The 101,285-nt window shown below is 50.6% G+C and carries 95 protein-coding genes, 1 tRNA gene and 2 riboswitches; of the genes, 46 read left to right on the top strand and 50 right to left on the bottom strand.

What is annotated here, in order from left to right:
- Positions 1 to 19: 19 nt before the first annotated feature.
- From IT527_RS04810 to IT527_RS04795, 4 genes are all read right to left on the bottom strand, one after another.
- Positions 20 to 250 (bottom strand): helix-turn-helix domain-containing protein, encoded by a 231-nt coding sequence (locus tag IT527_RS04810; RefSeq protein ID WP_292967237.1) that lies wholly within the window; start codon positions 248 to 250, stop codon positions 20 to 22.
- Between the two features lie 451 nt (positions 251 to 701).
- Positions 702 to 977 (bottom strand): hypothetical protein, encoded by a 276-nt coding sequence (locus IT527_RS04805; protein WP_292967235.1) that lies wholly within the window; start codon positions 975 to 977, stop codon positions 702 to 704.
- Positions 978 to 1,091: 114 nt separating this feature from the next.
- Positions 1,092 to 1,307, bottom strand: a complete 216-nt coding sequence (locus tag IT527_RS04800) for a hypothetical protein (RefSeq protein WP_009521679.1) — start codon at positions 1,305 to 1,307, stop codon at positions 1,092 to 1,094.
- A gap of 83 nt (positions 1,308 to 1,390) precedes the next feature.
- Positions 1,391 to 2,515 (bottom strand): Fic family protein, encoded by a 1,125-nt coding sequence (locus IT527_RS04795; RefSeq protein ID WP_292967232.1) that lies wholly within the window; start codon positions 2,513 to 2,515, stop codon positions 1,391 to 1,393.
- Between the two features lie 135 nt (positions 2,516 to 2,650).
- On the opposite strand from IT527_RS04795, the gene IT527_RS04790 reads away from it, so the two are divergent.
- From IT527_RS04790 to IT527_RS04740, 11 genes are all read left to right on the top strand, one after another.
- The gene (locus IT527_RS04790; RefSeq protein WP_292967231.1) at positions 2,651 to 2,806 is read left to right on the top strand and encodes a hypothetical protein; all 156 of its coding nucleotides are present in this window, start codon (positions 2,651 to 2,653) and stop codon (positions 2,804 to 2,806) included.
- Between the two features lie 244 nt (positions 2,807 to 3,050).
- The gene (locus IT527_RS04785; protein WP_292967245.1) at positions 3,051 to 4,565 is read left to right on the top strand and encodes an ABC transporter permease; all 1,515 of its coding nucleotides are present in this window, start codon (positions 3,051 to 3,053) and stop codon (positions 4,563 to 4,565) included.
- Entirely contained in the window at positions 4,562 to 6,619 is a 2,058-nt protein-coding gene (locus IT527_RS04780; RefSeq protein ID WP_292967229.1) for a dipeptide ABC transporter ATP-binding protein, read from the top strand. Before IT527_RS04785 ends, IT527_RS04780 begins: the two co-directional genes overlap by 4 nt.
- The gene (locus IT527_RS04775; RefSeq protein ID WP_292967227.1) at positions 6,616 to 8,223 is read left to right on the top strand and encodes a peptide chain release factor 3; all 1,608 of its coding nucleotides are present in this window, start codon (positions 6,616 to 6,618) and stop codon (positions 8,221 to 8,223) included. The genes IT527_RS04780 and IT527_RS04775 overlap by 4 nt, the downstream gene beginning before the upstream one ends.
- Before the next feature lie 406 nt (positions 8,224 to 8,629).
- Complete coding sequence (locus tag IT527_RS04770; protein ID WP_292967226.1) at positions 8,630 to 9,811, top strand: NAD(P)/FAD-dependent oxidoreductase; 1,182 nt, start codon at positions 8,630 to 8,632, stop codon at positions 9,809 to 9,811.
- Between the two features lie 212 nt (positions 9,812 to 10,023).
- Complete coding sequence (gene flgM / locus IT527_RS04765) at positions 10,024 to 10,320, top strand: flagellar biosynthesis anti-sigma factor FlgM (RefSeq protein WP_292967224.1); 297 nt, start codon at positions 10,024 to 10,026, stop codon at positions 10,318 to 10,320.
- A 7-nt stretch (positions 10,321 to 10,327) separates the two neighbouring features.
- Complete coding sequence (locus tag IT527_RS04760) at positions 10,328 to 10,789, top strand: flagellar protein FlgN (protein WP_292967222.1); 462 nt, start codon at positions 10,328 to 10,330, stop codon at positions 10,787 to 10,789.
- A 275-nt stretch (positions 10,790 to 11,064) separates the two neighbouring features.
- Entirely contained in the window at positions 11,065 to 12,984 is a 1,920-nt protein-coding gene (gene mnmG / locus IT527_RS04755; protein ID WP_292967220.1) for a tRNA uridine-5-carboxymethylaminomethyl(34) synthesis enzyme MnmG, read from the top strand.
- Positions 12,959 to 13,603 carry a 16S rRNA (guanine(527)-N(7))-methyltransferase RsmG gene (rsmG, locus tag IT527_RS04750; protein WP_292967218.1) on the top strand — a complete coding sequence of 215 codons (645 nt, stop codon included), beginning with the start codon at positions 12,959 to 12,961 and terminating at the stop codon, positions 13,601 to 13,603. The genes mnmG and rsmG overlap by 26 nt, the downstream gene beginning before the upstream one ends.
- Positions 13,604 to 13,660: 57 nt before the next feature.
- On the top strand, positions 13,661 to 14,425 hold the full coding sequence (locus IT527_RS04745; RefSeq protein ID WP_292967216.1) for a ParA family protein: 765 nt from the start codon (positions 13,661 to 13,663) through the stop codon (positions 14,423 to 14,425).
- A gap of 51 nt (positions 14,426 to 14,476) precedes the next feature.
- The gene (locus IT527_RS04740) at positions 14,477 to 15,310 is read left to right on the top strand and encodes a ParB/RepB/Spo0J family partition protein (RefSeq protein ID WP_292967214.1); all 834 of its coding nucleotides are present in this window, start codon (positions 14,477 to 14,479) and stop codon (positions 15,308 to 15,310) included.
- A gap of 57 nt (positions 15,311 to 15,367) precedes the next feature.
- On the opposite strand, the gene IT527_RS04735 is transcribed toward IT527_RS04740, so the two are convergent.
- Positions 15,368 to 16,234, bottom strand: coding sequence for a YicC/YloC family endoribonuclease (locus tag IT527_RS04735; RefSeq protein WP_292967212.1), 867 nt, complete (start codon positions 16,232 to 16,234; stop codon positions 15,368 to 15,370).
- 93 nt (positions 16,235 to 16,327) lie between these two features.
- Here IT527_RS04735 and IT527_RS04730 point away from each other — a divergent pair, with 93 nt between their 5' ends.
- The 4 genes from IT527_RS04730 to IT527_RS04715 all read left to right on the top strand — a co-directional run bounded on the left by IT527_RS04730 (position 16,328) and on the right by IT527_RS04715 (position 20,194).
- Complete coding sequence (locus tag IT527_RS04730; protein WP_292967210.1) at positions 16,328 to 17,239, top strand: Tim44-like domain-containing protein; 912 nt, start codon at positions 16,328 to 16,330, stop codon at positions 17,237 to 17,239.
- A gap of 107 nt (positions 17,240 to 17,346) precedes the next feature.
- The gene (locus IT527_RS04725) at positions 17,347 to 17,949 is read left to right on the top strand and encodes an NUDIX domain-containing protein (RefSeq protein ID WP_292967208.1); all 603 of its coding nucleotides are present in this window, start codon (positions 17,347 to 17,349) and stop codon (positions 17,947 to 17,949) included.
- A 10-nt stretch (positions 17,950 to 17,959) separates the two neighbouring features.
- Positions 17,960 to 19,408, top strand: coding sequence for a nodulation protein NfeD (locus IT527_RS04720; RefSeq protein WP_292967206.1), 1,449 nt, complete (start codon positions 17,960 to 17,962; stop codon positions 19,406 to 19,408).
- Positions 19,409 to 19,420: 12 nt separating this feature from the next.
- The gene (locus tag IT527_RS04715) at positions 19,421 to 20,194 is read left to right on the top strand and encodes a slipin family protein (protein ID WP_292967204.1); all 774 of its coding nucleotides are present in this window, start codon (positions 19,421 to 19,423) and stop codon (positions 20,192 to 20,194) included.
- Positions 20,195 to 20,221: 27 nt separating this feature from the next.
- Here IT527_RS04715 and IT527_RS04710 read toward each other — a convergent pair whose 3' ends face one another.
- Positions 20,222 to 20,737: a CNP1-like family protein gene (locus IT527_RS04710; RefSeq protein WP_292967202.1), complete on the bottom strand. Its 516-nt coding sequence runs from the start codon at positions 20,735 to 20,737 to the stop codon at positions 20,222 to 20,224.
- Positions 20,738 to 20,890: 153 nt separating this feature from the next.
- On the opposite strand from IT527_RS04710, the gene IT527_RS04705 reads away from it, so the two are divergent.
- The 3 genes from IT527_RS04705 to yut are packed head-to-tail and all read left to right on the top strand — an operon-like array spanning position 20,891 to position 24,182.
- Entirely contained in the window at positions 20,891 to 21,859 is a 969-nt protein-coding gene (locus IT527_RS04705) for an acetyl-CoA carboxylase carboxyltransferase subunit alpha (protein WP_292967200.1), read from the top strand.
- Positions 21,828 to 23,207: a tRNA lysidine(34) synthetase TilS gene (tilS, locus tag IT527_RS04700; protein ID WP_292967198.1), complete on the top strand. Its 1,380-nt coding sequence runs from the start codon at positions 21,828 to 21,830 to the stop codon at positions 23,205 to 23,207. Before IT527_RS04705 ends, tilS begins: the two co-directional genes overlap by 32 nt.
- Before the next feature lie 36 nt (positions 23,208 to 23,243).
- Positions 23,244 to 24,182, top strand: coding sequence for an urea transporter (gene yut, locus IT527_RS04695; protein ID WP_292967196.1), 939 nt, complete (start codon positions 23,244 to 23,246; stop codon positions 24,180 to 24,182).
- Between the two features lie 19 nt (positions 24,183 to 24,201).
- On the opposite strand, the gene IT527_RS04690 is transcribed toward yut, so the two are convergent.
- The 4 genes from IT527_RS04690 to IT527_RS04675 form a co-directional block, all read right to left on the bottom strand.
- The gene (locus IT527_RS04690) at positions 24,202 to 26,553 is read right to left on the bottom strand and encodes a 5-oxoprolinase/urea amidolyase family protein (RefSeq protein ID WP_363278050.1); all 2,352 of its coding nucleotides are present in this window, start codon (positions 26,551 to 26,553) and stop codon (positions 24,202 to 24,204) included.
- A 93-nt stretch (positions 26,554 to 26,646) separates the two neighbouring features.
- Positions 26,647 to 27,306 (bottom strand): urea amidolyase associated protein UAAP2, encoded by a 660-nt coding sequence (locus IT527_RS04685; RefSeq protein WP_292967194.1) that lies wholly within the window; start codon positions 27,304 to 27,306, stop codon positions 26,647 to 26,649.
- Positions 27,303 to 28,031 (bottom strand): urea amidolyase associated protein UAAP1, encoded by a 729-nt coding sequence (locus tag IT527_RS04680; RefSeq protein WP_292967192.1) that lies wholly within the window; start codon positions 28,029 to 28,031, stop codon positions 27,303 to 27,305. The genes IT527_RS04685 and IT527_RS04680 overlap by 4 nt, the downstream gene beginning before the upstream one ends.
- A gap of 14 nt (positions 28,032 to 28,045) precedes the next feature.
- Positions 28,046 to 29,497, bottom strand: a complete 1,452-nt coding sequence (locus IT527_RS04675) for an APC family permease (RefSeq protein WP_292967190.1) — start codon at positions 29,495 to 29,497, stop codon at positions 28,046 to 28,048.
- Between the two features lie 259 nt (positions 29,498 to 29,756).
- Positions 29,757 to 29,855, bottom strand: a riboswitch (guanidine-I (ykkC/yxkD leader).
- Positions 29,856 to 30,059: 204 nt separating this feature from the next.
- On the opposite strand from IT527_RS04675, the gene IT527_RS04670 reads away from it, so the two are divergent.
- From IT527_RS04670 to IT527_RS04655, 4 genes are all read left to right on the top strand, one after another.
- Positions 30,060 to 31,757, top strand: coding sequence for a CTP synthase (locus IT527_RS04670; RefSeq protein ID WP_292967188.1), 1,698 nt, complete (start codon positions 30,060 to 30,062; stop codon positions 31,755 to 31,757).
- 287 nt (positions 31,758 to 32,044) lie between these two features.
- Positions 32,045 to 33,331 (top strand): phosphopyruvate hydratase, encoded by a 1,287-nt coding sequence (gene eno / locus IT527_RS04665; protein WP_292967186.1) that lies wholly within the window; start codon positions 32,045 to 32,047, stop codon positions 33,329 to 33,331.
- Positions 33,328 to 33,609, top strand: a complete 282-nt coding sequence (gene ftsB / locus IT527_RS04660) for a cell division protein FtsB (RefSeq protein WP_292967184.1) — start codon at positions 33,328 to 33,330, stop codon at positions 33,607 to 33,609. Before eno ends, ftsB begins: the two co-directional genes overlap by 4 nt.
- A gap of 65 nt (positions 33,610 to 33,674) precedes the next feature.
- Positions 33,675 to 33,902 carry a PP0621 family protein gene (locus IT527_RS04655; protein ID WP_292967182.1) on the top strand — a complete coding sequence of 76 codons (228 nt, stop codon included), beginning with the start codon at positions 33,675 to 33,677 and terminating at the stop codon, positions 33,900 to 33,902.
- Between the two features lie 173 nt (positions 33,903 to 34,075).
- Here IT527_RS04655 and rpmE read toward each other — a convergent pair whose 3' ends face one another.
- The 3 genes from rpmE to trxA form a co-directional block, all read right to left on the bottom strand.
- The gene (gene rpmE, locus IT527_RS04650) at positions 34,076 to 34,288 is read right to left on the bottom strand and encodes a 50S ribosomal protein L31 (protein WP_292967180.1); all 213 of its coding nucleotides are present in this window, start codon (positions 34,286 to 34,288) and stop codon (positions 34,076 to 34,078) included.
- 148 nt (positions 34,289 to 34,436) lie between these two features.
- On the bottom strand, positions 34,437 to 35,696 hold the full coding sequence (gene rho, locus IT527_RS04645) for a transcription termination factor Rho (protein WP_292967178.1): 1,260 nt from the start codon (positions 35,694 to 35,696) through the stop codon (positions 34,437 to 34,439).
- Between the two features lie 216 nt (positions 35,697 to 35,912).
- Positions 35,913 to 36,239: a thioredoxin TrxA gene (trxA, locus tag IT527_RS04640; RefSeq protein WP_292967176.1), complete on the bottom strand. Its 327-nt coding sequence runs from the start codon at positions 36,237 to 36,239 to the stop codon at positions 35,913 to 35,915.
- A gap of 524 nt (positions 36,240 to 36,763) precedes the next feature.
- On the opposite strand from trxA, the gene mltB reads away from it, so the two are divergent.
- A complete protein-coding gene (gene mltB, locus IT527_RS04635) occupies positions 36,764 to 37,831 on the top strand; it encodes a lytic murein transglycosylase B (protein ID WP_292967174.1) in 1,068 nt (355 codons plus the stop codon).
- Between the two features lie 35 nt (positions 37,832 to 37,866).
- Here the strand turns inward: mltB and IT527_RS04630 are convergent, their stop codons facing one another.
- The 5 genes from IT527_RS04630 to IT527_RS04610 form a co-directional block, all read right to left on the bottom strand.
- The gene (locus IT527_RS04630) at positions 37,867 to 38,934 is read right to left on the bottom strand and encodes an ABC transporter ATP-binding protein (RefSeq protein ID WP_292967172.1); all 1,068 of its coding nucleotides are present in this window, start codon (positions 38,932 to 38,934) and stop codon (positions 37,867 to 37,869) included.
- A 7-nt stretch (positions 38,935 to 38,941) separates the two neighbouring features.
- Complete coding sequence (locus IT527_RS04625; protein ID WP_292967243.1) at positions 38,942 to 40,501, bottom strand: iron ABC transporter permease; 1,560 nt, start codon at positions 40,499 to 40,501, stop codon at positions 38,942 to 38,944.
- A 144-nt stretch (positions 40,502 to 40,645) separates the two neighbouring features.
- Positions 40,646 to 41,674, bottom strand: a complete 1,029-nt coding sequence (locus tag IT527_RS04620) for an extracellular solute-binding protein (RefSeq protein WP_292967170.1) — start codon at positions 41,672 to 41,674, stop codon at positions 40,646 to 40,648.
- A gap of 195 nt (positions 41,675 to 41,869) precedes the next feature.
- On the bottom strand, positions 41,870 to 42,313 hold the full coding sequence (locus IT527_RS04615) for a universal stress protein (RefSeq protein WP_292967168.1): 444 nt from the start codon (positions 42,311 to 42,313) through the stop codon (positions 41,870 to 41,872).
- Between the two features lie 49 nt (positions 42,314 to 42,362).
- Positions 42,363 to 43,211 (bottom strand): alpha/beta hydrolase, encoded by an 849-nt coding sequence (locus tag IT527_RS04610; protein ID WP_363278048.1) that lies wholly within the window; start codon positions 43,209 to 43,211, stop codon positions 42,363 to 42,365.
- Between the two features lie 324 nt (positions 43,212 to 43,535).
- Between IT527_RS04610 and IT527_RS04605 the strand changes: the two genes are divergently transcribed.
- The 3 genes from IT527_RS04605 (at position 43,536) to IT527_RS04595 (ending at position 46,237) form a co-directional block, all read left to right on the top strand.
- Positions 43,536 to 44,387 (top strand): SH3 domain-containing protein, encoded by an 852-nt coding sequence (locus tag IT527_RS04605; protein ID WP_292967164.1) that lies wholly within the window; start codon positions 43,536 to 43,538, stop codon positions 44,385 to 44,387.
- A 207-nt stretch (positions 44,388 to 44,594) separates the two neighbouring features.
- Positions 44,595 to 45,257, top strand: a complete 663-nt coding sequence (locus tag IT527_RS04600; RefSeq protein ID WP_292967162.1) for an OmpA family protein — start codon at positions 44,595 to 44,597, stop codon at positions 45,255 to 45,257.
- A gap of 26 nt (positions 45,258 to 45,283) precedes the next feature.
- The gene (locus IT527_RS04595; RefSeq protein WP_292967160.1) at positions 45,284 to 46,237 is read left to right on the top strand and encodes a S49 family peptidase; all 954 of its coding nucleotides are present in this window, start codon (positions 45,284 to 45,286) and stop codon (positions 46,235 to 46,237) included.
- Positions 46,238 to 46,418: 181 nt separating this feature from the next.
- Here the strand turns inward: IT527_RS04595 and IT527_RS04590 are convergent, their stop codons facing one another.
- The 7 genes from IT527_RS04590 to xth all read right to left on the bottom strand — a co-directional run bounded on the left by IT527_RS04590 (position 46,419) and on the right by xth (position 54,917).
- Positions 46,419 to 47,129, bottom strand: a complete 711-nt coding sequence (locus IT527_RS04590) for an RNA polymerase sigma factor FliA (protein ID WP_292967158.1) — start codon at positions 47,127 to 47,129, stop codon at positions 46,419 to 46,421.
- 10 nt (positions 47,130 to 47,139) lie between these two features.
- Positions 47,140 to 48,033 carry an AAA family ATPase gene (locus tag IT527_RS04585; RefSeq protein ID WP_292967156.1) on the bottom strand — a complete coding sequence of 298 codons (894 nt, stop codon included), beginning with the start codon at positions 48,031 to 48,033 and terminating at the stop codon, positions 47,140 to 47,142.
- Positions 48,020 to 49,309, bottom strand: coding sequence for a flagellar biosynthesis protein FlhF (flhF, locus tag IT527_RS04580; protein ID WP_292967154.1), 1,290 nt, complete (start codon positions 49,307 to 49,309; stop codon positions 48,020 to 48,022). Before flhF ends, IT527_RS04585 begins: the two co-directional genes overlap by 14 nt.
- Positions 49,306 to 51,390: a flagellar biosynthesis protein FlhA gene (gene flhA, locus IT527_RS04575; RefSeq protein WP_292967152.1), complete on the bottom strand. Its 2,085-nt coding sequence runs from the start codon at positions 51,388 to 51,390 to the stop codon at positions 49,306 to 49,308. Before flhA ends, flhF begins: the two co-directional genes overlap by 4 nt.
- Before the next feature lie 42 nt (positions 51,391 to 51,432).
- Positions 51,433 to 52,569, bottom strand: a complete 1,137-nt coding sequence (gene flhB / locus IT527_RS04570; RefSeq protein WP_292967150.1) for a flagellar biosynthesis protein FlhB — start codon at positions 52,567 to 52,569, stop codon at positions 51,433 to 51,435.
- Positions 52,570 to 52,964: 395 nt separating this feature from the next.
- Positions 52,965 to 54,077: an alanine dehydrogenase gene (gene ald, locus IT527_RS04565; RefSeq protein ID WP_292967148.1), complete on the bottom strand. Its 1,113-nt coding sequence runs from the start codon at positions 54,075 to 54,077 to the stop codon at positions 52,965 to 52,967.
- A 75-nt stretch (positions 54,078 to 54,152) separates the two neighbouring features.
- The gene (xth, locus tag IT527_RS04560) at positions 54,153 to 54,917 is read right to left on the bottom strand and encodes an exodeoxyribonuclease III (protein WP_292967146.1); all 765 of its coding nucleotides are present in this window, start codon (positions 54,915 to 54,917) and stop codon (positions 54,153 to 54,155) included.
- Positions 54,918 to 55,060: 143 nt separating this feature from the next.
- Here xth and IT527_RS04555 point away from each other — a divergent pair, with 143 nt between their 5' ends.
- Positions 55,061 to 55,369, top strand: coding sequence for a cytochrome c (locus tag IT527_RS04555; protein ID WP_292967144.1), 309 nt, complete (start codon positions 55,061 to 55,063; stop codon positions 55,367 to 55,369).
- A gap of 58 nt (positions 55,370 to 55,427) precedes the next feature.
- On the opposite strand, the gene IT527_RS04550 is transcribed toward IT527_RS04555, so the two are convergent.
- Both IT527_RS04550 and bioA read right to left on the bottom strand, forming a co-directional pair.
- Positions 55,428 to 56,834, bottom strand: a complete 1,407-nt coding sequence (locus tag IT527_RS04550) for an MBL fold metallo-hydrolase (protein WP_292967241.1) — start codon at positions 56,832 to 56,834, stop codon at positions 55,428 to 55,430.
- A gap of 7 nt (positions 56,835 to 56,841) precedes the next feature.
- On the bottom strand, positions 56,842 to 58,152 hold the full coding sequence (bioA, locus tag IT527_RS04545; RefSeq protein ID WP_292967142.1) for an adenosylmethionine--8-amino-7-oxononanoate transaminase: 1,311 nt from the start codon (positions 58,150 to 58,152) through the stop codon (positions 56,842 to 56,844).
- 156 nt (positions 58,153 to 58,308) lie between these two features.
- Between bioA and groES the strand changes: the two genes are divergently transcribed.
- The 10 genes from groES (at position 58,309) to IT527_RS04495 (ending at position 71,657) form a co-directional block, all read left to right on the top strand.
- Complete coding sequence (gene groES / locus IT527_RS04540) at positions 58,309 to 58,599, top strand: co-chaperone GroES (RefSeq protein WP_292967140.1); 291 nt, start codon at positions 58,309 to 58,311, stop codon at positions 58,597 to 58,599.
- A 43-nt stretch (positions 58,600 to 58,642) separates the two neighbouring features.
- Positions 58,643 to 60,286, top strand: a complete 1,644-nt coding sequence (groL, locus tag IT527_RS04535; protein WP_292967138.1) for a chaperonin GroEL — start codon at positions 58,643 to 58,645, stop codon at positions 60,284 to 60,286.
- A 110-nt stretch (positions 60,287 to 60,396) separates the two neighbouring features.
- Positions 60,397 to 61,161 (top strand): SDR family oxidoreductase, encoded by a 765-nt coding sequence (locus tag IT527_RS04530; protein ID WP_292967136.1) that lies wholly within the window; start codon positions 60,397 to 60,399, stop codon positions 61,159 to 61,161.
- 170 nt (positions 61,162 to 61,331) lie between these two features.
- Positions 61,332 to 61,417 (top strand) — tRNA-Leu (locus IT527_RS04525).
- A gap of 81 nt (positions 61,418 to 61,498) precedes the next feature.
- A complete protein-coding gene (gene tig, locus IT527_RS04520; RefSeq protein WP_292967134.1) occupies positions 61,499 to 62,818 on the top strand; it encodes a trigger factor in 1,320 nt (439 codons plus the stop codon).
- Entirely contained in the window at positions 62,802 to 63,446 is a 645-nt protein-coding gene (clpP, locus tag IT527_RS04515) for an ATP-dependent Clp endopeptidase proteolytic subunit ClpP (RefSeq protein WP_292967132.1), read from the top strand. Before tig ends, clpP begins: the two co-directional genes overlap by 17 nt.
- A gap of 60 nt (positions 63,447 to 63,506) precedes the next feature.
- A complete protein-coding gene (clpX, locus tag IT527_RS04510) occupies positions 63,507 to 64,787 on the top strand; it encodes an ATP-dependent Clp protease ATP-binding subunit ClpX (RefSeq protein WP_292967239.1) in 1,281 nt (426 codons plus the stop codon).
- Positions 64,788 to 64,896: 109 nt separating this feature from the next.
- Positions 64,897 to 67,326: an endopeptidase La gene (lon, locus tag IT527_RS04505; RefSeq protein ID WP_292967130.1), complete on the top strand. Its 2,430-nt coding sequence runs from the start codon at positions 64,897 to 64,899 to the stop codon at positions 67,324 to 67,326.
- Between the two features lie 379 nt (positions 67,327 to 67,705).
- On the top strand, positions 67,706 to 68,923 hold the full coding sequence (locus IT527_RS04500; RefSeq protein WP_292967128.1) for an alanine--glyoxylate aminotransferase family protein: 1,218 nt from the start codon (positions 67,706 to 67,708) through the stop codon (positions 68,921 to 68,923).
- Between the two features lie 280 nt (positions 68,924 to 69,203).
- Positions 69,204 to 71,657 carry an ATP-binding protein gene (locus IT527_RS04495; RefSeq protein WP_292967126.1) on the top strand — a complete coding sequence of 818 codons (2,454 nt, stop codon included), beginning with the start codon at positions 69,204 to 69,206 and terminating at the stop codon, positions 71,655 to 71,657.
- 30 nt (positions 71,658 to 71,687) lie between these two features.
- On the opposite strand, the gene IT527_RS04490 is transcribed toward IT527_RS04495, so the two are convergent.
- The gene (locus tag IT527_RS04490) at positions 71,688 to 73,004 is read right to left on the bottom strand and encodes a TolC family outer membrane protein (protein ID WP_292967124.1); all 1,317 of its coding nucleotides are present in this window, start codon (positions 73,002 to 73,004) and stop codon (positions 71,688 to 71,690) included.
- 61 nt (positions 73,005 to 73,065) lie between these two features.
- A complete protein-coding gene (locus IT527_RS04485; RefSeq protein ID WP_292967122.1) occupies positions 73,066 to 73,722 on the bottom strand; it encodes a protein-L-isoaspartate O-methyltransferase in 657 nt (218 codons plus the stop codon).
- A 68-nt stretch (positions 73,723 to 73,790) separates the two neighbouring features.
- Positions 73,791 to 73,897: riboswitch (TPP riboswitch) on the top strand.
- A 30-nt stretch (positions 73,898 to 73,927) separates the two neighbouring features.
- Here IT527_RS04485 and thiC point away from each other — a divergent pair.
- Positions 73,928 to 75,826, top strand: coding sequence for a phosphomethylpyrimidine synthase ThiC (gene thiC, locus IT527_RS04480; RefSeq protein ID WP_292967120.1), 1,899 nt, complete (start codon positions 73,928 to 73,930; stop codon positions 75,824 to 75,826).
- A 41-nt stretch (positions 75,827 to 75,867) separates the two neighbouring features.
- A complete protein-coding gene (locus tag IT527_RS04475) occupies positions 75,868 to 76,689 on the top strand; it encodes an undecaprenyl-diphosphate phosphatase (RefSeq protein ID WP_292967118.1) in 822 nt (273 codons plus the stop codon).
- Here IT527_RS04475 and IT527_RS04470 read toward each other — a convergent pair whose 3' ends face one another.
- The 3 genes from IT527_RS04470 to IT527_RS04460 form a co-directional block, all read right to left on the bottom strand.
- Positions 76,690 to 77,142: a rhodanese-like domain-containing protein gene (locus IT527_RS04470; RefSeq protein WP_292967116.1), complete on the bottom strand. Its 453-nt coding sequence runs from the start codon at positions 77,140 to 77,142 to the stop codon at positions 76,690 to 76,692.
- Between the two features lie 83 nt (positions 77,143 to 77,225).
- A complete protein-coding gene (locus tag IT527_RS04465; protein WP_292967114.1) occupies positions 77,226 to 77,717 on the bottom strand; it encodes a peptidylprolyl isomerase in 492 nt (163 codons plus the stop codon).
- Positions 77,718 to 77,735: 18 nt separating this feature from the next.
- On the bottom strand, positions 77,736 to 78,386 hold the full coding sequence (locus IT527_RS04460) for a peptidylprolyl isomerase (RefSeq protein WP_292967112.1): 651 nt from the start codon (positions 78,384 to 78,386) through the stop codon (positions 77,736 to 77,738).
- 124 nt (positions 78,387 to 78,510) lie between these two features.
- On the opposite strand from IT527_RS04460, the gene cysS reads away from it, so the two are divergent.
- Complete coding sequence (cysS, locus tag IT527_RS04455) at positions 78,511 to 79,905, top strand: cysteine--tRNA ligase (RefSeq protein WP_292967110.1); 1,395 nt, start codon at positions 78,511 to 78,513, stop codon at positions 79,903 to 79,905.
- A gap of 21 nt (positions 79,906 to 79,926) precedes the next feature.
- Here cysS and IT527_RS04450 read toward each other — a convergent pair whose 3' ends face one another.
- The 3 genes from IT527_RS04450 to motA are packed head-to-tail and all read right to left on the bottom strand — an operon-like array spanning position 79,927 to position 82,543.
- Complete coding sequence (locus tag IT527_RS04450; protein WP_292967108.1) at positions 79,927 to 80,712, bottom strand: class I SAM-dependent methyltransferase; 786 nt, start codon at positions 80,710 to 80,712, stop codon at positions 79,927 to 79,929.
- Positions 80,696 to 81,640, bottom strand: a complete 945-nt coding sequence (gene motB, locus IT527_RS04445) for a flagellar motor protein MotB (RefSeq protein WP_292967106.1) — start codon at positions 81,638 to 81,640, stop codon at positions 80,696 to 80,698. The genes IT527_RS04450 and motB overlap by 17 nt, the downstream gene beginning before the upstream one ends.
- 42 nt (positions 81,641 to 81,682) lie before the next feature.
- Entirely contained in the window at positions 81,683 to 82,543 is an 861-nt protein-coding gene (motA, locus tag IT527_RS04440) for a flagellar motor stator protein MotA (protein WP_292967104.1), read from the bottom strand.
- A gap of 182 nt (positions 82,544 to 82,725) precedes the next feature.
- On the opposite strand from motA, the gene IT527_RS04435 reads away from it, so the two are divergent.
- Entirely contained in the window at positions 82,726 to 83,307 is a 582-nt protein-coding gene (locus IT527_RS04435; protein WP_292967102.1) for a nucleoside deaminase, read from the top strand.
- 103 nt (positions 83,308 to 83,410) lie between these two features.
- Here IT527_RS04435 and IT527_RS04430 read toward each other — a convergent pair whose 3' ends face one another.
- Positions 83,411 to 83,800 (bottom strand): RidA family protein, encoded by a 390-nt coding sequence (locus IT527_RS04430; protein WP_292967100.1) that lies wholly within the window; start codon positions 83,798 to 83,800, stop codon positions 83,411 to 83,413.
- Between the two features lie 30 nt (positions 83,801 to 83,830).
- Here IT527_RS04430 and IT527_RS04425 point away from each other — a divergent pair, with 30 nt between their 5' ends.
- Together IT527_RS04425 and IT527_RS04420 are read left to right on the top strand one after the other, a co-directional pair.
- Positions 83,831 to 84,049, top strand: a complete 219-nt coding sequence (locus IT527_RS04425) for a hypothetical protein (RefSeq protein WP_292967098.1) — start codon at positions 83,831 to 83,833, stop codon at positions 84,047 to 84,049.
- A 65-nt stretch (positions 84,050 to 84,114) separates the two neighbouring features.
- Positions 84,115 to 85,680, top strand: coding sequence for an NAD(P)H-hydrate dehydratase (locus IT527_RS04420; protein ID WP_292967096.1), 1,566 nt, complete (start codon positions 84,115 to 84,117; stop codon positions 85,678 to 85,680).
- A 74-nt stretch (positions 85,681 to 85,754) separates the two neighbouring features.
- On the opposite strand, the gene IT527_RS04415 is transcribed toward IT527_RS04420, so the two are convergent.
- Entirely contained in the window at positions 85,755 to 86,687 is a 933-nt protein-coding gene (locus IT527_RS04415) for a LysR family transcriptional regulator (RefSeq protein ID WP_292967094.1), read from the bottom strand.
- 129 nt (positions 86,688 to 86,816) lie between these two features.
- Between IT527_RS04415 and IT527_RS04410 the strand changes: the two genes are divergently transcribed.
- From IT527_RS04410 to IT527_RS04400, 3 genes are all read left to right on the top strand, one after another.
- Positions 86,817 to 87,683, top strand: coding sequence for a pirin family protein (locus tag IT527_RS04410; RefSeq protein ID WP_292967092.1), 867 nt, complete (start codon positions 86,817 to 86,819; stop codon positions 87,681 to 87,683).
- A 28-nt stretch (positions 87,684 to 87,711) separates the two neighbouring features.
- Complete coding sequence (locus IT527_RS04405) at positions 87,712 to 88,092, top strand: DoxX family protein (RefSeq protein ID WP_292967090.1); 381 nt, start codon at positions 87,712 to 87,714, stop codon at positions 88,090 to 88,092.
- A gap of 87 nt (positions 88,093 to 88,179) precedes the next feature.
- On the top strand, positions 88,180 to 88,557 hold the full coding sequence (locus tag IT527_RS04400) for a hypothetical protein (protein ID WP_292967088.1): 378 nt from the start codon (positions 88,180 to 88,182) through the stop codon (positions 88,555 to 88,557).
- A gap of 49 nt (positions 88,558 to 88,606) precedes the next feature.
- On the opposite strand, the gene cas2 (IT527_RS04395) is transcribed toward IT527_RS04400, so the two are convergent.
- The 13 genes from cas2 (IT527_RS04395) to IT527_RS04335 all read right to left on the bottom strand — a co-directional run bounded on the left by cas2 (IT527_RS04395) (position 88,607) and on the right by IT527_RS04335 (position 101,145).
- A complete protein-coding gene (gene cas2 / locus IT527_RS04395; protein ID WP_292967086.1) occupies positions 88,607 to 88,891 on the bottom strand; it encodes a CRISPR-associated endonuclease Cas2 in 285 nt (94 codons plus the stop codon).
- Complete coding sequence (gene cas1 / locus IT527_RS04390) at positions 88,884 to 89,885, bottom strand: CRISPR-associated endonuclease Cas1 (RefSeq protein ID WP_292967083.1); 1,002 nt, start codon at positions 89,883 to 89,885, stop codon at positions 88,884 to 88,886. The genes cas2 (IT527_RS04395) and cas1 overlap by 8 nt, the downstream gene beginning before the upstream one ends.
- A 16-nt stretch (positions 89,886 to 89,901) precedes the next feature.
- Positions 89,902 to 90,330 (bottom strand): CRISPR-associated endonuclease Cas2, encoded by a 429-nt coding sequence (cas2, locus tag IT527_RS04385; protein ID WP_292967080.1) that lies wholly within the window; start codon positions 90,328 to 90,330, stop codon positions 89,902 to 89,904.
- A gap of 165 nt (positions 90,331 to 90,495) precedes the next feature.
- Positions 90,496 to 91,620, bottom strand: coding sequence for a CRISPR-associated ring nuclease Csm6 (gene csm6 / locus IT527_RS04380; protein ID WP_292967077.1), 1,125 nt, complete (start codon positions 91,618 to 91,620; stop codon positions 90,496 to 90,498).
- A gap of 8 nt (positions 91,621 to 91,628) precedes the next feature.
- A complete protein-coding gene (locus IT527_RS04375) occupies positions 91,629 to 92,765 on the bottom strand; it encodes a DUF1887 family CARF protein (protein ID WP_292967074.1) in 1,137 nt (378 codons plus the stop codon).
- Complete coding sequence (gene csx16, locus IT527_RS04370; RefSeq protein WP_292967071.1) at positions 92,762 to 93,055, bottom strand: CRISPR-associated protein Csx16; 294 nt, start codon at positions 93,053 to 93,055, stop codon at positions 92,762 to 92,764. The genes IT527_RS04375 and csx16 overlap by 4 nt, the downstream gene beginning before the upstream one ends.
- Positions 93,052 to 93,429, bottom strand: coding sequence for a CRISPR system precrRNA processing endoribonuclease RAMP protein Cas6 (cas6, locus tag IT527_RS09710; protein WP_363278049.1), 378 nt, complete (start codon positions 93,427 to 93,429; stop codon positions 93,052 to 93,054). Before cas6 ends, csx16 begins: the two co-directional genes overlap by 4 nt.
- A 598-nt stretch (positions 93,430 to 94,027) precedes the next feature.
- Positions 94,028 to 95,770, bottom strand: a complete 1,743-nt coding sequence (gene csm5, locus IT527_RS04360; RefSeq protein WP_292967065.1) for a type III-A CRISPR-associated RAMP protein Csm5 — start codon at positions 95,768 to 95,770, stop codon at positions 94,028 to 94,030.
- Complete coding sequence (locus IT527_RS04355; protein WP_292967063.1) at positions 95,770 to 96,735, bottom strand: hypothetical protein; 966 nt, start codon at positions 96,733 to 96,735, stop codon at positions 95,770 to 95,772. The genes csm5 and IT527_RS04355 overlap by 1 nt, the downstream gene beginning before the upstream one ends.
- A gap of 4 nt (positions 96,736 to 96,739) precedes the next feature.
- Positions 96,740 to 97,456: a type III-A CRISPR-associated RAMP protein Csm3 gene (gene csm3 / locus IT527_RS04350; protein ID WP_292967061.1), complete on the bottom strand. Its 717-nt coding sequence runs from the start codon at positions 97,454 to 97,456 to the stop codon at positions 96,740 to 96,742.
- 58 nt (positions 97,457 to 97,514) lie between these two features.
- Positions 97,515 to 97,901, bottom strand: a complete 387-nt coding sequence (csm2, locus tag IT527_RS04345) for a type III-A CRISPR-associated protein Csm2 (protein ID WP_292967059.1) — start codon at positions 97,899 to 97,901, stop codon at positions 97,515 to 97,517.
- Positions 97,902 to 97,983: 82 nt separating this feature from the next.
- Complete coding sequence (gene cas10 / locus IT527_RS04340) at positions 97,984 to 100,560, bottom strand: type III-A CRISPR-associated protein Cas10/Csm1 (protein ID WP_292967057.1); 2,577 nt, start codon at positions 100,558 to 100,560, stop codon at positions 97,984 to 97,986.
- 348 nt (positions 100,561 to 100,908) lie between these two features.
- Complete coding sequence (locus IT527_RS04335; RefSeq protein ID WP_292967054.1) at positions 100,909 to 101,145, bottom strand: type II toxin-antitoxin system VapC family toxin; 237 nt, start codon at positions 101,143 to 101,145, stop codon at positions 100,909 to 100,911.
- Positions 101,146 to 101,285 lie beyond the last annotated feature (140 nt).

Raw genomic sequence — 101,285 nt, 5'->3', positions numbered from 1 at the left:
CGTAGCGTCAGTCCAAGCATTACTTCCGATCCCCCTTGTTCGATGCCTTGCTCGCGGCGCGTTCGGGACTGCCCGCCGATTGCTGCTTGATCCAGCTTTCGATGTCGCTGCGCGAGAACCGCCACGTCCCGCCGAGCTTGAACGCAGGGATATCCCCGCTCGCCGCGAGCCGATAAATCGTGCGCTTGCCCGCCTTCAGATAGGCCGCGACCTCGTCCAAGGTCAGGATGTCGCCATCAGGCTCTGCCATTGCTGTTCCTATGCAGACATTGAATTTCGATTGCCAAGTCTTGCAGATTCTCCCATAGAACTGCGACGCCGACCAGTCGAGGCCGCGCTCGCAGTTCAAGTGTCTTGGGGGAAGGGCGCGCGAGGATCTGCCGCGCATTGGCGGCCGATCTCGACATGGCCAAATCATCGAATCCGCACCCTCAAGGGCAGGGCGTTACTCTCTGGCTCGGATTACGGACGCGGGTTCGGTTCCGCGTTCCACCCAGACCCCGCAGGAGTTCGAATCTTTCCGCACGAACCCGCAGGAACCCTCACCCGCCCGCACGGCCCGATGCCAGGCCGTTGATTTTCAACAAACTGCTCGAGCGGTCCGCGCTTGCGGACTGCGGACGTTCAATGGGCTGGAAATCTGGCTCGTCCAAACGGCCGCCGGTGCCGCCACGTTGCAAAACGTCGGTACTTGTCGATATCTACCGACGAATAGAAACAAGCGCCGATGTGGGAACGCCGTTCTGGATTGCCTCCACCATCCACGGCGGCAGGTGCGTTCCGGTTTCGAGCACGTTGTTCCAGTGGCCCGGCCCGATACGCCCGGCCAACTTGCCAACCGCGTGTTCAGCGAGGTCCGGGCCGAGCCATTCAAGGGCTCTGACGATATCGCCGGCGAGGCTGTCGTCCAGCACCAGCATCCACTTGGGCACACGGCGGATCTCGATGACTTGCTTGCCGAGATTGAGGGTCCGCACCTTGCCAAGCGAGCCAGCTCCCGCGACGCCTGATTACCACTGACCATGCACCGCAGATCCAGACTTCTGATCAAAGCCCCCTCTGGCTGTGCGTCGAGCCATTGGCTGATGAATTCAGCTGGACTGGGCATGCTCCGCGACCGACTGGCTGGTTGATATCTGCAAGCACGACTCCTCGTAGGCCTCGATGTCGACCTGGCGGTAAGCCACCCGGCCACAGAGCTTCAGAAATTTGGGTCCGATCCCAACGCTGCGCCAGCGTTCCAGGGTGGCCTCGCTGATGTTCCAGCGGGCGGCCAGTTGTTTTTGGTTGAGGTGGACGACGTCCATCTTGGTCTCCTTCCGAATGAGTTGGCAGGAGTCCATGAAGGCGCTGTTCCGTCCGCGAGCCAAGGCAATTCCAGGAAACGCCGCTACTCGGGCAGATCGTTCAGCTCGTAGCTGGTGCTGCGCCCGCCTGCATCGGATTTGCGCAGCACGCCCCGCGCAAGCAAGTCGTTGATGTCGCGCAGTGCCGTGTCCGACGAGCATTTGGCAATGGCCGCCCACTTACTGCTGGTGAGCTTGCCTTCGAAGCCGTCGAGCAGCTTGTTCAGCGACTTCACCTGTCGCTCGTTGAGTGGTGTGGTCGCCCAGCGCTGCCAGAACCGAGCCTTGGCCAGCACGGCATCGAGCGTGTGCTGGGCCTGGTCGACGGCGCGATGTAGGGCATCGAGAAACCACATGAGCCACTCGGTGACGTCCATCGACCGCTTCTGCGTCCGCTCCAGGATGTCGTAGTAGGCCTTGCGTTCGCGCTGGATCTGTGCCGATAAACTGTAGAAGCGCTGCGGGCTGCCGTCAGCGCGTGCCAGCAGCAAGTCGCCGATAGCCCGGGCGATACGGCCATTGCCGTCGTCAAACGGGTGCAAGGTGACGAACCACAAATGACAAAGGCTAGCCTTGAGCAGCGGCGGTTCGTTCGATGTGCTATTCAACCAGTCGAGGAAGCGGCCGGTTTCGGCTTCCAAACGGTCAGCTGGCGGCGCCTCGAAATGCACACGCTGCCGGCCAATGGGGCCGGACACTACCTGCATCGGGCCGGTGGCATCGTCGCGCCAGCCGCCGACCTTGATCTTGGAGAGCCCCGAGTAGCCGGTAGGAAACAGTGCGGCATGCCAGCCGAACAGGCGCTCACGCGACACCGGTGCCTGACAGTTGGCTGTGGCGTCGAGCACCATCTCGACCACGCCCTCGACGTGGCGATCGACCGGCGCGAGCGCGCCGATATCCACGCCCAACCTGCGCGCGATGGAGGATCGCACGGATTCGACATTGAGCTGCTCACCCTCGATCTCGCTGGTCTTGACCACGTCTTCGGTAAGCGCCGCGAGGCTGGCCTGATCGCGCAGGGCCATACCTACGTCGGTCATACGGCCCATTAGGAGTCCCTGCGCGCGACTGACCTCAGCCATGGGCCCGGCCAGCGCCGCCAGATCGAAGCGCCAAGCCGGCCAGTCGCTGGCCTGCCAAATGTATTTGTAATCGCCGCCATTCATGCGGAGATTATCGTCTGCAATCTCCGCATGCGCAAGTCATTCGCCGCAAGGCGGATCGCCGTGCCCAAGAATGGGTCTAAATGGGTGTGTTATTGGTTGTGGCAACGGACGCGGGTTCGATTCCAGATTTGGGAATTGAACTGGCATCCAATCGCAGACGGGTTTGATGCCCGTTCCCGGCGACAGGTATGGCTGGAAAACCTGCTTGCAGGTCTACAATCCGGCAGGCTTTTCGATCCGATTCGCCGCAGCCCGCAGCGCTTCGAGTCCACACTTTCAATAGTTGTTTGATTCTGGTTACGCCTGCACCATCAGCCGCGAGGGCCCGGATCCTCTCCAGGCCTTTTTTCCTGCCTGAGATTGTTCAGGTCAGGTGAATTTCTTTCGTATCGGCCCGTTTGTGAAAATATACAAACCGGCGCCATGACAAGATGGTTTGCGGCAAAAGCTTAATGGGCCAATGTGTTTTTCAGGGGCCGCCGGTTATTGCACTACAATACTGTCTGTTACCATCAGGATTTTTACTTTGACTGCGATGCCTTTTGAGCCCGTCATACTCTGGACAGATGCGCTGATTTATCTGCTGCTGGCTGCAGGCATTGCTTTCGCAATTTATGCCGGGCGGCACGGGCATGTACTGGCTTCGTGGCGCAACGTTGCGCATAGCGCCAGTGGCATGTCCGCGCTGACGGTTCTGTTGTGTTTCATCCTGATCGGATTGCTGGATACGGTTCATTTTCGCCCGCGTCTGGAGCAATCAGTGCAGGGTGGTGAAAAACAGGCATATAGCACGGAGGTATTGAGCCTGCTGGATCTGCTGGCGGCACCGTTACGTACACAAACGGAAAAAACCTATTCTGCCCCGTTGTCGGCCTGTCTTTACGCCAGGGAAACGATTACGACGCCTGATGGTAAGCAGATCAGGGATTTTGCCCGCCTGGTCCATGGCGGTGCGCATTTGCATCATCCGGAAACAGAGCTGGCCCGGGATGTTTTATGGCGATCTGTTTCCGGTATTTGTGCGGGATTGCTGGTCTGGGCCGGGCTGGTGGCCGGTTTAGGCAGTATAGAGGCTCGCCGGTACCATATTGCATTTCTCCCTGTGCAAACTGCAATATGGCGCGGAGCAACTGCAATACCGTGGCGTGCCATCCTGATAACGCTGGCGTTCATACTGGCCGCGTGCGGGGCGATTGCAGCGCTGGCCACGCATTATCATGTGCTGGGAACAGACAAGGTTGGACAGGATGTCCTGTATCTGGCGCTTAAAAGTATCCGGACTGGTCTCGTTATCGGCACGCTGACAACGCTGATCGTGCTGCCGTTTGCCTTGCTGCTGGGAATTGCTGCAGGCTATTTTCGCGGCTGGGTGGACGACATCATCCAGTATATCTACACCACGCTCAGTTCCATCCCCAGCGTATTACTGATTGCGGCGGCAGTGCTGATGATGCAGGTCTATATTGAGACCCATGCGGATATGCTTGATACCGCCGCTGCGCGTGCTGATCTGCGTCTGCTGTTTCTTTGCATCATCTTGGGGATCACCAGCTGGACAGGGCTGTGCAGACTGCTGCGCGGAGAAACCCTGAAGCTGCGGGAAATGGAATATATCCAGGCGGCACATGCCTTCGGCGTATCCCGCTGGCGTGTCATCACCCGCCATATTCTGCCAAACGTGATTCATATTGTGCTGATTACGACGGTCATGGATTTCAGCAGCCTGGTGCTGGCCGAAGCGGTACTTTCCTATGTCGGCGTGGGAGTGGATCCCTCAACCATCAGCTTTGGGACAATGATCAATGCTTCCCGGCTGGAGATGGCGCGAGAGCCTATGGTCTGGTGGACGTTATTTGCCTCGTTCACTTTCATGTTTACGCTGGTACTGAGCGCCAATCTTTTTTCCGATGCGGTACAAGATGCATTCAATCCGCGAAACCGGATAGCAACTGGTGATTCAGGCGGATTTCTCAAAGATCACGCTGATACGAAAGCTGCGAAGGAAGCGGCAAATACACTGTCTTCTGACAGAAAGCCTTCTGGTACATGACGGCACTGCTTGAAATTACTGATCTCCGGGTGCTGCTGCATTCCGGCCGGCAACCGGTACGGGCTGTGGACGGGTTATCGCTTGCCGTCCATCCGGGTGAGACCTTTGCTTTACTGGGAGAGTCCGGCAGTGGAAAATCTATTACCGCACTTTCGATCATGCGTCTGCTGCCGGATGCCGGAGAGATCACACACGGCAGTATCCGTCTGAACGGAGATGAGCTGCTGACTCTGCCGGAATATGCCATGCGCAAGGTGCGCGGCAACCGTATCGGGATGATTTTTCAGGAGCCGATGCTGAGTCTGAATCCGGTGATGACCACCGGTGCACAGATTGAAGAGGTATTGCTGCAGCACGCACATTTGCGTGGCACAGCGCTACAGGCACGTGTTCTGGAACTGCTGCGCCAGGTGGGTATTCCAGATCCTGCCCGGCGTATGGCTGAATATCCGTTCCAGTTCTCAGGCGGGATGAAACAGCGTGTCATGATTGCGATGGCGCTGGCGGGAACACCGGAGCTTCTTATTGCAGATGAACCCACCACGGCACTGGATGTAACGATTCAGGCGCAGGTGCTGGATCTCATGCGTAATCTGCAGCAACAGAAAAAAATGGCCGTTCTGCTGATTACCCATGATTTGGGCGTGGTGGCAGAAATGGCGCATCGCGTTGCCGTAATGTATGCGGGAGAAATTATCGAAACGGCCGACCGGCAAAATTTTTTCCAGGCGCCGGCACACCCTTATTCCCGCAAATTGTTTGCGGCCTTGCCGACAAGGAAGAAACGCAATAACGGGCTGGTCGTTATTCAGGGCAATGTGCCGGCACTTTCTCAAACGTTTACCGGCTGCCGTTTTGCCGGCCGCTGTGATCATGCATGGGAAAAATGCCATCAGGTGGCGCCACCCTGGGTGGCGATCACACCGCAACACCATGTTCGCTGCCACCTTTATCCGGATAATCCTCCCCCCTTATTCTCCAGCACTGCGCAGCTTCTGCCGGATAACCCGCCAGCCGGTGCCAACACCTCCGATCCGGATCAGGGTGAACCGCTTTTGCAAGTGGATGATCTGAAGGTACATTTTCCGATATATAAGGGGTTGTTCAAACGGGTGGCAGGCTATATCAAAGCGGTTGATGGTGTATCACTGCAAATTGGCAGTGGCAAAACGCTGGCATTGGTGGGCGAATCCGGCTGCGGCAAAACTACGGCAGGCAAGGGCATTATGCAGCTTATTTCCATCACATCCGGCAGCATCCGCCTGCAGAATCAGGCGTTACGCGGACTGGGCCGCAAACAGCTGCAGCAAAAACGTGCTGAATTTCAGATCATTTTTCAGGATCCGTATTCATCTCTTAATCCGCGTATGCGTATTGTTGAAATTATCGAAGAAGGAATGCAGGCACTTGGCTCGAATTCGGATAAAATCGCCGCCGATGAAAAAAGGCAGCATGCTATCGATACCCTGCTGCAGCAGGTGGGGCTGCCGGCAGAAGCCAAATGGCGTTACCCGCACGAATTTTCCGGTGGCCAGCGCCAGCGGATTGCCATTGCACGGGCACTGGCGGTCAATCCCCGGCTTTTGATCTGTGATGAACCGACCAGTGCACTGGATGTCTCAGTACAGGCCCAGATACTTAATCTGCTGAAAACCCTGCAACAGGAGCGAAGGCTTGCTTATCTGCTGATCACCCACAATATAGCCGTCGTGGATTATCTTGCAGATGAAGTGGCGGTTATGTACCTGGGCAGAATTGTGGAAAGCGGGCGCACTGAGGAGGTGCTGGATGACCCCAGACATCCGTATACCCGGGCACTGTTGTCTGCGGTGCCCGTGCATGAGCCAGGCAGCCGGCGTGAAATTATGCGGTTACAGGGCGAACCTCCCTCACCTGCCAACGTGCCGCAAGGCTGCCATTTTCATCCGCGCTGCCCGTATGTCATGCCAGTCTGCCGTGAAGTTTACCCGGCAGCCAGCCGGTTCAGTACCAGCCATACGGCACATTGTCATCTTTATCATTCAATTTCTCAGGAGCCCCAGGATTCTCAATGACGATTGACCAGGAAGTTAAGCGTCGTCGGACGTTTGCCATTATTTCTCACCCGGATGCGGGTAAAACCACACTCACGGAAAAGTTGCTGCTGTTTGCCGGTGCCATTCATATTGCTGGAAGTGTCAAGGCGCGCAAAGCCAGTCGCCACGCGACTTCTGACTGGATGGAAATTGAAAAGCAGCGCGGTATTTCTGTGGCCAGCTCTGTCATGCAGATGGAGTATCAGGATTGTGTGATCAATCTGCTGGACACCCCCGGCCACCAGGATTTTTCCGAAGATACCTACCGGGTACTGACCGCTGTCGATGCGGCGCTCATGGTTATCGATGCAGCCAATGGCGTGGAATCGCAGACCTTGCGTTTGCTGCAGGTATGTCGCGCCCGCAATACCCCGATCATCACTTTTGTCAACAAACTGGACCGGGAAGTGCGTGAGCCGCTCGATCTGATTGATGAAATCGAACGCACACTGGGAATGGATACGATTCCGTTCACCTGGCCTGTCGGTTCCGGTAAATTGTTTCATGGTGTATATGATTTGCGCCACCAGCTGATGCGTGTTTTTCGTCCCGGGATGGATCGTATTGATCAGGAAGAAACCGAAACTATTACTGATCTGGAAGATCCGGCAGTTTCAAAACGCTTTGGAGCCAATCTTGAACGGGCGCGTCAGGAAATCGACCTGATTACCGGTGCCGCACCTGAGTTTGATCAGACAGCATTTCTGGCGGGGCAGCAGACTCCGGTATTTTTCGGTTCCGCCATCAATAACTTTGGTGTACAGGAAGTGCTCGATACACTGGTTGAACTGGCACCCCCGCCCGGATCACGTAAAGCCATCCAGCGTGAAATTCAGCCTGGTGAAAAGAAATTTTCCGGTGTGGTGTTCAAGATTCAGGCCAATATGAATCCGGCTCATCGGGATCGCATTGCTTTTGTACGGATCTGTTCGGGTGAATTCAAACGCGGCATGAATCTCAAGGTGGTGCGCAGCGGCAAAGATGTGCGGACCAGCACGGTTGTTTCCTTTCTTTCACAGCGGCGTGAGCTGCTGGAAACCGCTTACGCCGGCGATATTATCGGCATACCCAACCACGGGACACTGCAGCTGGCCGATACCCTGACTGAAGGAGATCATCTGCAGTTTACCGGGCTGCCTTTTTTTGCTCCGGAGATTTTTCAGACGGTTGAAATTGCCGATCCGTTACGCAGCAAACAGCTCAAGCTGGGGCTGGCCCAGCTGGGTGAGGAAGGGGCCATTCAGGTGTTCCGCCCGCACTTTGGCAGCATGTTACTGCTGGGGGCCGTGGGGGTATTGCAGTTTGAAGTTGTCACCCATCGGCTCAAGCATGAATATGGTGTCGAAGCACGTATTGCACCGGCCAAATATCAGCTGGCCAGATGGGTCACTGCTGAAAACCTGCAGGAATTGCAGCGTTTTATTGATGCCAATGCTCACCGCATTGCCTATGACGCAGTGGATGCCCCTACTTTTCTGGCTTCATTTTCTGCTGAAATCAGTGTGGCTGAGGAAAACTGGCCTGGTATCCGCTTCCATAAAATGCGGGAACATGCCGGCCTGATGTTTCAGACAGCCGGCTGATCCCCGTGGCAGAGAACGCTTCCCCGAGTCACCGGTTTTATATGACACAGGCCGGGTTCATTGCATTTCTCGCAGCATGGCAAGTTTGTCTGTAATTTTTTCACGGACCGGTAACATGGGCTCGCACCCGATTCCGGTAAGTTTGGATTGGGTGTGCCTGTACCCGCGCTTTCAGGGAAGTATCACGCGATTGGGACGGCTTCCGGTCCGGCCGGTCACGCATAGTGTGCCCTGAATCACGGCAGCCACAGCAAGATAGATCCTGTCGCCGCTGTATCGGGCCCTGTCGTATCAGGGTCGTTATTCTGCCCGGGTTTCCTTGGCCATTATTTCAATTGGATTTTTGTGGAATATTCGGCTTGTTCAGCTTCCTTTTTACGGGTGACCGTACCCCGGTTTAATTATCATGACGCATTCCTTTGATGTGATCATCATCGGTGCCGGTGCAGCCGGGTTGATGTGTGCGATCGAGGCGGGCAAGCGTGGGCGCAGGGTATGGCTGATCGACCATAGCACCAAAATTGCCGAGAAGATCCGCATTTCTGGCGGCGGGCGCTGCAATTTCACCAATCTGCATACCCGGCCCCAGTGCTACCTTTCTCAGAATCCACATTTCTGCAAATCGGCCCTCAAACGCTACACACCACAGGATTTTATTGCGCTGGTACGCAAGCATGACATCACTTTCCATGAAAAGAAGCTGGGGCAGTTGTTTTGTGATGATTCTGCCAGACAGATCATCGCTATGCTGTTGGCGGAGGCACGCGAAGCGGGCGTGAAACTGGAAAATCCGGTGCAGGTGCATACCATCGAGATCATTGCAGGCGGTTATCGGCTTAACACCAGCCAGGGTGAGCAAACCTGTGTTTCGCTGGTAATCGCAACGGGTGGTCTTTCGATTCCCAAGATCGGTGCAACTCGTTTTGGTTATGAGGTTGCTAAACAATTTGGATTGCATGTGATCTCGCCACGCGCGGCACTGGTGCCACTAGTGTTTGGTGGCGCATTGCTGGCGCGCTGTAAAGAGCTGAGCGGACTTTCGGTTGAGGCAGAAGTGCGTTTCAGAAAACAGGGTTTTGCCGAAGGATTGCTTTTTACCCACCGGGGATTGAGTGGCCCTTCCATTTTGCAAATTTCGTCATATTGGGAGGAAGGAGAGCCGATTGTAATCAATCTGGCACCTGGTATGGATGTGCTTGCATTTTTAAGAGCGTACAAACAAAGCCAGCCCAGGCTGCATATCAACAACGTACTGGCGGAAATCCTGCCCAGGCGGCTTGCTCAAAGCATTTGCGATGAACGAAACGACAGCGGGCCATTGGCCAATTTATCCGATACTCGGCTCACAGCGCTGGCCAGTGCTGTCAACGCCTGGTATGTCAAACCGATTGGCACCGAAGGTTACCGGACGGCTGAAGTGACACGGGGCGGAGTAGATACCCGTGAATTGTCATCGCAGACAATGGAGGCAAATAAACAACCCGGCCTGTTCTTTATCGGCGAAGTGGTGGATGTCACCGGCCACCTGGGTGGTTTCAACTTCCAGTGGGCCTGGTCCTCGGGCTACGTGGCCGGGCAGTATGTGTAAAAGATTTCTGCATGATTGTTTTTTTTAAGATTTTTTACAGGTAGGATATAAATAAACCGATACCTTGAATTTGTCACTGCCTGAAAATCGGCTGTGCAGGGATCTCAACGAGACAACACAAAATATTTCTGATCCTGTCTAAAGTTTTGCGGGTGGTGGTCCGTTATACAAGCATGATGCATGTAAGTGATTATTTTATAAGGAATTCAATTGTGAAAATAAATCAGATAAATTCCGGGCGCACAGAAGCTGTTACGGGTAGCGCCCAGAAAAAGATGGACAAGGTTGCCAGTGCCCGACCGGGTGTGGCAGAAGAAAGTGACAGCGTGCACATCAGCGCGCTTTCAATGAATATCCAGGCACTGGATGTCGGCAGTGAAGCCATCAATACTGCGAAGGTGGCTGAAATCAAACAGGCTATCAGTGAAGGTCATTTCAGGGTTAATCCGGAAGTGGTTGCAGATCGTCTGCTTGAAACTGTGAAAGAATTGATCCGGAACAAACAGTAGGTTTGGAATGAACGTCATACAGATGAGCACTCGGGGCCGGGATCCGCTGGAACGTATCCTTCAGCAGGAGCTGGAGAATATTCACCAGTTTCTTGAGCTGCTTGAAAACGAACAGAATTTGCTTGCTTCAGGCAATCTGGATGAGCTGGCTTTGCTGGTTGCTGATAAAGATCGGATTTTGGATCAGTTTGCAAAATTAGATGCACGTCGTAATCATGTTTTGAATGAAGCCGGCTTGCCTGAAGGTGCGCGAGGAATAAAAGCCTGGACATCTGCCGACAATAACGAATCAACAGTCACGCGTGACTGGGAGGAGCTGCTTGACCTGGCTGAGCTGGCGAAACAGCTGAATCAGGCCAACGCAACTATTACTGCCAACTGGCTGCAATACACACGTCAGACATTGAATGCTCTGCATGAGGCTGCGGGGCGAACCACCCTCTACGATACCAAAGGCCAGATAACCTGACGGATCAAACTTCTTTTACTATGAAAGAGGTTTCACGTGAAACCTTTTTCCGGCAATAATGGTTTTTATCCCGTTTTTTCGATAACACCGCGGTCCCGCAGTTGCCCAACAGATTTAACCGGGTGCAATTTCACTATCTGTTTGATGATGTTATGAGCTGGTTTGTGCCAGTCTGATCAAATTCATATAAAATACCCTGGTTTATACGGCAGTGCCTGATTTGGCCTGACCATCTGCACCTGTTCTCCATGCTGTGTCATCAGTGGTCTGATTTTATGCATTTTTTAAAAGATTTTGACATTGTTGTCGTTGGTGGTGGTCACGCTGGAACTGAGGCGGCCCTTGCCGCTGCACGCATGGGCCGGAAAACACTGCTGCTGACACAAAATCTGGATACATTGGGACAGATGTCGTGTAACCCATCAATTGGGGGTATCGGCAAGGGGCATCTGGTGAAAGAAATTGATGCGCTGGGCGGTGCCATGGCTGCGGCGACTGATGAAGCCGGTATTCAGTTCAGGATGCTCAATTCCAGCAAGGGTCCGGCTGTTCGTGCAACCCGTGCACAGGCTGATCGTGTACTGTATCGCCAGGCCATTCGCAGGCGACTGGAAGCACAGCCCAATTTGTTGATTTTGCAATCAACGGTTGATGATCTGCTGTTGGATGGTGACAAAATTGCCGGTGTTGTTACACACCTTGGCATTACCTTCCCGGCGCGTGCCGTGGTGCTGACAGTTGGTACTTTTCTGGGGGGGGTGGCGCATGTTGGTGATCAGAATTTTCAGGCTGGTCGTGCGGGTGATCCCGCATCAATCAGACTTGCTCATCGTCTGCGTGAAATGAATTTATCAGTGGGGCGGCTTAAAACCGGTACGCCGCCACGTATTGATGCACGCACCATTAATTTCAGTATTTTGCGGGAACAGCCGGGAGATGAGCCAGTGCCGGTATTTTCGTTTCTGGGCAATGCCGCATATCACCCGCGGCAAATTCCGTGCTGGATGACGCGTACCAATGAGCGAACACACGACATTATTCGCACAGGGCTGGATCGTTCCCCTCTGTATACCGGAAAAATAGAAGGTATCGGCCCGCGTTACTGTCCGTCGATCGAGGATAAAGTGGTTCGTTTTTCTGACAGAGATTCGCATACAATCTTCCTGGAGCCGGAGGGGCTGGAAACCAGTGAGATTTACCCGAATGGAATTTCGACCAGCCTCCCCTTCGATATTCAGATTGAGCTGGTGCGTTCCATTGTCGGGTTGGAGAATGCACACATCACCCGGCCGGGCTATGCAATCGAATATGATTATTTTGATCCGCGCGCACTTAAAAAATCACTGGAAACAAAAGCAATTGATGGATTGTTTTTTGCTGGTCAGATTAATGGCACTACCGGTTATGAGGAAGCTGCTGCTCAGGGATTGCTCGCCGGTTTGAATGCGAGCCTCAAGCTGAAGGGCGAAGAGTTCTGGACGCCGAGCCGTGATGAGGCCTATTTGGGAGTGCTGGTGGATGATCTGGTTACCCGGGGTGTGACGGAGCCTTATCGAATGTTCACCAGTCGGGCAGAATTTCGTTTGCAGTTAAGAGAGGATAATGCAGACATGCGGCTGACAGAGACCGGCTATAGGCTGGGCCTTGTCAGCGAGATGCGCTGGCAGGCGTTTGCCGCCAAACGTGAAGCAATAGAGACTGAAAAAACAAGGTTACGCAACACCTGGATATTTCCCGGCACCTTGAAAACGCCGCAAATACCGAATCGGCCAGCTGATAATCGCTCGTATTCATTGTATGAATTGTTGCGGCGCCCCGAAATCAGTTATGCCGAACTGATGGTATTGCCCGACGGCGATCAGCCAGTAATTGATTACCTGGTCGCTCAGCAGGTGGAAATTGATGTTAAATACGAAGGTTACATAGAACGGCAAAAACAGGAAGTTGCCCGCCATACGCAGCATGAAACCATGGTCCTGCCAAAAAACCTGGATTATCGCGCTGTACGGGGGCTTTCCAACGAAGTTACGCAGAAACTCAATCAGCATCAGCCGGAAACCGTGGGGCAGGCAGCACGAATTTCCGGCATTACCCCGGCGGCCATATCCCTGTTACTGGTACATCTGAAGCGTGGTATGGCACACCAGGCAGTTAAACAGGAAAAAGCACATGAATCTGGAAAAACAGTTGCGTGACGGCCTGGCAGCCATCCCGGGATTGTCGGCTGATATAGTGCATTTAAGCAGCCAGCTGCTGCGCTATATTGATCTCATCATAAAATGGAACGGTACACATAATCTGACTTCGGTCAGGACGCCCGAATCGATGGTTACCCGCCACATGCTGGACAGTTTGGTGACTGTGCCGCATATCAGCGGACCAGGTATCGCTGATGTCGGGAGCGGTGGTGGTTTTCCGGGAATTCCGATTGCGCTGGCGCGCCCGGACTGGCAGGTAACCCTGATTGAAAGTAATCAGAAAAAAGCTGCATTCCTGCTGCAAGCCGCTCTGGAACTGAATTTACCCAATATCTCGGTCAGGCAGGGGCGAGTAGAAAAAATAATACTGGAAAACAGGGTGGATACGGTTATTTCACGTGCATTTTCCAGTCTCGAGCGTTTCATGAGTCTGTCGAAACATTTATGTGACAGTAACAGCGATTGCTGTTTCATCGCCATGAAAGGTGAATTTCCGGATATGGAGCTAATGCAGTTATCCCCGGAGTTTGTTGTTGAAAAAATTATTGCTGTTACCGTACCTGGGCTGAAAGCGAAACGGCATCTGGTTGTGATCCGGTATCAGCCGGGACAGTAACGGAAGGGTATGTGAAATTATTATGCGATCCTGCTGCCAGTACAAACATGTAATGTAATGACCAGAATACTTGCCATTGCCAATCAGAAAGGAGGGGTGGGTAAAACAACCACCAGCATTAATCTGGCATCCAGCCTGGCAAGTATTGGCAAACGTGTATTGCTTGTCGATCTGGATCCGCAGGGTAATACCACGATGGGAAGTGGCGTGGATAAACGTTTGCTGGATCGTACCGTCTATCAGGTCCTGCTGGGTGAACAGGCGGCTGCGGAGGTTCGCCTGCCAACAAAACCGGGAAAATATGATTTGATTCCGGCCAATCAGGAGCTGGCGGGTGCGGAAGTGGAAATGGTTTCACTGGATCAGCGTGAATCCCGTCTGAAGGATGCTTTGCTGCCGATTCAGGCGGACTATGATTTCATACTGATCGATTGCCCGCCTGCCCTGAATCTGCTGACGCTGAACGGGCTGTGTGTGGCGCATGCTGTTATTATCCCCATGCAATGTGAATATTATGCGCTGGAGGGGCTGAGTGATCTGGTAAACACGATCAAAAGGGTGCGGGCGGGTTTCAATTCATCCATCAGAATAGAAGGTCTGCTGCGAACCATGTTTGATCCGCGCAATCTCCTGGCACAGCAGGTATCCGATCAGTTGAAACAACACTTTGGCAACAAGGTTTACCGGACTGTTATTCCCCGCAATATCCGGCTGGCAGAAGCACCCGGGTTCGGGTTGCCGGTGCTTTACCACGACAGACAATCCCGGGGAGCACAGGCGTATCTTGAGCTGGCCAATGAAATTCTGGTAACCGCCAGTTGACGGATAACACGATCGGCAACCCATAAATATGAATGATTGGATACGGTAATCATGGCAAAACCTAAAGGATTAGGAAGAGGGCTGGATGCGCTGCTGGCCGGTAATCCGCCAGAAGCAGATTCCCTGCAGAATCTTGATGTCGGTTTGTTGCAATCCGGTAAGTATCAGCCTCGAACCAGGATGGACGAATCTGCATTGCATGATCTGGCTGAATCGATCAAATCACAGGGAATCATGCAGCCGGTACTGGTGCGGCCACTAATGGCAGGTGGCTATGAAATCATTGCTGGAGAACGTCGCTGGCGTGCAGCGCAACTTGCCGGTCTGGAACAAATTCCGGCGATTGTGCGTGAGGTTCCGGATGAATCTGCACTTGCACTGTCTCTGATCGAAAATATCCAGCGCGAGGATCTTAATCCTCTGGAAGCGGCAGCGGGAATTCAGCGCCTGATTGATGAGTTTGGTATGACGCATCAAACAGCCGGGCAGGCATTGGGTTATTCGCGCAGTGCGATCTCAAATTTGTTACGCCTGCTTAATCTGGCTGCACCCGTACAGGATCTGATTATGCAGGGGAAAATAGATATGGGGCACGGACGCGCCCTGCTTGCGCTAAATGCCGGTAAACAGCTGGAAATTGCATATTTGATTATGCAAAAGCAGTTATCTGTGCGCGAAACAGAAAATCTCCTGAAACAGATGAATCAACTCCCTTCCGTAAAAAACCGGCTATCTCCCGATCGTGATTTGCTGCGTCTGCAGGAAGACATATCTGCCCGGCTGGGCGCCAATGTTATTATCAGACAGGGAAAAAAAGGAACAGGCAATGTCATTATTCATTACACCAGCCTGGATCAGTTAGACGGGATTCTTGCGAAATTCTAGGAATTTTCTGAAAAGCCGGCGGTATTGCGCCACTCACATGAACCCGTGTTCTGAAAATTACTCAACATTCTGAATCTGCTCGCGCAGCTGTTCAATTAACACTTTCATGTCTACCGCAATTCGCGTGACTTCTCTTGATACAGACTTGGAAGCCAGCGTATTGGCTTCACGGTTGAGTTCCTGTGTTAGAAAATCAAGCCGTTTGCCGACAGCACCACCTGTCTGAAGGATATGCTCGAATTCATTGAGATGTCCCTGCAGGCGTGACAGCTCCTCATCCACATCAATTTTGTTGGCAAACAGAGTAAATTCCTGCCGGATACGTTCGTCTTTTTCGTCAAGATCAGCCGCTTTCAAGCTGTTCACCAACCTTTCCTGAAAGCCTGCCAGAATCGCAGGCAGGCTGGGCAGCAAATCCAGTACCAGCTGGCGCATACGCTGGACACGCTCCAGCAGGAGGCTTTGCAGTTTTTCTCCTTCACGCCTCCGGGCGGAAACAAATTCCTGTGCGGCAACATCCAGCAACGTCATGCAGGGAGTGCGCAGTTCATCGACTGAAATCTGATCGCTATCAAGCACGCCTGGCCAGCGCAGGATTTCAGCAACAGAAAGATTGCCTGCTGCGGGGAAAGCTGACTGAATCTCGCGGCTCATTTCCAGCAGACTGTTCAACTGATTACGATTCAGCCGCTGCTGACGGGAATGACCTGAATAGGCCAGAAAAGTCAGACGGCAATCCACTTTCCCTCGTGTGAGCCGGCCACCCAGAAAATCGCGCATGTCAGATTCAAGTGCACGAAGCTCATCCGGCAGCCTGAACTGCAGATCAAGATAGCGGTTGTTGACTGAGCGTAACTCCAAAGCCAGTGAGCCTTGCGGGATTTCCCGGGAGATTGCCGCGTAACCTGTCATACTCGCGATCATGAACTTTTCCACCCGGTGGACAGTCCAGTGCAGTTGGGGTTGATGCTATACTCGACCCTTAAATTATGTTTTTGATTCTTGGAGATAGTCATAATGCGGATATTAACATTTTTTGCCATTGCTCTGGTTGCCTTCAGCCTGACGACGCTGGATGCCGAGGCCCGCCGTCTGGGGGGAGGTGGCAGTTTCGGCAAACAGCGCCAGTCACTCAATCTTAACCGGCAGCAGCAGGCTGCCCCCAAACAGCAACCGGGACAGACAGCATCACCTGCTTCACAGGCGACCCCCGCATCCGGGGCTGGCAAGTGGCTCGGCCCTCTGGCCGGACTGGCTGCGGGCGGACTGCTTGCATCCCTGCTGATGGGGGGGGCTTTTGATGGAATTAACATGATGGATATTCTGGTGCTGGCTGGTATAGCTGCCGCTATTTTCTTCATCATGCGCATGATGCGCGGGTCTGCCGGGGGCAGACAAACACAGCGTCCCATGCAGTATTCCGGCGAAGGGACAGGCGGGATGGGAGGAATCACGCTACCCAACCGGGATATTGCCACACCGGCAGGTGGTACGGGCTCCAGTTACAGCGGGCAGTCTGCCAACACGGATACATCTGATATTCCGGCAGATTTTGATGTTGAATCCTTCGTCAAACAGGCCAAGCGTTCATTTATCGCTTTACAGCTGGCGCATGATGCCGGTGATCTGGAAGAAATTCGCGCCTATACCACACTTGGCCTGTTTAACGAAATCAGCAAACAGGTTGCTGAACATAAAGATACAGCGCAGCAAACGGATGTTCTGTCTGTCGATGCAACTCTGCTGGATGTAACCAACCAGGGCAGCCATGCAATCGCCAGCGTTCGTTTTACGGGTGAAATAAAGGATGCGCCAAACGCACAGCCGGAACCCTTTGATGAAATCTGGCACGTTGAAAAAGATCTGACCTCATCCGACTCAACCTGGCTGCTGGCCGGTATTCAGCAATCTGCTGATATGAAGCACTAACAGGTAACGGGTATGCTGCAGTAATACGTTTTTACGCAGCATACCCGGCAACTTCTGTAATCCGGAACAGATCTCCGAGTCGCAGGTAACATACCCCGATACTGAAAATGGATTTTGAAATACAGGAAAAAACGATCTGTTTTCAGGGGTTTTTCCGCCTGGAACGATATCGCTTACGTCACCATAAATTTAATGGTGAATGGAGCCGGTCGATCACACGTGAATTGTTTGAACGGGGACATGCGGCAGCAGTATTGCCTTACGATCCGCAAACAGACGAAGTTTTGCTGATCGAACAGTTTCGTGCTGGCGCAATGTCAGCTCCCGGTGGCCCCTGGTTGCTGGAAATCGTAGCCGGTGTAATTGAGACAGGTGAAACACCGGAACAGGTCGTTACAAGAGAATCCATAGAAGAAGCGGGTTGCCAGATCGGCGATCTCATCCCCCTGTACGATTATCTGGTCAGCCCGGGTGGCACGACAGAACGAATCGCGCTGTTTTGCGGAAGGGTTGCTGTGAAAACAATCAAAGCAGGTGCCATTCATGGTAATCACGAGGAAGATGAAGATATCAGGGTACACGTCATGCCGTTGGGTGAGGCAGTCAGTCTGCTGAGCGGCGGCCGAATTGTTTCCGCCAGCGCCATTATTGCGCTGCAATGGCTTGTACTGAATCGTGACGCTGTTCGGCAGCGCTGGCTTTTAGAATAGGAGTGTGCGTATGTGTGCCAGTAAATCTACACAGTTTTACCGGACACAATACGGCCTGTTTCTGGCATATCTGATGCTGTGGGTTGGCATCATATGCATACAGTCGGTTAATACCGCCAGCGCGGCAAAGAATGATGCCGGCAACGTTGCTGTCTGGCTGGATGTCAATGGAACGATTGGCCCCGCCATGTACGATTACATTCAGCGCGGACTTTCCAGAGCGGCTGAACAGCAGGCGCAATTAGTCATTCTTCAGATGGATACGCCCGGCGGGCTGGACGAGTCGATGCGGAAAATTATTCAGGAAATCATCGCTTCTCCGGTACCAGTGGTGAGTTTTGTTGCTCCAGGCGGTGCACGCGCTGCCAGTGCCGGGACCTATATTCTTTACGCCAGCCACATCGCAGCCATGGCACCTGCAACCAATCTGGGCGCTGCCACACCCGTCAGAATGGCTGCGTCGGTACCACCCGTACCTCCTGCACCGGTACCCAAAAAATCTGGTGTGCCCGACAACGCGCTGAAGGGTGAACTGCCTGGTCAGTCTGGTGTGCAAGATGCCATGACGGTCAAGGTGGTTAATGATGCTGTCGCTTATATCCGCGGCCTTGCCCGGATGCGCGGGCGTAATGCAGACTGGGCGGAAAAAGCGGTGCGTGAAGGAGCAAGCCTGACAGCAACCGAAGCACTTGATCAGCATGTTATTGACCTGGTGGCAGAAGATTTGGGTGATTTACTGACGCAAATAGATGGGCGCACTGTTGATTTGATCGGGCAGAAAGTGACGTTTTCCACCCAGTCTCTGGTTGTAAAGCGTATGGAACAGGACTGGCGTACTCGTCTGCTGGCAGTGATTACCGATCCCAATGTGGCCTACATCCTGATGTTAATTGGTTTTTACGGCCTGGTTCTGGAATTTACCACTCCCGGAACAATTGTCGCCGGTGTCGCTGGTGCAATCTGTCTGCTGCTGGCCCTGTTCGCTTTCCAGGTTTTACCAATCAGTTATGCCGGGCTGGCACTGATTTTGTTCGGCATCATTTTTATGCTGGCAGAAGCCCTGATCCCGGGTGTGGGGGTGCTGGCCATTGGCGGTATTACCGCTTTTGTCATCGGGTCAGTTATGCTGATTGATACCGAAATACCGGGTTATGGTATTTCAATCCCGCTGATTATCACATTTACGCTGTTATCAGCCGGGTTCTTCATCGTCGTATCCGGCATGGTACTCAGATCCAGGAAAAATCCGACGGTCACAGGTGTTGAGAAGCTTATCCACAGTACCGGCGAGGTACTGGAAGGTTTTGATCAGGAAGGCTGGGTACGGGTTCAGGGTGAATTGTGGCGCGCCCGTTCCAATATACCGCTGCTATCCGGGCAGAAAGTAAAAATTACGGCCATGCAGGGCCTGTTACTTACGGTAGAGCCCTGTCAATCCAATCACACGATGAACCCCTGATGGAGAATTGACATGTATACGGATCTGGTATCAGTTATTACTTTGGCATTGATTTTTTTCATCTTTTTTATCGCCAGTTCACTCAAGGTACTGAAAGAGTACGAACGTGGTGTCGTGTTCATGCTGGGGCGTTTCTGGCGAGTCAAGGGCCCGGGGCTGATCATTGTGATCCCCGCCGTTCAAACCATGGTACGGGTTGATCTGCGCACGATCGTAATGGATGTGCCCAGCCAGGATGTCATATCGCGTGATAATGTTTCTGTGAAAGTCAGTGCCGTGCTGTATTTTCGTGTGGTTGATCCGCAAAAAGCCATTATCCAGGTGGAAGATTACAATATGGCGACCAGCCAGCTGGCACAGACAACCTTGCGTTCTGTACTGGGACAGCACGAGCTGGATGAAATGCTGGCCAGCCGGGACAAGCTTAATACCGATATTCAGATGATTCTGGATGAACAGACTGAAGCATGGGGAATCAAGGTTTCAAACGTTGAGATCAAGCATGTCGATCTCAATGAAACGATGGTAAGGGCGATTGCCAGACAGGCCGAAGCAGAACGGGAACGTCGTGCCAAAATCATCCATGCAGAAGGGGAATTGCAGGCATCGCACCACTTGCTTGAAGCTTCACAAATTTTGGCAAATCAGCCTCAGGCACTGCAATTACGTTATCTGCAAACCCTGACTGAAATTGCGGGTGAAAAAAGTTCCACCATTGTTTTTCCGTTACCGATCGAGATTTTGGCCGCGTTACAGAAAATAGCAGAAAAGCAGTCCGGCGATTAGATCAGCGGGTGAATCGGGGAACGGTGTTTAGTGAATTGCCATCGGGTGTACGCCGGCCTTGAGCGCACGAACCGCTTCTGCAGGAGAGCCTACCACCAGCCCGCGCGGGCAAAAATAGAACTTTGCCAGCTCACGCTGGGCCTGTAGCTGCGCAACCATTTCCAGCGGCTGCCATTCGGAAATACCGGCGCGTGCCCAGGTTTTTGTATCGCTATTGCCTGTTGCATAGCGTTTTCTTTCACGCGTTTCGCAGCGCAATGCTTCGTACGAAACATTGTTTGCTCCCTGTGGTGACCGGGCCACCATACTGTATCGGATGACACGTTTCTCATCGACATTAATGGATTTGGCATCGATGAAATAACGCATGCTGGTGGCGGGGCCGGCATCAAATTCCAGTAAATTCTCCGGCTGAGGGTAAGCAGGGAGGCTGGATTGAATCGCCTCCCAGTCCTTCTTATAATCGAGTGTGTCAAAAAATTTACTTTGACTGACACAGGCAGTTACACCAAAAATCAGGGCCAGGCTCAATATGGTACTCATTTTATTGTTAAATTGCCGGTACATTACCTCTCCTTGGTTGTCATATTCTGTCTGCTAACCGGGATTCTCGGGAAACCGGCAGGAGCAGGAAATGTACCATAAAAGATTTAAGCCAAATCCTGTATCATCGCGCTTTTAACCTAATCTGCTGGTATGAAAACTGTCTTTCTGGATTTTGAAAAAGGCATTGAGGAATTTGAGGCAAAGATTGAGCAATTGCGCTTTGCTCAAGATGATTCCGCACTGGATATCTCGGCCGAAATTACTCGTCTGCAGGCAAAAAGCCAGGGATTGACCAAAAGTGTTTACGCAAAGCTCACACCCTGGCAGATTTCCCAGGTGGCTCGCCATCCGCAGCGCCCTTATACGCTTGATTACGTACAGCATCTGTTTACTGATTTCGAAGAACTGCATGGTGACAGGAATTTCGCTGATGATCAGGCGATCGTGGGTGGACTGGCGCGCTTCAACGGCCAGACTGTCATGGTGATCGGACATCAGAAAGGGCGTGATACCAGAGAAAAAATCCACCGTAATTTTGGTATGCCCAAACCGGAAGGGTATCGCAAGGCGCTCCGGCTAATGCGGCTGGCAGAGAAGTTCTCAATCCCGTTAATTACATTTATTGATACACCGGGTGCCTATCCGGGTATTGACGCGGAAGAACGCGGGCAATCAGAGGCGATTGGTAAAAATCTTTATGTGATGGCGGGGCTGAGAATTCCCGTCATCTGCGTCATTATCGGTGAAGGTGGGTCAGGGGGGGCGCTGGCCATTGCTGTGGGGGATACCAGCCTGATGTTGCAATACTCGACCTATTCAGTCATTTCGCCTGAAGGATGTGCTTCCATTTTATGGAAAAGTGCGGAAAAAGCACCTGATGCTGCAGAAATTCTTGGCATTACTGCAGACCGGCTCAAGGAAATGGGGCTGATTGATGGCATCATTCCTGAACCCGTTGGGGGAGCGCATCGCGATTACCCGGCTGTAATGCAGTCGGTCAGGCAGGTGTTACAGGAATCACTGCGAAAGCTGCAGGATATTCCCCTGGAGACATTGTTACAGAAACGCCTTGACCGGCTGCTGGGGTATGGCAGATTCAAAATCGACCAGCCCGGCTGATTTGGCAGATTGTTTTTTTCATAATCTGCACACACAAGTTCGGCCTGGAGATCACCTGGTTGTTGCGCTAAGTGGTGGGGTGGATTCTGTAGTACTGCTGCATCTGCTCACACAATTTTCAAAATCAATGCGGCTAAATATCGCAGCTGTTCATGTTGAACATGGCATCAGCGCACACTCGGGGCAATGGAGTGATTTTTGCCAAACCCTTTGCGACAGCCTTTCCGTCCCGTTGTCCATACACCGGTTAACCATTCGCAAACGGCCACAGGAAAGTCTGGAAGCGGTTGCCAGAGAAGCGCGCTATCAAATCTTCAAAACGATCCGGGCAGACTATGTCGTACTGGCTCAACATCAGGATGATCAGGTTGAGACACTGCTGCTGCAGCTCCTGCGCGGTGCGGGTGTCAAAGGACTCAGTGCCATGCCGGCGATCAGATCACTTAAATCAGACAAAGCAGCCAGGCTGCTCAGACCACTGCTCAATATTCCACGCTCCGGGATTCTGAATTACGCCAGGCTGCACGGCTTATCCTGGGTAACGGATGAAAGCAATCTGGATACTTCCTATGATCGTAACTTTTTGCGGCACCGGATCCTGCCCTTTCTGGAACAGCGTTACCCGGCCTATCGCAAAACCTTGTCCCGGTCTGTGCGACATCTTGGTGAAGCGGCACATTTACTGGATGATCTGGCTAAAATTGATGCTGAAGCTGCGCTGATTGCCGGCAAGCTGAGTTTGCCCGTGCTGCAGAAGCTTGAGCCGGCACGCGCCAGAAATTTGTTGCGTTACCTGCTGGCACAGTACATGGTTCGGTTACCCGGTTCCGCAAAACTCGAAGAAATTTTGCGCCAGCTGAACAGTGTCCAGTCAGATAATCATTTCCGGTTTATCGTGGATACTCTCGAAATTCGCTGCCACCGGGGGGAATGGGTTGAATTTATACCGGCAGATTCATTGCCGGGGCCAATGACCCCTGTTGTCTGGCAGGGTGAGCCGCGTCTGGTAATTGAATCTATGAAAGGTGTACTTGAGTTTACGCAGCGGCATAATCAGGGTATTGATCTGGCTAAATTAAATCAGCAGACTGTTACGATCCGCTCAAGATCCGGAGGAGAACGATTTCAACCGGACTGCAAACGCCCGCGTCGCAGTCTGAAAAAAATTTTGCAGGAAGCAGGACTTGCTCCGTGGGAGCGCGAGGCATTGCCGTTGCTTTTCTGTGGAGATCAGCCTGTCTGGGTGGCAGGAATTGGTATCGACTGTAATTTTCAGGTATCAGCGGGCAGCGCCGGGCTGGTTGTCACCTGGCACACCAACCTGGCCAGTCAGTTTTCAACTTGCTGAGACAGCCCGTATTTATTAAATCTGCATACGATTATTATGGACTGGTCTTTAGCTGCTGACAGAGCAATACCTGGGCCGTTTCGCACTCTCTTGAGAGGGGTCGGACAGGTATTCTTTTGCTGTAACGCAGTAACCGGGCTGGTTTTTCTGGTGGCTCTGTATATTGGAGGGGTGACTGCCGGGCTGGCCGCAACTGCGGGTGTCCTTAGCAGTACAGTTGCCGCCCGTTTGCTCAGATTTCCGAAAGAGGATATTGATGCAGGGCTGTATGGCTTCAATGGAACCCTGGTGGGCCCCTGCCTGTTTCTGTTTCTGGAAAATTCTCCTCAGCTCTGGCTGTATCTCGTACTGGCCTCAATATTGTCGACCATTGTGCTGGCAGCACTGACGAGAATGCTGCAACCCTATCACATTCCCGCTTCGACTTCGCCCTTCATCCTGACCTGCTGGATGTTCATAGCAGCGGTGTATGCTTTTGACAGTTTCGCGCGGGGATCGCTTTTGCCGGCAGCCGGTATTCCCGCAGAAGTTGCGGCTGTTTCCATGCTTCCGGTAGAAGCATGGCCTGTAGCTGTTACCCGGGGTATCAGCGAAGTTATGTTTGTGGATAATGCTGTCGCGGGTGTCCTGTTTCTGGCCGGTATCGCCATCAATTCGTTGCGAGGTGCGGTCATGGCACTGTCAGGGGCGATTATCGGTATCGTGGTACCGGTCTTTCTGGGGGCGGATAACGGCCTCATCGAAGCAGGGTTGTATGCGTACAACCCTGTACTGGTCATGATGGCAGTGGGATGGGTGTTTCTCAAACCTTCCGGTAAAAGTGCAGCACTGGCTTTTCTGGCGGGTATTTTCACTGTGATATGTCAGGCCGGCCTTGCCAGCTTTTTAGTACCACTTGGTTTGCCTGTGCTGACTTTTCCTTTCGTACTGATAATGTGGGTATTCTTACTGGCTGCGAGTAAAGCGCGCTTCTGAAAACGGAGATGCCCTTACCTTAATCTTCTTCGATCAGGAAAAGAATCTGTCTGGCAGAGACTTTGCTGTTGGTTTTGCAGAGAACGCGCCGTAATACCCCACTGACAGGTGCGCTGACGGTGAATTCCATTTTCATGGATTCCAGTATGGCCAGATCATCCCCGGCATTCACGTGCTGCCCTTCATTCACCGGCAATTTCCACACAATACCGGTTACATGTGTGTGTACAGTACGCGTTCCTGCCGGGATAGAGATATCGGTCGGAGCAGAGTGATCTTCCAGGATCTCGCTGGTGGTGTAATTTTCCTGACCTTCTGCCTTCCAGCGTTCGCGTTCAGCGATGTAGGCAGCCTTCTGCTTTGTTCTGAACGTATCGATGGAGGCAGCATTCTCTCTCAGGAAATCGTTGTACTGTTTCAGGCTGAAGCGATCTTCCTCAATACGCAGCGTAAATTTCCCGCCCGGAAAATCGTTGCGCATCCGGGCCAGCTCAGCTTCAGTCACGGGATAGAACCTTACCTGATCAAAGAAACGCAAGAGCCAGGGTTTACCTTCCCTGAAATCCTTTGTCTGAACATGGCTGTTCCACATCTGTACAGTACGCCCCACCAGCTGATAGCCTCCCGGGCTTTCCATGCCGTATACGCACATGTAGGCGCCACCGATACCCACTGCATTTTCCGGTGTCCAGGTGCGGGCCGGATTGTATTTTGTGGTGACCAGACGATGTCTGGGATCCACCGGGGTGCCCAGCGGTGCGCCCAGATAAACATCTCCCAGTCCCATGACCAGATAACTGGCATCGAAAACGATACGTTTGACTTCATCGATGCTGTCCAGTCCATTGATACGGCGGATGAATTCGATGTTGTCCGGATTCCAGGGGGCATCCTTGCGCACCGATTGCATGTATTTCTTCATTGCCAGCTGCACAGATGAATCATTCCAGGACAGCGGCAGATGAACGATGCGTGTGGGGACCTCCATGTTTTCGATTGCAGGCAGCTCTTTTTCCGCAGAGATCAGTGTATTCAACAGCCTGTCGCGTGGCAGCAGCTTCGCGTCGAAACGGATGTGCAGCGAGCGGATGCCGGGTGTCAGATCCACGATCCCCGGCAGACCACCTTCTTTCACTGCTTGCTGCAGCCATTCCATCAGGGCATGGATACGGAAACGCAAATTGAAGTCAAGCACCATGGGTCCGTATTCCACCAGCAGATTTCTGTCCCCGCCTTGCCGGTAGACCACTTGCACTTGTTCGCTGTTCTCGGGAAGGGTGTGCAGGATCGGGCTGTCGTCGGTTAACGCTACTTTTATGCCGGCTGACAGTGGTGTCTCCGGCAGTCGCAAGGCGCTGATGAGTGCGTCTTGTGATGCTTCCATCGTTGCTGCTTCGTCAGCGGATATTCGCCGGAAAGTGATACGGTCACCAGGGCGGAGCTGTCCCATTTTCCACAGTTCCGCGTGGGCAAGTGTTACCAGACAGACAAAGCCGCCCAGACTGGGACCATCCGGGCCGAGGATAACCGGTAAATCTCCGGTGAAATCCACCGCACCGATGGAATAGGCCACATCGTGAACATTGGATGGATGTAACCCGGCTTCTCCCCCATCAGTACGCGCCCATTTGGGTTTCGGGCCAATCAGGCGCACCCCGGTGCGATCTGAATTATGGTGTACCGTCCAGTCGGCGGCAAAAAAATCAGTGACACCTTCTTCCGTAAAAAAGTCAGGTGCTCCATGCGGGCCATACAGTACGGCAATTTTCCAGTGACGGGTATAGCGCGGAATAGAGGCTTGCGGTAATTCACGAGGCGTATAGCCGCTATGGTTACCCGCCACGATATTCAGCACATCACCTGCCTGCAGTATGCGTCCCTCATGTCCGCCGAACTGACCCAGCATGAATGTGGCCTTGCTGCCAAGATAATCGGGAACCTGGATACCTCCCTGTATCGCCAGATAAACCCGGCTGCCCTGATCCAGTACATCACCAAAAGCAAGTAACGCCCCTGCTTCAATTTTATGCGATTTCCATTGTGCCAGCGGTTTCCCGTTCAGATTGACTTCAATCGGGGCACCGGTTACTGCGATCACTGTGTCACAGTTGATGCGCAAAGTTGGGCCGGCAAAAGTGATCTCGATTGCGGCCAGTCCTTCCTGGTTGCCTGCCAGTCGATTGGCCAGTCTGAACGCCAGGCTGTCCATTGGCCCTGAAGGCGGCACGCCGATATTCCAGTAACCCTGTCTTCCGGGATAATCCTGTATGGTGGTTTGTATTCCCGGGGCGAGTACATCAACGGTGGGTGTAGCCAACCTGCTGGTATCCGATATTTTTTCAGACATTGTTATCTCCATGTTCGGCAACATCATATTCAGAATCAGGCAAAAAGGCTGCCGGAAATGAAATCGGGTTGCCGTTACGACTTCTTATTCAAAAACAGCTGCTCAGTATCAGGAGGGTCAATTCCAGACCAGTAAGCGAACGGGGGTGGGGTTGTAGGCGTTGCACGGGTTATTCAGTTGCGGGCAGTTTGAAATCAGCACTACCACATCCATTTCAGCCCGCATTTCCACATATTTTCCCGGGGCAGACACTCCGTCTGCAAATTGCAGTTTGCCCGTTTCAGTGACTGGAACATTCATGAAGAAATTGATGTTGGCGGGAATATCCCGTTTGCTCATGCCCAGGCGGTCACAAACCGGATCATGCGCCAGGGCATGCAGAAAATTATCCCGGCAACTGTGCATCGGGTATTTATCAAGTGTGTAGCGTGTCGTATTGCTTTCAGCCGCACAGGCACCACCTACCGTATCATGTCGCCCGCAGGTGTCTGCCGTGATGACGAGCATGACATTGCCCAGGTTGGAATACAGTCTGCTCCCGGTCGTCAGATACAGCTGGTGCTGCCGGCTGATGGTATCGGCAGCGCTATAACGTTCTGCTGCATCATGTGCGTTGTAAAACAGTGTATCTACCGCCTGGTTGCCTTCAAGATCAACGATGCGGAATGTTTGCCCTTTTTTGACTTCCCCTACCCATGGTTCGCCTGCGGCACAAACCGCATTTAGCACTGCAACATCAGGGTTCAGTGTACTTTCAACCAGATTTTGCGCGTTCATTTAGCACCTCCGTAAGCATAAAAACGACGAGTGTTTTCCATACCGCGCGCATTCTCTGCGATATGAGTACATGCGCCGGCTGTGGCAGGAGAAGAGATTGATACCGCCAGATCAATTGCACCGGGATCATAGGCTTCAGCCGGATCCAGCGGGTGTGGCGCTGCAGACAGTACCACCAGCGTATCCATTTCAAATGCCAGATCCACATAGCTGCCCGGTTTACTGTGATTGGCATGGAATTGCATTTCCCCGGACAGGTCGACTGTTACCTTGCTGAAAAAATTGATGTTAGGCACCACATCACGTCGGCCCAGCCCCCATTTTCCCAGCTCGATCAGCATGCCATCGAGACCGCTGCGATACATGTTATTACGCAGTTCCTGGTATCGTCCTTCACCATATTTCCGGCGTATCAGTCCGGCATCGCTCAGGCCGCAGACCGTATCGTGCCAGCCGGCGGTGTCTTTGGTAATGCAGCAGAAAATACGCCCCATATCCGAGTGACAGGCGTGTCCCCGGGTCAGATAAAACGTATGCTGGGTCTTGAGCGTGTCCGCCATGTTGTAGCGTTCCAGTTTTTCTTCCCGGTTGTAGAGCAGTACCGCTGCATTTGCGCCGCCTGTTACATCTGTCAGACGCAGGGTTGTCCCCCGGCGTACGATCCCTGACCAGTGACATCCACCTGGAATATGAGTTTTCCAAAGATATTCGCTAAGCTGGTTCATGTTCTATCTCCTCCTCATCTTTTATGTTTACGGTTGATCTGCACACGCAGCGTTGTCAGAATCAGTATGACGCCTAATACCAGCGGTACCGCCCAAAGTTGCCACCATGGTGCTCCGGGTGCTGCCATATACTCGCGCGGCCAGCCAATATTGATCAGCTCGAATACAGCCCAGATGAAAGCCAGTGTGTTGATAACGGTTCCCCATCTGCCCAGTCTGAGTGCTCCCAGCGCCGGATTCCAGCGACCGGTCAATCTGGTATACAGCCCCACCCCCATCGTGACAGAAAACATGGCATACAGTCCGCCTGTCCCGAAAGTGATAATGGTTGCAACCGCACCGTCATTCAGCCCGAAAAGTAATCCGAGGCCAGCTAAAAGCACAGTTCCCCCTATTGCATTTCGCGGCAGCTGTGTTTTTTCGGTAACCTGTGAGAAAAAGGCAGGCAGGTTACCCTCGCGTGCCATTGAAAAGAGAATGCGTGAAGTGTAGTTGACAATGGATGATCCACATGAAAGGAAGGCAGTGACTACAATCACCAGAAATGGCTTGGCAGCCCAGGCACCTATCGTGCCTGCAATGATGGGCGAGACAGGATCCGTTGTTGCGCTGGCTTTGATCAGCGTGTCGTGATCAATCGATAACATCAGCGTGGAAGAATTGAAGAGCACGACACTGCCCACTGCCAGCAGGGACAGAAAAATAGCACGTGGAATCATCTTTTCAGGATGATGAACTTCCTCAGCAATGGTGGAGCAGGAATCAAAGCCGATAAATGCCCAGCCGGCGATGGCCAGTGCGGCAAGAAAAGCCGTTGTGCTGGAGGGCGCCAGGCCCGTTCCCAGGTGCTGAAACAACTCCGAAACCGGATAAACGCGGAAAAATGAAAACAGAATCAGCGCCATACAGATTGATCCTGCGACCTCAGCGCTGACACCGAGCAGATTGATTATTTTATAAACACGCTGGTTGACGATATTGACTGCCGTACAAATCAACAGGAAGGCAAGTCCCCACAAAACCGCAGGAACCCCTTGTATTTCTCCACCTGAAACTACTGCAGAAAGCCACATTCCGCCTGTATAGGCAGTCGTGGTCAGCATGGCGATCGCCGAGCTGACATAAATAGCCCCGGCATACTGGCCTGCTTTTGGTCCGATCAGTAGTCTGGACCATTTGTAAGCACCCCCGGCAATGGGAAATTGTGAGGAAAGTTCGGCGTAGACAGTGGCAACCATTAGTTGCATAAGCAAACACAGTGCCAGCGCAGTAATCCACCCTCCCCCGGTAACCAGATTCTGTATGCCAAAAATGGCATACAGCCCGACAACCGGAGATACCACGGAAAAACCCAGCGTAAAACAGTTCCAGACACTCATGCTGCGGCAAAGCTGTGCGGTTCCGGTGTTGCTGATTGATTCGATATGTGTCGCGGGAAACCGGTTTTCTCTTTTTTCTACTGACATGCTTGCTCTCCTTTGGAAAACAAAGGAATTGCATGCAGGCAAAACTCAACAAGGGTTATCCACAGAAAATGGCAGGGAGTGGCAAAAAAACCTGGATCAGGGAGGATGTTACCGAAAAATTCCGCTTGTGACGTTGCTCTGGCTAACGAGCAGCAGCCATCTGTTGAAAAAGGTACGAGAAGAAGATCTGGATTTTGAGCAGGGGGGTATGGCAGTAATTTTTCCACTTTGGCCTCCGGTAGTTAATGTATTGAACATAACCTCCCGGGCTTTTATCCCTCCGTGGAACTCTTTAACAGAGCCCGAAACTCTCGGACCAGGCACTTTTTGCAAAGCCGGAACCCTAGTTTCGTGAAATATCGTGTTTCTTTGCGTTTCTGAGTGCCTGGCCTGCCGTGAAACTCTGTCAGGCTTCGGCCTCGGTTACTGCAATCTAAAACGTGGAGATCATTATATACATCTAAATTTCTGGAAGACAAGAAAAATATATACCCAATCTTTAATGGAATGCCCTTCCTGCCAGCGTTGTTTCGATATATCAATTACGTTAGAATGGCTCCCCATGACTAAATTTGTCTTTGTGACTGGCGGCGTAGTATCTTCTCTGGGCAAAGGGATTGCTGCGGCCTCTTTGGCGGCGTTGCTTGAAACGCGTGGTATCAGGGTGACAATTCTCAAACTGGATCCTTATATCAACGTCGATCCGGGGACGATGAACCCATTTCAGCATGGCGAAGTGTTCGTAACGGACGATGGTGCTGAAACTGACCTGGATCTGGGACATTACGAACGCTTCATCAGCACAAAAATGACCCGGCAAAATAACTTTACCACCGGGCAGATTTATGAAAGTGTAATCCGTAAAGAACGTCGCGGGGATTACCTTGGCGGGACTGTACAGGTAATCCCGCACATTACTGACGAAATCAAGCTGTTCATCCGTAAAGGCGTTGCTGATGCACAAGTGGCAATTGTGGAGATTGGCGGTACAGTTGGTGACATTGAATCCTTACCGTTTCTGGAAGCCATTCGCCAAATGTCAGTCCAGCTTCCTCATCAGGATACCTGTTTTATTCACCTGACGTTACTGCCTTACATCAGCTCGGCTGGTGAGCTGAAAACCAAGCCCACACAACACTCAGTTAAAGAATTACGTGAAATTGGGATCCAGCCGGATGTGCTGCTTTGCCGGTCCGACCGCCCACTTCCGCAGGAAGAGCGGAGAAAAATTGCATTATTCACAAACGTTCGCGAAGAATCTGTCATTTCCGCGATTGATGTAGACAACATTTATAAAATCCCGGCATTACTGCACGAGCAAATGCTGGATGAAATTGTGTGTCACAGGCTGGATATCCTGGCCAGGCCAGCTAATCTGACTGTCTGGAAAAAACTGGTTCATGCGCTCGAACATCCCGAGCATGAGGTTTCAATCGCGCTGGTTGGCAAATATGTCGATCTGACGGAATCATACAAATCTCTGTCAGAAGCGCTGATTCACGCGGGAATCCACACGCGCTGCAAAATAAAAATCCATTATATTGATTCAGAAGACATAGAACAGCGTGGAACAGATTGCCTGTCCGATATGGATGCCATTCTGGTTCCCGGAGGATTTGGCAAGCGCGGGGTGGAAGGCAAGATCATGGCGATCAGCTATGCCAGAAATCATCGGGTTCCCTATCTCGGTATATGCCTGGGCATGCAGCTTGCGGTCATAGAGTTTGCCCGTAATTGTCTGCAACTCGAACACGCACACAGCACGGAATTTGATCCGGATACCCCTCACCCGGTACTCGGATTAATTACCGAATGGCGGGATCGCGGCGGACGCATTGAGAAACGCTCAGAACAGACAGAGCTGGGAGGGACCATGCGGCTGGGCGGACAGGAATGTCTGTTGAAGCTACATACTCTGGCGCACAAAATCTATGGAGAAGATAAAATCATCGAACGGCATCGGCACCGCTATGAAGTTAATGCTGAATACATTCCACAGCTGGAGAAAGCCGGCATGCAGATAAGCGGCTTATCTGCCGAGGGTGATCTCTGTGAGATGATTGAACTGCCCCAGTCTGAGCACCCTTGGTTCGTCGCCTGCCAGTTTCATCCGGAGTTTACCTCCACACCCCGAAATGGGCACCCTCTTTTCAAAAGCTATGTGCAGGCTGCGATCGGTTTTGCTGACCTGTCCAGTAGTCGCGCAAAGCAGAGTCGCTGCGATACACAGGAGAAAATGACAGCCGGTAACCCGGGTTGATTACCAGGGAAACAGTTTTTTATGCTGAGAACAGACGCCCGGTAAATTATGCTGCTTTTAGCTGGCAATCAACATCGACTGGCAACGCCAGGCCCACACCTTAATAAAACTTCCCTGCTCCAGTAAAAACAGGACAGGTCAAGTCAGGTAAATACAATTATCCCGCCATTTTGTTGGATTTCCAGCTATCGAGAAGTGTGCATAATAAAAGTACCAGATAACCACATAGCAGCCGCCGTCAAATTTTTATTTTTTCCACCACCAATGAATAACACAAGGAACACAGTATGAGTGCAATCGTAGATGTAATCGCCCGCGAAATTATCGATTCTCGTGGTAACCCAACTGTAGAAGCCGATGTGTTGCTGGAGTCAGGTGTGCTTGGGCGCGCTTCTGTACCGTCTGGTGCATCGGTTGGTACACGTGAAGCTGTTGAGTTGCGTGATGGTGATACACAGCGTTTTTACGGGAAGGGTGTATTAAAGGCGATTGAAAGTGTTAATGGCGAAATTTCTGAAACAATTGTGGGGCTGGATGCGGTAGAACAATGCTTTATTGATAAGACACTCATTGAGCTCGATGGCAGTGAGAACAAATCCAGACTGGGTGCAAACGCAATACTCGCTGTCTCACTGGCAGTGGCCAAAGCTGCAGCAGAAGAGTCCGGCCTTCCTCTTTACCGTTATTTGGGGGGAATCAATGCCAAATGGCTGCCTGTACCAATGATGAATCTGATTAATGGCGGAGCGCACGCAAATAACCGCCTGGATATGCAAGAGTTTATGATTATCCCGCTGGGATTACCGAGCCTGCGGGAAGCTGTGCGATGTGGCGCAGAGGTGTTCAGCAAGCTTAGAACGTTGCTTAACAAAAAAAATCTGCCAACAACAGTGGGTGATGAAGGAGGCTTTGCTCCCGGTTTTGCTCATAATGAAGACGCACTGGGGCTGATTGTGCAAGCCATAGATGAAGCGGGTTATCAGCCTGGCTCTGAGGTGGCTATCGGGATAGATTGTGCCAGCTCCGAGTTTTATCGTGACGGGAAGTATCATCTTGACGTGGACGGATTGGCCCTTACTTCGGCTCAATTTGTGGATTATCTCGCTACGTGGGTGGAAAAATATCCCATTATCAGCATTGAAGATGGAATGAGTGAACAGGATTGGGATGGTTGGGGGCTGCTGACGGAAAGACTGGGCAAAGCGGTTCAGCTGGTTGGGGATGACGTGTTTGTTACTAATACAAAAATCCTGAAAGAAGGTATTAACCGCAATATTGCCAACTCTATCCTGATCAAGATCAATCAGATCGGTACGCTGACTGAAACGCTGAACGCAATAGAAATGGCAAAATGTGCGAACTACACTGCTATCGTCTCTCATCGTTCCGGGGAGACTGAAGATACGACTATTGCCGATATTGCCGTTGCCACCAATGCTTTACAGATCAAGACAGGGTCACTTTCACGCTCGGATCGACTGGCCAAATACAACCAGTTGCTGCGTATTGAGGAAGATTTGGATGATATTGCGCAATATGCCGGCAGATCGGCTTTCTATCAGTTAAAGCCATGAAAACTGTAGCCGGGCTGCTGGTTCTTATGATTGGACTCGCACAATATCCACTATGGTTTGGCAAAGGGAGTTTATTGGCAATTCTGGAAATGCATGAACAGATTGCCGCTTTACAAGAAACTAACCAGATGCTTCAGAATAGAAATACTATTCTGGAAGCAGAGGTTAATAATCTGAAAAAAGGGTTTGATGCAATTGAGGAACTGGCGAGAAGTGAGTTGGGTATGATTCGCAAGAATGAGCAGTTCTTTCATATAGTGGCGTACGAAAGCAAGTAAACATTCTTGTGGCAAAAGGACCAGCAGATATTTTTTGCAGAAGGATATTGTAAAGGGGGAGGTTAATGATCTTTAAGTGGATATTCCTGATCGTTTTTATTCTTCTGGTTTTCTGGCTGCTTAAACGGCTCAAGCCTAAACAAAAGCTTTCTTACGATATGCCGGCGGAGATTGTTGAGGACATGGTGCGCTGCGCATATTGTGGCGTTCATCATCCACAAAGTGAAAGTATTAGTGAAAACGGGCAAAACTTCTGCTGTACCCGGCATCAGCAATTACATCTGCAGCATTAATTTTTTTTTTTACAAATAGAATGGATCAGGAAATCAGACCGTATTTGTAAATTTTGTCAGATCCTGCTCGCACGCGCGATACGGTTATCGTTATTGTATTTTTCCGGCACTAAACTGCTGTCTGGATGAAGTAACAAATAACAACAGGAAAACGATCTTTCGTTTTCCTGTTGTTATTTCTGTAAAAATTTTCCGTATTTCTGGTTGAATTTTTCTACCCTGCCAGCAGTATCCACAATTTTCTGTTTTCCTGTATAGAACGGATGGCAGGACGAACACACTTCAATATGTAAAGGTTTGCTTAAAACAGAGCGGGTTTTGAATTCGCTGCCGCAGCTGCATGTTACGGTAATTTCGTGATACTCCGGATGGATGCCTTCCTTCATTTGATATCCCTATTTTTTAAAGCTAAATTAAAAGGCAGCTATTATCACTTAAGATATGTATGGCTGCAACCTGACGCCGTATTAACCGGATAAAAAACCTTCTTCAAATTTCCGATAGCACTGGAAAACTGGTGTGCTTCCTCTAATATCAAACACGCCGCATGGAATCAAAAAAATCGGCATTATTTTTTGTTGCTCTGATTTTATCCAACAGGAATGACATAGCATCCATTTCATCCATTGGATAAAGCAATTTACGCAGAATCCATATTTTTTGCAGAATTTCAGAAGGGATCAGCAACTCCTCGCGACGAGTTCCTGAACGATTCACATTAATAGCAGGGTAAATACGTTTTTCAGCCATACGACGATCAAGGTGAATTTCCATATTGCCCGTTCCCTTAAACTCTTCGTAGATCACATCATCCATACGTGAACCGGTATCTACCAGTGCAGTGGCAATAATGGTGAGCGAACCGCCTTCTTCAATATTACGTGCAGCACCGAAGAAGCGTTTGGGGCGTTGCAGCGCGTTGGCATCCACTCCGCCGGTCAGCACCTTGCCCGATGCCGGTACAATCATGTTGTATGCGCGCGCAAGGCGGGTGATTGAATCGAGCAGGATAACCACATCTTTTTTATGCTCAACCAGTCGTTTCGCCTTTTCAATTACCATATCCGCCACCTGAACATGTCGGGCAGCTGATTCATCGAAGGTGGATGATATAACTTCTCCCTTCACGGAACGTACCATCTCCGTCACTTCTTCCGGACGTTCATCTATCAGCAATACCATTAGTACAACATCCGGATAGTTGGCTGCAATGGAATGTGCAATATGTTGAAGCATTACAGTTTTACCGGATTTTGGGCTGGCTACCAGTAATCCACGCTGGCCTTTGCCGATAGGCGCAATCAAATCAACAATCCGGCCGGTAATGTTTTCCTCGGATTTGATATCCCGTTCCAGCGTCAGGCGTTCCGTTGGGAAAAGTGGTGTAAGGTTTTCAAACAGTATCTTGCGCTTGGAGTTCTCGGGCGGTTCATTATTAACCTTATCTATTTTGACCAGCGCAAAATAACGTTCCCCCTCCTTGGGGGGTCTGATTTCACCGTCTACTGAATCACCCGTATGCAGATTGAAGCGACGGATCTGGCTGGGAGAAATGTAAATATCGTCCGGCCCGGCCAGGTAGGATGTATCGGGGGAGCGCAAAAATCCAAAGCCATCCTGCAAAATTTCCAGCGTACCTTCTCCAAAGATACTTTCACCTTTGCGTGCCTGATTTTTCAGGAGCGCAAAAACCAGATCCTGCTTACGCATTCGGTTAGCGCCTTCAATATCATTTGCAACGGCCATTTTCACCAGCTCGGAAACATGGATGATTTTTAAATCAGATAAACGCATGAAAGTGACTCTTGAAGATCAAAAAAAATGCAGGTGGATGAAGAGGGTATTCAGGTGTGTTATACGATTCGTGAAATTACTGCTGATTCACACGATATCGAGATAACCTGGGTGTGACTGGTAAGTAAGATGCAAGTGCATTCCGGAAAAATAGAGTCAGCCGAAGAAAATTGCTGATGATTCATTCGGCTGATACTGATACTTGAGCCGGGTATCTTACAAATGGCTATCAACAAACGCTGTCAGTTGCGATTTTGATAAGGCTCCAACTTTTGTTGCCCCAATATTGCCATTCTTGAATATCATCAGGGTAGGAATACCACGGATGCCATATTTTTGAGGGGTTGACTGGTTTTCATCGATATTAAGCTTGGCTACCTTAAGACGGCCGCTATACTCGCTGGCAATTTCATCCAGCAAAGGTGCAATCATTCGGCAGGGACCGCACCACTCAGCCCAGTAGTCGACAAGCACCGGAACGGTACTTTGCAAGACTTCTGATTCAAAACTTGCATCCGTAACATAATGAATGTGTTGACTCATGAAATCCTCATCTGATATTTATTGGATAAAAAATGAACGCCTGGAATAGCCGAGCCCTATGCATCCGAACTGTTAACTGAGTTCCAGCCAGCCTGCCCGCATGAGCTGCTGAAGACAGGGCCTAAACTAAAGTGTGGCTATATGTTTATATGCTACCGAAAGATCAGGCGGATGGCAGTTAAAATATGCAGCATTGCTACCCCTATTTCCAGCAATACCACCTTCACCACAACCATGAGACAAAACAAGAAGGGCTAAAGACTTCCACCATTATACTTGCAATAACAGCTGAATCAATAAATCCGGTGATATTTTTTTAGGGGATTTTGAGGGGATTCCGGTGTGTTACAAAAGAATTTTTCGGTCTGCCGGATAAAACCGGTTCTCTAAAACCGGTACAAAATTGTTTTATCCGTTATATTGCGTACTTGTATGCCTATATCTGCCTGTTTTTGAGCTGCCTGCAAATGAGATACTTTCTTCTGTTCGACCAAAACGTTTTCGGCTTTAACAAGCTGAGACAAATGCACAGGTTTTTCCTGAAAATTAATGCAGGTATTAATTTGATTAAACACAGCATTCCCGGTTATACCCTTCGCCAGATTTTATTTGTTTCAGTCATCTTAACTGCTCACCATACGGTATGTATGGCGGCCCAGCCAGTTTCCGCGTTGCGCCCGGAAATTAAGCGTTTTGTAATACACATGTCAAATCAGCACAGCTATGACGCGGATGCGCTTGAGGAGGCCTTTGCCCGGACAAACTTTCGTCCGGAGATTCTCAAACTGATTTCTGCACCTGCCACCGCCATTTCCTGGGATGAATATCGGAAGCGATTTGTTAATACACAACGCATTAAAGGCGGACTCGATTTCTGGAACAAATACGCAGCTGAACTGGGACTGGCAAGGAAGATTTATGGTGTTCCCGAAGAAATCATTGTGGCGATCATCGGTGTTGAGACTTCCTACGGTACATCAACCGGCAACTATCGTATTATGGATGCACTGACAACACTGGCCTTCGATTTTCCCAGGAGAGCAGACTATTTCCGGGAAGAGCTGGAAAGTTATTTATTGCTTGCCAGAGAGCAGCAATTTGGTTTGCTGGATGTTAAAGGTTCTTACGCCGGAGCAATTGGCATTCCCCAGTTTATGCCGTCAAGCTATCGGCGATACGCAGTTGATTTTGATCATGATGGAGAAATCAATCTCCCCGGAAGTGCTGCCGATGCAATAGGCAGTGTGGGTAATTATCTGAAGGAATATGGGTGGGAAGCGGGCAAACCTGTTGCGGTTCGTGCACAAGCCCGATCAGAAAATTTACAGGAATTTCTGGATACAGGCATTGAACCGTTACACCCGGTTGGAAAGCTGCGTGGAGCCGGTATCATTCCGCTTGATTCTGTTTCTGATGATACGCTGTCATCATTACTGGAACTGAAGATCCAGGAAAAACGCCAGCTCTGGCTGGGTTTCAGGAATTTTTACGTTATTACGCGCTACAACCGCAGCACATTTTACGCAATGTCAGTGTTTGAACTGGCCAAGGCAGTTCGTGCAGCCAGATTATCTTATACCACAGAGCGGTAATGATCCCGATTTGTCCTGGCTTGAGGAGCGGCTCTTCAGCTACGCAATCGGTCAAATACCACGATGTGGTCAGTTTCCGACCGGATACCGATTTTTTCACCCATAGCATGATCATGGTGACTGGGAATCAGTGACAGTACGATTTGCCCGCTATCAAGTCGCAGTGTGTAGAGGAATTGTGCACCACGAAATGCTTTGTGCACTACTGCTGCCCGTAACGGGCTATCATCGTCGTGAATGATGTCATCAGGACGGATCAGCAAATCGACCTGTTTACCGGCAATTTCATCTGGTGACTGGCCGGGGTGGTAAATATCGCCGGTAAGTGTACCTAATTCAGTTTCCACCGTTCCGGATTGCGTGATTCTGCCGGGGATCAGTGTGCCCTGCCCGATAAAGTCCGCGATAAAACGATTTGCCGGGCGATGATAGAGTTCATGTGCGCCACTCCACTGCATCATTTTCCCGGCATGCATCACCCCTATTTTATCCGCAACTGCGAAAGCTTCTGCCTGATCATGCGTAACCAGAATCGCAGTGATATTCAGTTTCTTCAGCAGTTCACGAACTTCCTGACTCAGATGCTCACGCAAACTTACGTCAAGATTGGAAAACGGCTCATCCAGCAGTATCAGATCAGGGTAAGGCGCCAGCGCCCGCGCCAGTGCCACGCGCTGCTGCTGGCCGCCAGATAACTCATGCGGGTAACGATCTGCCACTTCTGTCAGGCTGGTAACCTGCAGTAATTCAGCAACACGGAGTGCTCGCTCTGTTTTGGTGCTGCGATGCAAACCAAATCCGATATTAGCAGTGACATTCAGGTGCGGAAACAGTGCATATTCCTGAAATACCATGCCAATTCGCCGCTGCTCGGGGGGGAGAACAAACCCGGGCCGGCTGACGGGGGTTTCATTCAAGCGTATTTCGCCGGATATAATCGGTTCAAACCCGGCAATACAGCGTAAAACTGTGGTTTTGCCACACCCGCTTGGGCCAAGCAGGCAACCAATTTCACCTTTTTCAAGCTCAAATGACAGTTCATCCACAATCACCTGCCGGCCATAGGCATGGCTGATTCTGTCGAGTTTCAGTAATGCACTCATTTCTCTGTCAGGTTTCGGAATGGCGAACTAAAAGAATAATCGGGATCAGTCCGGTCAAAATCAGCGTTAGTGCAGGTAACGCCGCCTGCTCCCACTGTCCCTCGGAAGTCAGTGAAAAAATGCGCACCGCCAGCGTATCCCAGTCAAACGGTCGGGTCATTAATGTAATGGGCATTTCCTTCATGACATCTACGAATACCAGTGTTGCAGCGGTAAACAGACTGCTCTTCAGCATCGGAAAATAAATTGTTTTCAACATTGCCCAGCCGGTAATGCCAAAACCTGTGGCTGCTTCATCGATACTGCGTGTTACCCGCTGCAGTGCGCTTTCCAGCGGGAAGTAGCTGACTGCAAGAAAACGGGTCATATAGGCAACCAGCATGACTGCGAGTGTTCCCTGGATCAGCAACCCGGTTTCAACGCCGGAAATTACCTCAATCCAGTCACTTAGCCGGTTGTCAAGCCATGCCATCGGTATAAATATCCCAACTGCCAGCACTGCCCCGGGTAGAGCATAGCCAACCGTGGCAAGACGGACAGCAAACCGTGAATAACCATCCGGGTAAAGGCGTGCAGCATACGCCAGCATGGCTGCTGCCAGACAGGTCATCAGGGCAGCCAGCACCGAAAGCAGGACAGAATGCCAGGCAAACTCAGGGTAACGTTCGTCAAAACCGGTGGCTGATGAGTTCCAGGCCCATATACTCAGTTGTATGACCGGTAATATAAAGGCAAAAAACAGGACTGTACCGGCAAAAGCGGTAACAGTAATCGCTTGCCAGCCAGTGAGCCGGATACGGTCAGCCTGTGCGCTTTTTTTGTTCTCATAAAAACGCATACGTAAACGAAACCGCTGTTCTGTCAGGATGATGACAAGTACGATCAGAATAAGCAGTGATGCGAGCTGTGAAGCGGTTGACAGCGAGAACATGCCGAACCAGGTTTTATAAATTGCGGTGGTAAACGTATCGTAATTAAAAATGGATACAGCGCCGAAATCAGCCAGTGTTTCCATCAGCGCCAGCATGATTCCTGCAACAATCCAGGGGCGCGCCATTGGCAGTACCACTTTGAAAAAACCTTGCCGGCGATTGAAGCCAAGGGATTGGGCCACTTCCAGTAAACGTTTTCCCTGTGTCAGAAAAGCATCGCGTGAGAGTAAATAAACATAGGGGTAGAAGGCTAATGTCATTACGATGGCTACGCCCGACCCGCTGCGTATATCGGGAAACCAGAGTAAATCAGAGCCAAGCCAGCCACGTAAACTGGTTTGCACTGGCCCGGTATAGTCAAATATGCCGAGAGCGACAAATGCGATGACGTAAGCAGGGATTGCCAGTGGCAGAAACAGTGCCCAGGAAAAAAAACGATACCCCGGAAAAGCGTAAACCGAAGTAAACCAGGCCAGGCTGATTCCCAGGAACGACGTCCCCAATATCACCCCCAGCGAAAGCCACAGGGTATTTGTCAGCAGATTTGGCAGCGTGGTAGTGATCAAATGCTGCCAAATCGCTTCATCCGGTGACAGGAAGGAGGAAAAGACCACACATACCGGAACAAGAACCAGACTTGCTACCAGGAATGGAAAAATACGCCAGGCACGTCTGATTCTGTTCCCGGCTGCGAGACTGTAATGCGGCTGCGCAGCCGGCACTACAGTCGGTACAGTCGGGTTGGTGGAAGAAAAATTGTTTCTCAAACGGGTTTTACTCTAACGGTAGCCTGCACGATCCATCAACCGGACCGCGTCAGGTTGCAGCTCTCCTGCTTTTACAATACTTCTTGAGTCCTGTCTGAAGCTGCCCCAGCTGGTAAATGGCTCACCGTATGTGACTTTTGGATTGGCAGGGTATTCCATATTGAGATCTATGAACATTTTTTGTGCCTGTTCGGAAGAGAGGAATTCCAGTAGCCGGACAGCCGCCGCTTCATGCTTGCTGTAGTGCGTAACACCAGCACCGGAAATATTGACATGCACGCCGGTTGTAGCCTGGTTTGGCCAGAAAATTGCCAGTGGAAGTGCCGGATTTTCCCGCATCAATCGACCATAGTAGTAGGTATTAACCAAAGTCACGTCACAACGTCCTGCCGCAACAAATTCCAGGGCAAGCGTATCATCCGCAACCGGGTCCGTTGCCAGGTTGCTTACCCACCCTTTAACGATACGCTCGGTTTCGGCCTCGCCAAGTTCATCAATCATCATTGCAACCAGTGACTGGTTGTACACCTTCTTGGAAGAACGCAGACACAACCGATGCTTCCATTTCGGATCAGCCAGATCGGCGTAAGTTGATAATTCCTCAGGCTTTACTTTTTTGGTGTTATAGACAATGGTGCGGGCACGAACTGTCAATCCAAACCACAATCCCTGCGGATCACGCAAATTTGCAGGAATATTGGCTTCCAGGACGGGAGAGGTAACCGGCTTCAGTAAGCCGTTACGTGCGGCTTCCCACAAATTTCCGGCATCCACGGTAATGAGCACATCCGCAGGCGTCCTTTTACCTTCCGCAAGCAAACGGGTCAGTAATGCGCCTTCCTTATCCGTGGTGAATTTAACTGTAATTCCCGTTTCTTTGGTGAAGGCATCAAACAAAGGCTTGATCAGCTGTTCGATTCTTGATGAATAAACAATGATTTCTTCTGCCTGTGATGATAGGGGAGCTGCAAACAGAAAAGCAGCGAGTAGAAAACCACTGCACCAGCGGCCAGAACAACCGGAAATGAACGGAAGGGACATGATTTTGACTCCAGAAATTGAATAAACGAAATTAGTGTTCTCTTCAGTGGAGATGAAAGAGAGGAGGTTCAGGAGTCGCCACCCTGTCCGAAAATACGAATAAGCCAGTGCTGCGACAACATCCTGTAACAAGAATAATTATCAATCAGGATTTTTGTCAAGATAAAATACTAAACTGACAGGCGATATGTTTGCCTACTCATCCTGTAAACGTACTGCAAGAACATCACATTTTGCGTAATGCAGTACGCTGCTGGCTGTGGAACCCAGCAGCAGCGCAAGCCCGTGCCTGCCATGCGAACCGACCACGATCAGGTCAGCGTTTTCCTGTCCGGCAATACGGATAATTTCCTTTCCGGGTTCTCCCCAGATCAGCCAGCGCCGCGCAGAATCAATACCTAGCATATCGCCCGCCCGGTTCAATTTTTGTTTTTCAGTTTCCAGCATGGTGTTGGTTACTTCCGTATCTGGCGGGATAACTGTGCCATAAGGTGTATCAGGCATGGGAATATTATCCAACACATGAATCAGGCTTAGCTTTGCACCCGTCAGCAGTTCAAGATCCCTAACCTTCTGAATGATCTGATCGTCTTCGGGTAAAAAATCTATGGCAAGCAGAATATGCTGGTAAACAGACATGGTTTTTTCCTGGCAAGTTGATAAAAGCAGTTAAACAGCTGCATTTTGGCTACGGTCTTTGCAGATAGGCTGAAAGAAAGTCAGCAATACGTGTTTCGTAGCTTTTACCCGCAAAGGTATGCATATTATAGTGGCCGGCACCTTCGACAATCCAAAGCTCCCTGGGGGGCAGGGCTGCATCATACAAGCGTTTCACTTCGGACCGGGTGGTATGTCTGTCAAGCGTGCCTGAAATAAATAATACCGGAATGGCAAGATTACCAATCCGATCAATTGGATTCAGCTGATCAACCGGTAAATCAAGCAAAAAGGAGAAATACGGGAGCAGCAGAAACTGAAGGTATTCCCCTGCTTCTCCCAGATGCAGCCTGAGCCGGTTTGTGACGGCTTCAGTAAATGTCGGGTGCAAAGATTCGAGTATCATGGCATCAAGTCTCAGTGGCGGATTAGCCAGTACGATTGCAGCCGCACCCAGTGTAACGCCGATAGCGCCGATACGATCATGAGGAAAAGTATCCCGGAGGTAGTTCACTGCCGCTGCGACATCCGCTGATTCACGTGCACCAAAAGTAATGCGATCCCCCGGTGTTTCTCCATGTGCCTGTAAATCTATCATCAGTACATGGTAGCCCTGGCTGTTGAGAAATCTCCCCCGGCCAAGCATTTCGAGGCGATTGCTGCGAATGGAATGCACCAGCAGAACAGCACCGTGCCCGCTTGTTCCACGTGCCAGCCAGCCATGTACAACATAATTCCGGTTAACAGGAATCCGGACGGTTTCTACCGGGAAATCCGGCTGTAAAGTCTCAACAGCGGTGGGGGCGGACCCTGTTACGATTTCACCCAATATAACGACTGTGATACTGATGACTGCCAATACCGAGACAGATTGAATCAATATCCAGCGAATTATCCGGTTATACATCGCAAGTTATGATAGTTAAAAACCGGGAAATGTTACCAGCTGGCCATGAGGCTGTTTTCCGGGCATCTCTGAAAATCCGGTTGTGCAAAATGGTGTTTATGCATTGATTAATAAGGGTAAAGTTTTTAAAGGAATTCTTTGTTTAAAGTTCTGCTCCAGTTAGCCGAAAAGAACATTTTTAGGTCTCAATAATCTGAAGGCAAAGTTTGAAGACAACGAAGCGCAAGTTCGAAGAGCCATCTAATAATGGATTATTTGAGTTAAGCTCTCTCCTGCCCCTCAACAAATCGAGCAAACATGCCTGATTTTAATCACCTCACAGACAAGCAGTTTCTCGCCGTTGTATCTGTACTGATGCTCGCCAGCATAAGTCTGGCCGGATGTGTAACAGATCAGCAACGTAAACCCCTGGTATCAGGTCAGTCAGCCAGTCGTGAACCGGAGGCTGCAAAAACGAATGGTACCGAGGTTATTCCGATTCCGGAAAAATTACCACGTCAGCGGATCTACCGTGATGAAATCATAGCGCTGAAACAGAAACTCGCTGAAAAGGACGAGCTGATTCGCAGCCTGAATGCTCGCGAGCAGGGGCAGGCACAAGCGCTGCAGGAAACTGCCAGTGAAATCAGTCGTACCAAGAGCAAACTGCATCGGTTAGCGACACAGCCGGATGCTGCTTCAAAAATTGCTGAAGTGGAAGTCGCGATCAGCGCAGCCAAACAGGCAGGTCTGAATGAAGCTGATTCTGTATTGCAACGCCTGGCACAGCATTTGCTGAATGCGGCAACGGTTGCATATCAGCAAAAAGACTACAGCACCGCGATGAATTATGCAGCTCAATCAGGTGAGCTGATCGATGCGATAGTCAACCCTGCCAGAAAATCAGCAGATGCTCAGGATGCCACAGTGGTTTTTCATGTCTTAATCCCGGTATATATGGCACATGCCACTTACCTGCAGGCAGACCCGGACAGCCACTCCAGGGCGATTACCCTTCTGGAAAAAAATACCCCTTTGACTGCAGTTGCATATAACGGCAGCTGGCTGCGCGTGCAAACCGGGGATGCACTGTCCGGCTGGATTCAAAGCCGGTCAGTGGATGTTCGGGTGAATGGAGTGCAGCAGCGAGGTATATCAAATGACAGGTAGGCGAGCAGCAGACACCATGCAGCGCCGTGATTTATCCGAAAAACCGGTTTTCAGAAGTATTCCGGCCGAGCTGCGAACCATGCCACCGGCAGCTTCTCAAATCAAATCATCTTGAAGCGGATCAAAAGAAAAGTAATTATTGATTGTTTTTCAGTTTCTTTTGTTACAGTATCTCCCCGTTACTTCAACATACATAAAGGTAATTTCATGAACAAGAACAAAGTTATAGCGGTATTGATAGCAGGATTTATCACTTCCGGATGCGCTGATATGAGCGGAACCCAGAAAGGTACTGGTACAGGTGCATTGATCGGTGCCGGGACGGGGGCCGCTATAGGCGCACTGGCCGGGGGCGGTAAAGGTGCTGCTATTGGGGCGGGTGCCGGTGCGGCACTGGGCGCAGGTGCCGGTTACCTGTGGTCTAAACGAATGGAAGAACAAAAAGCACAGATGGAAAGTGCCACTGCCGGTACGGGTGTCGTAGTCTCGCAAACACCGGATAATCGTCTGATGTTAAACATTCCCAGTGATATTTCCTTTGATTCAGGAAGTGCACGAATTAAACCGGATTTTCGTCCGATTCTCGACAGCTTTGCTACCAGCCTGTTGAATAATCCCGGCACGCAGGTAACGATTACCGGTCACACCGACAGCACGGGCAGCGATACTGTCAACAATCCGTTATCAGTCAATCGTGCTGCAAGCACGCGTGAATACCTGGTTGGCCGGGGGGTTCCTTTCCAGCGTATCCAGATCGATGGCCGTGGTTCACATCAGCCGGTCGCCTCTAATGACACTGCTGCAGGCCGGGCAAAAAATCGCCGGGTGGAGATTTATGTTTCAGAAACACGTGCCGGTACAACCCAATAAACTGATTGAAAAAGTGATCAATACTCATGGCTGATACAGAAAATACCAACAAGGAAAAGTGGGAACATGAAACACTGCGAGAACTGGTGTTTGCCTCGTTGAAGGAACAAAGAAAAGCTCGCAACTGGGGTATTTTTTTTCGTTTGCTGACTTTTTCCTATTTGTTTGCGCTGCTCTTCTGGGGGCTGGGCTGGCTGGATACCGAGGTGGCCGGCGGCTCAGGCAAGCACACTGCATTGGTGGACCTGCGCGGTGAAATCACACCTGACAGTTTGAACAGCGCGGAAAATGTGAATGAAGGGCTAAAAAAAGCATTCGAAGACCGTAATACAGCCGGGGTGGTATTACGAATTAACAGCCCGGGAGGAAGCCCGGTTCAGGCAGGCAGTATCAACGATGAAATACGTCGGTTGAGAGCACTGTACCGGGATATTCCGTTATACGTGGTGGTCGAAGATATCTGCGCTTCCGGAGGGTATTATGTTGCGGCGGCGGCTGATAAAATTTTTGTAGATAAGGCCAGCATCGTAGGGTCAATCGGTGTGTTAATGGACGGATTCGGATTCACTGGCACACTTGAAAAACTGGGGGTGGAACGTCGCCTTCTGACAGCGGGTGAAAATAAGGGGTTCCTCGATCCTTTCTCTCCATCTGATCCGGTACAAAGAGAGCATGCAAAAAAAATGCTGGCTGAAATTCACCAGCAGTTTATTCAGGTGGTCAAGAGCGGCAGGAAAGATCGTTTGCAGGATAACCCTGAAATTTTCAGCGGTATGGTGTGGACTGGCGCCAAAAGCATCGAGCTTGGGCTGGCCGATGGCCTGGGTAACGCGGATTATGTTGCCCGGGAAGTTATCCAGGCTGAACGTATCGTTGATTTTACAGTTCAGGAAGGGCTTGCAGAACGCTTTGCCAAGCGGGTTGGCCGGGTGGCAACAGAATTCCTCTCTGAATCCAGATTCACATGGTTTATGCGGTAAGCCGCAATTTGTCCGCGGCACCGGGTTCCGGTTATGCCGGAGTGACCGGCGTCGCGGGCGGGTTGTGTTCTGATCAGCATTTTCACACCGTGGCTCTGCATCGCACTTCTTGCCTCACCCTGCACAACCGGATTTAGAAACCCGGCACAGAAATCTGGCATGACAATCTTTTCAGGGCCGGCTATTTCTCCCGCAGCCGGGTTCGCAAACGGGAAATGGCCTGAGTATGTAACTGGCAGATACGTGACTCGCTTACCCCCAGCACTGTCCCGATTTCACGTAAATTCATTTCCTGTTCGTAATACATACCCATTACCAGCTTTTCCTTGGCCGGCAATTTTTCGATGGCATCGACCAGCAGCTCCCTCAGATTCTTCTCCAGCAGCTGATCCAGCGGTTCATTACTTTGATCGCCGCACAGACGATCGAGAAAATGATCTTCCTCGTCTACCTGAAAATCCTCGTAATAGATTAATTGCCCGCCACCCGCTTCCTGCAGCATTTCCTGATATTCAATCAGCGGTAAATTCATTTCATCCGCAATTTCCTTCTCGCTGGGCGGGTAACCGAGACGTTGTTCCAGCGAGCGCATAGCTGTTTCTATCTGGCGCATTTTTTTGCGCAGGCTGCGCGGCAACCAGTCAGCTTCTCTCAGTTCATCCAGAATCGAGCCACGAATCCGCTGGGCGGCATAGCTTTCAAACTGGCGGCCATAGGAGCCCTCATAACGGTTGATTGCATCCATCAGGCCAATCATTCCTGCCTGAATCAGATCATCCACCTGAACACTGGCTGGCAATCTGGCCATCATGTGATGGGCTATCCGCTTGACCAGAGGGGTATATTCCGTGATGAACTGATCTTTATTTACGATGCCTGTTTCGGTGTACATAAAAACTACCTCACACTGTAAATTCCGCTGCATCAAGATGACTGGTACGAATCAGCCTGCGCATGAAATTTTCCACGCCATCGTTATCTGTCCAGTGCCCTGCACACCGCATCAGCTTTTCAGCCAGCTGGCGGTAACCTGCAGCCGAATCCGATGCCGGGAAAATTTCCACTACCGGCTGACAAAGCCGGGTTGATCGATGCAGCTTGTCATCAAACAAAATACACCCCATCCATTCCAGCCGGACTGTCAGATTCTTTTGTGCAACGCTGGCAATATTCTCGAATATCTCGCGCCCCCTGCTTTCTGACTGCACCTTGTTGACCAGTACCAGAAAATCCCGCCGGGCATATTCTTTACTGATGAGTTTAATCAGTGCATAGGCATCTGTAATTGCCTGACCTGAGCCGGACAGTACAATCAGTACCTGCTGAGAGGCCAGGCTCAGCGGAACGACCCGGCTGCCCCGACCGATTGCGGTATCAATCAGCACCGCGTCCACTGTCTGTGACAGCTCGCTAAAGCATTCAATCAGCCGTTCCTGATCAGCGGGTGCAAGCTTTGCCAGCGAATGAATTCCACGCATTGCCGTCAGAACCATCACCCCTTCCGGCCCTTGGGTCATTACCTGTTCAAGTGTTTTATCCCGGTTGATCACGTGCAGTAAATCGTAGCGTGCACAAAGGCCAAGATTGGCGTTGACGTCCTTGTGGCGCGGATTTTCATCCAGGATCAGTACGCGCTTGCCCATTTTTGCCAGTGCAGTTGCCAGATTAATAACCGAACAGGTTTTACCTACGCCCGATCGCCCGCCCACTACGGCAAACACACGTACGCCGGTATTTGATTCCAGTGCAGTCAGCTCACGTAAACCGGATGCCTGATCCCGGTTAGCGCAAATCATGATTGGCCCCGATACGCGTTTTTTGTCTGGCGGTTGATGGATCCGCAGAATTTCCCGCCATAATCAGTGCAAACTCGGGGTCCTGCAGTGAGAAAGGCGAGTTTTCTGCTGAAGGTTTGAAAATACGGTGTAACAGGTAGCGGGAATTGGCCTCGTGTAAATCTTCCGGAACCTTCTGGCCGTTGGTTACGTAATGCAGCACCAGTTTGCGCCGGATTACCGCATCCAGCGCCACACCCAGGCTCGCTGCTTCATCCACTTTGGTGATGATGCAACCATGAATACCGTGCTGCTGATAGGCGGAAATGACTTCATCCAGTGTGTCGCCACTGCTGGTGGCATTGAGTAACAGCAGGTGTTTTATTTCCGTGCCGCACTGGCTCAGCATGGTGATTTGTTCGGCCAGCATCTGGTCGCGCTGGCTCATGCCAACAGTATCAATCAGCACCATGTGCTTGCCGCGCAACTCATGCAGCATCAGCTGCAGATCGTCGATATCCTTGATGCTGCGTACCGATATACCTAGTAATTTGCCGTAAATGCGCAGCTGCTCATGTCCGCCAATACGGTAGCTGTCGGTGGTCAACAGTGCCACCTTGTCAGCACCATGACGGACGACAGCACGTGCGGCAAGTTTTGCCGTGGTCGTTGTTTTACCAACACCGGTTGGCCCAATCAGCGCATAAATCCCGCCCTGTTCAATAATTTCATCACCGGTGGTCGTCCGTAAATTCAGCGTAAGCAACGCAATGGTCCGCTTTATGCTTTGTTCAAAATCACGGTCAGCCGGCAGCTTTTCCAGCAAATGCCGTGACAGCTGCGGACTGAAACCTGCACTCAGCAGGGTGCGCAATACTTTCGTACTGCCCGGATCACGCTGGGAAAAGCTGCTCCAGCCGATGGTGGTTAACTGCTCTTCCAGCATCTGTTTCATGGACTGAATTTCCTGGATGATGCTGATGCTTTGGCTGTTTACCATCGCCGGAAGTGGCTCTGCCTGCTTTTGTATGGAAGGTGCCGGTTCTTTTTCAGCTGCCGGTTTTTGTTTAATCGCAGCAGCCGTTTTATTTACCGGTTTATTTACAGGTGTGGTGACAGGTGCTACTGGCGGTGTCTCACCGGCCAGACTGGAAATATCCTTGCCTGACAGTGCCAGGATTTCGATGCCACCCGGTACCTGTTTGTTTGACAGAATCACGGCGTCTGCGCCCAATTCATCCTTAACCTTACGCAACACCTCATGGGAAGTGGCGGCCAAAAATTTTCGTACTTTCATTTTTTGTTACCCCCAATGATCGATATAAATTTTATTTTTCTGGTATCCGGAATCTCGGAATGGGCCAGTACCCTCAACTGAGGCAGTGAACGGCGCAGGAAGCGGGACAGCAGCAGGCGGATTGCATCCGGCACCACCAGCACAGCCGGCAATCCAAGCTGTTCCAGTCGCTGGACTGCGCTGGCTGTTTCCCGGGTCAGCGTATCGGCCAGACCGGGCTCGATACCGCCACCTGCTACTGGATCAGATTGAACCACTTGCAGCAGAATGGCTTCCAGCGCAGGTTGCAGGCTCATAACCTGCATTTCTGCACCAGACGGAAAACATTGCTCCACGATAACCCGTCCCAGTGCCACTCTCACCAGGGCCAGCAGCTCGCTGATATCCTGAGTCCGCCCGGCGTGTTCGGTCAGCGTATCGATAATGGTGCGCATGTCACGGATGTTGACGCCTTCTTCCAGTAAATGCTGCAAGATTTTCTGTACCGTTGCCAAAGGCAGCAGCTTGGGAATCAGATCATCCGCCAGCTTGGGTGAGCGCTGGCCCAGATGGTCGAGCAGTTTTTGCAACTCCTCCCGCCCGAGCAGTTCGGAGGCATGCATGCGGATCAGGTGATTCAGGTGAGTAGTGACGACGGTACTGGCATCGACCACGGTATAGCCGCTGGTTTGTGCCAGTTCGCGCTGCTCTGTTTCGATCCAGACAGCAGGCAGCCCGAATGCCGGATCTTCAGTGTTGTTACCCGGCAGCGCCATGGTGACCTGGCCGGGGTTAATTGCCAGAAGCATGCCGTTATAGGATTCTCCCTGACCAATTTCCGAGCCTTTCATCGTGATGCGGTAGCTGTTGGGACGCAGTTCCAGGTTATCGCGGATATGCACTACCGGTGGCAGAAAACCGATTTCCTGTGCAAATTTCTTGCGTATACCGTTGATGCGCTTGAGTAAATCACCCTGACGCTGCTTATCAACCAGCGGGATCAGACGGTAGCCCACTTCCAGCCCGATCGTGTCCACCTGTACCACGTCCTCCCAGCTGGCATCCAGTGCTTCGCTAGTGACAACTTCCGATTCTTCCGGTTTGGATTCCGGCAAAGCAGTGCGTCTGGATACATAGTAAGCAATCATCCCGATGCCTCCCGCCAGCAGTAGAAACACGAAATGCGGCATGCCCGGAACCAGTCCCAGTGCACCGAGAATACCGGCAGCCAGCCACAGCACCTGCGGCTTGTTAAGTAACTGGTTTACAAATTGCTGGCCGAGATCTTCATCGGTACTGACACGGCTGACCATCAGGCCTGCTGCCGTAGAGATGATCAGTGCCGGGATCTGGGCCACAAGACCGTCACCAATCGTCAGCAGCGTGTAGTTTTTGGCAGCGTCGCCAATGTTCAGATCATGCTGCAGTACACCTACGATCAGGCCACCAATAACAGTAATCAGCATGATCAGAATGCCGGCAACAGCATCGCCGCGTACGAACTTGCTGGCACCGTCCATTGAACCGTAGAAATCGGCTTCCTGGGAAACCCGTTCGCGCCGCTTGCGTGCCTCATCTTCCCGGATCAGACCGGCATTGAGATCAGCATCAATCGCCATCTGTTTTCCCGGGATGGCGTCCAGGGTGAAGCGGGCGCTGACTTCAGCAATACGCCCGGCACCCTTGGTGATGACAACAAAATTAATCACCACTAGGATGATAAATACCACCAGGCCCACTGTGTAGTTGCCCCCTACCAGAAAATGACCGAATGCCTCGATGACTTTGCCGGCAGCATCCGGTCCGGTATGGCCGTGCATCAGCACTACCCGGGTGGAGGCCACATTCAGAGAAAGCCGCAGCAGGGTTGTGATCAGCAGAACGGTAGGAAAAACTGCGAATTCGAGTGCATCGCGCGAGTAGAGGCTCACCAGCAGCACGATTACCGCCAGCGCGATATTGAAGGTAAACAGTACATCCAGCACAAAGGGTGGCAGAGGCAATACCATCATCGACAGGATCATGATGATCAGCGCCGGCCCTGCCAGACTTTGCATCTGGCCGCCGCGCACCAGCCCGGCTAAAGACAGAATATTATTCATTCAATATCCACTCTGATAATGATTATGTACTGGCCGGGCAAATTACTGTCCGGCCTGATCCATTCCTTCCGGTATTGCGATTTCCGATGGCAGCTGCGGTGCAGTGCCGCCCGCGGTCTGATACTGTTTCAACTGAAAAACGTAAGCCAGCACGTGTGCCACAGCGGTATAAAGTGTTTCAGGAATCTCTGAATCCAGCTCCACGTGGTGATACAGCGCGCGCGCCAGTGGCGGCACTTCAAGTACCGGGATATGGTTCTCTTTTGCCAGCTCGCGAATTCGTGCTGCAATCAGTTGAGTGCCTTTTGCCACTACTTTCGGTGCACGCATCGAGCCATCCTGATATTTCAGAGCAATGGCATAATGCGTCGGGTTGGTAACCACCACGTCCGCTTTGGGCACTTCCGCCATCATGCGCCGGCGTGCCATCTGACGCTGCATGTTGCGGATGCGTCCCTTGACTTGCGGATCGCCATCATCTTCCTTGGCTTCCTTGCGCAACTCTTCTTTGGACATCCGCAACTGGCGGGTGTGATTCCAGAGCTGGAAGGGCACATCAATCGCGACGATCAGCAGCATGGCACCGACAATCAGTACAAAAGTCAGGATAATCAGTTTTCCCACGCTGATCAGACCGATGTCCAGCGGCATGCCTGTCAGATCAAGCACGTCCTGTTTGTGATTCCAGATCACCATGGCGGCGACGCCACCAATGACAGACGCCTTGGCGATGGCCTTGACCAGCTCAACCAGTCCACGCGATGAAAATACTCTTTTAAGCCCATTGACCGGATTAAGACGCTTGAAATCCGGCAGCAATGCCTTGGAGCTGAACAGCCACCCGCTGAGCAGCATGGGTGCTGCAAATGCAACGATAATCAGCCATCCAAACAGAGGAGCCATGGCCAATAATCCATCGAGTGCCAGCTGAAACAGCCGGGGCAGTAACCGTGCCGGATTGAAAGCCACCTCCTGCTCCATGCGCAGGCCATTTTCCAGAATGGCAGACAGTTTCTGCATGAGCAGGGAACCGGTTACCCATAAACCGCCGGAGGCTGCAATCAGCATGGTGAACGTGGTCAATTCCTGCGAACGTGGCACCTGCCCTTCTTCTCTGGCTTTCTCCAGACGTTTGGGCGAGGCCGGTTCAGTGCGTTCAAGATCGCTATCGTCTGCCATGGCGGATTCCTTTCAATGAGACGGAATTATCCGTGCCTGCCCGGAATGTGATGCGGCAAACAAGCGAGGATTTAGGCTGCTAATCGGGTGATCCCGGAGAAAATATGACAGGATTTAACAAAGACAGACACAATCCGGGCTGTGATTAACCTGAAGCGGCTGGTTGATTTCCGGAAGAGATCGGGGGGAATTTTCTGACGCCCCAAACAGGCTGAATTGCTGCTGCCCGGGGTGATTTTAGGAAAAACGGGACAATGTCAACAGGAAAGCATGCTTTCCTGAAGAAATTAAGCCCAATCCGGCCGCGATTACCGTTGTGCTGCAGAATTTATTGAAAATATCGGGTTATTCAGGTGCCTGGCAGGGAATATGCGATTCTTTATTTTTCATTTATTTCAGGCAACCAGCGCTTCCAGTGGGGGCGTGTAAGGTAATCCGAAAGCTTCAGCAACTGCCGGGTGTGTCACCTGTCCATGGTGTGTATTGAGACCATTTAGCAGTGCCTGATTATTGCGCAAGGCTGCCAGGCCATCATTTGCCAGTGTGGCGACATAGCTGGCAGTCTGGTTGTTCAGTGCAAACGTGCTGGTGCGTGGTACCGCACCGGGCATATTGGCCACGCAGTAATGCAATACCCCGTCAACTTCGAAAACCGGGTGGCTGTGCGTGGTAGGCCGGGTAGTTTCCACACATCCTCCCTGATCGACTGCTACATCGACAATCACTGAACCGCTGCGCATTTTCGGCAGCATTTCTCTTGTGATTAGCCAGGGTGACCGCCCGCCGGGGATCAGGATTGCGCCAATGATCAGATCGGCTTCGTAAACGGCCTGACGTACATTGATGGCATCGCAGTAACGGGTTTGCAGCCGTCCGGAAAAGCGGTCATCCAGTGCTTTCAGGCGATCATGGTTAATATCCAGCGCTGTTACTGCTGCGCCCATACCGGCGGCGACTGTCGCGGCATTGGCACCGACCACACCGGCCCCCAGAATAACGACATTAGCCGGTGCAACGCCCGGAACACCTCCCATCAGAACGCCTCGGCCACCCTGTGTTTTCAGCAGATAGGTTGCGCCAATCTGTACTGCCATACGTCCTGCCACTTCGCTCATGGGTGTCAGTAACGGAAGTGCGCCTGATGCTGTCTGTACGGTTTCATAGGCTATTGCGCTGGTACCGCTGGTGAGCAGCTTTTCTGTCAGGATTCTGTTTGAGGCCAGGTGCAGGTAAGTGAACAGCAGTAAATCTTTTCGCAGATATTGATACTCCGATTCGGTCGGTTCCTTTACCTTGACCACCAGCTCCGCTGCCCAGGTGTCTTCAGCCTGTTTCACAATTTCCGCCCCGGCATCACGATAATCCTGATCAGAAATGACGCTGCCTGCACCTGCTCCGGTTTCGACCAGAATACGATGGCCGCGACCAATCAGTGTGTGCACGCTGCCTGGTGTCAGCCCGACCCGGTATTCATCTGCTTTTGTTTCTTTGGGTAATCCAATAATCATTTACGCCCTAAGCCTTTCATTTGATTTTGATGATTAAGCTGCAAATACGCCAATTCTGATGTTTATTTTTAATGTTTATGCCAGTTCCACCCATACTGGTGCATGATCGGACGGGCGTTCCAGTTTTCTGGGGGTTTTATCCACCTGCCAGGCAGTACAGCGATCTGCCATTTCACGGCTCAACAGAATGTGGTCAATGCGTAACCCCCGGTTTCGGCGGAAAGCCATCATGCGATAATCCCACCAGGTGTAGGTTTTTTCCGGCTGTTCAAACAGGCTAAAACTGTCAACAAAGCCTGTGTCCAGCAATCCGCGAAATGCCTGCCGCTCGGGTTCGCTGCACAACACTTGCCCTCGCCAGGCTTCAGGATCATAAACATCGCGATCTTCCGGAGCAATATTGAAATCGCCCAGCAAGGCCACCTGGCCGTAACGTGCCTGTTCCTGCTGCAGAAAATGGTGTAACCGGGATAGCCATTCCAGCTTGTAAGTGTATTTTTCCGAATCGACATGTTCGCCATTTGGCACGTAAGCGCAAATGATGCGCAAGTCTCCATAGGTGGCTGCAATCAGCCTTTTCTGCACATCGTCCGGGCCGGGCAAAGCAGTACAGACATCACTCCCGGCTTCCTTACTCAGCAGGGCAACACCGTTGTAGGTTTTTTGCCCGATAAAGGTTGAGTGGTAGCCTGCCTGTGCAATGTCATCCATCGGAAAAAACTCGTCCTGAAGCTTGGTTTCCTGCAGGCATAACACATCCGGCTGATTGAGGTTCAGCCAGTTGATCACCTGTGGCAGGCGAACCTTGAGCGAATTCACATTCCAGGTAGCAATTTTCATGATTTGTTCTGATTGTTACTCAAATAACCGGGCTGAAAATACTATCATCAATTCCAGCAGTTACATGACTGGATAGGGGTGTGATAAGTAAACTGCAGCAGAATAGCAGCTATAATGGCGGCCCTTGTTAAACGGAGATGGAAATGAAAAAAACGATCGGGTTGTTGGCGGTTTCTGCAGTAATCGGACTGACAGGCTGTGCAAAAACGGATACTTACACACCACCTGCCAACGCCAGTGGCGAGGATATTTTTTATGCGAACTGTACGAAATGTCATAAACCGGAAACAGATGGCAAGGTGATGGCCTTGAGTTCCAAGATGGCCACTAAAGAAGCCATTATCGAGAAGGTGAATAAAGGTGGAATGACAATGAGTTCTTTCCCCAACATTACCGGAGAACCGGCGCAGCGTCTGGCTGAATTTATTCTGGCAAACAGCAGAACCAAATAATTTCCAGCCGGGAAACCGACTGCGGAATTGCTGATTCCACCTTCTGCTGAAAGTGGAATCAGTCCAGCCGTTCGATTGTCATGCGCCGGGGAATACTTACAGGCCACTGCAGTTGTTCCCGAATGACACCAGCAAAAGCTTCAGCATTATCGGGCTCGCCATGAACGACAAATGTTTTCAGGGGCGGCCGGTGGAATCCCTTTAACCAGTTGAGCAACTCCTGCTGATCCGCGTGGGCGGAGAGTCCGCCAACAGTATGAATCGATGCGCGCACAGGGATTTGTTCACCAAAAATACGCACATTTTTGTTGCCATCCACCAGCTTGCGACCCAATGTTTCTGCCGCCTGAAAGCCGGTAAACAAAATACTGCATTCGGGCCTGGGCAGATTGTATTTCAGGTGATATTTAATACGCCCGGCATTACACATACCGCTGGCGGAGATAATAATTGCACCGGATCGTATGTGATTGAGCCGGATTGAGTCCTCAATTTCCTGTGTGAGATGGATGTGCAGGTTTTCATTGTGCTGATCGTGCCAGTTCAGCGCATTGATGGTTTCCCTGTCGAGTAATTCCCTGTGGCTGAGCGTAATTTCTGTAACAGCCAGGGCCATGGGTGAATCCACATAAACCTCCATGGTGCCCAGTCGTCCCTGTCGCTGCAGATCGGCCAGCAGAAACAGCAGATCCTGAGTACGACCAACTGAAAAAGCCGGCACGATGATGTTGCCGCGGTTTTTCGTGAGCGTCCGGTTAATGATTTCCACCAGCTCATCACGTGTATCCTGCATGCTGCGGTGACAGCGGTTGCCGTAAGTGGATTCAACCAGCAGGTAATCAGCTTCCTGGATGAGCGTCGGATCGCGCACGATTGGATGACCTCGCTGTCCCAGATCGCCCGAGAAAACAATTTTTTTATGCTGCGGACCTGATTTCAGCCAGACCTCAATAATGGCTGATCCGATAATGTGCCCGGCATCGCGAAACTGGCAACGTACCGATGGATGTGGCTGACAGGGTTCATCGTAATTGATGCGGCGTATTTGTCTGAGAAAGGTTTCGGCCTGAGTAACCGTATAAAGCGGTGTATGTTTATGATTCAACGAGCGTTTATTACGCAACGCCGTTTTGGTATGCCATTCCGCTTCTTTTTCCTGAATATGGGCGCTGTCCCTCAGAATAACGGCGAGCAAATCAGCCGTGGCGCCAGTCATGTAGACAGGCCCCCGGAAGCCCAGTACAGCCAGGCGCGGCAATAATCCGGAATGATCCACATGTGCGTGGGTCAGTAAAACAAAATCGATTGTTTCGGGATTAAAGTCGATTGCAGTACTGTTTTTGTGATCGGCATCCCGCCCGCCCTGAAACATGCCGCAATCCACCAGGAAACGGACCTCTGCCGTTTCAACCAGATAGCATGACCCGGTGACTTCTCCTGCTGCACCCAGAAAAGTGATCTGCATGGGCGAGTTATATTTCATTGAGAATGTTCAGAATGGCCTGTGACATGAGTACCATTTCTTCTTCATTAATGATATACGGCGGCATAATGTAGACTGAATTTCCCATAGGGCGTATCAGAAGCTGATGCTTCAGCCCGGCCTGTGCAAACCGGTGTGTGAAATCCGGTTGGGGGTTTTCGACTTCAAAGGCCCAGATCATGCCGCAGTTACGAAAGTGTCTGACGCTCGGATGTGCCTGGACGGGCTGCAGGCATTGGTTGAGAAAACCGGCTTTGTGGCGGTTCATTTCGATCACGTTATCCTGCTCAATGATATCAAGTGTGGCCAGTGCAGCGCGGCAGGCAAGTGCATTGCCGGAGTGTGAATGTGAATGAAGAAAAGCCCGGCTGGCCTGGTCGTTATAGAACGTCTGGTAAACCGTATCATTGGTCAGAACAACGGATAATGGCAGATATCCGCCGCTCAACCCTTTGGCAAGACACATAAAATCCGGGGTGACAGCCGCCTGTTCGCAGGCAAACAGGGTGCCTGTCCGGCCGAATCCCACTGCGATTTCATCTGCAATCAGGTGAACCCGGTAGGTATTGCAGATTTCCCGTGCACGCTGCAGGTAAACCGGATGATACATTCCCATTCCGACGGCTCCCTGTACCAGTGGCTCCAGAATCAGCGCGGCTGTACTGGCATGATGCTCTGCAAGGTGTTTTTCCAGTTCAGCAGCAGCTCTCAGTGCATACGCTTCCGGCGTTTCTCCGGTTTCAGCAAAGCGCCAGTCAGGTGTGCGCACTACATGGGCGGGACGTAACAATGGTGCATAAACCTGCCGAAAAATCGGCACATCAGTGACCGATAATGCTCCCAGGGTTTCTCCGTGATAACCGTTTTGTAAATTAACAAATTGAGTCTTTTGAGGGAAACCGCTTTGCTGCCAGTAATGAAAACTCATTTTGAGTGCGATTTCATTGGCTGATGCGCCATCGCTGGCATAAAAACAGTGACTTAAATCACCTGGTGTTATGGTACTTAGCCGTGCTGACAACTCGACAACCGGTTCATGCGCCAGCCCGGCCAGCATGGCGTGTTCCAGCTTACCCAGCTGATCGATGATGGCGGCATTGATGCGGGGGTTGCAGTGTCCAAACAAATTAACCCACCATGAACTGATGGTATCCAGATACCGTTTCCCATCAGCATCATGTAACCAGATTCCTTTTCCTCTGGTAATCAGTACAGGGGGATAGGCTTCATGATGTTTCATTTGGGTACAGGGGTGCCAGACAGCGCACCGGTTATGCAAAGCTGATTTTTTATCGTTCACGGGCTTGAAATTCCTTATGACAGTCTCTATTATTAGCACTCACTGACGTTGAGTGCTAACAGTCCGTTTGCTTACACTCAACAGGTGCAGGTGCTTATTGGATCAAATAATAAAATTTCTAATCACTTTCGTTAATCATTGTAGGAGAAAAGGACTATGAATATCCGCCCTTTGCATGATCGTGTAATTGTCAAGCGACTGGAAGAAGAGCGCAAGACAGCATCCGGCATCGTCATTCCTGATACCGCGGCAGAAAAGCCGGATCAGGGTGAGATTATCGCCGTTGGCAAAGGAAAAGTGGGTGAAGATGGCAAAATCCGCGCACTGGAGGTCAAAGTTGGCGACAAGGTGCTGTTTGGAAAGTATGCCGGTCAAGCCGTGAAAATTAAGGGTGAAGAATTCCTGGTGATGCGTGAAGAAGACATCATGGGTGTGATTGAAGGTTAATGGATTATTAAATTAAATAACCAACTGAAATCGGGAGAAAAATATGGCAGCTAAAGAAGTGAGATTTGGTGATTCAGCACGTCATGCCGTGATCAATGGCGTAAACGTTCTGGCAGATGCAGTTAAAGTAACCCTGGGGCCCAAAGGCCGTAATGTCGTACTGGAGCGTTCATACGGCGCCCCGACCATCACCAAGGATGGTGTATCGGTTGCCAAAGAGATCGAGCTGAAAGACAAGTTCGAGAATATGGGTGCGCAAATGGTCAAGGAAGTCGCCAGTAAAACCTCGGATACCGCGGGCGATGGTACAACGACTGCAACGGTATTGGCACAGTCCATCGTCAAGGAAGGTATGCGCTATGTGGCTGCCGGAATGAATCCGATGGATCTGAAGCGTGGTATTGAAAAAGCAGTGGCTGTTGCGGTAGAGGAGCTGAAAAAACTGTCCAAACCCTGTTCCACCAGTAAGGAGATTGCCCAGGTAGGCAGCATTTCCGCCAACTCTGATACGGAAATCGGCAAGATTATTGCTGAAGCGATGGATAAGGTCGGTAAGGAAGGTGTGATTACCGTTGAAGACGGTTCCGGTCTGGAAAATGAGCTGGATGTTGTGGAGGGAATGCAGTTCGATCGCGGTTATCTTTCCCCTTACTTTGTCAGCAGTGCAGACAAGCAGATTGCGGCGCTGGAAAGTCCGTTCGTTCTGTTGCACGACAAAAAAATCTCCAACATCCGTGATCTTTTGCCGGTGCTGGAACAAGTGGCAAAAGCGGGCAAGCCTTTGCTGATTATTGCCGAAGATGTGGATGGTGAAGCGCTGGCTACGCTGGTAGTTAACAATATTCGCGGTATTCTCAAAACTTGCGCAGTTAAGGCGCCCGGTTTTGGTGATCGCCGTAAAGCCATGCTGGAAGATATTGCAGTCCTGACTGGTGGTACTGTGATTGCAGAAGAAGTCGGCTTATCACTGGAAAAAGCCCGCCTGGAAGATCTGGGTCAGGCAAAACGCATCGAAGTCGGCAAAGAAAACACCACCATTATTGATGGCGCAGGTGATGCCAAGACCATTGAAGCGCGCGTTGCTCAGATTCGTAAGCAGATTGAGGAAGCGACCAGCGATTACGATCGTGAAAAACTTCAGGAGCGCGTGGCCAAGCTGGCGGGTGGTGTTGCGCTGATCAAAGTCGGTGCAGCAACTGAAGTGGAAATGAAAGAGAAAAAAGCACGTGTTGAAGATGCTTTGCATGCAACCCGTGCAGCAGTTGAGGAAGGTATTGTTCCGGGAGGTGGTGTTGCATTGTTGCGTACTATTAATGCTGTCAGCAAGGCTAAGGGCGATAATCACGACCAGGATTCCGGCATCAAGATCGTTCTGCGTGCAATGGAAGAACCGCTGCGCCAAATCGTGACCAATTGCGGTGACGAGGCTTCCGTGGTTGTCAATAGAGTCAAGGAAGGCCAGGGTACCTTTGGCTACAATGCGTCAACCGGCGAATATGGTGACCTCGTTGCCATGGGTGTTCTGGATCCGACCAAAGTAACCCGCTCTGCTCTGCAGAATGCAGCATCAGTTGCCGGGCTGATCCTGACAACAGATGCTATGGTTGCCGAGATTCCGAAAGAAGATGCACCCGGAGCTGGCGCCGGTATGGGCGGTATGGGTGGCATGGGCGGTATGGACATGTAATCGACCACGACCGGTCTATCTGTTTGTAATCGGGAACCACAACGGATCGGTAGGCAAAATACCGGCCGTTGTGGTTTTTGGTTTTTTATCGATCGTGCTGGAAAACGCTATTGGATACTTTGAAAACATATTCGGGTGGCCGTAATTTACTTGCAGACAGGGTTATCCTGGTTACGGGCGCCGGACAGGGTATTGGACGTGCTGCTGCTCTGGCTTATGCGGAACACGGCGCCACAGTTATTCTTCATGGCCGTAAAACCGGGAAACTTGAACAGGTGTACGATGAAATCGAAGCGCTTGGCAAAGCTTCCGCAGTTATTTTACCGTTTGATTATGAGCAGGCAACAGAAGCTACTGTTGCCGAGCTGACTGAGGCGATTGCCTCTCAGCTCGGCAGGCTGGATGGTATTCTGCACAATGCCGCCTGGACTTATGGTCCGATGCCGCTTGCTTTTCATACATCTGAGCATTGGCAGACCATTATGGCAGTTAATCTGCTGGTGCCCGCCATGCTGACTCGTGCTTGCTTTCCATTGCTCAATGCATCTCCGGATGCCAGTGTGATCATGACAGGAGATACTCACGGCCAGGCTCCTGCCGCTTATTGGGGAGCTTTTGCAGTGGCGAAGGCAGGTGTTGAGGTGCTGGTTAAAATTCAGGCCGGGGAGTGGGAGATGTATCCGAATTTGCGGGTCAATGCATTGATCCCCGGTGCCGTAGATACACCACAGCGTACAAAAACGCACCCTGGCAGCAATAATCGTTTGTTGCCCAAACCGGCGGATTTGATGGAAACCTATCTTTTCCTGATGGGGCCGGATAGTGTCGGCATAACCGGCAAAACCTTCAGCGGTCAGAAGGAACAAGGCACATAGCGGGCAGGAAATCAGCGATGCCTGCTGGAAGAAGGTATAATCGGCCGCAAAAGGTTGTGGTGTGATCGGTTGCGTGGAAGTTCATATTGCAGCTATGCAGGTAGCAGTTTTGGCAGCAGGTGATCCTTTTTTTAAAAGGACACAGGTCTTGTCCCCGGAATAACCGGCGCGCGAAAGTGGCGGAATTGGCAGACGCACCAGATTTAGGTTCTGGCGCCGATGAGGTGTGGGGGTTCGAGTCCCCCCTTTCGCACCATGGAAAGGATCCGGCCAAATTGAGTGCAGCATGATCGTACCGCTTGTTTGATTAAAGTTACTTATCAGTTCAGGAAAACAGATGCAGACACAAGGGGAAGCCTCCAACCCGCTGGAGCGCATTATTGAACTTTCTGTTTCACGAGAAAAAGTTGAGGTTGAGGTAGGGGTACGACTGAAGCGCCTGGCTCCCAGGGTCAAGATTCAGGGATTCCGTCCGGGCAAGGTTCCGTTAAAAATGGTAATTCAGCAATACGGTCACCAGATCGAGCATGAAGTGCTGAGTGAGCTGTTGCAGCAGCAGTTTAGTGAGGTGGTTAATCAGGAAAAATATCGTGTTGCAGGTGTTCCGGATTTTGAATCTAAAAATTCGGGTGTAAGTGACGCAACAAGCTATGAGTTTCGTGCAACCTTTGAAATCTATCCTGATGTTGAATTGGGAGACTTAAGCTCAATTACGGTTAATAAACCGGCTTTACAGATCGGGGATGCTGAAATCCAGAAAACACTGGATATTCTGCGCAAACAGCGAGCCGCTTATGAACCAGCTGAGCGTCCGGCACAAACGGGTGACCGGGTTACTGTTGATTACCAGGGGCTGCTTGACGGAGAAGCTTTCCCCGGTGGGAAAGCGAGCAACTATAGCGTTATCCTTGGAGATGGACACCTGCTTGCTGATTTTGAATCAGCCATTCAAGGTATGACCGTGGGGCAGGAAAAAACATTTGATATGACTTTCCCTGCGGATTATCCGGGTAAAGATATTGCTGGAAAGAAGGTCAGTTTTACTGTCAGACTCAATCAACTCGAAGCTCCCAGGCTGCCGGAGGTTGATAGCGAATTTGCCAAAGCGTTAGGTATCCCGGAGGGGGATATTGATAGAATGCGATCGGAAATAAAGGCTAATCTTCAACGTGAAACGGCCCAGCGTATTCGTAACAGGCTCAAGGAACAAATCATGCAAGCCTTGCTGGATAAGGTTTCGATACAGGTTCCCAGAGTTCTGATCCGGCAGGAGGCGGATCGGCTGGTTGAGGAAATGCAAAGTACGCGTACTGCGCGCGGTCTTCATAAAGATCCGAATTTACAGCGGGACATGTTTCTGGAAAAAGCCGAGCGACGCGTCAGATTGGGTCTTATTTTATCCGAGCTAATTAATACGCACGAATTGGGTGTCAAGCCTGAACAGATTAAAAGTTTTATCGAAGAACATGCCCAGGGTTATGAAAATCCTGAGCAGGTTGTCAAATGGCATTACGCATCACCAGAGCGCCTTAAGGAAATTGAGCCGCTTGTACTGGAGGATAATGCCGTATTATGGTTGTTGGATAATGCAAAAGTTGTTGATCAGAATGTTACCTTTGACGAATTGATGGGACATACCTATGCAGTCAACAGTTGATCAGGAGAAAGGTGGATTGGATACGGCAGGGTTAGGTTTAATCCCCATGGTTATCGAAACCAGTGGCAGGGGGGAGCGCGCCTATGATATTTATTCGAGGCTGCTCAGGGAGAGGATTATTTTCCTCGTGGGACCTGTTACAGAATCTTCCGCCAATCTGGTGGTTGCCCAGCTTCTGTTTTTGGAATCTGAAAATTCAGAGAAAGATATTTTCCTGTATATCAATTCTCCCGGCGGTCTTGTGACAGCGGGTTTGGCTGTATATGACACCATGCAATTCATCAAGCCGGATGTCAGTACGCTTTGTATAGGCCAGGCGGCCAGTATGGGGGCGCTGTTACTGACAGCAGGTGCCAAAGGAAAGCGTTACTGTCTGCCAAATTCGCGTGTCATGATTCACCAGCCAATGGGCGGGTTTCAGGGGCAGGCATCCGATATAGAGATACATGCGAAGGAAATTCTGGCGCTGAAAAGCCGATTAAATGAAATTATGGCCAAACATACCGGTCAAACAGTCAAGGCTGTTGAGCGGGATACGGATCGTGACAATTTTCTTGGTGCAGAGGCTGCGGTAAAGTATGGTCTGGTGGATGCGGTATTGACCAGTAGAGAAGTAAAACAGAAATAAAACCAGATTGCCTTTTCTGTGTAACGGGCAAGGTTCGTTCGATGATTGCGGGGTGGAATGATGGCCGAAAAAACAAACGACGAAAAACTTTTGTATTGTTCTTTTTGTGGAAAGAGTCAGCGAGAGGTCAGGAAACTGATTGCCGGGCCCTCCGTATTCATTTGCGATGAATGTGTCGATCTTTGTAATGACATTATTCGTGAGGAAATTCAGGTTGATGAAACTGCCAAACTGACTAAAACCAGCCTGCCAACCCCCCATGAAATTTGCGAGACACTGGACCAGTATGTTATCGGGCAGGAGTCTGCAAAAAAAATACTTTCTGTTGCCGTCTACAATCACTACAAACGGTTAAAAAACCTGTCGAAGACCAGCAGCAGTGATGATATCGAGCTTTCCAAGAGCAATATTCTGCTGATAGGGCCCACTGGATCCGGTAAGACTTTGCTGGCGCAGACGCTGGCAAGGTTGCTGGATGTTCCGTTTGTTATTGCTGATGCAACAACACTGACAGAAGCCGGATATGTTGGTGAAGATGTTGAAAATATCATTCAGAAACTGCTGCAGAAATGTAACTACGATGTAGAAAAAGCGCAGCGTGGCATTGTATACATTGACGAGATAGACAAGATTTCGCGTAAATCGGATAACCCTTCCATTACACGTGATGTTTCAGGAGAAGGCGTGCAGCAGGCGCTTCTCAAGCTGATTGAGGGAACAACCGCCATGGTACCGCCCCAGGGCGGGCGTAAACACCCTAACCAGGAATTTGTCCAGATTGATACCACCAATATCCTCTTTATTTGCGGCGGGGCGTTTGACGGTATCGATAAAATTATTCGAGGACGTTCCGAGAAAAGCGGTATCGGGTTTGGTGCGGATGTCATCAATCAGAGTGACCGTAGAGAGCTGAATAAAATCTTGAGGGATATTGAGCCGGATGATCTGGTTAAATACGGCCTGATTCCGGAATTTGTTGGACGTTTGCCGGTAGTGGCCACATTAAGCGAACTGAATGAAGTGGCGCTGATTCAGATTCTGGTTGAACCTAAGAATGCCCTGATCAAACAGTACAGCAAGCTGTTTAATATGGAAGGCGGAGTTGAACTGGAGTTTCGTGAACAGGCTCTGGTGGCAATTTCCAGGAAAGCGCTTGCCCGTAAAACAGGTGCCCGCGGATTGCGCTCTGTACTTGAAGAAACGCTGCTGGACGTTATGTACGACCTGCCTTCAATTGAGAATGTTTCCAAGGTGGTTATTGAAAGCGGACCCAATGGTGATGAACTTCAGCCCATCATAATTTATGCGGAAAAACCCAAGCTGGCCAGGGGTTCGAAATAAATTTCCGTCTTTTATTGGAATTTAATTTTTTAACGGATGGTGGATACTTGCTCTTTCAGAATGTCACTATATCTTCGCCAAACCATGTTTCCCGCAAGGAATGAATGACATGACATCGGATATGATCGACACCAAAGAATCAGGTGAGCTGGATTTACCTTTGCTCCCGTTGCGGGATGTAGTTGTTTTTCCACATATGGTTATCCCGTTGTTTGTGGGACGTCCCAAATCCATTAAGGCTCTTGAGATTGCAACAGAAGCAGGAAAAAACATTCTGCTGGTTGCACAAAAATCAGCAGCCAAGGATGATCCTGCTCCTCAGGATCTTTACAAGGTCTGCTGTGTTTCAAGCATTTTGCAAATGCTGAAACTGCCGGATGGCACGGTTAAGGTGCTGGTCGAGGGAGGTTATCGGGCTGAAATTGAATTATTTAGTGATTCTGAAACTTCGTTTTCAGGGAGAGCTGTTCGCATCATCGCTGACGAAACAGATACTCCGGAAATTGAAGCATTACGGCGCGCACTCCTTTCTCAATTTGACCAGTACGTTAAATTAAATAAAAAAATTCCGTCGGAAATTCTTGCATCCCTGACCGGAATTGATGAAGCCGGGCGCCTGGCTGATACGATTGCTGCCTATCTGCCATTAAGATTGGAGCAAAAACAGGAAATTCTGGAGATTTTTGAAACTCAGCCGCGCCTGGAGCGTCTGCTTGGCTTGCTGGAAGCTGAGCTGGATATTCTCCAGGTGGAAAAACGCATTCGCGGCAGGGTAAAGCGCCAGATGGAAAAAAGTCAGCGTGATTATTATCTGAATGAGCAGGTAAAGGCCATTCAGAAGGAGCTGGGGGAAGGCGAAGATGGCGCTGATCTTGAGGAAATTGAAAGAAAAATAAAAGCAGCATCACTTCCTAAAGAAGCGCTTGCCAAAGCTGAGTCAGAGCTGAAAAAGCTGCGATTAATGTCTCCTATGTCAGCAGAGGCGACAGTCGTGCGGAATTATATCGATGCACTGGTTGCGCTGCCCTGGAAGCAAAAGACCAAAATCAGCAAGGAACTGAAACAAGCTGAACTGATCCTTGATGAAGATCATTACGGTCTGGAGAAAGTCAAGGAAAGGATTGTCGAATACCTTGCAGTGCAGCAGCGTGTTGCTAAATCCAAAGCCCCTATTCTTTGCCTTGTTGGTCCGCCTGGCGTTGGTAAAACTTCGCTGGGACGGTCCATTGCGCATGCCACAAATCGTAAGTTTGTCCGCATGTCTCTGGGAGGGATGCGTGATGAAGCTGAAATTCGCGGGCATCGCCGGACTTATATTGGTTCCATGCCCGGTAAGATTTTACAGAGTATGACGAAGGCAGGTGTCAAGAATCCATTGTTTTTGCTGGATGAAGTTGACAAGATGGGTATGGATTTCCGGGGAGATCCTTCATCAGCTTTGCTGGAAGTGCTTGACCCTGAGCAGAACAACACGTTTGTCGATCATTATATTGAAGTGGAATATGACCTTTCAGATGTCATGTTCGTTGCTACCGCAAATACACTTAATATCCCGCCTGCATTACTGGATCGCATGGAGGTTATTCGGCTTTCAGGCTATACCGAAGATGAAAAGCTGAATATCGCTAAACGCTATCTCCTGCCAAAACAGATGAAAGATCATGGCCTGGGTGAAAATGAATTATCCGTTTCAGAATCGGCGTTGCGTGACATTGCCCGCTACTACACGCGTGAAGCAGGCGTGCGCTCAATGGAAAGAGAAGTTTCTAAAATCTGCCGGAAAGTCGTCAAGACCCTGTTGATCAAAAAAGGCAAGGAAAAGATTATTGTTAATTCACGTAATCTCGATAAATATTTAGGTGTGCGCCGTTACGCCTATGGTGTGGCTGATGAAAAAAATCAGGTTGGCCAGGTTACCGGTCTGGCCTGGACGGAAGTGGGTGGGGAACTGCTCAGAATTGAGGCGGTAGTGCTGCCTGGTAAAGGGAAAACAATTACAACCGGTAAATTGGGCGAAGTCATGCAGGAATCCATTCAGGCTGCGTTATCTGTGGTCAGAAGCCGTTCCAGGGTTCTGGGGATACCTGATGATTTTTATCTGAAAAATGATATCCATATTCACCTGCCTGAGGGGGCCACGCCTAAGGATGGGCCCAGTGCCGGTATTGGTATTTGCCTGGCGATGGTATCAGCGCTAACTAATATCCCTGTCCGCGCATCTGTTGCGATGACGGGTGAAATTACGCTTAGAGGAGAAATTCTTCCAATTGGGGGGCTTAAGGAAAAGCTCCTGGCTGCGCATCGTGGCGGAATAAGTACCGTGCTGATTCCTGAAGATAATGTAAAGGATTTGAATGAAATCCCTGTAAACGTAAAAAACAGGCTGCATATCAGACCGGTGAAATGGATTGACCAGGTGCTGGATATTGCGTTGGAACACAAGCCGGAAATGCTGTCATCGGATATTTCCGGCCAGATTATTCCATCTCCCACTCCCTCTGAAGAAAGGGTAACGAGCACTCAATCAATCAAACACTGATTATTAGTTACCCGGAAAGTGAAGGGGTGCTTTGAGAAAATTTCGAAGTACCCTTTTTCTGTTTTTGAAGCAGCTTAAGCAAGGTTGGGTATCGCAATAGGATTTCCCCCTTATTTTTACAGTCAATCCGATAGTAAATTCCCCGCCCGCTTGATAGAATCCCTGCTTCAATCCTTAAAAAGAATCCCAAAGAATATTGATTGATTCACTCAACAGACGTAGTGAAATGGCAGCTGTTTGTTTTTAAAGTACCTGAGTGGCATCGTATTTTTCTGATGATTCTGGCTCTGATACAAACCGGTCATAAAAATACAAAGAGAGAGACCGGGTTCCGAAAGCCATGGACAAGATTTTTTATTCACATTTACTAGGAACCATAATGACTACAGAAAGCTTTCGTCCTGAGAAAAAAATTACTACATTTTATCCGCCCCAGCGTACCTTGTTGGGACCGGGGCCATCTGATACTCACCCACGGGTTTTATCCGCATTGGCACGCCCGACGCTGGGTCATCTTGATCCGGTATTTACCGAAATGATGGAAGAGATGAAAGGGCTGTTGCGGTATGTATTCCAGACAACTAATTTGTTGACTTTTCCTGTTTCCGGGCCAGGTTCGGTTGGGATGGAAATGTGTTTCGTCAACATGATCGTGCCCGGGGACAAGGTTATTGTTTGCAGAAATGGTGTCTTTGGTGGAAGGATGATCGAGAATGTTGAGCGCTGTGGCGGAATTCCCCTGGTAGTGGAAGATAAATGGGGTGAACCGGTTGATCCGCAGAAAGTGGAGGACATGCTGAAAAAAAATCCGGATGCCAGGATTATTGCATTCGTACATGCTGAAACTTCCACGGGAGTCCAGTCGGATGCAAAGACCATTGCCCAGATTGCGAGAAAGCATGATTGTCTTACGATCATGGATACGGTTACATCGCTGGGCGGGACACCTGTATATATGGACGGGTGGGATATTGATGCGATTTATTCCGGCAGCCAGAAGTGCTTGTCCTGCCCTCCGGGATTATCTCCGGTCAGTTTTTCGGAAAGGGTGGTAGACCTGGTCAAGAACCGTACTGAGAAAGTACACAGCTGGTTCATGGATATTAGCCTGCTGCTCGGTTATTGGGGAGCTTCCCGTACCTATCATCATACTGCGCCGACCAACTCTCTGTATGGATTGCATGAGTCGCTGGTGATGTTGTATGAAGAGGGGCTCGAGCGTTCCTGGGCAAGGCATCGCCGTAACCACGAAGCATTGAAAGCCGGGCTGAAAACACTGGGAATCGAATATGTTGTGGCTGAACCATACCGCTTGCCACAGTTGAATTCTATTCATGTTCCCGCCGGTGTTAATGAAAAGGAAGTGCGTCGCAGGCTGCTGGATGACTACAATCTGGAAATTGGTGCCGGGCTGGGTGATTTTGCAGGAAAAATCTGGCGAATCGGATTGATGGGTAATTCGAGCAAGATTGAGAAGGTTATATTCTGTCTGGACGCGCTGGAACAGGTACTGGCCGATTTAGGTATGAAAGTCGATAGAGGAGCGGCATCTTCTGCCGCGTATCAGTACTACGCCACGCGTTCTGTTTCAGCGTAATTAATCGAAAGTACAGCTGTATAAGCCGGGATGGCGAGTTTCTTCGGGGTATCTTGAAGAATTCGTCATCCTGGAAAAAAGAGCAGTACGTTAGCTTCACCGTTTCCGTTCATCTCCCGGAATGTTTCAGATAACCCGTACACCGGTTTTCTATTCTGTTTCTGCCGACAATTAGTAACGATCATCTGTATCTCTGGCGACCTTGTTGGCTGGCCCCATGAGTGGCGTTGCTGTTCGCTGCCCCCGCTCTCCCGAATTTCTTTCAACCCGGATACAAGATATGCCTATCACCAGACTGGAGCCATGTTCACTTGGTTTAACGATTGATCCTGATGCCCTGGAGTTTCCAGATACGTCAGCCCTGATTGATCAGCCACTTGACTGGATAGGCCAGGAACGTGCCAGACAGGCAACTTATTTCGGTCTGGAAATGGAGCATCCGGACTACAACCTTTTTGTGCTGGGTGAGACTGGCAGTGGCAGATCCTCCCTGTTGCGGCAGGCAATGACAGAGGTGGCCGCTCGTAAAGCACCTCCTCCCGATCTGTGCTACGTGCATAATTTTGCTGTGCCGGAGCGTCCTCTGGCCTTGCGTTTGCCGGCAGGCAAGGGAAGCTGGTTGCGACAGCAGCTTGCACAAGCTGCAGATCGTTTACTGCAGGAAATACCGGGGCGCTTTAATGAGAATGATTTTAAGGCGGAAATGAGCCAAATTGAAAAGCGCTTCAAGCTGGAAGAAGCGCATCATTTTGAAGAGCTCAGTACTTTTGCGGAGACATTGCATTTTGCGCTGCGACGTGAATCCGGGCGATTAGTGTTTACACTTCTGGGTGAATCCGGAAAGTTGCTGGCCGAAGAAGAAATACTGGCGTTACCGAAAGAGCAGAGAGCAGCCATTGATCAGGATGAGCAGTCACTACGCAGCGAAATTACATCGTATCTGCAAAAGATTCGTACTCTGGAACAAAGCCGGGATAAGGCATTTGCTGCACTATGCCAGAGCTGGATTGAGCCGTTGCTGGATCAGATACTGAATTGGGTGACAGAAGGGCTGGATCCATCTTTTTCTGATTACCCCAGGCTGGAACAGCATCTGCATAACATCAAACACGATATTCTCGAAAATCTGGATTTGTTCCAGCTGGCGGATGTCAGTGAAGATAAAAACCCGGGAGAGCTGAAGCTGTTATTTGAACGCTACCGGATTAATGTGGTGGTAGATAACCGGGACGAGCTTAGCGCGCCGGTTGTAATCGATGAGAACCCATCATTTAAATCACTGATTGGCAGCATCGGCTATCAGTCAGTGGAAGGTATGCTGGTTACGGATTTTACCCGCATTCGTGCAGGCAGCCTGCTGAAGGCGCACGGCGGTTTCCTGATGTTACATCTGGATGATTTGCTGGTTGATGCTTACTTGTGGGAGAAATTTTGCCGCTTGCTGCGTAATCACCTGTTACAGATTGAAGAGCCCTGGGTGGCCAATGTATCAGCACCGGTTGTACCAATTGAGCCAGAGGCTGTAAAAATTGATGTCAGGATTATCCTGATTGGTTCACGTGAGCAGTATTATGCAATTCAGGAAGAAAATCCTGAACTGGCACGGCGTTTCCGGATAAAAGTTGACTTTGCCGCTGCTTTTACAGCCAGCACGCAGGCTTATCGTGCTTTGTCTGTTTTTATTGCTCACATTTGTCAGCAGTCGTGTTTACCGCATTTTTCACGTGAGGCAGTGGCGTCGGTATTGAAAACCTGTCATAGAACAGCCGAAGATCAAAAGCGATTAAGTGCAAATTTCAGCCACACGGAAATGCTGGTTGTAGAAAGCGCGCTGCAGAGTAAAACGCGCGGGAGCCATGTTGTTGAAGTTCGGGATGTTACAACTGCACGCCAGGCCAGAACATTACGGCACAATTATCCGGATCAGTGTGCACAGGAAGCAATTGCCGACGGGGATGTAATTATTACCGTGCATGGTGAAAAAATCGGGCAGATTAATGGCTTGAGCCTGATTGAGATGGGGGATCACAGTTTCGGCATTCCAAGCCGTATCACAGCGCATACTTTTGCCGGGGAAGATGGCTTGCTTAATATTGAACGTGAAGTTGGCATGTCCGGACCGATTCACGACAAGGGCGTGTTTATTCTGCAAAATTTTTTATCTGCGCTGTTTCACCATAATGCACCACTGGCATTTAATGCTTCAGTGGTATTTGAGCAGGAATATTATGGGGTAGAGGGTGATTCTGCTTCCTGTGCGGAGTTGTATGCGTTACTGTCAGCTTTATCAGGGCTACCGTTCCGGCAGGGTATTGCCATCACCGGTGCGATTAACCAGTATGGCGAGATGCTTCCAATAGGGGGCGTTAATGAGAAGATTGAAGGTTTTTTCAGAGTTTGTGAATCAGCCGGGCTTGATGGTACGCAGGGGGTACTGATTCCGGATCGCAATTGCCGCCATCTCATGCTGGACGATGAGGTGGTGGATGCAGTATCGAAAGGCATGTTCCATATTTATGCCATTAGCCATATGCAGGAAGGTCTGGAACTGCTATCTGGTCTGCCGGCCGGAGTCAGCAGCGATACTGAATTGTATGAAATTGTCAATTATCCGCAGGATACGGTACTGGGTTACGCGCAGAAAACGTTACGTGCTTATCGTATGGCCTGTCAACAGACACCGCAGCGGGTAAAGATGCCGCATAAGCGGTCAGGTGAGCATACAGACAGGTAATTTCTGCTGGAAAAATCTGGAGAAGAGTAATCAGAGCAATGCATTAACTTCCAGCAGATCATCTTCGTCCAGATCACCTGCGTCAGCTTTCAGCTGGAGTCGGGCCATCAGATAGTCGTAATAGGCCCGGGCCAGATCTCTGCGAGCTGAGAAGTACTGCTGTTGCGCGTTGAGCACATCTATTTCCATGCGAACCCCCACTTCCTGGCCCAGCATAGTCGAGTCCAGCTGGCTGCGGCTGGATGTCAAAGCCCGCTTCAGTGCTTTGATCTGAGCAATACCATTGGTCACGTTAAGGTAGTTCTGGCGAACCTGCAAAGCGACAGTACGTCGTGTGTTTTCCAGGTCCTTGCGTGCCTTATCCCGGTTGGCCAGAGACTCTTTTACACGAGACTGCACCGACAGTCCCTGAAAAATGGGAACAGTCAATTGTAACCCCACCGTTTTACTGGTGAGATCAATTCCCCGACCGGTAAAAGCGCCTCCCACACCACTCTGATCGTTATATTGCGCGACCAGATCAAGCGTTGGGTAGTGGCCTGCTCTGGCGCGATTGATAGCCTGCTCGGAAATCTCATAGGCGATACGCTGTACTTTCAGCTGGAAATTTTTTTCTTCCGCTAATTTTACCCACTCGTCCATTTCTGCATGAGGCAAGGTGAGCGGATCAGCAATAATTTTATCCAGACTGGCATTTTGCAGATCATCAGGCAGCCGGTTGATAAGAACCTGCAGTGCACGCTGACTGATTTCCAGCTTGTTTCTGGCCGCTATTTCCTGGGACAGGGTTAAATCGTAACGTGCTTCCGCCTCGTGAGTATCCACGATGGTGGAAACACCCACTTCAAAGTTTCGTTGAGCCTGTTCCAGTTGACCATGAATCGCCTTTTGCTGGGATTCGACAACTTCAAGATCTATTTTTGCCTTGAGAACATCGAAATAGGCTTGTGCAACCCGTAAAACCAGATCCTGGGCTGCAATGACGAACTGCGCATCTGCCTGCGCCACCTCGTTTTTTGACTGCTGATAAATGATGAAATTTTCAAAGCGGATAATCGGCTGGGTAAGTGCAACCGTGTATCCACGATTTTTAATTTCTCTGGTTGGCCCCTGGCCGGTGTCAACATACTGGTTTTGAGCAACACCTGTCAGGCGGATATCAGGTAACAATCCTGCCCTGCCCTGAGGAAGCCGCTCCTGTGCCGCCACATAAGCGGCACGAGCGGCGCCATATTGTGCATCTTCTTCCAGCGCCTCGCGGTAAATCTGTATTAAGTCTGCTGATTGTAACTGTCCGCAAGAGCATAAATACAGCAGCAAAGCAAGACTCCGCAAACTTTTCATCATCTTCGTATTTTTACGGCCTGATGGTTGTTACTGGAGTTATCAAGCAATTAGTGAGGGGACTTCAAAAATGGAACTGCTCACGCTGCAATGCATTTTTGAGTGGTGCGGTACAAGTTTCAAACAGGCGTGTTGAGCTGTAGTTGCCTGGTGAAGTGCAGGTAATCAATGTTGCTTCCATCATTGGCTCTTCGCCAATAATGGCAAACAGCCGGCCTCCCGGTGCCAGACTTTGCTGAAACCCTTCTGGTAAAACCGGAGTGGAGGCTGTCAGGACAATAACATCATAGGGCCCATGGCCGGGCCATCCACGCGAGGCATCTCCCTTTTCAAGAGTGATATTGGTAATGTCGTGTGTCTGTAAATTGATATGTGCCATGGCATGAAGTTCAGGCACGATTTCCACGCTATGGACATGGGCACCGAGTTTTGCCAGTAAGGCGGTCATATAGCCTGTTCCAGTGCCAACTTCGAGAATCTTGTCAGTTTTTTTGATGTGCAGTTCCTGGAGGATACGTGCTTCCATTTTAGGCGTTAGCATGACGGCATCATGCTCCAGCGGGATTTCCATATCTGTAAACGCCATGAAGCGGTAGGCAGCCGGTACGAATTCCTCACGTTTGATTTCATATAACAAATCAAGGACCTCCTGATTCAGCACATTCCAGGTTCTGATTTGCTGTTCCACCATATTGAAGCGGATTTGTTCGAGGTTCACCATAGTCTTGTCGTTCTGTGATTGATGAAAGAATCGGGCTTGCAATTATTCCATATTTACTTTAGCTTGGCAGCCTTGGCTGGGGGTCCGCGCTCACAGGAAGCTGTGAAGCCGGTGAGAGAGTCCCTTAATACCTGATGCGGATAACGCCGCCGGAGGGAAGCTGGGGGTTGCCTCCTGCTCCTTGCGGCAATCTAAGGAGCATAGCATGAAAACACCTATTTCCAGGCTGGAAAAATTTACCAGTGACAGTGCCCGGGTAGATACGGCAGCGGTACAGCCGCTGCCCGGTTCACGTAAAATTTATATTCAGGGTTCGCGTGCAGATATCCGGGTGCCCATGCGCGAAATTACCCAGTCGGATACCGCTACCAGTCGTGGAGCAGAAAAAAACCCGTCAATTTGCGTCTACGATACCTCAGGTCCTTACACAGATCCTGATGCCCGCATAGATATCCGCCGCGGTTTATCTGCTTTGCGTGAAAAATGGATTGCAGAGCGCGGCGATACTGAAATTCTTACCGGATTATCTTCAAGCTACAGTCTGAGGCGGTTGCAGGATCCTTCTCTGGCAGAAATGCGCTTCAACCTGACTCGCCCGGTTCGGCGTGCCAGGAGGGGTGTCAATGTGACCCAGATGCACTACGCCAGACGCGGCATTATCACACCGGAGATGGAATTCATCGCACTCCGGGAAAATCAGCGCAGGGGACAGTTTTCTGAGCTGGTGGAAAATGAGCTGCTGGATCGGCAGCATCCCGGACAGAGTTTCGGTGCTGCGATTCAGAAATGGATCACACCGGAGTTTGTGCGTGACGAAGTAGCGCGCGGACGTGCCATTATTCCTGCCAACATTAATCATCCAGAAACGGAGCCGATGATTATTGGCCGTAATTTTCTGGTCAAGATCAATGCCAATATCGGTAATTCCGCACTGGGTTCCAGCATTCAGGATGAAGTGGAAAAAATGACCTGGGCAATTCGCTGGGGAGGAGATACGGTGATGGATCTGTCCACCGGAAAGAATATCCATGAGACGCGTGAATGGATCATTCGCAACAGCCCGGTTCCGATTGGGACGGTGCCGATTTATCAGGCGCTGGAGAAAGTCGATGGCAGAGCGGAAGAGCTGACGTGGGAGATATTCCGCGATACGTTAATCGAGCAGGCAGAACAGGGAGTGGATTATTTTACGATCCATGCCGGTGTGCGGTTACCATTTGTGCCAATGACGGCTAAACGCATGACAGGTATTGTTTCGCGCGGTGGTTCTATCATGGCGAAATGGTGCCTGGCGCACCATAAGGAGAGCTTTCTGTATACGCATTTTGAAGATATCTGCGAAATCATGAAAGCTTATGATGTCAGTTTTTCACTGGGGGATGGATTACGCCCCGGCTCGATTTATGATGCCAACGATGAAGCTCAGTTTGCGGAACTGAAAACACTGGGTGAATTGACTGAAGTCGCCTGGAAACACGATGTGCAGGTAATGATTGAAGGACCGGGTCATGTGCCCATGCACCTGATCCGGGAAAATATGGATCTGCAGCTCAAATATTGCCATGAGGCGCCTTTTTACACCCTGGGGCCACTCACGACCGACATTGCTCCCGGTTATGATCATATTACTTCAGCAATTGGTGCTGCCATGATTGGCTGGTATGGCACGGCTATGCTGTGCTATGTCACGCCCAAGGAACATCTTGGCCTGCCGGATAAGGATGATGTCAAGGATGGTATCATTGCCTACAAAATTGCCGCGCATGCTGCCGATCTGGCCAAAGGTCACCCCGGTGTGCAAGTTCGGGATAACGCACTTTCCAAAGCACGCTTCGAGTTTCGCTGGAGTGACCAGTTTAACCTGAGCCTTGATCCGGATAAAGCCAGGGAATTTCATGATGAAACCTTGCCACAGGAAGGCGCCAAGCTTGCCCATTTTTGCTCGATGTGCGGCCCTAATTTCTGTTCGATGAAAATTACCCAGGATGTGCGTGACTATGCGGCACAACAGGGAGTCTCTGAAGATGAGGCGCTGCAAAGAGGGATGGCCGGAAAAGCGAATGAGTTCATTGAAAAGGGCGGGGAGCTTTACAGCAAACAATGACGGTTTCCCGCAACTTATTTGAGTAAAACTGATGGGGTGTTATGGATTGGCTGCTGCTTTTTAAAGCATTTCTGCTTGGCATCGTTGAAGGGGTGACCGAGTTTTTACCGGTTTCTTCCACCGGCCATCTGATAGTGGCGGGTGATTTGCTCAATTTCAATGATGACAGGGCAATGGTTTTTACTGTGGCCATTCAGCTGGGGGCAATTCTTGCAGTCTGCTGGGAATATCGGGAACGACTGATAAATGTGATTCGGGATTTGGGGACCCGGCAGGCGAATCGCTTTGTACTGAACCTGTTTATTGCTTTTTTACCAGCAGCGGTATTGGGTTTGCTGTTTATCAAAACGATAAAGCATTACCTGTTTCATCCGATGCCGGTTGCGTTTGCGCTGATCATTGGCGGTATTTTGATCCTGTGGGCAGAGCAGCGTGAGCACAGGGTGGAAGTTGAAGCAGTGGACGATATGGGCTGGAAACATGCGTTGCAGATTGGTTTCGCACAATGTCTGGCGCTGGTTCCGGGCACTTCCCGTTCTGGTGCAACGATTATCGGCGGGCTGCTTTTCGGCCTGTCACGCAAAGCTGCCGCAGAGTTTTCTTTCTTCCTGGCAATCCCGGTCATGTTCGCAGCCACATTTTATGATGTCTATAAGCATCGGGAATTTTTACATATTGACGATCTGGGGATGTTTGCGGCGGGGTCTGTTGCTGCTTTTTTCAGTGCGCTGATGGCAATACGCGGGTTTATTCGCTATGTCAGCCATCACGACTTCAGCTTGTTTGCGTGGTACCGGATTGTTTTTGGTCTGGTAGTCCTGCTGACGGCGTATTTTGGTGTGGTTGACTGGACGACCGTCTGATTAGCCTTGAATCCATGGCAACCTGGCAGCCTGCCAGCCGGATTGCTGTCCGCGATGACCATTTTCATCCCTGTCACCTTCAAAACCTTCCAGGATGTTGTAGCAATTGGTAAAGCCATTCTGGCTCATGATGGTTGCAGCCTGATCAGACCGCCCGCCACTGCGACAGATAAACAGTAGCACATCGTTGTCTGTTATCCGGCTGGTGAGCTGATCCAGAAAACCGGGATTGGGCTGCATTCCGGGATAAGTCAACAGCTCGACTTCGATTGCTCCGGGAACCCGCCCCACCCAATCCAGCTCGGCACGACACCGTACATCCACGATTCTGGCTTCTGGTATTGCCTGCAATACAGCATACGCTTCGGATGGCAGCAGTGCGCCTTTGTAGATTGCTCCCATGTCTTCTGCCCGTTCCTGAGCGGTTTCCAGAATTTGATTAATATCGTTCATTTGAAAATGTTGTATGAAACTTGGATGGGGTGTAACGTTGTATAGCGTTTTCTATCGGAACAACTGGTCGCCAGCCTGTTCAATTAAATGCTTTCGGCTTTCTGAATGATGACGTCTTCCAGTGGCACATCCTGATGCTCGGCAAAACGGCCTGTTTTTACTTTTTTGATGGCATCCACCACTTCCTTGCCTTCTGTAACTCTGCCAAATACGCAATAACCAAAACCTTGCGGTGTCATGCTGGTGTGATTGAGAAATTTGTTATCAGCGACATTAATGAAAAACTGTGCAGTGGCAGAATGCGGGTCGCTGGTGCGAGCCATGGAAATCGTATAAGCCTCGTTACCGGAACCCAGCGCTGCTTCATTCTGGATAGGGGCCTGAGTTAATTTTTCTTTCATTCCAGACGAATAACCTCCGCCCTGGATCATGAAACCGTCGATCACGCGGTGAAACAGGGTGTTGTCATAATGTCCGCTGTTAACATAGCGCAGGAAATTTTCAGCGGTGACAGGTGTTTTATCACTATCAAGCTCCAGAGTAATAACACCATAGTTCGTATGTATTTTGACCATTTAATTTTTTATCCTGAATTAAGGGTTGCCGGGATTTTCCGGGTGTTGTGGGGTTGAAAGCAGTTTGATACTTTCGATTACGATCATTTTTTGAGGGGCATCACGGTTAAAGGGTCCGCCTGCTCCTGTGGGGGAGCCGGCAATTTTATTGACCACATCCATGCCACCGGTCACTTTACCAAAGACCGTGTAACCATATCCTTGCGTTGTGGGTGCGGTGTAATTAAGAAAGTGATTATTGGCGACATTGATAAAAAACTGTGACGAAGCAGAATGCGGATCGCCGGTACGCGCCATTGCAATAGTGCCAGTCTCGTTTCTGAGTCCGTTGTCGGCCTCATTTTTAACGGGTGGCCGGGTCGGCTTTTGAGTGTAGTTCTGATCGAACCCGCCTCCCTGAATCATAAATCCGGAAATCACTCGATGGAAGATTGTGCCGGTATAGTAATCATCTTTGACGTAATTCAGGAAATTCTCAACTGTGGCAGGGGCTTTATCAGAATAAAGCACTGCCTGAATGGTACCAAGGCTGGTTTTGATCTCAACTGCTGGGTTGGCAGCAAAAACAGGCGCTGCCGGAACCAGCAGGAACAGGATAAAACAAAAGCCGGAGATCAGAAGCGATTTTGCCGGACGGGCAGCCTGCTGTTCAAAGGGGGGTGTTTTCATTATGTTATACTCACGCGATTTTGCTCCTGACTCTTTCAGGTAAAGGGTTGTTGTTAAACCTCCCGATTCTATCAATAAAATAAACACTTCTACAATCTAACCCTCTTTCTTGCACGTTTTCTTGATGCTTAAAATTTACGATACGCTTACCCGGTCCAAGCGTGAATTTATCCCCGTAATACCTGGCAAAGTCGGCATGTATGTGTGTGGCATGACTGTTTATGATCACTGTCACCTCGGGCATGCTCGCGTACTCGTCGTGTTCGACAGTGTGATGCGCTGGCTGCAGACACTCGGTTACAAGGTGACTTATGTTCGTAATATCACTGATATTGATGACAAAATTATTCGGCGAGCACTGGAAAATCATGAGCCCTTTGACGCACTGACTGCCCGTTATATTCAGGCCATGGAAGAAGACGCGGCAGCACTTGGTGTAATCAGCCCATCTTTTGAGCCGCGTGCCACCCGGTATATTGACAGCATGATTGCAATGATTGAATCCTTGCTGAGTAAGGGACTGGCTTATGTGGCCGGTAATGGCGATGTGTTTTATGACGTCAGGCATTTTTCCGATTACGGCAAGCTTTCCGGGAAATCACTTGATGATCTGCGTGCCGGTGAACGCGTAGAAATTGACACCAATAAACGGGATCCACTTGATTTCGTGTTATGGAAAGCAGCTAAACCCGATGAACCCAGCTGGGATTCGCCGTGGGGCAAGGGCCGCCCGGGCTGGCACATTGAATGTTCAGCCATGAGCGACCATTATCTGGGTGAGCAGTTCGACATTCACGGAGGGGGGCAGGATCTGCAGTTTCCTCATCATGAGAATGAAATCGCCCAGAGTGAGGGGGTACATGGGCACTCCCATGTAAATTACTGGATGCATAACGGTTTTGTGCGGGTAGACAATGAAAAAATGTCCAAGTCGCTGGGTAATTTTTTCACTGTACGGGAAATACTGGCTCGTTATCAGCCTGAGGTTGTCCGTTTTTTTATTGTGCGTGCACATTATCGCAGCCCGCTCAACTACTCGGATGCGCATCTTGATGATGCCAGAAACGCACTGGGGCGCCTGTACACCGTGTTGAAGAATCACACATCTCCCGATTCAGAGATAATGACCGCTTCAATTGACTGGGAGAATGATGACTATGCCAGGCGTTTCATGTCGGCGATGAACGATGATTTCAACACCCCGGAGGCGGTTGCCGTACTGTTTGATCTGGCAAGTGAAGCTAACCGGACAGGTGATGCGCGTTACGCAGAAATGCTTAAAATGCTGGGTGGGATACTGGGGCTGTTACAGCAATCGCCACAGCACTACCTGCAGCAATCCGCTTTTCAGCAGGATAGCCGGTACACCGCTGAGGAGATTGAAAACATGATTCAGCTGCGATTGCAGGCACGAAAAGAAAAGAATTTTGCGCAGGCAGATACACTGCGTCAGCAGCTGGCAGAGGCTGGCATTGTTCTGGAAGACGGGCCGCAGGGGACGACCTGGCGGCGACAGTAGTGTGGAATTATGCGTAACCTGTCAGGGCATCTGCCAGATATACAATACTGCGCCACTGAAGTCATGCAGCCTGATACACCGGTCAGGCATCACACCGGGAACTGCAAAAGTATTGCTGATGAAAAGGCTGCCGGGGTGCATTTCCCGGCGAGCTTTTTCCCATAAGCGGGGCATAGGTACGGGAGAGAGGTAGGCATAAACCACATCGTATCCTGATAAGTCATGCTGCCAGATACTTTCCCATTCAAACCGGCAATTTTGCCCGGACAATAACGCTCTCAGTTTGCTGATCCAGCAAGGCAGCACGGCAGTCTCGATACCGTGATACCTGCCGTGAGGTAACATGCGTGCCAGTTTGCATATCAGCCCGCCGCACCCGGATCCCAGATCGACCAGTTTGAACCGGCAATCTTTCGGCAGTAGTTCTGCCAGCGTACTGACTGCTTCCCGGCTGGACAGAAAAAGTGGCACCCGGGTGTGATGGATCCTGCCAAAAAACAGCATGAGTGTGATAAATCCGGCCAGATACCAGTATGCCGGTAAATTAAGCGTGACGATTGCCGACAGCAATCCCGGGAAGAATAATAAATGGATAGCCGCCCACCAGACGGGCAGATGAAACAGATAATAACTCGCCAGTGCAGCAAGTAATCCCTGCAGCCATACTGCATGCAACAGGGTGATTGGCCATGGCAGAACCATCCCCATCAGGTATGCAGTCAATACACTGCCCAGCAGAATTGCGAAAGTTTTTTTCAGCAACGGCTCGGAAGTGCTGTGCTGATACCGCTCAGTTTGGTGCAGCATTATCCTTGTTAATTATTTTTGAATTCACTTCTTCATTGTTACGGATATCCACTTCCCCCAGATTTTCGCGGGTAATGGCATCTTCAGCCTTCTTGTTCATAACAATGATGCTGATCCGGCGGTTAAAGGGATTGAACGGATCTTCCCGGTCAAACATGACTGCAGAGGACAGCCCGACCACACGCAACATTTTTTCCGGATTCATGCCACCGGCAATCAGTTCCCGCCGGGAAGCGTTGGCACGATCTGCCGACAGCTCCCAGTTGCTGTAGCTTTTTTCTCCGGCGGGATAAGGAGTGGCATCAGTATGCCCGGAAAGGCTGATTTTATTGCCGACGTCATTCAGCATCTTGCCGATCTCACGCAGAATTATTTTGGTGTAGGACTGTAATTCCGCTCTGCCAATCGCAAACATGGGGCGGTTTTTTTCATCCACAATCTGAATACGCAAACCTTCCGAAGTAATATCGAGCAACAGCTGGCTCTTAAATTTGTTGAGATCCGGATTATTGTCGATGGCGTCTTCTATCTTGTCCTTGAGTTTTTCCAGCTGTTCCCGCTCAACGCGATCCTGCAATGCCTGCAATGCATCCATATCAATAGATTGCTTGAGATCATCGAAATCGGTTCGCTTCATCTGGCCGATTTTTTTGCTGATATCATCCCCGCCGCCTTTAATGATGCTGGTGCTGTCGCCACTGCCATCCCCGCCCTGCAGTGCCACTTTCAGCGGTGTCTTGAAATATTCGGCAATACCTTCCTTGTCACCCTGCGTTGTCGAGCCCAGCAGCCACATCAGCAGAAAGAAAGCCATCATGGCTGTTACGAAGTCAGCATAGGCGATCTTCCATGCGCCGCCATGATGCTGTGCCGCCATCTTCTTGATGCGTTTGATGATGATGGGTTTTTGTGAAATATCCTCAGCCATTTGTGGCCTCGTCGTTTGACAGCACGTCAGAAATTGGCAACATCATTTGGCTTTACTTTGCTTGACGTGTTTTTCGAGTTCGATGAAAGAAGGACGCTCGGTAGAGAACAATACTTTTCTGCCAAACTCGACTGCCAGCGCGGGTGCGTAACCATTCAGATTAGCCAGTAATGTTACTTTGATGCATTCCAGCAATTTGCCGGATTCGTGCAGCCGCTGTTCCAGACGACTTGCCAGCGGGCCAATAAAGCCATAGGCCAGCAAGATACCGAGGAAGGTTCCAACCAGAGCAGCCGCAATCAGTTTACCCAGCTCGGCGGGGGGGATACCGACCGATTCCATGGTATGTACCACACCCATTACCGCCGCTACGATACCGAAAGCCGGAAGTCCGTCGCCCATTTTGCTGATGACGTGGATTGGAATTTCACCTTCCTGATGATGTGTTTCCATCTCACCATCCATCAGATTCTCGATTTCCAGCGGGTTGAGATTGCCACCCACCATGAGCCGCAAATAATCGGTAATAAATTCGATGACATGATGATCGGCCAGAATTTTGGGGTATTTCCCGAATAACGGGCTTTTGGCCGGATCATCCACATCCGCTTCAATCGACATCAGTCCTTCCTTGCGGATTTTGCCAAGGATTTCGTAAAGCAGCGTCATCAGCTCCATATAAACAGCCTTGGTATAGTTGGCATCCTTGAAAACATAAGGGAGTGCCTTGAACGTAGCCTTGATAGCCTTACCGGAATTACCGACAAAGAAAGCACCTAATGCGGCGCCTGCAATCATAAGCAGCTCAACCGGCTGTACCAGCGATCCCAGATGACCACCCGCAAGAGCGAAGCCACCAAACACCGAAATAACGACGACTACATATCCAATAATTACCAGCATGACTGAAAAATTCCTTGTAGATTTTCAGATTTTATCGGCCGCTGGCGAGCCGACTTTAGTAAGGCTCTGCCTGCTTGTGGAATAATGCGGCTTGCATTAGACCGGAAGAAAGGCGTAGAAGCCGGATGGCCAGGCCAAATTGAGCCTTACCCCTTAGGCTGGCAGTAGTGTAGAGTTGTCACATGGATACCGCATTGCATATCAGATTACCTGCTTTCCTGATACAGGCGAGTGACGAGCCGCGTGTGCTGACTGCGCCAGAAGCGCGTATGGGTTATGTGCTTGAGCTGGTGCATGCCAATATGGCTGCAGGTGGCGGACCTTTTGCCGCCGCTGTTTTTGAGCGTGATAGCGGCTTGCTGGTTTCGGCTGGGGCGAACCGGGTGGTACCCGGCCATTGCTCCGCTGCCCACGCTGAAATACTGGCGCTATCACTCGCTCAGGCAAAACTGAGTACCCATGATTTGAGTGAAGATGACTTGCCGGCTTATGAGCTGGTCACCAGTGCCGAGCCTTGCGTGATGTGCTTTGGCGCAGTGATCTGGTCCGGTGTGCGCAGCCTGGTTTGTGCCGCACGCAGTGATGACGTGGAGGCGATAGGCTTTGACGAAGGTCCTCGCCCGGAAAACTGGATCGGCGAACTGGAAGCACGCGGTATTACCGTTACGACCGGCCTGTTGCGGGATTCTGCCCGCAAATTGCTGCACGATTACTATGCCTGCAATGGCAAGATTTATAATGCACGTTGCAGCTCAAACAGATGAGTCCGTTGAAACTCTGCGCGAATCGTTATTCAACAGGCCTGGGGTAAAGAAACCGGGGTATTCAGGGATCCTCCGGAGCCCGGGGTTAATAAAATAATTTTGGTCAGGCACCGGCACCGCGATAAGCCGTTACCTGAATTTCAATTTTCATGCGCGGGTCGGATAGTCCTGCATTCAGCATCATGGCGGACGGCCTGACATCGCCCAGATATTTGCGCATTACCGGCCAGCATTTTTCAAAATCTCCGGTTTCAGGAAATACATAAGTTACCCGCACGACGTCTTTCATACCGGATCCCGCCTGATTCAGTGCAGCCTCAATATTTCTGAAGCACTGTTCCGCCTGTTCCAGTAAATCATCAGAAATGGCCATTTTGCTGTAATCAAAACCGGTTGTTCCGGATACCAGCACCCAGTTATCTACAACCACCGCGCGTGAATAGCCGATTTCCTTCTCAAATGTTGAACCCGAGCTGATAAGTTTGCGTGTCATCCTGCCGTTCCTCTTTATTGGATATAAAAAATGCCCGGCTACGATACCACATCACTGAATAACGCTTCTTCCCGGATATTCGCTATTATTCAGGGCTGCCATCCTGACAATGCCGTTTCACCCGGGAAGCATATGGCGGTCTGCTGCCGGTCAGAGAGCATGGCATTATGCAGACTGTGGCCTGGTGCCGGTCTGCGGGAAGCCAATCGAACAATATCGCCACATCTTTATCGTTTCCAGACAGAATAAGCGCTGCACAGTACAGTGATCTACCGGAAAACAGTTTTCAGAAATGCCCGTGATCTTGCCATCAGATGAATACCATACCCATATACACCACTGCCGAAATCCGCGAGATTGAGTCACTAGCGCTATCTGTACCCAATCCGCCGCCACTGATGGAAAGAGCAGGATTAGCAGCAGCTGAAATTGCCGGTACCCGATTACTGACGGGCGGCAAATATCGAATACTGGTTCTGGCCGGGCCGGGTAATAACGGGGGGGATGCGCTGGTGGCTGCACGCCATTTGCATAACCGGGGAAAACAGGTCACGCTGGTATTCACCGGTGAGGCTGAGCGGCTTTCGCAAGATGCCAGACGGGCGCTGGAACAGTGGCAGGCTGTCGGGAAGGTAACAAACCGGGAGATCCCGGCTGATGGTCAGTGGGATGCGGTGATTGATGGCCTGTTTGGTATCGGTCTGAACGAAACCCGCCCGCTGACAGAAAAATACCGGCAGCTTATCAGGCAGATCAACTGCCTGAATCTGCCAGTACTGGCGCTTGATATCCCCAGTGGTTTGCTCAGTGATTCCGGTCGCGTGCCGGAGGTGGCTGTTCTGGCTGCACTTACAGTTACTTTCATCGCACTTAAACCGGGGCTGCTGACACATGACGGTTGTGATTATTGTGGTGAAATCATTGTGCGCGATCTGGAACTGAATACTGCCGCATTTATTTCCCCGCACAACTGGCTGCTGAACAGGACCAGTATTACAACAAGGCTGCCTCCTCCCCGGTTGGCCAACAGCCACAAAGGCACTTACGGCAGGCTCGGTATTCTGGGAGGAGCCAGCGGCATGACCGGTGCGGTTCTGCTGGCCGGACGTGCTGCACTCAGACTGGGAGCAGGGCGGGTTTACCCGGGGTTGCTGGCACAGGAGAACATACCGGTAGTTGATCCGGCTCAGCCGGAGCTGATGTTGCGTTCACCATCCAGTTTTTTTGATCCGGATTTTCTGGATGGTCTGGTGATCGGCCCCGGCCTCGGGATGGAGATTGCCGCCTGTATTTATCTGGAACAGGCATTACAAACCTGCCTGCCGCTGGTGCTGGATGCTGATGCACTCAATCTGATTGCTGCCCATACCGAACTCAGCAAGATCCTTAAGGTACGCAAGGCTCCCGCCATTCTGACCCCCCACCCGGCAGAAGCAGCCCGTCTGCTGAATATAACCGTTACTGAAATCCAGCATAATCGGCTGAGTGCCGCACAAAATCTTGCCCGGCAGTTTAATTGTGCTGTCGTCCTGAAAGGCGCCGGCAGTATTTGTGCTTTTCCAGACGGGCACTGCCATTTCAATACCAGCGGTAATTCCGGCTTGAGCAGTGCCGGCACTGGTGACGTTCTCTCCGGCTTTCTGGGTGCACTGCTGGTACAGGGATTATCTCCGGAAAATGCATTGTTACTGGCTGTCTATCTGCATGGCGCAGCCGCGGATGTGTTACTGGAACAGCAATGCGGCCCTGTCGGCATGACCGCATCGGAAGTCATCCCTGCTGCGCGTAATCTGCTGAATTGCTGGATTGGTGAGGAAAATCCCGGCTACCAGTTTACACGGACGGGTGAGTTAACAGGTACACGAATACACGGGCATTAGCTGACTTCAGCAGATCTGCCGCCGAGATTTGTAATGGTTTTTTATTGAATTTGCCGTATCAAAACCATCGTTATTCATGAAACCGTTTTCGTATCAGGTAAACATGAATCCCAGTATGGCTTTTCGTCAAACCGCTTACCCAGAAAATCGACAAATGCTCTGACACGCTGCGAGAGATGGCGGGTTTGCGGGTAGATGGCGTAGGCAGCCAGTTGCGGGTAATGGTACCCGGTCAGGATCGGTATTAATGTGCCACGTTCAATTTCCCGATAAACGATGAAAACCGGCAGCAATACGATGCCTAGCCCTTCAGTGGCAGCATGACGGAGAAATTCACCATTGCTGGCTTTCAGGCAGGGAGTGATCGGAGTTTTGATCAATTGCCCTGCAGCGCTATAGATGGTCCAGCTGTCACTATGGCTGATCAGGTTGTACACCAGGCAGCGGTGACGGGTAAGTTCTGCCGGCACTTGTGGTGTTCCCATGCGTTCGAGGTACATCGGGCTTGCGCACATGACGGTCCGGACCGGCGCAAGGCGACGCGCGATCAAACTGGAATCAGGCAGGCTGGCGATGCGGATGGCAAGATCAAAACCTTCTGCCAGCAAATCAACCTGTCGATCACTGAAATCCAGATCGAATTCGATATCCGGATGCGTTTGCAGAAATGCAGTGATGGCGGGGCCCAGATGCATTAAACCGAAGCTGAGCGGAACCGCCACTTTCAGGTTGCCTTTTAACGCGCCATGAAACTGCGATGTGGCATGTTCAGCTTCAAGGATATCAGCGAGGATACGCATACATTGCTGATAAAAAGTGCGCCCGCTGTCGGTGAGATTCAGCTGCCGCGTGGTGCGGTGAAATAACTCAACGCCCAGATGGGCTTCAAGCTCCTTCAAACGCCGACTGACAACAGATTTTGCCACATCCATACGATCTGCCGCCGCACTGATGCTGCCTGCTTCCACGATGCGCGCAAACGTATTCATATTTTCAAATCGGTCCATAGGTTCCTCTTATTGTTGCTAATACAGGAACAGTTATTTTTATTAAACACTGTTTATTCTGATTATAACAACGATGATAATGCTGTCGGTAAGCAGAGTTGATCAATACTTCATAAGAAGGAGGAAACGATGAATACGTCAGCCAGCGCAGTACGCATTATTCCTGCAACAGCAGTGCGCGAAGGCGCCGGTGTAATGGTGCATCGCACAATTGGTACGGCGGCACTGCGCAATTACGACCCTTTCCTGTTGCTGGATCACATCAGCAGCGACAATCCGGATGATTACATTGCCGGCTTTCCGCCACACCCGCATCGGGGGTTTGTCACGTTCACTTATATGCTGGATGGCTGCATGCAGCATCAGGACAGCATGGGTAACACCGGCAATCTTGAGCCGGGCTCGGCGCAGTGGATGAAAGCTGCCAGTGGTGTGATTCATTCGGAAATGCCGAAACAGGAAAACGGGTTGTTACGCGGGTTTCAACTGTGGATCAACCTGCCGGCGGCCAGCAAAATGGATCATCCGGAGTATCAGGAATTTCCTGCAGCTGCTTTTCCGGTGGTGGAAACCGGGGATTATCGGCTGAAAGTGTTAATTGGCCGTTTGGGCGATGTTACCGCACCAATCCGGGATGACCTGACGCAGGTGACGTACTTCGATGTTGAATTGCGGCCCGGACGGCATTTTCAACATGGGCTGCCGGCACAGAATGCGGGCTTTGTTTATGTATTCGAAGGAAACGGACAGTTTAACGGGCAAGGTGTCGTGCAGCACTCACTGGTTATGGCAGACATGGATGGTGGCATTTTTGATTTTGTCGCGGGAAAAGAGGGCGCGCGTTTTATTGTGGTCAGTGGTAAACCGGTGCGTGAGCCAATCGTACAGCACGGCCCGTTTGTGATGAACACCCGCGAAGAAATTGATCAGGCGCTGCAGGACTACCAGTCCAATCAGTTCGTACGTGATCGGGCGTGGGTTAAACGTAAACAGTAAATTGATCATTTATAACAAGGAGACTTAAATGGAAAAAATCAGTCAGTTCATCGCCCGTCTGTTTCTGGCGCAAATATTCCTGTTTGCGGGTATTTCCAAAATCACCGGCTACGCCGGTACGCAGGGTTATATGGAAGCAACGGGTATTCCGGGAGCATTGTTGCCACTGGTAATCCTGCTCGAAGTGGGCGGTGGTCTGGCGATCATCGCCGGATGGCAAACCCGGCTGGTATCCATCGTGCTGGCATTGTTTACCCTCGCAGCTGCAGCAATTTTTCACAACAATCTTTCTGATCAGATGCAAATGATCATGTTTATGAAGAATATTGCTATCGCCGGTGGTTTTATCCTGCTGGCAGCGCATGGCGCGGGCGGCTACAGCCTGGATGGCCGCCGCAGGTTTGGATGAAATTACAGGTTATCCGCTGTTAACTGGGAACCCGGTTGTTTACAACCGGGTTTTCTGTTTCAGTGATGTTACGTTTTATTCCTGCTAATGGCGACGGACACCCAATCATCGGGTGTTTCTGGTCTGGTGGCAAAACAAACACTCGCCAGGAGCTGCCCCCATCATGGAGAACCGGAAGCCGCTGCGCTCGGCGTGGCTCAAGTCCAGATTGTGCCGGTCTGGTGGCGTCAGGTCTCAATCCCTTTGAAATTAGGGCATAGGTGTTTGATCGATACCGTTTTCCTATTTATAATCAATATATTAAAAATGGTACAGAAGAAAAATGGTGAGATGTTGCAAGATGCTTCCTATAAAATTGGTGTTTACGCTATTATTACAACGATTATTAATGCCCGGGTATTCCAAGGAAGGGGTATTTCCCGATATTTTGAATTATTCTGTCATGCTTGTAAGAGCGAACTGTAATTGATCTGGCTTTTTTTCAGATGATTGATCATTTCATAAAAATTGTACGCTACCACGCAGCGGGTAATCCACTCCATTGGATACCTTCCGGCAAGGCGGGTTGGCCGATGCGAGCCTTTAGCCCACGGCTCGGCAATGGATAAACACGTAAGTCATCTTCTTTTTCGTCAATTAATTCGATTGCCTTTTGCATGCAGCACTCAAGTTGACGATCATCTCCGTTAAACAAAAATACAGAGTGCTGCAATGGTACGGCGTGTTTCAGCAGATAGCGATACAGGCGCGCCAGTCGTCGCGGGTGAGAAATGTCGTAACAGATAACAAAATCACTCATGGCCTACCGTATCAAAATCTTCAAAACCATTATCCGATTGTTCATCCTCATCTTCTGTATCCAGAATTTCATTTATCTGCGCTGTTAACCATTCGATTTCCTGATTAATACCTTTACGCAGGGTTTCGCTGTGTTCTCCGTAGGCTGTGTAATAACGTGTGCGGCCAGCCTTACCAAGCAGACAACCTGCTTCTGTTGTTGAAAAGTGATCTTTTTCCAATACTTTTTTGCGTATCAGTGTGAGAGCAAACTGATCTGCCAGTGGGCGCAAGGGCTCTAGCAAATCAGAAGCGAGCGATTCCCGGCCAAAAGCCAGGTGGTGATAAAAACCGACATAAGGATCAAATCCGGCACCATGCAGTGCGATAGCGATCTCGCTATGTAACAGGGTATAGGTAAGCGAAAGCAGGGCGTTGAAAGGATCGCGTGGCGGGCGACGATTGCGGCCAGTAAAATGCAGCGAATCCGGAACAACAGCCTGCAAACCGGAAAAATAGCGCGCAGCAGCTGAACCTTCTACACCACGCAGACTGGCAGTGTTACTGGCCTGATCGATACGGGTACGATGTTCTTCCAGCCCGCGTAAAACGTGGCTGAGTTCGTAACATACCTGCATATTGCTTTCGCGCAGTTCAGTAAACCATTCAATTTGTCGTGCCAGCTTGCGCTCGATAAGTTTTTTGCTAATCTGCAGGCAGAATGGTTTGTCAAAACTCAGGCGTATCTGGACAACACGCCGGGCAGCATCATTGTGTGGACGTGCCAGCAGCAAACTGGGGCGGCCAATCCGCCCGCTCAGAATGACGACGCCCACTCCCTGTTCACCCAGTTTTCCCAGCAAAGCGGCTGGCAAATTGACATCACCGCGCAGAAAAACACGCGTTAGTGGCGCAATCGGCACTGTGCCAATGCGTTCGCCATTTTCACGAAAAACAATGGCACCGGCTTCCAGTTCAAGTGCAACACCACGACGATCCACAAACAAGCTGGTCATATTGTTTTTTCCTTTTTCAGACGATACAAAAATGCTGTGCCGTAAATGTGCTGGCCTTCCCGTAACAACGTGGCTTCATGCGCGGATCAAGGCTGAGGATATGCAGACGATCTTCTTCAGCATCCATCAACGCATCAAGATCCGCACGAATGGTGCGCAGCTCGGCCGGTGTTATCCAAAGTTCAAAAACTGATTTCTGACCACCCACTTTGTAAGATTTGAGATAGCGGCAAACCTTATACAATCTGCGTGGGTTGCTGACATCATAAGCGACGAGATACAGGCTTCGGTTCATGTGCAGCATTGTAGGGTCTGTCTTGCGCATGCTGTGCGCTGGCAAGCTTACCGTGTCAGGTGTTAGCAGATGAGTTACCGATGCCCCAAAAATACGATCAGGTTTGGCAAAACGGGCTGTCTTCCGGTGCCGAGGGAAATGCTGATTCATCTTGCTTCCAGCAGCAATGGTAACGACGGCACTGGATTGCTTCACTGGCTGCGCCGTTTCGCAATGAGTGTGGGCGCCTAACAAGAAAGGAAAAAGTTGCAGGCAATATCGCCAAAAAACGCTGTTTACTGCGAAATCTGCCGGACATAGCACTCACAACAGGCTTTATTCACAATTGGCGCCGACAATACTTATGCTGTCAGGTGGTAATGACAGGCCACGTCGGGTATGCGGACGCTTACCCGTGGTTACCAGCAAATAGGACGTAGCTGCCGGGCCAAGCGCATCCTTTAATACACGCTCCATCTTGGCATTTTTGGTTTGAAAAAATTCTTTCTCCATTCCGTGGCTGAGCAATTCGGCTGCTTTCTCATAATCAATGGCGTCAACACCAACCACTGACCGGTAAATATCGAGAAATAATCCGGCATCAGCTTCACGCCAGGCTGTTTCAGATCGCCCCTGTCGGGCAAGCGTAGCCCACCACGCCAGCCATGCGAGCAATTGCGGTTTCATGGTAACTGCAGTCGTCCCGCAGGTAACGTTTCGCTGTTTCAGATCAATCAGCAAGCGTGGTGGTGCAAAGCTCTGCTGCAATGCAGCCACCGTTTCACTGAATCCGGCCCGGCCGGCAATCAGGGTAGCAGGTAATCCGTGCCGCAGCCGTACTACAGGAATTTCAGCCAGGGTAACAACAGCTTCAGCGGTATCAATGTGATGCCCATCCCGCGTTACCAGCCGGCGAGGCTGGCGGGGCGGGTAGAAAAAATCCGGATGCCCTTCAAAAGGAGAAGAAACCAGCACATGAGAGAGCGTATCTTGTGGCCGGGCAAACAGCGAGAAGGCATATCCCAGATAAAAACCCATGGTCTTGCGTCCACCAGCGATCGAAACATGCAGCGCTGCACCGGCATCCTCGGTCAATTGGGCAACAAGCGCTGTGATTGTGTCAGCCGCAGCGGCATTTTCAGCCGGTGTACGAATGTCAGCGAGTTTTTCCTGATGATGGCTGATAATGTGGATGCAGTCTTCATCAAAATGGGGAGAACCGATTTGTGGCTGATCATGCAGCAGTGCATGAAAGTGCCCACCATCAGGATGCAGCAACGCTGCTTTTGCCAGGCGCGCTCCATCAGTGGTGGTCAGCAAATGCACCTCTGTTGGAATAAAAGGAGGGATTCGCGCTACAGCCAGAGCATACAACGTTTCAGTGACAATCTGCGGTGACAACCCGGTAACACATAACAGGATGCGACGCGGATATTCATGGGGCTGGAGTGGTTTTGGCATGAACAGAATCAGTTCTGGTTTTTGGCTGAAATCCACGCCCTGATCCCATCTCGCAGATTCCTCAAATCTTGCCCGCACACCAATTCAATGTTTAGCGTCCTGGCCAGTTTTCGTTCGGAATCAGCAACAGGGCGATAGCTGGCCAACATACCTTTTGTTCCCAGACCGCCTACTCGCCGGCAAATTTCTGAGAGTTTGAACAACGTATCGTTGGCTTTGGGTGCTTCAGGTTTATCCATGCGTGCGGTTTTACATTCAATAACAAACAATCGGTTACGCACCATCATGGCAATATCCATTTCGTTTTTTACACCTTCTTTACTCATCACTTCCAGCCCGGCAGCCTTGTCGCGAATCCCCGTTTCACCCGTAACATCGACAACACAGCTATAGGTATAAAGTTCCAACCAGCCGCCTTTGACAAAATTTCGTGCGGTTTCATCAGCATAACTGATCGTATTCCCATTCACTTGCAAAAAACCGGCTTCCGCGAAGTGACGCAACAGCGCTTCCAGGCTACGGCTGTCTGCCTGTTGAGTATCCATTGTAATTTTCAACTGTTTTTTATCTTCAGCCTGTTGTGTCAGCCAGTTGAGCTGGGTGAGTGGTTTTTCCAGACTGCCAATCTGGGTGATGAGGGTTTGCATCAGATTACGCTGTTCGTGCGTGATCTGCGGGCGCTCGGGAGAATCTGAAAGGTCAAATCCGTATGATTTCAGGTAGTGGCGAAGTCGTAATTGTTCTGCCAGTTTTTTGCCGGGAGTTTTATCCAGCCAGACAACGACATCAGTATCGACATCAACATAGAAACTGCGCCAGTTTTCTTCTTGGGCAACAGTTTGCTGTGCAACCAGTGCCATCAGTTTTGTGCCACCAGTCAAATTAAGAAGAATTTCCTCTCCTTCCCGTTCACTCGCGATTTGAAGCAGGGTTTCTTCAATAACGCGGCTGCTATGTTCATCTTCGAGAGGAATCAAATCGGTTCTGATTCCAAGTTCTTTAAATACCATACTTAATGCATCGGCAGCAGCACGCATTTTCTGGCTGACCAGCAGTACGACCTCTTTTGGTTTCAGTTCCGGATCAAGTGCAGGAAGGAGATTAGGCGCAGCTTGCGCTGAAACGAGGCAAACATGAACAGTCATTCTATTTTCCTTATGTAATATTCCTCAAGTTTTGCCTGACAATTTTCCAGCTCATCGACACTTAGCTCCCGGCCGCGCAGGTGGGCTGGCAGATTAAGCGAGAGATTGAAGTAACGTGCGCCGCGATTACAGATTTCTGCGGCAAGATTGATCGGCAGCGAGCCAATGACGGTATCGCCCGCAGCAATTTCACATGGATCAAGATGGGCAACATGTTTATCCCATCGGATACCTTGACGTATGGCCCATTCGACTGCGCCGGGATGACGAGTGACTAGCCAAATAGTCACGCTGCCAGAATTTCGTAGTGACCCAATCCGAAACTGGCATTCTTGCCGGCATGGAGCCATTGACCAAACCATAGCGCCGGCCAGAATGCAGCAAGCTCACCGCGTAAATCCCAGCGGCCGGTAACGCCTCCCAGTACCATCTCCTGCTGCTGACGATTGGAGTAGCGCTTCCAGTCACGCCAGGAAAGCTGGCGATGGCCCTGAATGCTGTCAGTCAGCGCACTTAAGTGATGGAAATCCGGTTGCCAGTGAGTTTCACCATAAAATTCGCTCACCAGGGCAAACCGCCGTACCAGTGCCATCAGCAAAGCACGCTCGGTAATGGTTTGTACTTTGAGCGGCACACCATTATTTTGCAGGCGTAACGGGGTCATCAGGTGCAGCCGTACCCTGTCACCAGATGGGGGTGGGCAGATCAGTTGCGTATCGTGTTTCCGGATACTGCCACTTTCCGGTGTGTAAACAGCTAATGGGGATTCCGGTTGTTCCAGCCAGACACCAGTCAGCTCTGCCTGTCCATCACCCGGACCAATTCCGCGCGCCAGTGCCCGTCGCCAGGCAAGGATAGCAATGGGCAGTTCTTCTACGGCACGACTAACCAGCGTGAAATGGAAAGTCAGTGTATCGCCAGGGTGCAGCACACGCGCACCCCACTCGGGAGGCTCGATGATATAAGGCACCGGAATTCTGCTGAAATCCTGCAGCGGATGGTGTTCAGGTGGAATCGGCTCAAACAGCGTGGTGTAAGGGCAATCCTGCCGCAATGGGCAAGTAGTACACTCTTTTTCACGTGTGATGCAGCCGATGTTGCGCAGAGCATGTCCAAATGCACCGCGCAACATCGAGCCAGCATAATCCGGCAACCGGATTGCACGTGTCACCCGCCAGTCAAGACGATAACGCCCCAGCGACAGGACAGGAGAGGCAGGTTCAGTCAGGTAATGATTCATAATTCTGGCCGGATAGGTTCATTTAGAGGCGTAAGGCTGATAACTTCAGCTTCTTACGTTCATCCTTGAGCTCAATCCTGACCAGTTTGGGCAGCCATTCTTCGATCGCATCGGCAACAGAGTGTTTTTCATCCGTAGTCCAGTCTGCACCTTCCAGTGCAGCTTTTACCAATTCTCGTGCAGCTGTATGAATAGCAGCATTGGGATTTTCCTTCCCTCCCCGAAGCTGTTCTGCACGCCGGGCACACTTAGATACAAATTCTTCAACATGGCGCTGATTTTCTGTCATGGCAGCCAATGCAGCTTCACGAGCAGCTTGTGCTGCGGCTTTGGTCTGCTCGGCAGCAGCTGCTTCTGCCTGACGGCGGGCATTCTCAGCAACCATTTGTTGTCTAGCGCAACGTCGCTCAAAACCGGGTAGATCAGCATGCCAAATCTGATCCAGGTTACTCAGGATGATCCAACCGTGTGGCAAAAGATCAGATGGCTTGTCCAGATCGTCACCGCAATACCAGATGGTTCGGGATTCGTCATCGAACGTATAAAGACGTATCTTTTCTTCTTTGCCATTGGCCCGGCGCCTATCCTCATTGAGCATGATCTTGATTTGGCGGCCACTAACAGTATTGCTGTTTGCGCCACCATGTTTGCCGATTCGCAGCAAAAGGCAATTGCCGGTTTTAATTTGGTCACGTAAACCAGCATCAAGGATGCTTTGAGTCTGTTTTCCCCATTCTGATGTCGGATAGAGTTTCCCAAGCATAGCGAGGTCATCGTCCAACCGATTTAGATAGTAGCTATTACATGCCTTGACGATACCTGGCCATGACAGCAATTTATCGACTGAAGGACTTACGGGCTCATTGCGAAGGTTGCGCCTCCCCGCGATCTCATGAAGATTTTGCAATGTCAGAAATAAACTGAAGGCGGCGGGTTGGTGTTCGAGAATGTATTCCAGGCGAGTATAGAGATTCTTTACCTGCGCCTGACTGCGACGGCCAGATCGGCTGCGATTAAGACAAAAGCGAATCTCGCGCTCAATTTCAATATCAAGTGGGGCAGCGTCACTCACTTTGAGGGCGCGCAGCGGATCGGTTTCAAATTTACCGCCGAGTAAATCAGTACCAAGATCAGATGAAACATCTGCAATGGTTTTCTCAATGTTTTTACGTGCCCGATCGTAATCCCGCTTCGTGTGTTGGAGCTTCAGCCGTAACAGCAATTTGCCATTACCAGGGTCGTACTCCTCGATCATGGTGTTGAAATCTTGAATCTGCCTCATGAGCACCGTCGAACACGGGTTATTACCTGCAATGCGCTCATTGAGAATAGCTGTCCGGATAGCACCTTTGATGCTGCTACCTGGAAGATAAGGCAATTGATTGAACGGTTGATATGAGGTTCGCTCGACACCATTCCGGTTGAAATCATTTTTTTTATCTTGCGTACTTTTATAGTGCGCATGCACACCAGTACACATCGAAACGTGGACGCTGGCTAGTGGAATGATTTTGTCGCGATACTTATTGAGCGTTTTATGTACTGCACGCAATTGTTCCGTGTGCGCTTCGTCATTGGATAATATGGTGAGAATATCGCTGGAAATACCCGCATCACTTAAATCAGGCAGTATGCCTGCATCGAATCGATGTAGTACGCCAGATGTATCAACCACATATTCGGTAGGCTCATAGTCTTCGCCGCAACCAATGTGCACTGGTGACAAAGTACTCACAACCAGTTCTTGCGTATCCAGAAACTTCATCAGATAGCCTCCATACAAATTCCCAGCACCGGTGCATAACCCTGATGGACTGCTGTCTTTTGTATCAGTGATACGTTTGTCAGGCCATTACCGATGAAGCGGGTTTGTGCCATGTTGTTTGCCGGTACAAAAATGGCGCCAGTTGCTGCCAGCAGCAGCGGTTGCTTGAATGGATTGGCACCCAGCGCCAGCGTGCCGCCATGTCGGCCAAAACGGGTCAGTACCTGCCAGTAACTGCGTAAAGTATCGAAACCCTGTCCTTGCGGCGCACAGGGTGCCAGTGTCCAGTAAACATTGGCATTCGGATGTGTGTGTTTGGGTAATGCTGTTTCTTCCATCTGTTCCACAGCAAATTTACCCAGGCCGATGCTGGCATCACGGCCATAACCAATATTGCCAATATATTCAAGCAACTGATGCAATGTTGCGCGTGGCAGGCGATCTTCATCGAGTACGCACCATACATCCATGTGCTGATCCGGCTGATAAAAAGTTTGTGACTGAGTATAGGGCGCAAACTTACCTGTCCCTGTTGTGCCAGTCAGCCGGTTGAGCGTGTTGTGAAATGCAACCGCCTGGATCGGCTTGTTCTGTTTACCGCAAACCTCTTTACCGTAAACATCTTCATCAGAGGCGGCGATACCCAGTAGCTGGCGCAGCGGCAAATGTACCTGATCATGTGGAATCCAGCGTTTGCCCTTGGCTTCCTTACGTTTTGCCGGGTCTTCCTCCTTGTTTGCCTGCAAAGCTGCTGGCACGGTGGGGCGTGGCAAGTAACCACTCGGGAATCCATCAGAAACCACCAGCCAAGGGTTGCCGGCAGTATAGCCATCGAGCAATGCTTCGAGTTTTTCTTCACCCAGCATTTCGCGAACAGTATGGCAAAGCTGGCCAAACAAGGTATCACCCGCCAACGGGGTACCCAGTGGCGAATGCAGCCGAAGAATTGCACGCAGTGGAGTCATTGTTTCAGGCCGTTTGGTTGAATGGGGTAATGGCGTGGAACTGTTTCATCAGATCCGTATCGTCGAGCTTCAGCGCCGCAAATTTGATCTTGCCGTAACCGCGCGAACCGGAACCGCCAAGGCTATCCAGTTCCAGCAATCGCAGACCGAGCAGCACGCTATCGAGCAAATCATCTCCTTCCAATACTTTGAGCGTGAGGGTGAAATCAAAGCGCGCACCGGCAATTACCCGTTCGATAAAACGCGGATGTTCGGCTGTGCCGGCAATGCGATTAATGCTGTTTTCAGATTTGACTTCGGTGATCAGCAGATTTCTGGAATCGGCTGCTTCCCTTTTCCAGTCACTGCTCAACGGGCAATCCCAGAAAGCCAAGCGAGTCGGGCCAATACTGTTAACAAGCTTTTCTTCCGCGTTGTCAGGCGCGCCGCCAAACAGCTTGATGACATCACGTCCAGCCGAATTATTTTCATCTTCGGCAAGCTGTTTGAACGAATAGGGCGCACCTCCTGCTGCCATTACCAGCCCATGCCGCCATTCCAGCAGACTGCGGATTTTGCCTTTCAATGAGGAGCCAGGAATATAAGGCTGGCCAGTGAGCGGATCCTTGACCACCGGGCTGTCTGTGCCGCCGATACGCATTTCACTGTCGCCCGCACCGATGTGCAGGCCGGATTCAAGTACGAGAGTACCGGTAATTTTTTGGATAATATTCAGTTGCATAATTTCCCTCTGAACAACAAATGATTAAAAACAAAATGAATTTTGCTGGTAACGTTATTCAGCCACGGATTGCCTTGAGAAAGCCGAGCATGGCTTCAAAGTGCAGCCGGAAATGATTCAATGTACGCGGACTGTCTATCTGTTGAATGCAGTCACGCAGCCATTTAACAAAATCCTCGGTGACTAGATTGCGGCCTTGTGCATAAGCTGCCTTGGCATTAAGCATGTGGATAAACGCTTCATAATCCTTGAACTTTTTATCATCTGTACCAATGCGTTCCTGCCAGCCGACCAGTTCATCGTAAAAACGGCGAATCTGGGTGGATTTGTTTTTACCTGAATCACGCCCATTTTTAGCGCTTTCATCAAGCTGCTTTGCAATGTTTTCAGCATCTTCTGAAAAAAGCTTGGCAGAGGGTGGATTGGTTTTCAGATCAAGTGTCATTTTGTGATTTCCGGATGTTGTCGATAGTAGGTGTTGATAATAAATGGCTGCCCGGTTTGATTGCCGAGCGGCAAGCTTGCCGTTATTGTCGCTGGCGGTACAGCAGCACCGAAACCGGCAAGCGGTAAGCACCACGGTATTGTTTCAAGGCCTCGCCACATTCGCGGGCGAGTGCTTTACCAACCATTTGCTGATTTTCTGGCAGCCTGGCACAGCGGTACGCCAGGCGTGAACGCCACAAAGCATCTTCCGGGCGACGATCATTTCTTTTTGGATCATCGCGTTCTGCCTGATCGGATAGCAGCAACAGGTTGTAAATAAAACCGGTGGATAATCCTCCCGCTTCACTGATCAACCGTTCCAGTGCATCACGGCGTTCTTCCATGAGTGCTCGCCATTCTGCCCAGCTAACAGTAACGCCCCACAAGCTAACGGCATTCTTTCCATCATGCTGTTTGGCTGCGTGCAGTCCGGCTTCAGCTGCAACAGCAAGCTGGCGTGCCGGTACTTTTGGCTGTGTCATGGCGGCACCGAGCGAGAAGGTAATGTCATCACGCACAACATAGCGTGCAAATGCCTTGCGCATGGCGCTTGCCAGTTCAAGCGTGGATTCCCAGGGGCCGATCAGAAAAAAATCGTCACCACCGGCAAATACCGTGTAAGTGTTACGAAAGCGCCCATTTTCACCGTGGGCGCAGTACCACGGCAGCCACAGCGCAAAAAAGGCATTAACCTGGCGTGAAAGTGAAGCCCAGCGGGCAAAAGTGGGTTCCTCCAGCCCGTTCTGGAACAGCGCACCAAGGTTGTCAATATCACCCTTGAGCGTAACCAGTGCGATTTCACCCAGCCATTTACCGTTTTCCTGTAAGCGGCGATTTTCACAGGCAATGTGATGCAGTGTCTTGATCGGGTGCTTATGGTCAAATCCGGCTTCATCTTCCCAGCGGCCGTATTTATCAGAAAGTTGCTGATCAAAGTTATCGAATACCGGCACATAACTGTTGATGAAACGCCGGGCATAACCATGAAAGCAGGTGCCATTCTTATCAGGCAGATCAAAATCCCAGGCACGTACCAGCTCCCCCTGTTCGGCCAGCTTGCCGTAATGGCCGGAAGCATCTGCTTCATTGACAAATATCAGGCGATAACCGAAGTAATCCAGATCGAGTGGCTTTTTGAAGCTGTCCGCCTGGCGCACTACCAGCAGTCGTGCATGTTTGGTGAGTGCTTCGCCAATGGCGATCTGATCGCGTGACAGTGCACAGGAGGCTGGTTTTTCTCCCTCGACAGCATGATCAGCCGGGTATCGACCGTGATAACCACAAGGCCCATCGGCGAAAGATACCGTGCGCACGGCTGCAGTGTCGCCACATAGATCAAAACGTCGATGCTTGGCCATATCAAGTTCGGCAAACAATCGCTGCGTGAGCGCCTTGAAACGTTTGCTGATCAGATCGTTGCAACTGGCAGGGGTAGCGGCAATGCCTACACCAATCTCACCGTAGGTGTGCTGCAAACACCATTGATCAAAACTGCGTCGACAGGCTGCTACCGCCTCGCGCGCTGACTGGGTATTGGGCGCAACAATGAGGAATTTACCGGCTGCATTGATAATCTGGCTGGTTGACGGCAATTGCAGCGTTTCCAGCAACTTGAGTGCCGCCATTTCTGCCAGCAATGCCACCTGAAAAGAACGCCCGCGTAACAGCTTGTGAGCATGTTTTTGAGTTTGTGCGCCCTGCGCAAAAATAAAATTCTGAATGCCGAAAAAATCTCCCTGGATCAACAGCAGCTTTTGTTCATCCCAGTCAGGCCGTTCCGGGTTGCGCAGTTTTGCCAGTGCATCGGAGCCTGTGTTGCCGCTTTCCTCGTGCCAGCGCCAAAGCGCCGCAGCTAATGCAGCTACCGCCTTGCTATGGTCGTAGAGAGAAACATCCGGTATGACGCCGCGATTGGTCGCCGAAGGAATCGCCTGGGTAAAGGTGAGCCAGGCAGAATCGAAATGATCCAGCCATAGCGGCCAGTTGTTGCGATGTGACTTTGGAATAGATTTCAGCGCTTGCAAAAATTGTTCCCACAGCGCGGCATACTCGGCTTGTGCTGTTTTATTTTCATTTGGCTCAATAGCAGCCCGTTTATCAGGAAAAATAGCTTCTGGCCCAAGTGCCCGCAAAGGGTAGGCATACTTGAACTGGTCGGCAGAAGCTTGTGCGTTGAGCTTGATCTGCTCGAACAAACTCATCATCCGCGCCTGAAAGCGGTTTTTATGCTGCGGCGTTTCCCCTTCGGCATCAGCATTGTATTCATCAAATTTTGTACGCTCGAAACCTGAAGCAGCCCGGTCAGCGGTGGCAATGATCCATTGCAATAATGTGTCTGGTTTATGATGTGCTGCTGCGGCATTAGCCATGCTGTCGGTAATATCGGCACCGCTGGTACGGCCAGAGAAAGGGGAAACATCACCGCGTAGAAGATCGGGCGCAAACTTTTCCACGATATCCCACATCCCGCCGGTATGGGCAGCATGCGAATATTTATAGAGCGTGGTTAGCGCAGCGAGATCACCATTAACCGGCAGGCCAGTTCTTTCGTGAAATTTGCCCAGATCATGTAATAAAGCAGCAAACGCAACACGACAGGATGATTGCAGAAGTGACATATCAAAATTATTCCGGTAAACAAAACGATACAAATTATGTGTCAGTTACTGGCCCCAAAGCACAATGGCAAGCTTGCCAGACAGGTAACCACGCTATGCGTCACAACATGCCCAGCTGATAGGAACAGGAATACATGATTCCACTTTGGCCTGCTGTTTAATTGCTTGAATACCGGCGAAAGATGGCAGTACTTCCGGGAAATGATGAAACGGGGAAAGCGGTGACAACCGCCTGTTCATGACGCGAATGGCCATGAACGCATTGATAAAAACGCTGCAAACAACCCGGGATGGAGCAGCTTGCCTGTTTAATTAAAGATGATGGATTTTTGACGTGGAAGAATCTGCTCAGACATATTGCACCGGACCGGGGTATTCAGCCACACGAGCATCAGCTGTCAGCAGGGTTATTCCTTCGACTATTGCCTGGGCGACAAGCAGGCGATCAAAGGGGTCTTTATGGATTGGCGGCAAGGTTCCGGTAGCCACTACATGTTTACTCAGGATTGGTAATTCACTGTAACCATTATCGAGCAAACCGCGCCGGAGCAGATGGGGATCAACACTGAAATCTGCACGATCCAATCCACATTTAATTTGTAGTAGTTGAGATCTGGTCTGACAGTTACCCGATTTGACGAGTGCCTGTTAGATCAGATTCAGTTATTCAATTCGGTAATTTTATCGTCCCATATCTCCTTTGCGTCAATTAAAGTTTGCATCGG

The sequence above is a fragment of the Nitrosomonas sp. genome (assembly GCF_020852615.1).
Lineage (GTDB): Bacteria > Pseudomonadota > Gammaproteobacteria > Burkholderiales > Nitrosomonadaceae > Nitrosomonas.
The sequence above is the reverse complement of the archived record's forward strand: the minus strand, read 5'-3'. Positions and strand labels throughout refer to the sequence as shown.

Coding starts and splice junctions, on each gene's coding strand:
- lon (WP_292967130.1), top strand. CDS start 64,897: ATGACATCGGATATGATCGACACCAAAGAATCAGGTGAGCTGGATTTA.
- IT527_RS04375 (WP_292967074.1), bottom strand. CDS start 92,765: ATGACTGTTCATGTTTGCCTCGTTTCAGCGCAAGCTGCGCCTAATCTC.
- rsmG (WP_292967218.1), top strand. CDS start 12,959: ATGAATCTGGAAAAACAGTTGCGTGACGGCCTGGCAGCCATCCCGGGA.
- IT527_RS04770 (WP_292967226.1), top strand. CDS start 8,630: ATGACGCATTCCTTTGATGTGATCATCATCGGTGCCGGTGCAGCCGGG.
- IT527_RS04465 (WP_292967114.1), bottom strand. CDS start 77,717: ATGGTCAAAATACATACGAACTATGGTGTTATTACTCTGGAGCTTGAT.
- IT527_RS04585 (WP_292967156.1), bottom strand. CDS start 48,033: ATGATTTGCGCTAACCGGGATCAGGCATCCGGTTTACGTGAGCTGACT.
- IT527_RS04615 (WP_292967168.1), bottom strand. CDS start 42,313: ATGTCTGTTTACCAGCATATTCTGCTTGCCATAGATTTTTTACCCGAA.
- IT527_RS04355 (WP_292967063.1), bottom strand. CDS start 96,735: ATGACTCCACTGCGTGCAATTCTTCGGCTGCATTCGCCACTGGGTACC.
- rpmE (WP_292967180.1), bottom strand. CDS start 34,288: ATGAAGGAAGGCATCCATCCGGAGTATCACGAAATTACCGTAACATGC.
- tilS (WP_292967198.1), top strand. CDS start 21,828: ATGGCAGATTCAAAATCGACCAGCCCGGCTGATTTGGCAGATTGTTTT.
- IT527_RS04595 (WP_292967160.1), top strand. CDS start 45,284: ATGGCTGATACAGAAAATACCAACAAGGAAAAGTGGGAACATGAAACA.
- IT527_RS04495 (WP_292967126.1), top strand. CDS start 69,204: ATGCCTATCACCAGACTGGAGCCATGTTCACTTGGTTTAACGATTGAT.
- csm6 (WP_292967077.1), bottom strand. CDS start 91,620: ATGCCAAAACCACTCCAGCCCCATGAATATCCGCGTCGCATCCTGTTA.
- IT527_RS04470 (WP_292967116.1), bottom strand. CDS start 77,142: ATGAACGATATTAATCAAATTCTGGAAACCGCTCAGGAACGGGCAGAA.
- IT527_RS04620 (WP_292967170.1), bottom strand. CDS start 41,674: ATGTCCCTTCCGTTCATTTCCGGTTGTTCTGGCCGCTGGTGCAGTGGT.
- thiC (WP_292967120.1), top strand. CDS start 73,928: ATGAAAACACCTATTTCCAGGCTGGAAAAATTTACCAGTGACAGTGCC.
- rho (WP_292967178.1), bottom strand. CDS start 35,696: ATGCGTTTATCTGATTTAAAAATCATCCATGTTTCCGAGCTGGTGAAA.
- IT527_RS04415 (WP_292967094.1), bottom strand. CDS start 86,687: ATGGACCGATTTGAAAATATGAATACGTTTGCGCGCATCGTGGAAGCA.
- IT527_RS04605 (WP_292967164.1), top strand. CDS start 43,536: ATGCCTGATTTTAATCACCTCACAGACAAGCAGTTTCTCGCCGTTGTA.
- motB (WP_292967106.1), bottom strand. CDS start 81,640: ATGGCTGAGGATATTTCACAAAAACCCATCATCATCAAACGCATCAAG.
- IT527_RS04720 (WP_292967206.1), top strand. CDS start 17,960: ATGTGTGCCAGTAAATCTACACAGTTTTACCGGACACAATACGGCCTG.
- IT527_RS04780 (WP_292967229.1), top strand. CDS start 4,562: ATGACGGCACTGCTTGAAATTACTGATCTCCGGGTGCTGCTGCATTCC.
- IT527_RS04760 (WP_292967222.1), top strand. CDS start 10,328: ATGAACGTCATACAGATGAGCACTCGGGGCCGGGATCCGCTGGAACGT.
- IT527_RS04590 (WP_292967158.1), bottom strand. CDS start 47,129: ATGTACACCGAAACAGGCATCGTAAATAAAGATCAGTTCATCACGGAA.
- IT527_RS04405 (WP_292967090.1), top strand. CDS start 87,712: ATGGAAAAAATCAGTCAGTTCATCGCCCGTCTGTTTCTGGCGCAAATA.
- ald (WP_292967148.1), bottom strand. CDS start 54,077: ATGATTATTGGATTACCCAAAGAAACAAAAGCAGATGAATACCGGGTC.
- eno (WP_292967186.1), top strand. CDS start 32,045: ATGAGTGCAATCGTAGATGTAATCGCCCGCGAAATTATCGATTCTCGT.
- IT527_RS04680 (WP_292967192.1), bottom strand. CDS start 28,031: ATGAACCAGCTTAGCGAATATCTTTGGAAAACTCATATTCCAGGTGGA.
- IT527_RS04725 (WP_292967208.1), top strand. CDS start 17,347: ATGGATTTTGAAATACAGGAAAAAACGATCTGTTTTCAGGGGTTTTTC.
- IT527_RS04655 (WP_292967182.1), top strand. CDS start 33,675: ATGATCTTTAAGTGGATATTCCTGATCGTTTTTATTCTTCTGGTTTTC.
- xth (WP_292967146.1), bottom strand. CDS start 54,917: ATGAAAATTGCTACCTGGAATGTGAATTCGCTCAAGGTTCGCCTGCCA.
- IT527_RS04810 (WP_292967237.1), bottom strand. CDS start 250: ATGGCAGAGCCTGATGGCGACATCCTGACCTTGGACGAGGTCGCGGCC.
- flhB (WP_292967150.1), bottom strand. CDS start 52,569: ATGGCAGACGATAGCGATCTTGAACGCACTGAACCGGCCTCGCCCAAA.
- IT527_RS04735 (WP_292967212.1), bottom strand. CDS start 16,234: ATGATCGCGAGTATGACAGGTTACGCGGCAATCTCCCGGGAAATCCCG.
- IT527_RS04550 (WP_292967241.1), bottom strand. CDS start 56,834: ATGCAGATCACTTTTCTGGGTGCAGCAGGAGAAGTCACCGGGTCATGC.
- IT527_RS04785 (WP_292967245.1), top strand. CDS start 3,051: ATGCCTTTTGAGCCCGTCATACTCTGGACAGATGCGCTGATTTATCTG.
- cas1 (WP_292967083.1), bottom strand. CDS start 89,885: ATGACCAGCTTGTTTGTGGATCGTCGTGGTGTTGCACTTGAACTGGAA.
- IT527_RS04715 (WP_292967204.1), top strand. CDS start 19,421: ATGTATACGGATCTGGTATCAGTTATTACTTTGGCATTGATTTTTTTC.
- IT527_RS04740 (WP_292967214.1), top strand. CDS start 14,477: ATGGCAAAACCTAAAGGATTAGGAAGAGGGCTGGATGCGCTGCTGGCC.
- IT527_RS04670 (WP_292967188.1), top strand. CDS start 30,060: ATGACTAAATTTGTCTTTGTGACTGGCGGCGTAGTATCTTCTCTGGGC.
- yut (WP_292967196.1), top strand. CDS start 23,244: ATGGACTGGTCTTTAGCTGCTGACAGAGCAATACCTGGGCCGTTTCGC.
- IT527_RS04500 (WP_292967128.1), top strand. CDS start 67,706: ATGACTACAGAAAGCTTTCGTCCTGAGAAAAAAATTACTACATTTTAT.
- csm3 (WP_292967061.1), bottom strand. CDS start 97,456: ATGCAACTGAATATTATCCAAAAAATTACCGGTACTCTCGTACTTGAA.
- IT527_RS04555 (WP_292967144.1), top strand. CDS start 55,061: ATGAAAAAAACGATCGGGTTGTTGGCGGTTTCTGCAGTAATCGGACTG.
- IT527_RS04690 (WP_363278050.1), bottom strand. CDS start 26,553: ATGTTGCCGAACATGGAGATAACAATGTCTGAAAAAATATCGGATACC.
- IT527_RS04675 (WP_292967190.1), bottom strand. CDS start 29,497: ATGTCAGTAGAAAAAAGAGAAAACCGGTTTCCCGCGACACATATCGAA.
- mnmG (WP_292967220.1), top strand. CDS start 11,065: ATGCATTTTTTAAAAGATTTTGACATTGTTGTCGTTGGTGGTGGTCAC.
- IT527_RS04435 (WP_292967102.1), top strand. CDS start 82,726: ATGGATACCGCATTGCATATCAGATTACCTGCTTTCCTGATACAGGCG.
- IT527_RS04430 (WP_292967100.1), bottom strand. CDS start 83,800: ATGACACGCAAACTTATCAGCTCGGGTTCAACATTTGAGAAGGAAATC.
- IT527_RS04795 (WP_292967232.1), bottom strand. CDS start 2,515: ATGAATGGCGGCGATTACAAATACATTTGGCAGGCCAGCGACTGGCCG.
- IT527_RS04800 (WP_009521679.1), bottom strand. CDS start 1,307: ATGGACGTCGTCCACCTCAACCAAAAACAACTGGCCGCCCGCTGGAAC.
- cysS (WP_292967110.1), top strand. CDS start 78,511: ATGCTTAAAATTTACGATACGCTTACCCGGTCCAAGCGTGAATTTATC.
- IT527_RS04460 (WP_292967112.1), bottom strand. CDS start 78,386: ATGAAAACACCCCCCTTTGAACAGCAGGCTGCCCGTCCGGCAAAATCG.
- IT527_RS04400 (WP_292967088.1), top strand. CDS start 88,180: ATGGCGACGGACACCCAATCATCGGGTGTTTCTGGTCTGGTGGCAAAA.
- cas2 (WP_292967086.1), bottom strand. CDS start 88,891: ATGAGTGATTTTGTTATCTGTTACGACATTTCTCACCCGCGACGACTG.
- trxA (WP_292967176.1), bottom strand. CDS start 36,239: ATGAGTCAACACATTCATTATGTTACGGATGCAAGTTTTGAATCAGAA.
- groES (WP_292967140.1), top strand. CDS start 58,309: ATGAATATCCGCCCTTTGCATGATCGTGTAATTGTCAAGCGACTGGAA.
- clpX (WP_292967239.1), top strand. CDS start 63,507: ATGGCCGAAAAAACAAACGACGAAAAACTTTTGTATTGTTCTTTTTGT.
- tig (WP_292967134.1), top strand. CDS start 61,499: ATGCAGACACAAGGGGAAGCCTCCAACCCGCTGGAGCGCATTATTGAA.
- csm5 (WP_292967065.1), bottom strand. CDS start 95,770: ATGAAGTTTCTGGATACGCAAGAACTGGTTGTGAGTACTTTGTCACCA.
- IT527_RS04425 (WP_292967098.1), top strand. CDS start 83,831: ATGCCCGGCTACGATACCACATCACTGAATAACGCTTCTTCCCGGATA.
- groL (WP_292967138.1), top strand. CDS start 58,643: ATGGCAGCTAAAGAAGTGAGATTTGGTGATTCAGCACGTCATGCCGTG.
- IT527_RS04705 (WP_292967200.1), top strand. CDS start 20,891: ATGAAAACTGTCTTTCTGGATTTTGAAAAAGGCATTGAGGAATTTGAG.
- IT527_RS04475 (WP_292967118.1), top strand. CDS start 75,868: ATGGATTGGCTGCTGCTTTTTAAAGCATTTCTGCTTGGCATCGTTGAA.
- IT527_RS04485 (WP_292967122.1), bottom strand. CDS start 73,722: ATGGTGAACCTCGAACAAATCCGCTTCAATATGGTGGAACAGCAAATC.
- IT527_RS04685 (WP_292967194.1), bottom strand. CDS start 27,306: ATGAACGCGCAAAATCTGGTTGAAAGTACACTGAACCCTGATGTTGCA.
- IT527_RS04730 (WP_292967210.1), top strand. CDS start 16,328: ATGCGGATATTAACATTTTTTGCCATTGCTCTGGTTGCCTTCAGCCTG.
- cas2 (WP_292967080.1), bottom strand. CDS start 90,330: ATGAATCAGCATTTCCCTCGGCACCGGAAGACAGCCCGTTTTGCCAAA.
- IT527_RS04450 (WP_292967108.1), bottom strand. CDS start 80,712: ATGCTGCACCAAACTGAGCGGTATCAGCACAGCACTTCCGAGCCGTTG.
- IT527_RS04410 (WP_292967092.1), top strand. CDS start 86,817: ATGAATACGTCAGCCAGCGCAGTACGCATTATTCCTGCAACAGCAGTG.
- cas10 (WP_292967057.1), bottom strand. CDS start 100,560: ATGTCACTTCTGCAATCATCCTGTCGTGTTGCGTTTGCTGCTTTATTA.
- IT527_RS04745 (WP_292967216.1), top strand. CDS start 13,661: ATGACCAGAATACTTGCCATTGCCAATCAGAAAGGAGGGGTGGGTAAA.
- ftsB (WP_292967184.1), top strand. CDS start 33,328: ATGAAAACTGTAGCCGGGCTGCTGGTTCTTATGATTGGACTCGCACAA.
- flhF (WP_292967154.1), bottom strand. CDS start 49,309: ATGAAAGTACGAAAATTTTTGGCCGCCACTTCCCATGAGGTGTTGCGT.
- IT527_RS04600 (WP_292967162.1), top strand. CDS start 44,595: ATGAACAAGAACAAAGTTATAGCGGTATTGATAGCAGGATTTATCACT.
- motA (WP_292967104.1), bottom strand. CDS start 82,543: ATGCTGGTAATTATTGGATATGTAGTCGTCGTTATTTCGGTGTTTGGT.
- IT527_RS04420 (WP_292967096.1), top strand. CDS start 84,115: ATGAATACCATACCCATATACACCACTGCCGAAATCCGCGAGATTGAG.
- IT527_RS04710 (WP_292967202.1), bottom strand. CDS start 20,737: ATGAGTACCATATTGAGCCTGGCCCTGATTTTTGGTGTAACTGCCTGT.
- IT527_RS04775 (WP_292967227.1), top strand. CDS start 6,616: ATGACGATTGACCAGGAAGTTAAGCGTCGTCGGACGTTTGCCATTATT.
- csm2 (WP_292967059.1), bottom strand. CDS start 97,901: ATGACACTTGATCTGAAAACCAATCCACCCTCTGCCAAGCTTTTTTCA.
- IT527_RS04490 (WP_292967124.1), bottom strand. CDS start 73,004: ATGATGAAAAGTTTGCGGAGTCTTGCTTTGCTGCTGTATTTATGCTCT.
- cas6 (WP_363278049.1), bottom strand. CDS start 93,429: ATGACCCCGTTACGCCTGCAAAATAATGGTGTGCCGCTCAAAGTACAA.
- clpP (WP_292967132.1), top strand. CDS start 62,802: ATGCAGTCAACAGTTGATCAGGAGAAAGGTGGATTGGATACGGCAGGG.
- mltB (WP_292967174.1), top strand. CDS start 36,764: ATGCACAGGTTTTTCCTGAAAATTAATGCAGGTATTAATTTGATTAAA.
- IT527_RS04630 (WP_292967172.1), bottom strand. CDS start 38,934: ATGAGTGCATTACTGAAACTCGACAGAATCAGCCATGCCTATGGCCGG.
- flhA (WP_292967152.1), bottom strand. CDS start 51,390: ATGAATAATATTCTGTCTTTAGCCGGGCTGGTGCGCGGCGGCCAGATG.